This window comes from Pseudonocardia sp. UM4_GMWB1 (assembly GCF_017312155.1).
Lineage (GTDB): Bacteria > Actinomycetota > Actinomycetes > Mycobacteriales > Pseudonocardiaceae > Pseudonocardia > Pseudonocardia alni.
Genome location: NZ_QJPN01000001.1, coordinates 1072334 through 1187676 on the forward strand (window position 1 = coordinate 1072334; position 115343 = coordinate 1187676).

At 75.3% G+C, this 115343-nt stretch carries 103 protein-coding genes and 3 pseudogenes (2 of these 106 running past the window's edge); 74 read left to right on the top strand and 32 right to left on the bottom strand.

The window, feature by feature from the left end; translation table 11 throughout:
• On the bottom strand, window positions 1-1298 hold the 5' portion of the coding sequence (locus DMP15_RS05280) for an ABC transporter substrate-binding protein (RefSeq protein WP_073576624.1). The gene continues 271 nt to the left of window position 1, outside the view; only the first 1298 of its 1569 coding nucleotides appear in the window; the start codon lies at window positions 1296-1298; its stop codon lies beyond the left edge, outside the window.
• Window positions 1299-1340: 42 nt separating this feature from the next.
• On the opposite strand from DMP15_RS05280, the gene DMP15_RS05285 reads away from it, so the two are divergent.
• Window positions 1341-1928, top strand: a complete 588-nt coding sequence (locus DMP15_RS05285) for an NADPH-dependent FMN reductase (RefSeq protein WP_179761734.1) — start codon at window positions 1341-1343, stop codon at window positions 1926-1928.
• 7 nt (window positions 1929-1935) lie between these two features.
• Here the strand turns inward: DMP15_RS05285 and madC are convergent, their stop codons facing one another.
• From madC to DMP15_RS05305, 4 genes are all read right to left on the bottom strand, one after another.
• Window positions 1936-3468, bottom strand: a complete 1533-nt coding sequence (madC, locus tag DMP15_RS05290) for a MadC family VWA domain-containing protein (protein WP_179761735.1) — start codon at window positions 3466-3468, stop codon at window positions 1936-1938.
• Window positions 3465-4583 carry a MadB family AAA-type ATPase gene (locus tag DMP15_RS05295; RefSeq protein ID WP_083658808.1) on the bottom strand — a complete coding sequence of 373 codons (1119 nt, stop codon included), beginning with the start codon at window positions 4581-4583 and terminating at the stop codon, window positions 3465-3467. Before DMP15_RS05295 ends, madC begins: the two co-directional genes overlap by 4 nt.
• Window positions 4584-4686: 103 nt before the next feature.
• On the bottom strand, window positions 4687-5958 hold the full coding sequence (gene mdo / locus DMP15_RS05300; protein WP_073576621.1) for an NDMA-dependent methanol dehydrogenase: 1272 nt from the start codon (window positions 5956-5958) through the stop codon (window positions 4687-4689).
• Between the two features lie 134 nt (window positions 5959-6092).
• Window positions 6093-7229, bottom strand: a complete 1137-nt coding sequence (locus tag DMP15_RS05305; protein ID WP_073576620.1) for a GNAT family N-acetyltransferase — start codon at window positions 7227-7229, stop codon at window positions 6093-6095.
• Between the two features lie 158 nt (window positions 7230-7387).
• Between DMP15_RS05305 and mftA the strand changes: the two genes are divergently transcribed.
• From mftA to mftE, 5 genes are all read left to right on the top strand, one after another.
• A complete protein-coding gene (gene mftA / locus DMP15_RS05310) occupies window positions 7388-7474 on the top strand; it encodes a mycofactocin precursor MftA (protein ID WP_060710386.1) in 87 nt (28 codons plus the stop codon).
• The gene (gene mftB / locus DMP15_RS05315) at window positions 7464-7775 is read left to right on the top strand and encodes a mycofactocin biosynthesis chaperone MftB (protein WP_062398180.1); all 312 of its coding nucleotides are present in this window, start codon (window positions 7464-7466) and stop codon (window positions 7773-7775) included. Before mftA ends, mftB begins: the two co-directional genes overlap by 11 nt.
• A 37-nt stretch (window positions 7776-7812) precedes the next feature.
• Window positions 7813-9048: a mycofactocin radical SAM maturase gene (gene mftC / locus DMP15_RS05320; RefSeq protein ID WP_100878817.1), complete on the top strand. Its 1236-nt coding sequence runs from the start codon at window positions 7813-7815 to the stop codon at window positions 9046-9048.
• Window positions 9049-9056: 8 nt separating this feature from the next.
• Window positions 9057-13688 carry an oxidoreductase gene (locus DMP15_RS05325; protein ID WP_443217690.1) on the top strand — a complete coding sequence of 1544 codons (4632 nt, stop codon included), beginning with the start codon at window positions 9057-9059 and terminating at the stop codon, window positions 13686-13688.
• 178 nt (window positions 13689-13866) lie between these two features.
• Complete coding sequence (mftE, locus tag DMP15_RS05330) at window positions 13867-14589, top strand: mycofactocin biosynthesis peptidyl-dipeptidase MftE (RefSeq protein ID WP_337825510.1); 723 nt, start codon at window positions 13867-13869, stop codon at window positions 14587-14589.
• Window positions 14590-14596: 7 nt separating this feature from the next.
• On the opposite strand, the gene DMP15_RS05335 is transcribed toward mftE, so the two are convergent.
• Entirely contained in the window at window positions 14597-15730 is a 1134-nt protein-coding gene (locus DMP15_RS05335) for an alkaline phosphatase family protein (protein ID WP_179761737.1), read from the bottom strand.
• A 96-nt stretch (window positions 15731-15826) separates the two neighbouring features.
• Here DMP15_RS05335 and mftF point away from each other — a divergent pair, with 96 nt between their 5' ends.
• The 7 genes from mftF (at window position 15827) to DMP15_RS05370 (ending at window position 23756) form a co-directional block, all read left to right on the top strand.
• Complete coding sequence (gene mftF, locus DMP15_RS05340) at window positions 15827-17320, top strand: mycofactocin biosynthesis glycosyltransferase MftF (RefSeq protein ID WP_139282891.1); 1494 nt, start codon at window positions 15827-15829, stop codon at window positions 17318-17320.
• 383 nt (window positions 17321-17703) lie between these two features.
• Window positions 17704-18219, top strand: a complete 516-nt coding sequence (locus DMP15_RS05345) for a (2Fe-2S)-binding protein (protein ID WP_100878813.1) — start codon at window positions 17704-17706, stop codon at window positions 18217-18219.
• A gap of 1 nt (window position 18220) precedes the next feature.
• Window positions 18221-20704, top strand: coding sequence for a xanthine dehydrogenase family protein molybdopterin-binding subunit (locus DMP15_RS05350; protein ID WP_179761739.1), 2484 nt, complete (start codon window positions 18221-18223; stop codon window positions 20702-20704).
• Window positions 20701-21552 carry an FAD binding domain-containing protein gene (locus DMP15_RS05355; protein ID WP_073576614.1) on the top strand — a complete coding sequence of 284 codons (852 nt, stop codon included), beginning with the start codon at window positions 20701-20703 and terminating at the stop codon, window positions 21550-21552. Before DMP15_RS05350 ends, DMP15_RS05355 begins: the two co-directional genes overlap by 4 nt.
• Window positions 21553-21641: 89 nt before the next feature.
• The gene (locus tag DMP15_RS05360; RefSeq protein ID WP_073576613.1) at window positions 21642-22358 is read left to right on the top strand and encodes an SRPBCC family protein; all 717 of its coding nucleotides are present in this window, start codon (window positions 21642-21644) and stop codon (window positions 22356-22358) included.
• 76 nt (window positions 22359-22434) lie between these two features.
• Entirely contained in the window at window positions 22435-23451 is a 1017-nt protein-coding gene (locus DMP15_RS05365) for a P1 family peptidase (protein ID WP_337825511.1), read from the top strand.
• A complete protein-coding gene (locus DMP15_RS05370; protein WP_179761743.1) occupies window positions 23448-23756 on the top strand; it encodes a hypothetical protein in 309 nt (102 codons plus the stop codon). The genes DMP15_RS05365 and DMP15_RS05370 overlap by 4 nt, the downstream gene beginning before the upstream one ends.
• A gap of 59 nt (window positions 23757-23815) precedes the next feature.
• Here the strand turns inward: DMP15_RS05370 and DMP15_RS05375 are convergent, their stop codons facing one another.
• The gene (locus DMP15_RS05375) at window positions 23816-24301 is read right to left on the bottom strand and encodes a PepSY domain-containing protein (protein ID WP_337825512.1); all 486 of its coding nucleotides are present in this window, start codon (window positions 24299-24301) and stop codon (window positions 23816-23818) included.
• A 148-nt stretch (window positions 24302-24449) separates the two neighbouring features.
• Between DMP15_RS05375 and DMP15_RS05380 the strand changes: the two genes are divergently transcribed.
• The 4 genes and pseudogenes from DMP15_RS05380 to DMP15_RS05395 all read left to right on the top strand — a co-directional run bounded on the left by DMP15_RS05380 (window position 24450) and on the right by DMP15_RS05395 (window position 32644).
• Window positions 24450-25910 carry a hypothetical protein gene (locus DMP15_RS05380; protein ID WP_073576609.1) on the top strand — a complete coding sequence of 487 codons (1461 nt, stop codon included), beginning with the start codon at window positions 24450-24452 and terminating at the stop codon, window positions 25908-25910.
• A pseudogene (locus tag DMP15_RS05385) lies at window positions 25907-26644 on the top strand (hypothetical protein); the annotation flags it as partial. The gene DMP15_RS05380 and the pseudogene DMP15_RS05385, both read left to right, overlap by 4 nt.
• Window positions 26645-27173: 529 nt before the next feature.
• The gene (locus DMP15_RS05390; RefSeq protein ID WP_337825513.1) at window positions 27174-31655 is read left to right on the top strand and encodes a hypothetical protein; all 4482 of its coding nucleotides are present in this window, start codon (window positions 27174-27176) and stop codon (window positions 31653-31655) included.
• Window positions 31652-32644: a DUF2399 domain-containing protein gene (locus tag DMP15_RS05395; RefSeq protein WP_179761745.1), complete on the top strand. Its 993-nt coding sequence runs from the start codon at window positions 31652-31654 to the stop codon at window positions 32642-32644. The genes DMP15_RS05390 and DMP15_RS05395 overlap by 4 nt, the downstream gene beginning before the upstream one ends.
• Before the next feature lie 18 nt (window positions 32645-32662).
• Here the strand turns inward: DMP15_RS05395 and DMP15_RS05400 are convergent, their stop codons facing one another.
• From DMP15_RS05400 to DMP15_RS05410, 3 genes are all read right to left on the bottom strand, one after another.
• Complete coding sequence (locus DMP15_RS05400; protein ID WP_337825514.1) at window positions 32663-33067, bottom strand: PepSY domain-containing protein; 405 nt, start codon at window positions 33065-33067, stop codon at window positions 32663-32665.
• Between the two features lie 107 nt (window positions 33068-33174).
• Complete coding sequence (locus DMP15_RS05405; protein ID WP_337825515.1) at window positions 33175-34452, bottom strand: HAMP domain-containing sensor histidine kinase; 1278 nt, start codon at window positions 34450-34452, stop codon at window positions 33175-33177.
• On the bottom strand, window positions 34452-35162 hold the full coding sequence (locus DMP15_RS05410; protein WP_253068900.1) for a response regulator transcription factor: 711 nt from the start codon (window positions 35160-35162) through the stop codon (window positions 34452-34454). Before DMP15_RS05410 ends, DMP15_RS05405 begins: the two co-directional genes overlap by 1 nt.
• A 103-nt stretch (window positions 35163-35265) precedes the next feature.
• Between DMP15_RS05410 and DMP15_RS05415 the strand changes: the two genes are divergently transcribed.
• Complete coding sequence (locus tag DMP15_RS05415; protein ID WP_073576603.1) at window positions 35266-35727, top strand: hypothetical protein; 462 nt, start codon at window positions 35266-35268, stop codon at window positions 35725-35727.
• 85 nt (window positions 35728-35812) lie between these two features.
• Here the strand turns inward: DMP15_RS05415 and DMP15_RS05420 are convergent, their stop codons facing one another.
• From DMP15_RS05420 to DMP15_RS05430, 3 genes are all read right to left on the bottom strand, one after another.
• The gene (locus DMP15_RS05420) at window positions 35813-36097 is read right to left on the bottom strand and encodes a MoaD/ThiS family protein (protein ID WP_083658803.1); all 285 of its coding nucleotides are present in this window, start codon (window positions 36095-36097) and stop codon (window positions 35813-35815) included.
• Window positions 36098-36099: 2 nt separating this feature from the next.
• Window positions 36100-37158, bottom strand: coding sequence for a GTP 3',8-cyclase MoaA (gene moaA / locus DMP15_RS05425; protein ID WP_073576602.1), 1059 nt, complete (start codon window positions 37156-37158; stop codon window positions 36100-36102).
• A 152-nt stretch (window positions 37159-37310) separates the two neighbouring features.
• On the bottom strand, window positions 37311-38531 hold the full coding sequence (locus tag DMP15_RS05430; RefSeq protein WP_443217691.1) for an acyl-CoA dehydrogenase family protein: 1221 nt from the start codon (window positions 38529-38531) through the stop codon (window positions 37311-37313).
• Window positions 38532-38638: 107 nt separating this feature from the next.
• Between DMP15_RS05430 and DMP15_RS05435 the strand changes: the two genes are divergently transcribed.
• The 5 genes and pseudogenes from DMP15_RS05435 (at window position 38639) to DMP15_RS05450 (ending at window position 42390) form a co-directional block, all read left to right on the top strand.
• The gene (locus tag DMP15_RS05435) at window positions 38639-39043 is read left to right on the top strand and encodes a TOBE domain-containing protein (RefSeq protein ID WP_062398137.1); all 405 of its coding nucleotides are present in this window, start codon (window positions 38639-38641) and stop codon (window positions 39041-39043) included.
• A gap of 95 nt (window positions 39044-39138) precedes the next feature.
• Complete coding sequence (locus DMP15_RS05440) at window positions 39139-39912, top strand: ABC transporter permease (RefSeq protein ID WP_337826674.1); 774 nt, start codon at window positions 39139-39141, stop codon at window positions 39910-39912.
• Window positions 39909-40415, top strand: a pseudogene (locus tag DMP15_RS30285) (ATP-binding cassette domain-containing protein); the annotation flags it as partial. The gene DMP15_RS05440 and the pseudogene DMP15_RS30285, both read left to right, overlap by 4 nt.
• Before the next feature lie 39 nt (window positions 40416-40454).
• Window positions 40455-41024, top strand: a complete 570-nt coding sequence (locus DMP15_RS30290; RefSeq protein ID WP_443217692.1) for a TOBE domain-containing protein — start codon at window positions 40455-40457, stop codon at window positions 41022-41024.
• Window positions 41025-41208: 184 nt separating this feature from the next.
• Window positions 41209-42390, top strand: coding sequence for a S8 family peptidase (locus DMP15_RS05450; protein ID WP_337826676.1), 1182 nt, complete (start codon window positions 41209-41211; stop codon window positions 42388-42390).
• Here DMP15_RS05450 and DMP15_RS05455 read toward each other — a convergent pair.
• Entirely contained in the window at window positions 42387-43250 is an 864-nt protein-coding gene (locus DMP15_RS05455) for a hypothetical protein (protein ID WP_337825516.1), read from the bottom strand. The genes DMP15_RS05450 and DMP15_RS05455 overlap by 4 nt on opposite strands.
• Window positions 43251-43297: 47 nt before the next feature.
• Here DMP15_RS05455 and DMP15_RS05460 point away from each other — a divergent pair, with 47 nt between their 5' ends.
• The 4 genes from DMP15_RS05460 (at window position 43298) to DMP15_RS05475 (ending at window position 48242) form a co-directional block, all read left to right on the top strand.
• Window positions 43298-44929, top strand: coding sequence for a phospholipase D-like domain-containing protein (locus DMP15_RS05460; protein ID WP_073576597.1), 1632 nt, complete (start codon window positions 43298-43300; stop codon window positions 44927-44929).
• 79 nt (window positions 44930-45008) lie between these two features.
• Window positions 45009-46673, top strand: a complete 1665-nt coding sequence (locus DMP15_RS05465) for an AMP-binding protein (RefSeq protein WP_179761751.1) — start codon at window positions 45009-45011, stop codon at window positions 46671-46673.
• Between the two features lie 105 nt (window positions 46674-46778).
• Window positions 46779-47165, top strand: coding sequence for a cold-shock protein (locus DMP15_RS05470; protein WP_062398128.1), 387 nt, complete (start codon window positions 46779-46781; stop codon window positions 47163-47165).
• Between the two features lie 153 nt (window positions 47166-47318).
• On the top strand, window positions 47319-48242 hold the full coding sequence (locus tag DMP15_RS05475; RefSeq protein WP_237454151.1) for an MsnO8 family LLM class oxidoreductase: 924 nt from the start codon (window positions 47319-47321) through the stop codon (window positions 48240-48242).
• A gap of 19 nt (window positions 48243-48261) precedes the next feature.
• Here DMP15_RS05475 and DMP15_RS05480 read toward each other — a convergent pair whose 3' ends face one another.
• From DMP15_RS05480 to DMP15_RS05490, 3 genes are all read right to left on the bottom strand, one after another.
• Window positions 48262-48771 (bottom strand): DUF2771 family protein, encoded by a 510-nt coding sequence (locus tag DMP15_RS05480; RefSeq protein WP_073576595.1) that lies wholly within the window; start codon window positions 48769-48771, stop codon window positions 48262-48264.
• A gap of 43 nt (window positions 48772-48814) precedes the next feature.
• Complete coding sequence (locus tag DMP15_RS05485) at window positions 48815-50329, bottom strand: MFS transporter (RefSeq protein WP_073576594.1); 1515 nt, start codon at window positions 50327-50329, stop codon at window positions 48815-48817.
• A gap of 76 nt (window positions 50330-50405) precedes the next feature.
• The gene (locus tag DMP15_RS05490) at window positions 50406-51218 is read right to left on the bottom strand and encodes a glutaminyl-peptide cyclotransferase (protein WP_337825517.1); all 813 of its coding nucleotides are present in this window, start codon (window positions 51216-51218) and stop codon (window positions 50406-50408) included.
• Between the two features lie 39 nt (window positions 51219-51257).
• On the opposite strand from DMP15_RS05490, the gene DMP15_RS05495 reads away from it, so the two are divergent.
• From DMP15_RS05495 to DMP15_RS05520, 6 genes are all read left to right on the top strand, one after another.
• A complete protein-coding gene (locus DMP15_RS05495; protein ID WP_312888742.1) occupies window positions 51258-52091 on the top strand; it encodes a DUF3027 domain-containing protein in 834 nt (277 codons plus the stop codon).
• A gap of 200 nt (window positions 52092-52291) precedes the next feature.
• Window positions 52292-54898 (top strand): sacsin N-terminal ATP-binding-like domain-containing protein, encoded by a 2607-nt coding sequence (locus DMP15_RS05500; protein WP_443217693.1) that lies wholly within the window; start codon window positions 52292-52294, stop codon window positions 54896-54898.
• The gene (gene mshA / locus DMP15_RS05505; protein ID WP_073576591.1) at window positions 54895-56169 is read left to right on the top strand and encodes a D-inositol-3-phosphate glycosyltransferase; all 1275 of its coding nucleotides are present in this window, start codon (window positions 54895-54897) and stop codon (window positions 56167-56169) included. Before DMP15_RS05500 ends, mshA begins: the two co-directional genes overlap by 4 nt.
• Window positions 56166-56645, top strand: a complete 480-nt coding sequence (locus tag DMP15_RS05510; protein ID WP_073576590.1) for a YbjN domain-containing protein — start codon at window positions 56166-56168, stop codon at window positions 56643-56645. Before mshA ends, DMP15_RS05510 begins: the two co-directional genes overlap by 4 nt.
• A 123-nt stretch (window positions 56646-56768) precedes the next feature.
• Window positions 56769-58346, top strand: coding sequence for an AMP-binding protein (locus DMP15_RS05515; protein WP_073576589.1), 1578 nt, complete (start codon window positions 56769-56771; stop codon window positions 58344-58346).
• A 268-nt stretch (window positions 58347-58614) separates the two neighbouring features.
• Window positions 58615-58983 carry a hypothetical protein gene (locus tag DMP15_RS05520; protein WP_073576588.1) on the top strand — a complete coding sequence of 123 codons (369 nt, stop codon included), beginning with the start codon at window positions 58615-58617 and terminating at the stop codon, window positions 58981-58983.
• A gap of 26 nt (window positions 58984-59009) precedes the next feature.
• Here the strand turns inward: DMP15_RS05520 and DMP15_RS05525 are convergent, their stop codons facing one another.
• The gene (locus DMP15_RS05525; protein ID WP_167379087.1) at window positions 59010-59996 is read right to left on the bottom strand and encodes a helix-turn-helix domain-containing protein; all 987 of its coding nucleotides are present in this window, start codon (window positions 59994-59996) and stop codon (window positions 59010-59012) included.
• A 112-nt stretch (window positions 59997-60108) separates the two neighbouring features.
• Between DMP15_RS05525 and DMP15_RS05530 the strand changes: the two genes are divergently transcribed.
• Together DMP15_RS05530 and DMP15_RS05535 are read left to right on the top strand one after the other, a co-directional pair.
• On the top strand, window positions 60109-60552 hold the full coding sequence (locus DMP15_RS05530) for a VOC family protein (protein ID WP_073576586.1): 444 nt from the start codon (window positions 60109-60111) through the stop codon (window positions 60550-60552).
• Between the two features lie 24 nt (window positions 60553-60576).
• A complete protein-coding gene (locus DMP15_RS05535; protein WP_337825519.1) occupies window positions 60577-61350 on the top strand; it encodes an SDR family NAD(P)-dependent oxidoreductase in 774 nt (257 codons plus the stop codon).
• Between the two features lie 5 nt (window positions 61351-61355).
• Here the strand turns inward: DMP15_RS05535 and DMP15_RS05540 are convergent, their stop codons facing one another.
• Window positions 61356-62315: an FAD-dependent oxidoreductase gene (locus tag DMP15_RS05540; RefSeq protein ID WP_073576584.1), complete on the bottom strand. Its 960-nt coding sequence runs from the start codon at window positions 62313-62315 to the stop codon at window positions 61356-61358.
• Between the two features lie 83 nt (window positions 62316-62398).
• Here DMP15_RS05540 and DMP15_RS05545 point away from each other — a divergent pair, with 83 nt between their 5' ends.
• A complete protein-coding gene (locus DMP15_RS05545; RefSeq protein WP_083658797.1) occupies window positions 62399-62833 on the top strand; it encodes a hypothetical protein in 435 nt (144 codons plus the stop codon).
• On the opposite strand, the gene DMP15_RS05550 is transcribed toward DMP15_RS05545, so the two are convergent.
• Window positions 62821-63453 (bottom strand): TenA family protein, encoded by a 633-nt coding sequence (locus DMP15_RS05550; RefSeq protein ID WP_073576583.1) that lies wholly within the window; start codon window positions 63451-63453, stop codon window positions 62821-62823. The two genes, DMP15_RS05545 and DMP15_RS05550, sit on opposite strands and share 13 nt — an antisense overlap.
• A 121-nt stretch (window positions 63454-63574) precedes the next feature.
• Here DMP15_RS05550 and gabP point away from each other — a divergent pair, with 121 nt between their 5' ends.
• Window positions 63575-64978, top strand: coding sequence for a GABA permease (gene gabP / locus DMP15_RS05555; RefSeq protein ID WP_073576582.1), 1404 nt, complete (start codon window positions 63575-63577; stop codon window positions 64976-64978).
• A 45-nt stretch (window positions 64979-65023) separates the two neighbouring features.
• Complete coding sequence (locus DMP15_RS05560) at window positions 65024-65788, top strand: GntR family transcriptional regulator (protein ID WP_073576581.1); 765 nt, start codon at window positions 65024-65026, stop codon at window positions 65786-65788.
• Window positions 65789-65795: 7 nt separating this feature from the next.
• On the opposite strand, the gene DMP15_RS05565 is transcribed toward DMP15_RS05560, so the two are convergent.
• The gene (locus DMP15_RS05565; RefSeq protein WP_073576580.1) at window positions 65796-66305 is read right to left on the bottom strand and encodes a VOC family protein; all 510 of its coding nucleotides are present in this window, start codon (window positions 66303-66305) and stop codon (window positions 65796-65798) included.
• A 57-nt stretch (window positions 66306-66362) separates the two neighbouring features.
• Window positions 66363-66794, bottom strand: coding sequence for an AsnC family transcriptional regulator (locus tag DMP15_RS05570; RefSeq protein WP_073576889.1), 432 nt, complete (start codon window positions 66792-66794; stop codon window positions 66363-66365).
• Window positions 66795-66916: 122 nt separating this feature from the next.
• Between DMP15_RS05570 and ddaH the strand changes: the two genes are divergently transcribed.
• From ddaH to DMP15_RS05645, 15 genes are all read left to right on the top strand, one after another.
• The gene (gene ddaH / locus DMP15_RS05575; RefSeq protein WP_073576579.1) at window positions 66917-67717 is read left to right on the top strand and encodes a dimethylargininase; all 801 of its coding nucleotides are present in this window, start codon (window positions 66917-66919) and stop codon (window positions 67715-67717) included.
• Complete coding sequence (rocD, locus tag DMP15_RS05580; protein WP_073576578.1) at window positions 67714-68934, top strand: ornithine--oxo-acid transaminase; 1221 nt, start codon at window positions 67714-67716, stop codon at window positions 68932-68934. Before ddaH ends, rocD begins: the two co-directional genes overlap by 4 nt.
• Window positions 68935-68951: 17 nt before the next feature.
• Window positions 68952-69686 carry a phosphoglyceromutase gene (locus DMP15_RS05585; protein ID WP_237453871.1) on the top strand — a complete coding sequence of 245 codons (735 nt, stop codon included), beginning with the start codon at window positions 68952-68954 and terminating at the stop codon, window positions 69684-69686.
• Between the two features lie 225 nt (window positions 69687-69911).
• Complete coding sequence (locus DMP15_RS05590) at window positions 69912-71174, top strand: sensor histidine kinase (RefSeq protein ID WP_083658796.1); 1263 nt, start codon at window positions 69912-69914, stop codon at window positions 71172-71174.
• Window position 71175: 1 nt separating this feature from the next.
• A complete protein-coding gene (locus DMP15_RS05595; protein ID WP_062398072.1) occupies window positions 71176-71865 on the top strand; it encodes a response regulator transcription factor in 690 nt (229 codons plus the stop codon).
• 46 nt (window positions 71866-71911) lie between these two features.
• The gene (locus DMP15_RS05600) at window positions 71912-72919 is read left to right on the top strand and encodes a Ppx/GppA phosphatase family protein (RefSeq protein ID WP_073576577.1); all 1008 of its coding nucleotides are present in this window, start codon (window positions 71912-71914) and stop codon (window positions 72917-72919) included.
• The gene (locus DMP15_RS05605) at window positions 72919-74382 is read left to right on the top strand and encodes a hypothetical protein (RefSeq protein ID WP_337825520.1); all 1464 of its coding nucleotides are present in this window, start codon (window positions 72919-72921) and stop codon (window positions 74380-74382) included. Before DMP15_RS05600 ends, DMP15_RS05605 begins: the two co-directional genes overlap by 1 nt.
• 62 nt (window positions 74383-74444) lie before the next feature.
• Window positions 74445-75269 (top strand): sugar phosphate isomerase/epimerase family protein, encoded by an 825-nt coding sequence (locus DMP15_RS05610; RefSeq protein ID WP_073576886.1) that lies wholly within the window; start codon window positions 74445-74447, stop codon window positions 75267-75269.
• Window positions 75270-75278: 9 nt separating this feature from the next.
• Window positions 75279-76124: a thioesterase family protein gene (locus DMP15_RS05615; RefSeq protein ID WP_073576575.1), complete on the top strand. Its 846-nt coding sequence runs from the start codon at window positions 75279-75281 to the stop codon at window positions 76122-76124.
• A 20-nt stretch (window positions 76125-76144) separates the two neighbouring features.
• A complete protein-coding gene (proC, locus tag DMP15_RS05620) occupies window positions 76145-76945 on the top strand; it encodes a pyrroline-5-carboxylate reductase (RefSeq protein ID WP_073576574.1) in 801 nt (266 codons plus the stop codon).
• Window positions 76946-77130: 185 nt separating this feature from the next.
• Complete coding sequence (locus DMP15_RS05625) at window positions 77131-77343, top strand: helix-turn-helix domain-containing protein (RefSeq protein ID WP_062398062.1); 213 nt, start codon at window positions 77131-77133, stop codon at window positions 77341-77343.
• Between the two features lie 211 nt (window positions 77344-77554).
• On the top strand, window positions 77555-77656 hold the full coding sequence (locus DMP15_RS05630) for a 30S ribosomal protein bS22 (RefSeq protein ID WP_010241351.1): 102 nt from the start codon (window positions 77555-77557) through the stop codon (window positions 77654-77656).
• A gap of 176 nt (window positions 77657-77832) precedes the next feature.
• The gene (locus DMP15_RS05635) at window positions 77833-78879 is read left to right on the top strand and encodes an NAD-dependent epimerase/dehydratase family protein (protein WP_073576573.1); all 1047 of its coding nucleotides are present in this window, start codon (window positions 77833-77835) and stop codon (window positions 78877-78879) included.
• A 77-nt stretch (window positions 78880-78956) separates the two neighbouring features.
• On the top strand, window positions 78957-79922 hold the full coding sequence (locus DMP15_RS05640; protein WP_073576885.1) for a lysophospholipid acyltransferase family protein: 966 nt from the start codon (window positions 78957-78959) through the stop codon (window positions 79920-79922).
• 22 nt (window positions 79923-79944) lie between these two features.
• Window positions 79945-80151 carry a DUF5313 family protein gene (locus DMP15_RS05645; RefSeq protein ID WP_308292863.1) on the top strand — a complete coding sequence of 69 codons (207 nt, stop codon included), beginning with the start codon at window positions 79945-79947 and terminating at the stop codon, window positions 80149-80151.
• Between the two features lie 13 nt (window positions 80152-80164).
• Here DMP15_RS05645 and DMP15_RS05650 read toward each other — a convergent pair whose 3' ends face one another.
• From DMP15_RS05650 to DMP15_RS05660, 3 genes are all read right to left on the bottom strand, one after another.
• The gene (locus DMP15_RS05650) at window positions 80165-81055 is read right to left on the bottom strand and encodes an HAD family hydrolase (protein WP_062398055.1); all 891 of its coding nucleotides are present in this window, start codon (window positions 81053-81055) and stop codon (window positions 80165-80167) included.
• Window positions 81056-81306: 251 nt separating this feature from the next.
• A complete protein-coding gene (locus tag DMP15_RS05655) occupies window positions 81307-82731 on the bottom strand; it encodes a DUF5667 domain-containing protein (protein WP_073576572.1) in 1425 nt (474 codons plus the stop codon).
• 190 nt (window positions 82732-82921) lie between these two features.
• Complete coding sequence (locus tag DMP15_RS05660) at window positions 82922-83560, bottom strand: sigma-70 family RNA polymerase sigma factor (protein ID WP_062398051.1); 639 nt, start codon at window positions 83558-83560, stop codon at window positions 82922-82924.
• 727 nt (window positions 83561-84287) lie between these two features.
• Between DMP15_RS05660 and DMP15_RS05665 the strand changes: the two genes are divergently transcribed.
• From DMP15_RS05665 to DMP15_RS05740, 16 genes and pseudogenes are all read left to right on the top strand, one after another.
• Entirely contained in the window at window positions 84288-85892 is a 1605-nt protein-coding gene (locus DMP15_RS05665; RefSeq protein ID WP_304580156.1) for a class I adenylate-forming enzyme family protein, read from the top strand.
• A 1-nt stretch (window position 85893) separates the two neighbouring features.
• Window positions 85894-86130, top strand: coding sequence for a glutaredoxin family protein (locus DMP15_RS05670; protein WP_073576570.1), 237 nt, complete (start codon window positions 85894-85896; stop codon window positions 86128-86130).
• Entirely contained in the window at window positions 86127-87812 is a 1686-nt protein-coding gene (locus tag DMP15_RS05675; RefSeq protein ID WP_337825521.1) for a molybdopterin-dependent oxidoreductase, read from the top strand. The genes DMP15_RS05670 and DMP15_RS05675 overlap by 4 nt, the downstream gene beginning before the upstream one ends.
• Window positions 87813-88323: 511 nt before the next feature.
• Window positions 88324-89052 (top strand): redox-sensing transcriptional repressor Rex, encoded by a 729-nt coding sequence (locus tag DMP15_RS05680; RefSeq protein ID WP_062403813.1) that lies wholly within the window; start codon window positions 88324-88326, stop codon window positions 89050-89052.
• A gap of 4 nt (window positions 89053-89056) precedes the next feature.
• On the top strand, window positions 89057-90478 hold the full coding sequence (locus tag DMP15_RS05685) for a glutamyl-tRNA reductase (RefSeq protein WP_337825522.1): 1422 nt from the start codon (window positions 89057-89059) through the stop codon (window positions 90476-90478).
• Window positions 90475-91431: a hydroxymethylbilane synthase gene (gene hemC / locus DMP15_RS05690; RefSeq protein ID WP_337825523.1), complete on the top strand. Its 957-nt coding sequence runs from the start codon at window positions 90475-90477 to the stop codon at window positions 91429-91431. Before DMP15_RS05685 ends, hemC begins: the two co-directional genes overlap by 4 nt.
• Window positions 91432-91447: 16 nt before the next feature.
• Window positions 91448-92989, top strand: coding sequence for a uroporphyrinogen-III synthase (locus DMP15_RS05695; RefSeq protein ID WP_073576567.1), 1542 nt, complete (start codon window positions 91448-91450; stop codon window positions 92987-92989).
• 81 nt (window positions 92990-93070) lie between these two features.
• The gene (gene hemB, locus DMP15_RS05700) at window positions 93071-94051 is read left to right on the top strand and encodes a porphobilinogen synthase (RefSeq protein ID WP_337825524.1); all 981 of its coding nucleotides are present in this window, start codon (window positions 93071-93073) and stop codon (window positions 94049-94051) included.
• A gap of 359 nt (window positions 94052-94410) precedes the next feature.
• Window positions 94411-95178 carry a hypothetical protein gene (locus DMP15_RS05705; protein WP_337825525.1) on the top strand — a complete coding sequence of 256 codons (768 nt, stop codon included), beginning with the start codon at window positions 94411-94413 and terminating at the stop codon, window positions 95176-95178.
• Window positions 95179-95227: 49 nt separating this feature from the next.
• Window positions 95228-96541 (top strand): glutamate-1-semialdehyde 2,1-aminomutase, encoded by a 1314-nt coding sequence (hemL, locus tag DMP15_RS05710; RefSeq protein ID WP_253069173.1) that lies wholly within the window; start codon window positions 95228-95230, stop codon window positions 96539-96541.
• 2 nt (window positions 96542-96543) lie between these two features.
• A complete protein-coding gene (locus DMP15_RS05715) occupies window positions 96544-97203 on the top strand; it encodes a histidine phosphatase family protein (RefSeq protein ID WP_073576563.1) in 660 nt (219 codons plus the stop codon).
• Window positions 97200-97808, top strand: coding sequence for a TlpA family protein disulfide reductase (locus DMP15_RS05720; protein ID WP_073576562.1), 609 nt, complete (start codon window positions 97200-97202; stop codon window positions 97806-97808). Before DMP15_RS05715 ends, DMP15_RS05720 begins: the two co-directional genes overlap by 4 nt.
• A gap of 86 nt (window positions 97809-97894) precedes the next feature.
• Complete coding sequence (locus DMP15_RS05725; protein WP_073576561.1) at window positions 97895-98767, top strand: cytochrome c biogenesis CcdA family protein; 873 nt, start codon at window positions 97895-97897, stop codon at window positions 98765-98767.
• A complete protein-coding gene (gene resB, locus DMP15_RS05730; protein ID WP_073576560.1) occupies window positions 98767-100413 on the top strand; it encodes a cytochrome c biogenesis protein ResB in 1647 nt (548 codons plus the stop codon). Before DMP15_RS05725 ends, resB begins: the two co-directional genes overlap by 1 nt.
• Before the next feature lie 6 nt (window positions 100414-100419).
• Entirely contained in the window at window positions 100420-101376 is a 957-nt protein-coding gene (gene ccsB / locus DMP15_RS05735; RefSeq protein ID WP_073576559.1) for a c-type cytochrome biogenesis protein CcsB, read from the top strand.
• A 1186-nt stretch (window positions 101377-102562) separates the two neighbouring features.
• A pseudogene (locus tag DMP15_RS05740) lies at window positions 102563-103492 on the top strand (MinD/ParA family ATP-binding protein); the annotation flags it as partial.
• Window positions 103493-103619: 127 nt separating this feature from the next.
• Here the strand turns inward: DMP15_RS05740 and DMP15_RS05745 are convergent.
• Together DMP15_RS05745 and DMP15_RS05750 are read right to left on the bottom strand one after the other, a co-directional pair.
• Window positions 103620-103853, bottom strand: coding sequence for a hypothetical protein (locus DMP15_RS05745; RefSeq protein ID WP_073576558.1), 234 nt, complete (start codon window positions 103851-103853; stop codon window positions 103620-103622).
• Window positions 103854-103938: 85 nt separating this feature from the next.
• The gene (locus tag DMP15_RS05750; RefSeq protein ID WP_073576557.1) at window positions 103939-104151 is read right to left on the bottom strand and encodes a BldC family transcriptional regulator; all 213 of its coding nucleotides are present in this window, start codon (window positions 104149-104151) and stop codon (window positions 103939-103941) included.
• Between the two features lie 300 nt (window positions 104152-104451).
• Here DMP15_RS05750 and DMP15_RS05755 point away from each other — a divergent pair, with 300 nt between their 5' ends.
• Entirely contained in the window at window positions 104452-104928 is a 477-nt protein-coding gene (locus tag DMP15_RS05755) for a DUF4229 domain-containing protein (protein ID WP_083658839.1), read from the top strand.
• A gap of 80 nt (window positions 104929-105008) precedes the next feature.
• Here the strand turns inward: DMP15_RS05755 and DMP15_RS05760 are convergent, their stop codons facing one another.
• The 3 genes from DMP15_RS05760 to menE form a co-directional block, all read right to left on the bottom strand.
• Window positions 105009-105881, bottom strand: a complete 873-nt coding sequence (locus tag DMP15_RS05760) for a 1,4-dihydroxy-2-naphthoate polyprenyltransferase (RefSeq protein WP_073576555.1) — start codon at window positions 105879-105881, stop codon at window positions 105009-105011.
• Window positions 105882-106059: 178 nt separating this feature from the next.
• On the bottom strand, window positions 106060-107691 hold the full coding sequence (locus DMP15_RS05765) for a hypothetical protein (protein WP_073576554.1): 1632 nt from the start codon (window positions 107689-107691) through the stop codon (window positions 106060-106062).
• Between the two features lie 226 nt (window positions 107692-107917).
• Complete coding sequence (gene menE, locus DMP15_RS05770) at window positions 107918-109156, bottom strand: o-succinylbenzoate--CoA ligase (protein ID WP_218899329.1); 1239 nt, start codon at window positions 109154-109156, stop codon at window positions 107918-107920.
• Between the two features lie 176 nt (window positions 109157-109332).
• Between menE and DMP15_RS05775 the strand changes: the two genes are divergently transcribed.
• Window positions 109333-109590, top strand: a complete 258-nt coding sequence (locus tag DMP15_RS05775; RefSeq protein WP_073576552.1) for a hypothetical protein — start codon at window positions 109333-109335, stop codon at window positions 109588-109590.
• A gap of 4 nt (window positions 109591-109594) precedes the next feature.
• On the opposite strand, the gene DMP15_RS05780 is transcribed toward DMP15_RS05775, so the two are convergent.
• Both DMP15_RS05780 and DMP15_RS05785 read right to left on the bottom strand, forming a co-directional pair.
• Window positions 109595-110497, bottom strand: coding sequence for a 1,4-dihydroxy-2-naphthoyl-CoA synthase (locus tag DMP15_RS05780; RefSeq protein WP_073576551.1), 903 nt, complete (start codon window positions 110495-110497; stop codon window positions 109595-109597).
• Between the two features lie 17 nt (window positions 110498-110514).
• Complete coding sequence (locus tag DMP15_RS05785) at window positions 110515-110679, bottom strand: hypothetical protein (protein WP_157818351.1); 165 nt, start codon at window positions 110677-110679, stop codon at window positions 110515-110517.
• A 184-nt stretch (window positions 110680-110863) separates the two neighbouring features.
• Between DMP15_RS05785 and DMP15_RS05790 the strand changes: the two genes are divergently transcribed.
• From DMP15_RS05790 to DMP15_RS05800, 3 genes are all read left to right on the top strand, one after another.
• Window positions 110864-113716 (top strand): FAD-binding and (Fe-S)-binding domain-containing protein, encoded by a 2853-nt coding sequence (locus tag DMP15_RS05790; protein ID WP_073576882.1) that lies wholly within the window; start codon window positions 110864-110866, stop codon window positions 113714-113716.
• An 86-nt stretch (window positions 113717-113802) separates the two neighbouring features.
• Entirely contained in the window at window positions 113803-114648 is an 846-nt protein-coding gene (locus DMP15_RS05795) for a patatin-like phospholipase family protein (RefSeq protein WP_073576550.1), read from the top strand.
• A gap of 76 nt (window positions 114649-114724) precedes the next feature.
• Window positions 114725-115343 carry the 5' portion of an aldo/keto reductase gene (locus DMP15_RS05800; RefSeq protein WP_073576549.1) on the top strand. Its footprint extends 206 nt past the window's final position, so only the first 619 of its 825 coding nucleotides appear in the window; its start codon is at window positions 114725-114727; the stop codon falls past the right edge of the window.

The window sequence follows — 115343 nt, forward strand, 5'->3', positions numbered from 1 at the left end:
GCCGCACCGTCGGTCGCGGTGTCGTCGCCGGTGTCGCCCGCGGTGTCGTCGCCGGGGACCCGGGGTGCCGCGGCCACGGCCTGCAGGTAGAGCGGGATCGGCTGCGCCGCGGCACGGCGGAACCGGATGCCCGGGGTCGGCTCGACGTCCGGCGGCTCCGGCTCACGCGGCTCGCACCGCAGCCCGACCGCCGCCAGCTGCTCCACGACGAGGTCGGCGGTAGGTCGCGACATCGGGTCGAACGGGTCGAAGAACAGCGGCACCCGCGCCCCGTCCGCCCCCGCCGCGACGACCAGCTCCCGGGCCCGCGCGACGTCGCGCACCACCGGCGCGAGCCCGCCCGGGTGGTAGGCCAACCCCGCCCCGAACAGGTCGTCACCGGGTTGCGCGAGGTCCAGCAGGATCTGGCGCACCAGCTCCACCCGGTCGATCCCGAGCCGCACCGCCTCGCGCAGCCGCGGTTCGGCGAGCGGGCCGGGCCCGGTGTCGAGGAAGCGGGTCACCGAGCCCGGTGCGGACAGCACGGTCGTCCCGGTCCGCCCGAGCAGCCGTCGTGCGCTGTGCGGGAACAGGTCGTGTGCCCAGTGCACGTAGCCGTCCACCAGGGACTGGTAGCGGTTCTCCTCGTCGTCGTCGACCAGGAACTCCACCGCGGGGACGGGCGGGCGGCCGGCCCAGTGGCCGTCGTGCCGGTAGAGGGCGTCCGGCGAGCCGGGCAGGAAGCGGAACGCGCCGGTCCCGACGGGCACGTCCCCCCGCCCGCCGCGCACGATGCCGGTTCCCGGCGCGGCCAGGGCCAGGGCGAACAGGAAGTCGGGTCGGCCCAGCACGAGCTCCACCTCGGTCGCCGACACCGCGCGGCTGGCGGTCAGGTCCAGGTGCGCGAGCAGCGGCGCGGCCGTCGCCCCGGTCGCGGGGTCGAGTACCCGGCGCAGCGACGCGAGCACGTCGGCCGGGGCCAGCGGCCGCCCGTCGTGGGCGACGGCGTCGCGCAGCCGGATCCGCCACCGCGTCCCCGTCCGGTCGGGTGCCGCGGAGGCCGCCAGGTGCGGACGCGGGGTCATGTCCTGGTCCCACACCAGCAGCGTGTCGGCGACGGCGGCGGCCCGCGCCCGGTCCACCGGCCGCCACACCCGGTGCGGGTCGGGTGCCCCGAGCGGGCCGGTCCCGGCGAACGAGGTGACCAGCCGCGGCGACGCGGCGTCGGCCGGCGCGCCGCACGCCGCGAGAGCCGGGATCCCCGCGAGCGCCGCGGACGCACCGGCGGCCCGCAGGAACGAACGACGGCTCAGCTGCACGACACCAGGGTGCCGGGTCGGGTGACGGTTAGGGTCGCCGGGATGGAACTCCTCGCGATCTCCGGCAGCCCGTCCGACCCGTCGAAGACCGCGCTGCTGCTGGAACTGGCGGTGGCCAGGGCGGCCGCGCACGACGATGTGTCGGCGGAGCTGCTCGCCCTGCGCGACCACGACGTCGTCTTCTCCGACGGCCGCGACCCCGCCGACTACACCGGCGACACCCGCGCGGTGATCGACCGGGTCGTCGCGGCGGACGCGCTCGTCGTCGGCACCCCGATGTACCGCGGCAGCTACACCGGCCGGCTGAAGAACCTGTTCGACGTGCTCCCCAACGACGCACTGGCGGGCAAGCCCGTCGGGCTCGTCGCGACCGGGGGCACCGACCACCACTTCCTCGCGGTCGAGCACGAGCTCAAGCCGCTCGTCGGGTTCTTCCGGGCCTGGGCGGTCCCCGGCGCGGTGTACGCGAACAACACCCACTTCGACGGCGGCGCGCTCGTCGACGACGGCGTCCGCGACCGGCTCGACGCGCTGACCGACGCCGTCGTCACGTTCGCACGGCGGATGCCCCGCGACGCCGCGGGCGCGGCCGCCCCGGACATCCCGCGCCGGTCGCTGCGCGAGGGCTGAGCACCGCTCAGGACAGGGCGTGCCCCAGCTCGCCCGCCCCGGCGAGCAGCTCGTCGGCATCGCGGGCGACCAGCACGTGGTCGAGGACCTCCTCGTACTCGCCCATGGCGCAGGACGCCTGGCCCCAGTAGCGGCGCTGCTCCGGGGTGATCCACCCGACCCGGTACGCGCGGCGGGCGAGGCGGCGCAGCTCGTCGGTCCCGGGCGGGAGGCCGTTGGACCGGCCGTCCCCGACGAACAGGACGGCGGTCCGGGAGTCGACGGCGTCGGCGAAGTCCTCGTTCAGGGTCCGGAGCACCCGCCCGTAGTCGCTGGTGGCGTCCAGGTCGATGCCGGGCGCCGCAAGCACGGCGGCCAGAGCGTGGTCGTCGTGCGCGGCCATCAGCAGGTCGGTGACCTCGACCGGGGTGTCGACGTAGGCGAGCACCCGGCAGCGGAACGCCTGCCGGTGCAGGGTGCGGGCGAGCCGCAGTACGAACGCGGTGATCGACCGCACCGACAGCGACACGTCCGCGACGACCAGCAGCCGCACCCGGTCGGGGACCTTCGCGCGGTGGTGCAGGTGGAACGGGACGCCGTCGCTGCGCATGCTGCGCCGGACCGTGTACCGCACGTCGAGCGGACCGTGCGCGTGCTCGCGGGGCACCCGGCGCGGCGCGCCGCGCATCCGGTGCAGCAGCTCGTGGCAGGCCTGTGCCATGTCCGCGGAGTCCAGCGTGTTCCCGCCGGCCCCGGTCTCCGGGCCCTCGGCCCCGGTGGTCGCGACCCGCTCGGCCAGCCGGGCGACGAAGTCGGTGATCGCGTCGACGAGCCGGTCGAGCTGGATCTCCGAGAGGTCCTCGCCGTCGGGGCCGTCGGCGTAGACGGCGTGCGGGTCGTACTCCGCGAGCCAGGCCAGGATCGCCTCCGGGTCGTCGAAGGCGATCTCACCCGACGCCTGCGTGGTGGCCCCCGAGGTGAGCTCCCGGCCGACCGCGGCCCCGGCGCGTTCGAGGTCGACGGTGTAGGTCGTGCCGCGCCGGCCCCGGTCCTCGCCGGAGGAGACCGACAGGTCCTTGTCCGAGCCGCCCAGCGAGGCGTCGTCGTCGTCGCGGTGGGGGTCGAACCCCTTCTCCTGCTCCGGCGCGTCGAGCAGGTCGCCCACCTCGGCGGCGCCCGGGTCGTAGCCGGCGTAGCGGCCCAGCGGGTCGTCGTCCTCGGTGAGGTCCAGGTCCCCGGGCAGGCCGTCGCCGCCGGGCTCGCGCAGGGCGGGCCCCGAGCCGCCGGCCGCGCCGGGACCGTCCGCGGCGACGAGGCCGAAGAACGCGTCGAAGGCACGCTCGAACCCGGGCCGCTCGTGGGCGTACTTCACCGTCACGGCGCGCAGCCCTGCGCGCAGCCGCCCGGTGTCCGCCGCGCCGAGCAGCGCCAGCACCCGGCGGACCTCGATCGCCTCCGCGGGGGACACCGCCACCCGCTGCGACCGCAGCACCCGGGTGAACGCGGCGGCCAGCACCGACAGCAGCCGCGTGCCGGGGTCTCCGGCCGCGGACGCGGTCATCGCCGCATCCGCCGGGCCCGGTCGGCCTCGGCGCGCGTCGCACCGGAGCTCGCCCGGCCCTTCCCGAAGGCGCCGGAGGTGGTGTCGGCGGGCCGGGAGGACCGGCGGACCCAGCCCTCGTCGGTCGCGACGTCCACCTCGGCCTCCGGCTCGCCCTCGTCGAGACGGCGCACGGCGAGCTCGCGGTCCGAGCCGTACTTGAGCAGCGCGGACAGCAGCGCCGAGCGCACCTTCTCGACCTCGCCGGTCGTGGCGAGCCCGAGCACGGCCGCGGCGCGGGCGGCGTCGATGACCTCCGAGATCGACGGGGACTTGCGCAGCGGGAACCCCCGCAGCCTGCGGGCCAGCTCCACGACGTCGGCGACGACGTCGGCGGCCACCTCGGGTGCCCGCCGGGACACGATCTCGGTCTCGCGCTCGGGGGTCGGGAAGTCGACCTGGTAGTGCAGGCAGCGGCGCTTGAGGGCGGGGGAGAGCTCCCGGGTGTCGTTGGAGGTCAGCACCACCCACGGGGTGGAGCGCGCGGTGAAGGTGCCGATCTCGGGCACGGTGACCTGCCGCTCGGCCAGCACCTCGAGCAGCAGGGCCTCCATCGACTCCTCGGTGCGGTCGACCTCGTCGACGAGCAGTACCACCGGGTCGTCGGACAGGACCGCCTCGAGCAGCGGGCGGGCGGAGAGGAAGTACTCGGTGTAGAGCCCGGTGTCCTGCTCCTGGAGCCGGGCGGTGGCCTCGGCCATCGTGGTGGTCCCCGACAGCAGCTCCCCGATCCGGTCGCGGAGCATCTGGACGTGCATCAGCTGCTTGCCGTAGTCCCACTCGTAGAGGGCGCGGCCGTCGTCGAGGCCCTCGTAGCACTGGAGCCGGACCAGCCGGCGCCCGCTCGCCGCGGCCAGGGACTTCGCCAGCTCGGTCTTGCCGACGCCGGCGGGGCCCTCCAGCAGCAGCGGGCGTTCGAGTGCCGTGGCGAGGTGCACCACCACGGCGAACCCGGGGTCGATGACGTAGTCCTGACCGGACAGCGCCTCGGTGAGCGCCTCCGCGCTCTCGAAGGCCGGCGGGCCGGACGCCGCGCCGCCGGACCGTGCCTTGCCGAACTCCGTGCTGTCGGACACCGTTCTCCTCGACTGCTGAGCCGCACGCAGCCGTGCGGCGGACGGACGGCCGCCGCCGCGCCCGGGGGCTGATCCGGGCGCGACGGCGGTGGGGCGGTACGTCCTAGTAGGACTTGCCGAACGCGTGGTCCACCATCGGGACCAGCGCCTCGACCGTGCACTCGCGGGGGTTGCCCGGGGTGCAGTAGTCGCCCATCATGTGCTCCGCGATCCGGTGGACGGTGTCGCCGTCGGTGGGGATCGTGTCGCCGACACCGGAGTACTTGCCGGTGTTCATCCGGTTCTTGTCGTAGCTGTCGGACCGCAGCGCGCCGAAGTTGTCGGGGATCCCGACGTCCTTGGACAGCCGGATGGCCTCCTCGACCGCGGCGTCCGCGGCCTGCACGGTCGTCATGTTGCGGGTGTCCACACCGAGCGCGGTGGCGATCTTCGCGTAGCGCTCGTAGCGCGACGGCAGGTTGTACTCCCACACGCGCGGCAGGGCGATGGCGTTGTTCAGGCCGTGGTGGGTGTCGAAGAACGCCGAGACCGCGTGCGATGCGGAGTGCACCAGGCCGAGGCCGCCGGAGTTGAACGCCTGGGCCGCGATGTACTGCGCGTGCATCATCTTCGACCGCGCCTCGAGGTTGCGCGGCTCGTACACCGCCTCGCGCAGGTAGCGCCCGACGAGCTCGATCGAGTAGATCGCGTTGCCCAGCGAGGGCTCGAAGTCCAGCCGCGAGACGTACGGCTCGGACCCGTGGGCGAGGACGTCGAACCCGCAGAAGGCGGTGAAGTGCTGCGGGCAGCTGTAGTAGAGCAGCGGGTCGTCCAGCGCCAGGGTGGCGACCACGGCGTCGTCGAACCCGACCCACTTCTTCGGGTTGTCCATGTCGCTGGTGTTGGTGATGACGTACGCCCACGAGGTCTCGGACCCGGTGCCGGCGGTGGTGGAGACCGCGATGTGCTTCGGGTTCTCCATGTTCGTGGACTTCGAGAAGCCCTCGAACTCGTTGATGTTGCGGCCGTCGTGGGCGATGACGACGCGGGCGCCCTTGGCGGCGTCGTGCGAGGAGCCGCCGCCGATCGAGATGATGCCGTCGCACTTCTCGCTCGTGTAGAGCGCGGCGGCGTCCATGCAGTTGTAGTCCTTGGGGTTGGACTCGACCTGGTCGTAGACGACCACGTCGACGCCCTGGTATTCGACCTTGCCCTTGAGCTCCTCCACGATCCCGGAGCCGCGCAGGCCCGAGGTGACGAACAGGGCGCGGGTCATCCCCATGTTCTTCGCCTCGACGCCGAGGATGTCGTGGGCGCCGACGCCCAGCAGGGCTCGCGGGAACGGGTGGAACTCCTTGATCGGGAAGTCCCAGATCTGGTTGAGCTCGATGGCCATGACTCTCCTCGACGGCTTCGTCGGCTGACGGACGAGCACAACCCTGGTTGTTGCGAACTACTGGCAACAGCTACGGATGGGTACCTGACCACCCGGTCGTTCGCCGGGGCGGGTCCACCCTCCGTCCGGAGGGGTCACCGGCGTGGGGCGGAGGCCTCGAGGTGGGTGCCGACCGGGGTGAAACCGCTGCGCCGGTACCAGTCCCGCGGCCAGTCGGCGGCGTCCGCGCCCAGCGCGAGCAGGTCGCAGCCGTGCTCGGCGGCGAGCTCGCGGGAGCGGGCCAGCAGCGCCCGGCCGTGCCCGCGGCCGCGGTGGGCCGGATCGGTCTCCACGGCGTCGAGCCAGGCCGTGGCCCCGTCGCGACGCAGCGTCGCGGCCGCCACCACCCGGTCGTCGGCGACGACGGCGAGGCGGTGCAGGGCCAGTACCCGGTCGTCGCCGGTGTCGCGGTCGACCAGCTGGTCGAGGTCCCCGGGTCCGGCGCCGGGGAGGTCCCGGGCCCAGCAGGCGCGCCGGAACCCGCGGAGCTCGTGGTGGTCCAGCTCGGTGACCGCCGCCGCGTCCGCACCCGTGGCCGCGCCGGTCGCGGTGGGGGCGGTCATGGCCTCGTTCGCCGAGACCGACCACCCGGCGGCGCGGAGGCCGTCGGCGAGCTCGTCCGCGCCCGGGCCCCACAGCAGCGCCCCCGGGTGCAGGCCGTGCGCGGTGAGCGCCCGGTCGGCCTCGGCGAGCACGGTGGCCGGGTCGGTGCGGTCCGGTCGGCCGAGCAGCAGCTGGTTGTGCATCCGCGACACCGGCCAGGCGTCGGTCCGGACCGCGACGCCGCCGGTCACCGGTTCCTCCGCGGTCGCGCCGCGCCGCAGCATCGACGGCTCGAACCCCATCGCCCGCGCCGCCGCGCCGGGGTCGGGGACCTCCGGTGCGGCGAAGCCGTCCGGGCCGGGGCGGTAGGGCAGCACCATCAGCACCGCCGACGCCGGCACCGCCCCGTAGGCGTGCGGGAACCGCATCGACGCCGGGTCGGTCGGCACCCCCGGCTCCCACCGGACGTCGACCCTGGCGACGTCGATCCGGGCCGGGTCGAGGACGAGCAGGACCAGGTCGGTCCGGCCCGCGAACAGGCGTTGCGCGGGCAGGGCGACCTGGTCGGGCGTCGACAGGTGCACGAACCCGACCTCGTCCAGGGAGGAGGGCGCCACGGCTCCGGTGCCGAGCCACCTCCGCCACTCACCAGGGGTGCACAGGTGCAGCAGGACCGTCCCGACCGTCATGGGAGACAGCCTGCACGCCCGTCCGATCGGACGGGCGTGGACATCGAGTATTGATTTCCGGCACCGGGTGCCAATAGCGTCCGATCCGCTGCCACCGCCGGCCGGCGGGGCGGTTCACCACCTCTCTCGCCGAGAGTCGGATCCAGCGGAGGTTGCGCATGAGCGAGCACCAGAACGAGGACGCCCTGACCGAGGAGACCCTCGTCGAGGAGGTCTCCATCGACGGCATGTGCGGTGTCTACTAAGCCCCTCGACACCACGGTTCCGGACGGCGCCGCGGGGGCTTTCGACCCCGCGGCGCCGTACCGGCTCAGCGAGAGCGTCTCGCTGCGTCCGGAGCCCTTCGGCGCCCTGGTGTACGACTTCGTGACCCGCAAGCTCTCCTTCCTCAAGACGCCCCAGCTGGTCTCGGTCGTGCGCGACCTGGAGAACCAGCCGGACGCCCGCTCGGCGGTCCGTGCCGCCGGCGTCGAGGAGCCCCAGCACGACGCCTACCTGCGTGCCCTCGCCGGACTGCTGAAGTCCCGCACGATCGTCGCCCGCTAGTCCCGCCCGCCCCGCCGACCACCACAGTGAGGTGCCCGTGAAGCTGGTCGACCACTTCCAGTACGGCCTGAACTCGCCCATCTGCCTGACCTGGGAGCTCACCTACGCGTGCAACCTCGCGTGCGTGCACTGCCTGTCCAGCTCCGGGCGGCGTGACCCGCGCGAGCTGAGCACCGCCGAGGCCAAGGCCGTCATCGACGAGCTGCAGCGCATGCAGGTCTTCTACATCAACATCGGCGGTGGCGAGCCGACCGTGCGCCCGGACTTCTGGGAGCTGCTGGACTACGCCATCGCCCACGACGTCGGCGTCAAGTTCTCCACCAACGGCGTCAAGCTCGACAAGCAGCGGGCCGCGCAGCTCGCCGCGACCGACTACGTCGACATCCAGATCTCGATGGACGGCGCGACGGCCGAGGTCAACGACTACGTCCGTGGCCCGGGCTCGTTCGACACCGCGATCACCGCGCTGGAGAACCTCGCCGAGGCCGGGTTCAAGCATCCCAAGATCTCGGTCGTGATGACCCGGGAGAACGTCGACCAGCTCGACGAGTTCAAGGCCATCGCCGACAAGTACGGCGCCCAGCTGCGCATCACCCGGCTGCGCCCGTCCGGCCGCGGTGCCGACGTCTGGGACGAGCTGCACCCGACCCAGGCCCAGCAGAAGCAGCTCTACGACTGGCTGGTCGCGCACGGCGACCAGGTCCTGACCGGTGACTCGTTCTTCCACCTGTCCGCCTACGGCGAGGCCCTGCCCGGGCTGAACCTGTGCGGCGCGGGCCGCGTGGTCTGCCTGATCGACCCGGTGGGTGACGTCTACGCCTGCCCGTTCGCCATCCACGAGAACTTCCTGGCCGGCAACGTCCGCGACGAGGGCGGCTTCAAGGAGGTGTGGGAGCACTCCGAGCTTTTCACCGAGCTGCGCCAGCCGCAGACCGGCGGGGCGTGCGCGTCGTGCCCGCACTACGACACCTGCCAGGGCGGGTGCATGGCCGCGAAGTTCTTCACCGGCCTGCCGCTCGACGGCCCGGACCCGGAGTGCGTGCAGGGCTACGGCGAGGCGATGCTGGCCGCGCGCGACGGCGGGACGGTCATCCCGAAGTCCGACGTCGACCACTCGCGCTCCGCGCCGCGCAACACCCGTGCGCCGAAGCAGCCGACGATGCTCTCGCTCACCCCGCCGCCGCGCCGGCCGGACCGGGCCTGCGACGAGAACCCGCTCGCCGGGTTCGCACCGGACGCCGTGCCCGTGGCACAGCCGGTCGCCGGGAGCTGACCACGGACCTGTTGCTGACGGGGCCCGTCGACCTGCGTGGTCGGCGGGCCCCGTCGCGTGTGCTGTTCGGGCCGCACGAGACCAACCTCGGCGACGCCGCACGCGGGATCACGGCTGACCACGTCGCCTACTACGCGGCGCGGGCCGCCGGGGGTGCGGGGATCGTCGTGGTCGAGCCGGCGTCGGTGCACGCCTCGGACCACCCCTACGCCTACGCCCCCGCCGCGTTCCCCGCCGCGTCGCCCGTCCCTGCCGTGTCGCCCGGTCCTGCCGCGTCGTCCGGCCCGGCAGCGGCGTCGGGGCGCGTCGAGATGCAGCTCAGCGGGAGTCGTGGATCTTCCGGGCCCGCTGAGCTGCATCTCGGCGACCGGGACGGCGCGCGGGTGCCCGCCGCGGCCGGGTGGGCGGCGGTCGTCGCGGCGTGCCGGCCGCACGGGACGCTCGTGCTGGCCGGGCTCGCGCACGCCGGTGGGCAGGGCAGCTCCGCGCACTCCGGGCACCCGCTGTGGGCGCCGTCGCCGGTCCCGGACGTCGTGTCCCGCGAGGTCCCGGTCGCGATGGGGTCAGCGGAGATCGGCGCCGTGGTCCGCGGCTTCGCCGACGCCGCCCGCGCGGCTGTGGACAGCGGTGTGGACGGTGTGGAGATCTCCGCCGGGCAGCACTCGGTGCTGCGCCAGTTCTGCTCCGGTCTGACCAACCACCGCGACGACGCCTACGGCCGCGACCGCACCCTGCTGCTGCGCGAGGTCCTCGACGCCGTGCGGGCGGCGATCGGGCCGGATCCCCTGCTGGCGCTGCGCCTGTGCGTCGACGAGCTCGCCCCCTGGGCCGGCATCACCCCCGGCGACGGCCTCGCCCTCGCCCGGGCCGTCGCCGACCGGGTGGACCTGCTCGTGCCCGTCGTCGGGAGCGCGCTGTCGATTGCCGCGACCCGGCCGGACCTGCACACGCCCGAGGCGTTCCTGCGGGCCCGGTGCGGCGAGCTGCGGCGTGCCCTCGGCGGCGCGACGACGGTCGTCCTGGCCGGCAGCGTCGTCACCCCGGCCCTCGCCGACGACGCCCTGAGCAGCGGCGACGCGGATATCGTCGAGATGACGAGAGCGCAGGTCGCGGACCCGCGGCTCGTCGCGCTGACCCGGGCCGGGACGCCGGAGCGCATCCGGCCGTGCCTGCTGACGAACGCCCTCGCCGCGGCCCGCGACCCGCGCAACCCCGTGGTCGGGGACGAGCTGGAACCGCGGTCGGGGCACGAACGGACCGACCCGGACCCGGACCCGGACCCGGACCCGGACCCGGACGCGGAGCCGGAGCCGGAGCCGGTTCCGCCGCGTTCCGCGGAACGTGGTCCGGACGCTGCGGCGGGCCCCGGACGCCTGGATGCGGAACGAGCGCTGCGTTCCGCGGAACGCGGCGCAGGGGCGCGACGGCCGGTGCTCGTCGTCGGCGGCGGGCCCGCGGGGCTGGAGGCGGCCCGGACGCTGGCGCTGCGCGGGCACCCGGTGACGCTGCACGAGCGCACCGACCGGCTCGGCGGCCTGCTGCCCGCGGCCGCGGTGCTGCCCGGCCGGGACCGGCTCGCGCTGCCGGTCCCGTGGTGGGCCGCGGAGCTCGACCGGCTCGGCGTCGACGTGCGGTTGGGGTCGGAGGTGGACCCCGCGGTGCTCGGCGCCGCCCGGGCACGGGGGGAGGCGGTGGTGCTCGCGACCGGGTCCCGGCCGTCGCCGCCGGTGGTCGACGCGGACGTCCCGGTGCTCACCGCGGCGGAACTCTGCGCGGAGGTGGCGCGGTCAGCCCGTGTCGTCGTCCCGGCCGCCGCCGGGCGCGGTGTCGGTGCGGCCGAGGGCGTCGGCGATCCCGGCGCGGACCGCGCGACGCACCACGTGGTGGAGGACGTGGAAGAACGCGAACGCGATCACCAGCCAGAACAGGACGACGACGACCTCCATGGCGGGCACCGTAACGCAGTCGTCGCGGTGCTCGCCGCCGCGCGCGTTCCGCGGAACGCGCCGGTGCTCGTCGCCGACCCCCTCGGGGACTGGACCGGGCCGGGGGTCGCGGAGCTGCTCGCCGGCGCCGGGTACCGGGTGGTGCTGTCCACCCCGGACGCCGTCGCCGGACACCAGCTCGGCCGCTGCGGAGACATGGCCGCGGCGAACGCGCGGCTGGAACGGGCCGGTGTCCGGCGGGCGTTGTTCACCCGGCCGGGAGCGGTGCGCGGCGGTGTCGCGGAGCTGGTGGACGTCCACACCGCTGCGGTGACGACGGTGCCGTGCGCGGCCGTCGTCGACTGTGGACCGCGGCTGCCGCAGGACACGCTCCCGGCGCTGCCCGGCTGTCACCTCGCGGGGGACCGGGTCGCGCCGCGGACGCTCGCCGAGGCGGTGCGGGAGGGGCGGCGGGCCGCGTTCGCCCTCGCGGACGCCGACGCGACGGCGGGGGGCACGGCCCGCACCGTGACCGGACTGGATCCCGGATCCGGTCCGGTGGTCCTGCCCGGATCCGGGGCACGTGACACGGTCGGGGCCGGTGGGGCCGGTGGGGCCGGTGGGGCCGGTGGGGCCGCGTCGCCGCCCACGGCCGCCGCGTCCCCGGGGCCCGCGCTCCCCGCGCCCGTGTCCGAGGGGGCGGAGCTCCCGCGGCCCCGGCTCGGCGACCCCCTGCGCCTCGGCCGCGCCACGTTGCGCAACCGGATCGTCTTCACCGCCCACCTCACCGGCTTCGCCGAGGACGGCATGCCGACCGACCGGCACACCGCCTACTACGCGGCCCGTGCCGCGGGCGGCGCCGCACTGGTGATCACCGAGGAGCACGCCGTCCGCCCCGGCGACCGGCCCTACGAGCGGCTGATCCGTGGCCACGACCCGGCCGTGCTGCCCGGCTACCGCGCCCTCACCGACGCGGTGCACGCCCACGGCGCCCTCGTGCTCGCCCAGCTCAACCACAACGGCGCGCAGGGGTCGGGTATGTACTCGCGCACGGCCGTCGTCGGGCCCTCGCCGGTGCCCGACCCGATGTTCCGCGAGGTCCCCGCCGAGCTCGACGCGGCCGGGATCGGCGCGATCGTCGACGCCTTCGCCGACGTCGCCGCACGCTGCGTCGAGGGTGGGTTCGACGGCGTCGAGCTGCAGTGCTCGCACGCCTCGCTGCTGCGGCTGTTCCTGTCCCCGGCCACCAACCGTCGCACCGACGCCTGGGGGCGAGACCGGGCGAAGCTGGTGCTCGACGTCGTCGCCGCCGTCCGCGCGGCGATCGGCCCGGACCCGGTGCTGGGCCTGCGGATCGGCGTCGACGAGCGCATCGAGGGCGGCATCACCCCCGCCGACGGCGCCGACCTCGCCCGCCGTCTCGCCGCGACCGGTCAGGTGGACCACCTGAACACCTCGATCGGCGTCGCCACCTCGACGCTGCACCTGATCGAGCCGTCCATGCACACCCCGCCGGGCTACGCCGGGCACCTCGCCGCGACCCTGCGCCGCGCCGTCCGTGCCGCCGGGGCGGACCTCCCGGTGATCGGGGTCGGCCGGTTCACCACGCCCGCCGAGGCCGCCGCGGCGCTGGACCGCGGGGAGTGCGACCTCGTCGGCGTCGCCCGCGGGCAGATCGCCGACCCCGGCTTCGCGAACAACGCCCTCACCGGACGCCCGGTACGCCGGTGCGTCGGGTGCAACCAGGACTGCATCGGCCGGGTCGGGCTGAACCTGTCGCTGGGCTGCGCGGTCGACCCGGCCGCCGGGCGCGAACGGCTCGTCCCGCCCACCCGGGCCGCCGGTCCCGGCGCGGGCCGGGTGCTCGTCGTCGGGGCCGGGCCGGCCGGGCTCGCCGCGGCCGCCGCGCTTGCCGGGCGCGGGCACCGGGTGCTGCTCGCCGAACGCGCCGGCACCCCCGGCGGACGGCTCGCCCTCGCGGCGACCGCGCCCGGGCGGGCCGAGCTCGGCCACGTCGTCGCCGACCTGCTGCGCGAGGCGCACGCGGCCGGGGCCGAGATCCGGTACGGCACGACCGTCGACCGCGGGTTCGTCGAGGAGCTGGACCCCGCGGCGGTCGTCGTCGCCACCGGGTCGGTGCCCGCCGTCCCGTCGTGGGACCCGGAGCGGCTGACCGTCCCCGTCGACGACGTGCTGGCCGGGGTGCGCCTGCCTCCGGGCCCGGTGCTCGTCGTCGACGAGCTCGGGTTCCACCAGGCCACCTCGGTCGCCGAGCTGCTCGCCGCCCGCGGGCACGCCGTCGAGGTCGTCACCCCCGCGCTGGTCGTCGGGCAGGACCTCGGGCTCACCCTGGACCGCGAGGGGTTCCGCCGCCGCGCGCACGCCGCCGGGATCCGCTGCCGCACCGACCTCGCCGTGCTGGGGGTGCTGCGCAGGGGTGAGCAGAGCCGTGGTGAGCAGAGCTGCGCCGAGCCCGACTGCACCGTGGAGCTGCTGCACCACCCGACCGGCCGCACCGAGCGGCGCGACGTCGGCGCCGTCGTCGCGGCGACGGCCACCGTCCCCGCCACCGGCCTGTGGTCCGCGCTGGCCGGCGGGCCGTGGCCGGTGCACCGGATCGGCGACGCGCTGACCCCGCGCCGGTTCGACGCCGCGATCCGTGAGGGCCGCCTCGTCGACCTGGAGCCGGGTCGAGTTCCTACGGTCGTCGGGTGACCAGCGAGATCCCGGGCCCGCCGCGCCGGAGCCCGTGAGTGGGCCGGGCCGGCCGTCCTCGCGCGGCCCCTGCTCGTCCTCGCCCTCGCCCTCGAGATGAGCGTCCTCCGACCGGCGCCGTCGTCCTCGCGGTGACCGCGCTGCGCCGGACCGGGACCCGACGGGGCAGGCTGGGACCGTGCGCCTCGCGGATCTGATCTGGCCCGACCTCGACCCGGCCGCGGCGTACACGCTGCTCGTGCCGGTCGGCTCCACCGAGCAGCACGGCCCGCACCTGCCGCTGGGCACCGACACCGCCGTGGCGTCGGCGGTCGCGTCGGCGCTGCACGACGCCGACCCGGGGCTCGTCCTCGCCCCCGCACTGCCCTACGGCGCCGCCGGTGAGCACGAGGGCTTCCCCGGCACCGTGTCGATCGGGGAGGACGCGCTGCGCACCGTCCTCGTCGAGTACGGCCGCTCGGCGTGCCGGTGGGCCTCGCGGCTGGTGCTGCTCAACGGGCACGGCGGCAACGTCGCAGCGCTCCGCTCGGCGGTGACCCTGCTGCGCCACGAGGGCCGCGACGCCGGCTGGCTGTCCTGCGTCGCCGACGTCCCCGGGGTGCCGCTGGACGCGCACGCCGGGCGCTACGAGACCTCGCTGCTCGCCCACCTGCATCCCGGCCTGGTCCGCACCGACCGCGCCGAGGCGGGCGACACCCGGCCGCTGCGCGAGGTCATCGGGGAGCTGCGGGCCGGGGGGATCGCCGCGGTCAGCCCGAACGGCGTGCTCGGTGACCCGGCCGGCGCGTCGGCCGGGGAGGGGCTGCGGCTGCTCGCGGCGATCACGGCGACGGCGTCCGCGGCGGTCACCGCGTGGGACCCCGACCCCGGCACCGGACGCCTCCGCCCGCCGCCGGGGTAGCGCGGGGTCACGCCGCGGGGTGCACCAGCAGGGGCACGAGCTGCTCGGCCGTGGTGAACGAGCCGTGCTGGCCGGGCAGCGTGGACAGGAACGGCTCCGCCTCGCTCCGGACCACCGCCGCCGTCCCGTGCAGCGCGGCGACGACGTCGCCGACCCGGTCGAGCACCCGGTCGGTGACCGGCCCGAACCAGCCCCGGGCCACCGCCTCCTCCCGGCTGACGACGGCGGCGTCGTCTCCGAGCACCGCCTGCCAGGCGGCCAGCGCGTCGGCCGCCGCCCCGGGCTCGGCGTAGACGTGCCGGGCGCGCGGGTCCCCGCCGAGCAGCGCCACGCCGTCGGACAGCGCCGGGGTGGTGTCGGCGTCGACGGTCCGGTCGACGGTGACCATGCCGTGGTCGCCGGTGACCGCCAGCAGGGTCCCCGCGGGCAGTGCCTCCAGCAGCATCGCGAGCAGCGCGTCGACCTGGCGCAGCTGCCAGCGCCACGCCGGGCTCCCGGGGCCGTACAGGTGGCCGACCTTGTCCAGGTCGGCGTGGTAGCCGTAGACCAGCCGCGGACCGGGGCCCTCCACCCCGGCGAGGATCTCCACGGCCAGGTCGCCCAGCGCGGCCACCCCGCGGTACTCGCCACCGCGCAGCCCCGACCGGGTCAGCCCGGACGTCCGGAACTCCAGCGGCGACACCGACCGGACCGCGACGCCCGCCGCCGCGGCCCGCTCCAGCACGGTCGGCTCCGGCTGCACCCGCTCCGGGACGAGCCGCTCCCTCAGATCCCGGCGGCCCGAGGACCAGCCCAGCGCGTCGAGCAGCTCGCCGTCGACGCGGAACCGCAGCCCGAGCGTGCCGTGCGCGCCCGGCGGCAGCCCGGTGCCGAGCGAGGTCAGGCTGATCGGGGTGGTCGAGGGGAACCCGACGGTGAGCGGTCCGGCGTCGGCGAGCCCGGCCAGCACCGGCGCGTCGGCGGCGTGCGCGTGCAGCAACTCGTGGCCCAGCCCGTCGACGAGCAGCAGCACCGCCGCCCCTGCCCGCGGGAGCCCGAACGCGGGCGGCCGGTCGTCGAGCGGGGCGCCGATCGCGTGCAGCAGGGCGGGTAGGACGTCGGCCAGCGTCGCCGAGCCGTAGCGGGGGAGGACCTCGGGCATGCCCCGGAGTCTGCCCGGCGGGACCCGTGCGGACCACGCCGATCGGGCAGGTGCGGGTGTCGACCCGCGGCGGCCGGGGATGGAAGGCTCCCGGAGGTGACCGCCGCCCGGACCGACCCCGACCGTCCCTCCGCCACGACCCCCTCGGGCCCGGCGGACCGGCGGCTCCCGGACGGCTTCCGGGTGGTGCTCGACCGTCGCACCCGGCGGCTCGACGGCGGCGCGGCGCTGCTCGGCGGCGCCCCGCCCCGGCTGGTGCACCTGTCCGCGCGGGCCCGCGCGCTGCTGCCCGCCCCCGGGCGGCCGCTGGTCGTCACCGGCCCCACCGAGCGGTCCCTGGCCCGCACCCTGCTCGACGCCGGGCTCGCCCACCCCGTCCCCGACGCCCCGGCCGGGATCACCGGGGCCGAGGTCACCGTCGTCGTCCCGGTGAAGGACCGGCCGCTGGACCGGCTCCTCGCCGCGCTGGCCGGGACCGGGGTGGCCGGCCCGGTCGTCGTCGACGACGGGTCCACCGACCCGGCACCGCTGCGCCGCGCCGTCGAGCGGGCCGGGGGGACGGTCCTGCGGCACGCCACCCCGCGCGGCCCGGCGGCCGCCCGCAACGCCGGCCTCGCCGCCGCGACCACCCCGTTCGTGGTGTTCCTCGACTCCGACGTCGTCCCCGAACCCGGCTGGCTCCCCCCGCTGCTCGCCCACCTCGCCGACCCCGCGGTCGGTCTCGTCGCACCGCGGATCGTGGCGCCGGACCCGGAACGGGGCGGCGGGCTGCGCGGGGCGGTCGGGCGCTACGAGGCGGTGCGGTCGTCGCTGGACCTGGGGCCCGACCCGGCACTGATCGTGCCGCGGTCCCGTGTCGCCTACGTGCCGAGCGCGGCGATGCTCGTCCGGGTGTCGGCGGTCGGGCCGGTCGCGTTCGACCCGCGGATGCACGTCGCCGAGGACGTCGACCTCGTCCTGCGCCTGCACGCGGCCGGCTGGGAGATGCGCTTCGAACCCGTCGCGCGGGTCGCCCACGACCACCGCACCCACCCGGGGGAGTGGCTGCGGCGCAAGGCGTTCTACGGCACCGGGGCGGCGCCGCTGGCGCGCAGGCACCCCGGGGCGGTGCCGCCGGTGATCCTCTCCCCCTGGACGGCGGCGGTCTGTCTGCTCCTGCTCGCCCAGCGGCGGGGGGCGACGGCGCTCGCCGCCGTCGTCACCGGGGTCGCGACCGAACGGCTGTCCCGGAAGCTGCCCCGGCTCGACCATCCGCGGCGCGGGGCGGCCCTGCTCACCGCGCTCGGCCTGTCCGGGGCGCTGTGGCAGACGGCGTCGGCGCTGACCCGGCACTTCTGGCCGGTCGCCGCGCTCGCCTGCCTGGTGTCGCGCCGGGCCCGCCGCGCGGTCGTCGCGGCGGCGCTGGCGGAGGGGCTGACCGACTGGTGGCGCCACCGCGACCGTGACCCGCGGGTCCGGACCGGGCCGCTGCTGCACCTGCTCGCGCACCGGCTCGACGACCTCGCCTACGGTGCCGGTCTGTGGTGGGGGGCCGTCGAGCACCGGACCTCCGCCCCGCTGCGGCCGACCGGTCCTGGCGCACGACGCTGACGCAGGTTAGGCTTCCCTGCCCTCCGGGGTCGCACCACTCCGTCAGGACTGGTCTGAACGGGTGATTCGTGTTGCGTCACGGATCCGATTCTGAGGGCGCCTCTCGCCCACCTTCTCCGCGCCTGCGGTTGCGCACGACAGGCTGTCGCCGTGACGTCGGCACCACGCCACTCGACCTCCGGTCGCCCCGGTCCCGGCTCCTTGCACCCCAGGAAGATCGGGAGTGTGATGTGGGCGCTGCCACACGAGACGTGCGGCAACTTTTCCGGGCGCGCCGGCGTGGTCGCGAGACAGGCGACGGCGATCGGCGTTCCTCGGACGAAGTCCCCGGTCAGACCCCGCGCTTCGGAGCGTGCGTGGTCGCGTACGAGGAGTGAGAGTTCATGACAGAGGTCCGGGTCACCGTCGACGGCGTGAACTACGCCGACGACGTCGAGCCCCGCATGTTGCTCGCGCAGTACCTGAGGGAGACGCTGGGCAAGACGGGGACGCTGATCGGCTGCGACACCAGCAACTGTGGTGCCTGCACGGTTCATCTCAACGGGCAGAGCGTGAAGTCCTGCTCGGTGCTCGCGGTCCAGGCGGACGGCGCCGAGGTCACCACCATCGAGGGTCTCGCCCGCGACGGTCAGCTGCACCCGGTGCAGGAGGCCTTCCGCGAGTGCCACGGCCTGCAGTGCGGGTACTGCACGCCGGGAATGATCATGGCTGCGGTGGACCTGCTCGGGGACAACCCCGACCCGTCCGAGCAGGAGGTCCGTGAGGGCATCGAGGGCAACCTCTGCCGCTGCACGGGCTACCAGAACATCGTGCGCGCCGTGCAGACCGCGGCGAAGAACATGAAGCCGGGAGCCGCTCAGCCCTCCGGCCAGGCCGCCCCGGTTGCGGGAGGTAACTGACGTGACGACGACCGCCGAACCCACCACGACCGGCGAGATCGGCAAGGCCCGGGTCCGCAAGGAGGACCAGCGCCTCATCACCGGCCGGTCCCGCTACACCGATTCCATCACCCCTCCGGGAACCGTCCACATCGCCGTCGTCCGGTCGACGATCGCGCGGGCGACCATCACCTCGATCGACAAGTCCGAGGCCGAGAAGGCCCCGGGTGTGTTCGGCGTCTACACCGCGGCCGACCTCGGTGCGGAGGAGGTCGGCATGCCCTGCGCGTGGCCGATCACCCCGGACCAGAAGGCCCCGCAGCGCCCGGTGCTCGCCGTCGGCCGCGTCAACTTCTCCGGTGAGGGCGTCGCCGTCGTCGTCGCCCGGTCGGCCGCCGCCGCGCGCGACGCCGCCGAGCTCGTCGAGGTCGACTACGAGCCGCTCGACCCGGTCCTCGACATGGAGGCCGCCGCGCAGGACGGTGCCGAGCTGGTCCACCCGGACCTCGGCACCAACGTCTCCGCGACCTGGGTGTTCGACTCCGCCGCCGCCGGCACCGGTGCCGACGTGGCCGAGGCCATCAAGGCCGCCGAGGCCGACAGCGACTCCGTCGTCGTCCGCCGCCGCTTCCGCCAGCAGCGCCTGATCCCCGCGTTCATGGAGCCCCGCTCCTGCGTGGTGGACCCGACCGGTGAGCAGCTGACCATCTGGGCCGCGACCCAGGTGCCGCACATCCTGCGCACCATGACCACGGTGACCCTCGGGGTGCCGGAGTCCAAGCTGCGTGTCATCGCCCCCGACGTGGGCGGCGGCTTCGGCGGCAAGATCGGCGTCCTGCCCGAGGAGATGCTCTGCGTGCTGCTCGCGCAGAAGCTGGGCAAGCCGGTCAAGTGGACCGAGACCCGCAGCGAGTGCATGCTCACCGCGCACCACGCCCGGGACCAGATCCAGGACCTCGTGATGACCGCCAAGAAGGACGGCACCATCACCGGGTTCGACGTCCACCTCTACGCCGACATGGGCGCCTACCTGGGCCTCGTCGGGCCGGGTGTGCCGATCCTCGGCGCGTTCATGTTCAACGCGATCTACAAGATCCCCGCGCTGAAGTTCACCTGCTCCAACGTCTTCACCAACAAGACGCTGACCGACGCCTACCGCGGCGCCGGCCGCCCCGAGGCGACCTTCGCCGTCGAGCGCATGCTCGACGAGCTGGCCGTCGAGCTCGGCCGCGACCCGATGGAGCTGCGCGAGCAGAACTGGATCAAGCACGAGGAGTTCCCCTTCACGACCGTCGTGGGCCTGACCTACGACACCGGCAACTACGAGCAGGCCACGCAGCGCGCGATGGAGCTGTTCGACTACGCCGGTCTGCGCCGTGAGCAGGAGGAGCGCCGCCGCTCCGGTGACCCGGTCCAGCTGGGCATCGGCATCTCGACCTTCACCGAGATGTGCGGCCTCGCCCCGTCCCGCGTGCTCGGCTCGCTGGACTACGGCGCCGGCGGCTGGGAGGCCGCCAGCATCCGGATGCTGGCCACCGGCAAGGTCGAGGTCACCACCGGTGCCTCCGCCCACGGCCAGGGCCACGAGACGGCGTTCTCGCAGATCGTCGCGGACAAGCTGGGCGTCGCGTTCGAGGACGTCGAGATCCTGCACGGCGACACCCAGGTGGCGCCGAAGGGCCTCGACACCTACGGCTCGCGCTCGCTGGTCGTCGGCGGTGTGGCCATCGTCAACGCCGCGGACAAGGTGATCGAGAAGGCGACGAAGATCGCCGCGCACCTGCTCGAGGCCTCCGAGGACGACATCGAGTTCGCGAACGGCCAGTTCACGGTCAAGGGCACCGACAAGGGCAAGGCCATCCAGGAGATCGCGTTCGCCGCGTTCATGGCGCACGACTACCCGGAGGGCATGGAGCCCTCGCTGGACTCCGACGCCGTCTTCGACCCGGAGAACTTCTCCTACCCGCACGGCACCCACCTGGCCGCGATCGAGGTCGACACCGACACCGGCCGGGTGAACCTGCGCAAGTACGTCTGCGTCGACGACATCGGCAACGTCATCAACCCGCTGATCGTCGAGGGCCAGGTGCACGGCGGTCTCGCCCAGGGCATCGCGCAGGCCCTGTTCGAGGAGGCGAACTACGACGACCAGGGCACCCTGGTCAACGCCACGTTCGTCGACTACACGATCCCGTCCGCGGCGGACCTGCCGAGCTTCACCACCGAGACGGTCTCCACCCCGGCGACGAGCAACCCGCTCGGCGTCAAGGGCGTCGGCGAGGCGGGCACCATCGCCTCGACCCCGGCGATCCTCAACGGCGTGCTGGACGCGGTGCGGCACCTCGGCGTCGACGAGATCGAGATGCCGACCACCTCGCAGCGCGTGTGGCGTGCGCTCCAGGTCGCCAAGGGCAAGAACCCGCAGGAGACCCCGAGCGACACCCACGCGCCCGGTGCCGGCCTCGGTTCCATCGACCCGAACAACCCCAAGGGAGAGGTCCAGTGATCCCGGCGAAGTTCGACTACGTCCGGCCCTCCTCGGTCGAGGAGGCCGTGTCGGCCCTGCAGTCGGCCGGTGAGGACGCGAAGATCCTGGCGGGCGGGCAGAGCCTGCTGCCGGTGCTGCGCCTGCGGATGGCCGCGCCGAGCACCGTCATCGACCTCGGGGGCATCCCCGAGCTCAAGCGGATCGGCGAGGACGACCAGTACGTCATGGTCGGCGCGATGGCCACCCACCACGAGGTCATGCGCAACGACCTGGTGAACTCCCACGTGGAGCTGATCGCCCGGGCGACCGAGACCGTCGCGGACCCGCAGGTCCGCCACCGCGGCACCCTGGGCGGCGCGCTCGCGCACGCCGACCCGGCCGGTGACCTGGGCGCGGCCGCCCTGGCGATGGACGCCGAGTTCGTCATCCTGGGCGCCGGTGGCACCCGCCTGGTGACCGCGGCGGACTTCTTCCAGGACTACTTCACGACCGCGATCGGCGAGGGCGAGATCCTCACCATGATCCGGTTCCCGAAGCGGTCCGGCTGGAAGAGCCACTACGAGAAGTTCAACCGGGTCGCCCAGGCGTGGTCGATGGTGGCCGTCGCCGTGGCGCTGAAGGTGGACGGCGGGACCATCACCGAGGCCCGCGTCGGCCTGACCAACATGGGCAACGTGCCGATCCGGGCGACCGGTGTCGAGGCGGCCCTGGTGGGCAAGGCCGCGGGTCCGGACGTCGCGAAGGCGGCCGCCGAGCACGCGCTCGAGGGCACGTCCGCTCCGAGTGACGCGGACGCCGCCGCCGACTACCGTGAGCACCTGGCGAAGGTTCTCACCGGTCGTGCGGTGCTGGCCGCGGCCGGCTGACGTACCCGAGGAACACACCGACGCCGGCGCCGGCCCCGGAACCCCCGGGACCGGCGCCGGCGTTCGTTCGAGGAGGCTGGGCAGAGAAGATGCAACTGGAGAACAAGTTCACGATCGCGGCGCCGATCGAGGACGCGTGGAAGGCCCTCAACGACCCGGAGCTCATCGCTCCGTGCTTCCCCGGGGCGACCCTGACCGAGTACGAGGGCGACTCGTTCCAGGGCACCGTCAAGGTCAAGCTCGGCCCGATCTCGCTCACGTACAAGGGCAAGGGCACCTACATCGAGCGTGACGACGCGAACCACAAGGTGGTCATCGACGCGTCCGGCCGCGACGCCCGCGGCAACGGCACCGCCAAGGCCGTCGTGACCGGCACGATGGTCGCCGACGGTGCGGACAAGACCTCGGTCACGATGGTCACCGACATGACCGTCACCGGTCGTCCGGCGCAGTTCGGCCGCGGCGTCATCTCCGACGTCGCCGACAAGATCATCGGGCAGTTCTCGAGCTGCGTCGCGGACAAGCTGACCGGCCCCGGTGCGGCGACCTCCAACGGCGCGGGCCCGAAGCACGCGGCCGACCAGACCAGCCCGATCCCGGCCGTCCCGCCGGGCCCGGGTGAGCAGGCCGCGCCCGCCCCGGTGAAGCGGACCTACCAGCCGCAGAGCAGCCCGGTCGAGGCCATCGACCTGCTCGACTCGGCGGGTGCCCCGGTGCTCAAGCGCCTCGGGCCGGTGCTGGGCGGCGTGGGCGCGCTCGTGCTGCTGGTCGTGCTGATCCGGCGTCTGCGCGGCGCGAAGGGCTGAGTCCCCCGCACGTCCCTCCGGGCCGGTACCGCGTTCCGCGGTGCCGGCCCGTGGCGTTGCGGGGCAGGATGGAGCGGTGCGAGCGGGCGAGCGGAACGGGCTGACCGACATCGAGGGCCTGCGGGTCGGGCACGCGGCGGTGAACGGGCCGGGTGCCCGCAGCGGGACGACGGTCGTGCTGACCCCGCCGGGCGGCGCGGTCGCCGGCGTGGACGTGCGCGGCGCCGCGCCCGGCACCCGGGAGACCGACCTGCTCGACCCGGTCGCGACGGTCCAGCGCGTGCACGCCGTCACCCTGTCCGGGGGCAGCGCCTTCGGTCTCGACGCCGCGTCCGGCGTGATGGCCCGGCTGGAGCGCGACGGCGAGGGGTTCCCGGTGCCGGGCGCCGTCGTGCCGATCGTGCCGGCCGCCGTGGTGTTCGACCTCGGTCGCGGCGGTGACCCCCGGGTCCGCCCGACCGCGGCGACCGGCACGGCCGCCTACGACGACGCACACGCCGGCCCGGTCGTCCAGGGTTCGGTCGGGGCGGGCACCGGCGCGGTGTCCGGCGGGCTGCGCGGCGGGATCGGGTCGGCGTCCGCGGTGCTCACCGAGGGCTCTGCCGCCGGGACGACGATCGCGGCCCTGGTCGTCCTCAACTCCGCCGGTGCGGCCGCGGACCCGGCCACCGGTGAGGTGTACGGCGCCCGGCACGGTCTGCCGGGCGAGTTCGCCGCCGGGGTGGCCCCGGCCCTCGCCCCGCCGGAGCGGCTCGCCGCGCTGTACGCAGGGCACGTGAACCCGCTGGGGACGGCGACGACGCTGGTGGTCGTCGGCACCGACGCGGCCCTGGACAAGGTCGGCTGCACCCGGCTGGCGACGATGGCGCACGACGGCCTGGCCCGGTCGATCTCGCCGGTGCACACGATCCGCGACGGCGACTGCGCGTTCGCGCTGGCCACGGGCACCCGGGCCGCACCGGACGTCGCCGGGGTGTTCGCGCTGCAGGCGGCCGCGGCGGAGGTGACGGCGCGGGCGGTGGCGCACGCGCTGCTGGCGGCGGAACCGGCGCCGGACCGGCCGTCGTACTCGTCGCTCCTGGTGGGCCCGTGAGCGCGCCGAACCCGTGGCTGGGGCGCCCGCGTGCCCCGCGCCCGCCGCCCGCGCCGGACCCGGACGCGGTGCGTCTGGTGGGGCTGCCCCGGCGGCGGGCCGCGGCCCGGGCGGTGAACGACGTGGTGCGGGGCGTGGACGTGCGCGCGTTCGACGACGGGTGGACCGTCTCGTTCCTCAGCGGCTACTACACGCTCTGCCACACCCTCGACCAGCTGCTCGACGCCGTCGCCCCGGCCGGGGAGCGGGAGCTGCTGCGGGCGACGGTGCTGGCCGCGGCCGACGGGTCCGCGGGCCGGGGCTGACCGCCCGATCGGCGGGGCCCCGTGACCCGGGCCCCGCCGACCTCCGGTCCCGGGCCGGCTCAGTCGTCGTCGCGGTCGTGCCGGTCGTCGTCGCCGTCGTGCCGGTCGACGTCGTGGTCGAGGACCTGGCCGGTGGTGGCGTCGATGTCGAGATCGTGCTCGGTGGTGCCGTTCACGACCTCGACCTCCCAGTGGTCCCGGCCGTCGCTGCGGTCGTCGTCGCGGTCGTCGTCGTGCCGGTCGTCGTCGCTGTCGGCCCGGTCGAACTCGACCTCGGTGACCCGCCCGCCGCCCGCGGCGGCGAGGGCGGCGCGCTCGGCGGCGGCGCGGTCGACCGCCGGCGGGGCGGGGGCGGGGGCCGCGGGCGCGGCGGTGCGGGGCAGCTCCGGGGGCAGCAGGTCGGCGGTGCGTGCGATCGCGGCGCCGGTCGGGACGACGGTGAGCTCGTCCGGGGCGCCGCCCGCGCCGAGTGCGAGGGCGGTGCCCCCGCCGACGAGCAGGAGACCGGTGGCGGCGACGGCGGCGACGGTGAGGGGGGTACGCACGGTGATCTTCCTCCGAGAGGTTCCGGCTGGTCCGGGTCGGTGCGACCCGGATGCTGGTGGGAACTGTGCCGCCGCCCGCCCCAAGGTCGCGCTGCGTGAGCCCTAAGGCGGCGTTAGGGCCCGGAGCGGCCGAACTACAGTCGTCGGGGTGTCGACCATCAGCCCGGACGAGGGAGTGGCGCGCCGGCTGAAGGCCCTGGCCTGCACGGCGCCGCTGCACGATCTCGACGCCCGCAAGGGGCGGCTCGACTGGGACGCGACCGGCTACCAGATGGCCGAGATCGGCCTGCAGGCGATCGACCAGGTCACCCTGGCCATGGACTTCGACCACGGTGCCGACCACGCGGAGGTCGTCCGGCGGCTGCTGCCGTTCGTGGGCGCGCAGGTGCCGGGGGCGCCGCGGTCGGAGTACGTCCGCGTCGCGCAGTGGGTGATCGACAACCTGATCAACGTGGGGTCGATCGACCGCGGGTTCGCCGTGGAGTACGGCACGACCGACGACGACGGGCGCTACGTGCGTCGCCGATTCGACTTCAAGCTGCTCGTCGAGGTGGCCGCCCCGGACGGCGGGATCTACCTGCGCGCCTCGGACGAGGCGATCAACGTGCTGGTCGGGGCGTTGGACACCGACGTCGAGTCGGCCCAGGAGGCGGCCGAGACGAAGCTGGAGACGCTGATCGTCCGCGGTCGTCTCGGCGACGCCCGGCTGGCGGCCGAGCAGGCCCGCTACCGGACCGTGCAGTACGCGGAGTCGTTGCGGCGCAAGCTGGAGGCGACCCGGCGCGACGTCCGCTCGGTGGACTGGCTCGACGCCGTCCCGCAGCTGCTCGACGAGGCACTGACCCATATCGAGTCCCGCTACCGCGCCGAGACGATGATCAAGGCGAACATCGCCGACGCCCGTGACGAGGCCACCGAGCCCGGGCGCCGCAGGCAGGCCGCGGAGCTGGTGACCGTCGTCGACGACTGCATCCAGCGACACACCCAGCTGCAGGCACGGTTGCAGGAGGCGGGCGCGTCGTTCCGCGCCGAGCAGGACCGCCAGCAGTTCTCCGGGAAGCCGAAGCGGGCCGCCGTCGACGTGTTCGGGCAGCTGCTGCGGCCGTCGCTGGCGCTGACCGTCGAGGCGGCGCACGACCCGGTGACCGGCTACTTCGGTGCCGGGGCCGGGGTGCGGAACCCGTCGGTGCCGAGCCTGGGCGGGCTGGTCGAGACGTTGCTGACACCCCCGAGCGACCGTGACCCGTTCGGCGCCGAGGTGCCCGAGCCGGAGCTGGCGCCGCAGCCGCGCGAGCGGTTCGGGGTGGACACGTGGGCGGCCGCCGACGCGGTGCTGCCCGCCGACGTCGAGCACCCGGTGCGGCTGTCCGCGGCGCTCGCGGCGGCCCGCGCGGCCGGGGCGGACCTGCCGCAGCTGGTCGCGTTGCGGGCGATGCACGCCGTCGGGACGGCGGTGGCCACGGCACGGACCCAGGGCGACCCGTCGGTGCTGGTCGCGGTCGACGACGGGACGGTCCTCGACGACCCCGAGTTCGGCGGCGCGGACCTGCTGCTGGCGCGGGCCGGGGTGCAGGGCGGACAGACGAACCGACGGACGGCGCAGACATGAGTGACACCGAGACCGCGGCCCGCCTGGTCGGCTACGGCATGCGCCCCAAGGCGCTGCCCGGCCGCGACCCCGACTACGCCGACCTGGTCCGGCGCTACCGCGAGGACGACGAGTTCCGCACGACCGTGCAGCGCGTCGCGTCCGGTCTGGGCCTGGTGGTGCTGGCCGTCGACACCGGCCCGGGCATCGTGCTCGCCGCGACCGAGGGCTCGGTGTTCGAGATCCGGATGGACGAGTACGCCCGCCGCACCGCCCTGGCCAACCGGGGCGCCGACAAGGTCCTGCACGGGATCGCGCACCTCGCCGTCGCCGCGCTGGCCTTCCCCCGCCCCGACGACCTCGGCGACGACTCCTACGTCGGCCGGGTCTCGGTGGAGCTCGTCGACGGCGCCGTCCGCGAGGCCTGCCGGGTGCTGAACGAGCGTGCCGCGGGTCCCGCCGACCCCGAGTCCGACGCCCCGCAGCTCGAGGAGGTCTGGCGGGTCTGGCAGCGTCGCCCGGAGGCCACCGCGACCAAGGACGGCCGCGTCGGGGAGTCCACCACCCGCGGAATCGTCGGCAAGGCGCTGCGGTTCCTCGCCGACCAGGGCTTCCTCGTCCCGGTCGGCGCGGAGGGCGCCTACCGGACGACGCCGCGCTACCAGGTGCAGGTGCGCGAGCTCGCGGCCCAGCGGGCCTTCGACGAGCTGCTGGCCCTGAACGTCCTGCCCGCCGCGACCGCCGCCGGGACCCTGGTGACCGAGCACGACGGCGTGTTCGACGCGCCCGGGTCCGGTGCTCAGGGCGCGGCCGGGACGGGAAGCGCGCCCGACCTCGACGATCCGCCGGGGTCGGGGGAGACGGCCGGGCCGTCGTCGGCACTCGATCCGGCACCCGCGGCGAGGCAGCCTGTGGGGGAGACCTCCTCGGACATCGTTCACCCGGTGAACGGGGCGAACGGTGCCGGGACCGACGGCTCGGTCGGCTCGGTCGGTTCAGTCGGCTCGGACACCGTGTCCGTGGAACTCGCTTACCCGGTAAGCGAGTTCGTGCAGAGCGGTGTCGGGGGTGACGGCGTGGCCGGTGACCCGATGGGCGTTGTCGATCCCGTCGGCGGGGCTGTGTCGGGGGAACCCGCTGACCCGGTAAGCGAGTTCGCACAGGACGGCGCCGGGGGTGGCGACACGGCCGGGGACCGACACCCTGCCGATACGGGTACGGAGCGTGCGGATCCGGCCGGCCCGTCGGACACCCCGCCGACCGACCACCGCACGGAGGACCGCGATGTATGAGCTGACCCGGGTCCGCCTGTTCTCCGTCGGTCCGACCGCCGCGCGCTACCAGGACGTCGCACTCGACCTGCGGGGCGTCGGGGCCCCGGTGAAGGTCGCCGTCCAGGAGGACCTGTTCGCCCCGGACGCGCTCGACCGCTCGACGCCGCGTCGGCCGTCGCCGGCGTCGGTGCTGTTCCTGGAGAACGGCGGCGGCAAGTCCGTCCTGCTCAAGCTGATCTTCTCGGTCCTGCTGCCCGGGCGGCGCCAGGTCGTCGGGACCACCAGCACCACGGTGCTGGAGAACTTCGTGCTGGCCGAGGACGTGGCGCACGTCGTCTGCGAGTGGATGCACGTCGGTACCGGGCGGCTGCTGGTCACCGGGAAGGTGTCGGAGTGGCGCGGGCACGTCGCCTCCAGCGACCCGGAGAAGCTGGCCGACGCCTGGTTCTCCTTCCGGCCGGTCCCGGGGATGGGCCTCGACGACCTGCCGTTCACCCACGACGGGCGCCGGGTCACCCTGGCCGCCTTCCGGGAGCGCCTGCAGACCGCGCACCGCGAGCACCCCGACGCCGAGCTCGCCTGGGAGACCGGGCACCGGGACTGGACCCGCCACCTCGTCGAGGTCGGCCTGGACCCGGAGCTGTTCCGCTACCAGCGCGCGATGAACGCCGGCGAGGGCGAGGCCGCCGAGGCGTTCTCGTTCTCCTCCGACGAGGCGTTCGTCGACTTCCTGCTGCGCGCGGTGCTCGACCCGGCGGAGCCGCAGAACGTCGCCGAGCTCGTCGCCGGCTACGCCGACCGGCTCGCCCAGCGCGAGGAGCTGGAGACCGAGCGGGAGTTCGTCGACGGCACGCTGTCCCGGCTCGAGCCGATGGTCGACGCCGAGGCCACCGCGATCGCCGCCCGCGACACCGAGACGGCCGCGCGGACCGAGCTGGCGGCGACCGCGTCGCGGATCGCGGCCCGCCGGATCGCCGAGGAGGCCCGCTCGGTGACCGCCGCCGAGGAGGCCACCGGCGCGGTCGAGGCCGAGCAGTCCGCGGCCCGGACGGCGGAGCGGCTGCAGGACACCGTCGGTGAACTGCGCAGACTCACCGCGGGGCTCGCCGTCGAGGCCGCCGAGCGGACCGCGGCCGAGGCGACCCGCGAGCGCGACGCCGCGTCGGCCGTCTCGATGGCCCGCGACGCCGTCGAACCGGTCCTGGCGCACCGCGTCGCCGCCGCCGAGGCCGCGCGGCTGCGCGCCCGCGTCGAGGAGGAGGAGCAGAGGGCCCAGCCCGCGCTCGCCGCGCGGCAGGACGCCGCCCGCGCGCTCGCGGTCGCGCTGGCCCGGGTCGCCGCGGAGGCCGACGCCGCCGCCGACGCGGCGGAGGAGCACCGCGCCGACGCCGAGGAGCGCGCGGCGGCCGCCCGTCGCGAGCAGGTCACCCGCACCGCCGACGCCGCCCGCGCCGAGAGCGCCGCCGCCACCGCCCGCGAGGCCCTCGACGACCTCGACACCCGGGTCGCCGCCGCCGTCTCCGCCGGGCACCTGAAGGCGGGCTCGACCGCCGCCGACGTCGAGGACTCCGCGGCCGCCGCCCGGACCGAGGCGGAGCGGTGCGCCACCGCGCTCGCCGACGCCGACACCGCGGCCGCCACGATCCGCGAGGAGCGACGGGCCGCCGAGGCCCGCCGCACCGCCGCCCAGGACGCGGCGGCCGCCGCCCGCGCCGACGCCGCGACCGCCGAGGCCGCGCGCTCCGCCGCGGAGACCGACGCCGTCGCGCTCGCCGGGGAGGTCCGGCCCGCAGAGCTGCTCGGACTCGACGAGATCCGCCCGGACACCGACGCGGGCCTCGTCGTCGACACCCTGACCACCGCGATCCGCGGCGCCGAGCGGGAGCGGACGACCCTGCACGGCGACCAGCGCCGCGACGAACGCGCGCTCGCCGCGCTCGGCGACGGCGGCCTGCTGCCCGACCCGACGGAGATCGAGGACGTCCTCGCGGCGCTGGAGGCCGCCGGGATCACCGCCTGGTCCGGCCGTCGCTACCTGGCGAAGCTGCCCGCCCCCGACCGGGAGACCGTGCTGGCGCGGCTACCGCACCTGGCGGGCGGGGTGCTGCTCAACGACGCGCGCGACGCCGAGCGGGCCCGCGCCGAGCTGGACGCGGCGCGGCTGCTGCCGGCCTGCCTGGTCGCGGTCGGCACCACCGCCGCGCTGCGCGCCGACGCCGATGCGGCGCCCGGGATCGACTTCGTGGTGCCGCCCAACCCGGCCCTGCACGACGAGGAGGCCGCCGAGCAGGTCCGGGTCCGGCTCGTCGCCGAGACCACCGAGCGCGCCGCCCGGCTCGCCGAGCTGGAGACCGTCCTCGACGACGACCGCAGGCTGCGGGACCGGTTCGCCGCGCTGCGCGACCGTCGTCCCACCCTCGCCGACCTCACCGAGGCCGCCGAGGCCGCCGAGGCCGCACGGGCCGCGGCGGTCGCCGAGTACGAGGCGACCCGCGCCGAGGTCGAGGACGTCGACGAGCGCGCCGACCGGCTCACCGTCGACCGGCCCGGCCTGGAGCGCACCGCCGGGGACACCCGTCGCCGGGCGGACGCGCTCGCCGCGCTGCGCACCGAGCTCGCCCGCCGGGCGACGCACGAGGAGCGGATGCGCACCGGGGAGGCCGACGCCGCGCGGGCCCGCCAGGAGGCCGACGCCGCCGGGACCACCGCCGACCGCGCCGGTCGCGAGGCCGCCGACGCGCAGCAGACGCGCGACCGGCAGCGCGGCATCGGCATGATCCTGCGCGACGAGGCCGCGGCGCTCCCGGTCTCCACCGACGAGGTCGGCGGGCAGGACGGGGAGCCGGAGGGGACCCCCGAGGGGTCGCTGGCCGAGCTGCGCGAGGAGTTCCAGCGGGCCCGCGACGCCTACGCCTCGGCCTCCGTCGACACCGACCTGCAGGGTGCGCTGGAGCGGGCCGAGGCCGATGCGCGGGAGCGGCGGGTCGCCGTCGACGGGCTGCCGCGCACCGTCGTCGAGGCCGCGACGGCGTTCCTGCACACCCCCGACGGCGCCGACGCCGCCAGCCGCCGCGTCGCCGCCGAGCAGGCCCGGACCGCCTACGACGAGGCCGAGAGCCGCCGCGCCGACGCCGCGACCGAGCTGGCCGTCGCCCGCCGCGAACTGGAGCGGTTCACCGGCGGCGAGCGGCCGATCGACCCCTACGACCCGCCCCGCGACGCCGAGCACGGCCGCGAGCTGGTCGCCCGCGCCACGGCCGACCTGGACGCGGCGGGCAAGGACCTGGAACGCCGTCGTCGGGCCCGGACCGACGCCGAGGACGCCCACCGCACCGCCACCGACCTCGCCCGCGGGTTCGGGCTGGTCGTGTCCTCGCTGGACGAGACGCCCGAGCCGTCCGGGGTGCCGTTCGACGGCGACGTCGAGGCCGCCCAGGCTGCGCTCAAGCGCCACCAGAACGCCGTCCGCGACGCGGCGGGGGAGCGGACACGCGCCGAGAAGAAGGTCCGCGAGGGCGTCGACGCCGTCGCCCGCTTCGCCCAGGACCCGCGGTTCGCGACCCTGAGCTCCCCGGTGCACCGCCACATCGGCGGTGTCGACCGGTCGGAGATGCCCGGCCTCGCCGCGGAGTGGATCGCCGCGCTGCGCCCGCGGCTGCGCTCCCTCGACGACGACCTCGGCAACATCGAGCGGCACCGCTCCGGGATCGTCACCCGGCTGTCCGGGATGGTCGGCGAGGCGCTGCGGACGGTGCGCCTCGCGCAGCGGCTGTCCCAGCTGCCCGAGGGCCTCGGCGACTGGTCGGGCCAGCAGTTCCTGCGGATCCGGTTCGAGGAGCTGCCCGACGCGGCGCTGCGCCACGAGCTCGGCGCCGTCGTCGACCGCACCGCCACCGGCATGGCGGGCGGGAAGGCGAAGGACCGGCGCGACGGCATGTCCATGCTGCTGCGCGGGGTCCGGGCCGCGATGCCGAAGGGTGTCCGGGTCGAGATGCTCAAGCCCGACGCCGTGCTGCGCACCGAGCGGCTGCGCGTTTCCGCGATCAAGGACGTGTTCTCCGGCGGGCAGCAGCTGACCGCGGCGATCGTCCTGTACTGCACGATGGCGGCGCTGCGGGCGCACCAGCGCGGGCAGGGCAGGCGGGCGCACGCGGGCGTGCTGTTCCTCGACAACCCGATCGGGCGGGCGTCGGCGGGGTACCTGCTGGAGCTGCAGTTCGGCGTCGCACAGGCCCTCGGCGTGCAGCTGGTCTACACGACCGGGCTGTTCGACGCCGGCGCGCTGTCGTCGTTCCCGCTGCTCGTGCGGCTGCGCAACGACGCCGACCTGCGCGCCGGACGCAAGTACCTGTCCGTCGACGAGCGGGTCACCCGGTCGGTGCCCGACGCCGACGCCCCCGGCGGCCGGATCACCGCCGCCCGCGTCTACCGGCGCCCCGAGGCCGCGGTGGCCGCCGGCACCGGCGACGACGGCGCGGGGTCGGCCGGATGACCCCGCCCGGGCCGGTCGCGGAGCGGCTCGCGGAGCTGCTGGCGGCCTCCGGGCGGACCCGGATCCCGCGCTCGGCGGTGCGCGCGGCGTTCCTGCAGGCGGACCCCACGATGGTCGGCAGCGTCGACGCCCGGCGGAACCTCGCCGGGGTACTGGCCGAGCTGGCCGCCGCGGGCGTGCTGGAGCCGACCGGCCGGACCGACGACGGGGTGCCGCCGCTGCCGAACTCGGTACGGCTGGTCCGGCCGCGCACGGACGCCGCCCCGGCCGTGGACCGGGGACCGTGGCATCACGCGCTGTCCGGGGCCGCGGATCTCCGGCGGCCGTCGCGGGTGCTGCTGCAGGTCAACGACTGGCTGTTCGCCCACGCGTCCCGCGCGGTGGAGGTCCCGCTGCGCGAGCGCGCGCTGGAGATCACCGGCGACGAGAAGGCCTTCGACGGCCCGCTGCCCGGCGGGCTGACGCCGGAGGTCCTGCGGGCCCGCCGGGTCGTCCCGCCGCTGCACCGCGAGCGCCTGCCCGGCGGCGGGCCGGTGCTGCTCGTCGTCGAGAACGCCGACACCCTGGACTCGCTGCGCCGTGCCCTGGCGCCCGAGCCCGGCCCGGTCGGTGGCCTCGCCTGGGGCGCGGGGAACGCGTTCACCGCGTCGGTGCTCGCCCTGCGCGACGACCCGCCCGCGACGGTCCGTTACTTCGGCGACCTCGACGCCGCCGGGCTGCGGATCCCGCGTGCCGCCTCCGATCTCGCCGAGGCGCACGGCCTGCCGCCGGTGCGGCCCGCGACCGGGCTGTACCGGGCGCTGCTACGGCACGGGCGCCCGGCCTCGGCGCGGACGGTGGACCACAGCGACGTCGAGTGGCTCGACGCCGGACTGCGCGGCCCCGTCCGCGACCTCTTCGCGGCCGGGGCGCGCCTGGCCCAGGAGGCCGTCGGGGTCACGGTCCTGGCCGGCGACCCGGACTGGCGCGACGGGCTCGCCCCGGCCTGAGGGATCACCCGGTCCGGATCAGCTGTCGTCGCGGTCGTCGTCGGTGCGGTCGTTCCGGTCGACGTCGTGGTCGAGGACCTCACCGGTCGCGGCGTCGACGTCGACGTCGTGCTCGGCGTCGGCGGTGCGGACCTCGACCTCCCAGTGGTCGCGGCCGTCGGAGCGGGAGTCGTCGTCCCGGTCGTCGTCGGCGCGGTCGAACTCGACCGTCACGACCTGTCCGCCCCCGGCCCGCTCGACGGCGATCCGCTCGGCCGCGGCACGGTCCACGGCGGCACCGGCGCCCGGTGCGGGGGCGGTGTCGGCGGCGCTCTGCGCGGCGGGGGTCACGGCGATCTCGGCCGGCGAGGCGCACGCGGCACCGCCGCCGACGAGCAGGAGGCCGGTGGCGGCGAGGGCGGCGAGGGAGAGCGTCGAGGGCATCGGGATGTCCTTCCGGGAGGGGTCGTGCTGACACCGGTGACGATGCTGCGCTGTCGATCAACGGCGCGCTGCACGACTCCTAACGGCACCCCAAGATCGGTACCCGCTCAGCCCGCGGGCGGCCCCAGCTCCAGCTCCACCCGCAGCCCGCCCCCGGCCGGGGAGAGCACCGTCAGCGCCCCGCCGCCCTGGTCGGCGGTGCGCCGGGCGATGTCGAGGCCCAGCCCCGTCGACCCGCCGCCGCTGACACCGCGGGAGGTCGGGTCGGTCCCGGGCGGCAGCCCCGGACCGTCGTCGTGCACGACGATCCGGGCGCCCCCGCCGGCCCGGGCCGACAGCTCGACGTCGAAGGCCGTGCCGTCCGGGGTGTGCGCGAAGACGTTGCCCAGCAGCGCGTCCACACACGCCTCCAGGTCGCCGGGTGCGCAGGCCACGGGCAGCGGGCCGTCGGCCAGGTGCAGGGTCACCGAGCGGTCGGTGTCCTCGGCCAGCACCCGCCAGAACTCCACCCGCTCCCGGACGACGGCCGCCGCGTCCGCGCTGCGGGTCGTGCCGCCGCGTCGCCGGGCCTGCTCGATCGCACCCGTGACCGCGCGCCGGACGCCGTCGACCCCGGCCGACAGCCGTGCGGACTCGTCCGGGTCGCGCAGGGCCTCGGCGTCGAGCTGCAGGGCGGTCAGCGGGGTGCGGACCCGGTGTGCCAGGTCCGCGACGTTCTCCCGCTCCTCGCGCAGCAGCTCCGAGATCCGCCCGGCCAGCCCGTTCAGCGCGCTCGCGACGACACCGAGCTCGGCCGGGGCGCCGGGGTCGGCGCGCGCGGACAGGTCGCCGGCCGCGAGCCGCTCCGACACCCCGGACAGGTCGGTGGTGGCGTCGACGAGGGTGCGGGCCAGCCGGTCCGCGAGCAGCAGACCTCCGGCGAGCAGCACCAGCGACAGCCCGCCCAGCAGCAGCCAGGAGCGGGTCACCCCGCGGGTGAGCTCGGCGTCGGGGACGAACACGCGGATCGCGGCGTTGCCGCCCGCGGCGCCGGTCACCGCGAACACCAGCTCGCGCCCGCCGGCCGCCTCGGTCGACGCGCTCGTCCCGAGCAGACCCAGCCGGACGACCGGGCTGGGCGGTGCGGGCGCGCCGAGCACGGTGCCGTCGGGCAGGAACACCGAGACGTCGGAGGCGTCGCGGCCGTCGGCGTTCTGGACGGCGGGGGCCAGCACCGACCGGTTCCCGCCCGCGACGGCCGGGGTCAGCACCTGGGCCTGGACGGTCGCCGCGGACACCGCCGAGCTCTCGGCGACCGAGCGGATCAGCGTCGCGAGCGGGACCGCGAACGCGACCAGCACCAGCAGCACGGTCGCCCCGACGAGGACGAGGATGCGCCGGCGCATCAGGCGGTGTCCTCCCCGGTCCCCGGCGGCGCCGGCGGCGCGGACAGCCGGACCCCGACGCCGCGCACCGAGTGCAGGTAGCGCGGGGCCTGCGCGGTCTCGCCGAGCTTGCGGCGCAGCCACGACAGGTGCACGTCGACGGTCTTGTCGGCGCCGCCGTAGGGCTGCTGCCAGACCTCGGTCACCAGCTCCCGCTTGCTGACGACCTGGTCGGCACGGGCGGCGAGGTGGTGCAGCAGGTCGAACTCGCGCGGGGTCAGCTCCAGCTCGGTGCCGTCGAGCACCGCGCGCCGCGAACGGGGGTCGACCGACAGCCCGCCGACGACGACGGTGGGGTCGCCCGCCCCGTCGCCGAGCCGGCGCAGCACCGCCCGGATCCGGGCGTCGAGCTGGGCGGCGGCGAACGGTTTGACCAGGTAGTCGTCGGCTCCCGCGTCGAGCACGGAGACGATCTCGGTCTCGTCGTCGCGTGCGGTCGCGACGATCACCGGCACCGTGCTGGCGCCACGCAGCATCCGCAGCATGGTGGTGCCGTCCATGTCGGGCAGGCCGAGGTCGAGCACCACGAGGTCGGGCCGCTTCCCGACGGCGTGCTCCAGCCCGGCCATCGCGGTCGGTGCGGAGTCGACGGCGTGCCCCCGCTCGGTCAGCCCGCGGATGAGCGCTCCGCGGATGCCGGGGTCGTCCTCGACGATCAGGATCTGGGCCACGGAGGGAGAACCTATCCGCCGCGACCCCGACCGCGGTGGGGCACAGCCGTCGCTTGTGTCCCGTTTAGGGATCCGTTAACCGGGTCCGGGGCATGCTGTGCGCGTGGAACGACCGACGCGCCCCGTCCTGCAGATCGCGCTCTGGACCGCCGCGGCCGCGGGTGCCCTGCTCCTGGGCCTGACGGCCGTCGGGAGCATCGGCAGCGACCTCGCGGGCACACAGACGCAGCCGCTCAGCGCCGAGCAGGTGGACGCCCGCCTGGCCCAGCAGGCCGCCACCGCCGCGCCACCGGCACCCGCGCCCGTCCCGACGACGGCGCCCGCCTCCGCCCCGCCCGCGGTGGTGCAGGCCGGGACGGCGGGGAACATCCTGGTCCGGTGCGACGGCGCGGCCCCGCGGATCGTGTCGGTCAACCCCGCGCAGGGCTGGGAGCGCGAGGACGACACGGACATCGGCCCGGCCGAGGTCGTCTTCGACGGCGACGACGTCCCGGACGTCCGGGTCACGCTGAGCTGCGCCGGTGGGGTGCCGGCCGGCCGGGTCGCGACCGTCCCCGAGGACTGACCGACCGTCCCCGTGGACCGAGCGACCGCCCCCGAGGACCGAGCCGCGCGGAGGGACCGGGCCGCCCCGCCGGAGGCGCCGGGTCTCAGCCGCCGGCGAACGGCGGGAGCACGTCGAGCGTGGCCGCCCCGCCGACCGCGGTGGAGCGGTCGCGCACCGCCACCTCGTCGAGCAGGAAGCTGCAGCGCAGCAACACCTGCTCCAGCTCCGGGCCGTGCGCGGTGCCGAGTGCGGCGACGGCGTCGGCCACCGTCGCGCCGCCGGGGATCTCGACGGTCTCCTCACCGGTGCCGGCGGCCGCCTTGGCGGCGGCGAAGTAGCGGACGGTCAGCGTGCGGGTCACCAGGGGCGTGGTGAGCGAGGGGGTCATGCTCATCCTCCGATCGCGCTCATGGGGCGCGCGGGCTGCAGGAATCCGGGGTCGTCGATGCCGTGGCCCGCCTTCTTGCCCCACATCGCGTCGCGCCAGACGTCGGCGATCTCGGCGTCGGTCGCGCCGCCGCGGAGCATGGCGCGCAGGTCGGTCTCGCCGGTGGCGAACAGGCAGGTGCGGACCTGGCCGTCGGCGGTGAGACGGGTCCGGTCGCAGGCCCCGCAGAACGGGCGGGTCACCGAGGCGATCACCCCGACGGTGGCGGGGCCCCCGTCCACCACGAACCGCTCGGCGGGCGCGCCGCCACGGTCCTCGTCGGACGGGGTGAGCACGAAGCGCTCCTCGAGCCGCGCCAGGATCTCCTCGGCGGTGATCATCTCGGTGCGGCGCCAGCCGTGCTGGGCGTCGAGCGGCATCTGCTCGATGAAACGCAGCTGGTAGCCGTGGGTCAGCGCGAACTCCAGCAGGTCCGCGGCCTCGTCGTCGTTCACGCCGCGCAGCAGCACCGCGTTGATCTTCACCGGGGACAGGCCCGCGGCGTGCGCGGCGGCCATCCCGTCGATGACGTCCGACAGTCGGTCGCGCCGGGTGATCTGCGCGAACCGCTCCGGACGCAGGGTGTCCATCGAGACGTTGAGCCGGTTCACCCCGGAGGCCGCGAGGGCCCCGGCGCGGCGGGCGAGCCCGATGCCGTTGGTGGTCAGCGAGATGTCCGGGCGGGGCTCCAGCGCCGACGCCGCGGAGAAGATCTCCTCCAGGCCCTTGCGCAGCAGCGGTTCACCGCCGGTGAACCGCAGCTCCTCGATCCCGAGGTCGCGCACCGCCAGCGCGATCAGCCGGTTCAGCTCCGCGTCGGTCAGCTGCTCCTCGCGCGGCATCCAGTCCAGGCCCTCGGCGGGCATGCAGTAGGTGCAGCGCAGGTTGCAGCGGTCGGTGAGCGAGATCCGCAGGTCGGTCGCGACCCGGCCGAACCCGTCGACGAGACGGGGGTCGGCCGGTCGGGCCGGGTCCCGGGACGCGCCGCCCCGCAGCGACGGCAGGCCGAGCTCGGTGGTCATGGGCCCGAGGCTAACCCCCGCCGTGCGGGCCCGCCCAGGGCGGGTTTCCGCAGCTCAGAACCGTGATCCGCACCCGCGGACGTGGCTGGGGTCACGCCGTCGCAGGTGCGGAACTAGTCATCGTGTACCTAGTCGAAAGGACAGGGACACGATTACTTCTGGTGGGCCTTCAGCTCCTGCCGGGCGACCGAGCGGATGTGCACCTCGTCCGGTCCGTCGGCGAAGCGCAGGGCGCGCGCCCAGGCGTAGAAGTAGGCCAGCGGGGTGTCGTCGCTCATCGCGGCCCCGCCGTGCACCTGCATCGCCCGGTCGATCACGGTGCACGCCATCCGCGGCACGACGACCTTGATCGCGGCGATCTCGGTGGCCGCGCCCTTCGCGCCGTGGTTGTCGATCAACCACGCCGTCTTGAGCGTCAGCAGCCGGGCCTGCTCGATCTCCATCCGGCACAGCGCGATCTGCTCGCGCACCACGCCCTGCTCGGCCAGCGGCTTGCCGAACGCGACCCGCGCCTGCGCGCGCTCGGTCATCAGGTGCAGCGCGCGCTCGGCCATGCCGATCAGCCGCATGCAGTGGTGGATGCGACCGGGTCCGAGCCGGGCCTGCGCGATGGCGAACCCGCCGCCCTCCTCGCCGAGCAGGTTCGACGCCGGCACCCGCACGCCCTCGAGGCGCAGCTCGGAGTGCCCGTGCTGGTCCTGGAAGCCGAACGTCGGCAGGTGCCGCTCGATCGTCAGTCCAGGGGTGTCGCGCGGGACGAGGATCATCGACTGCCGGCGGTGCGTCGACACGGTGTCGTCGCTGTCGTCGGCGGTCTTGCCCATGACGATGAAGATCCGGCAGCGCTCGTCCGCGGCCCCGGAGATCCACCACTTGCGGCCGTCGACGACGTAGTCGTCGCCGTCGCGCCGGATCCGGGTCTCGATGTTCGTGGCGTCCGACGACGCGACGTCCGGCTCGGTCATCGCGAACGCCGAGCGGATCTCGCCGTCGAGCAGGGGCTCCAGCCACTGCTGCTTCTGCTCGTCGGTGCCGAACAGGTGGAGCGTCTCCATGTTCCCGGTGTCCGGGGCCTGGCAGTTGATCACCTCCGGCGCGATGACCGGGGACCAGCCGGAGACCTCTGCGACCGGCGCGTACTCCAGGTTCGACAGTCCCGAGACGTCCGGCAGGAACAGGTTCCACAGGCCGCGCCCGCGGGCCTTCGCCTTCAGCTCCTCGACCACCGGGGGCAGGGCCCACTCCTCCGGGGTGCCGCGCCGCTCGGCCCGGAACGCGTCGTAGGAGGCCTCGGCCGGGAGGACCTCCTCGTCGAGGAAGGCGCGCATACGCGCGGTGTAGTCGGCCGCCACGGCGCTGGGTGCGAAGTCCACGCCACCGATCAGATCACAGGTCCGCAGGCCCCGGCAGTGCGCGATCCCGACATCGTGCGGGGTATCCACCGTGGCACCCCCGCAGGCGCGACCATAGTATCCGGGTCGTGCCGCACTTCAGGATCTCCGAGGCCGCCCGACTGCTCGGCGTCAGCGACGACACCGTCCGCCGCTGGGTGGACGCGGGGACGCTGCCGGTGCAGGCGGACGCCTCGAACCGCAAGGTCATCGACGGCGCCGCGCTCGCCGCGTTCGCCCGGGATCACGCGTCCGCCCCGCCGGACCCCTCGGTGGTGCAGCGCTCGGCCCGCAACCGCATGGTCGGCCTGGTCACCTCGGTGCTGGCCGACACGGTGATGGCGCAGGTCGAGATGCAGTGCGGCCCGCACCGCGTGGTGTCGCTGATGAGCAGCGAGGCCGTGCGCGACCTCGGTCTCGAGCCCGGGGCGCTCGCGGTGGCGGTGATCAAGTCGACGAACGTGGTGGTGGAGACGCCGGGCGGGCACCTGTGACCCCCGGGGCCGGCACCGCCCCCGCGCCGGCCCCGACCCGGCGCCGCGAGGGCGCCGCCGACCGCCACGGCACGGGCGTCGGACTGCCGGTCTGGATGTGGGTCCCGGCCGGCATCGGATTCCTGGTCATCGCGCTCCCCGTGCTCGGGCTGCTGTGGGAGGCCGACTGGGCGGAGACCCCCCGCCTGCTCACCAGCGACGCCGCGCTGTCGGCGCTGCGCCTGTCGCTGCTCACCGCGGCGATCTCCACGACGCTGTGCCTGCTGCTCGGCGGGCCGCTCGCGGTGGTCCTGGCCCGCGGCCGGATCAACCGGTTGCCCAGCCTGATGCGCGGGATCCGCTCGGTCGTCCTGCTCCCGCTGGTGCTGCCGCCGGTCGTCGGCGGGCTCTCGCTGCTGTTCCTGCTCGGTGCGAACGGGCTGGTCGGGCGGGGCCTGGACACCGCGTTCGGGATCTTCATCCCGTTCTCGACGGCCGCGGTGGTCCTGGCGCAGACCTTCGTCGCCATGCCGTTCCTCATCGTGTCGCTGGAGGGCGCCCTGCGGACCGCGGGACAGCGCTACGAGGCGACCGCGGCCACCCTCGGCGCGTCGCCGGGGCTGGCCTTCCGCCGGGTCACCGTGCCGCTGGTGCTGCCCGGACTGGCGTCCGGGCTGGTGCTGGCCTTCGCCCGCTGCATGGGCGAGTTCGGGGCGACGATCGCGTTCGCCGGCAGCCTGGAGGGCACCACCCGGACCCTGCCGCTGCTGGTCTACCTGCAGGGCGAGACCGACGTCGCGGGAGCGGTCGCGCTGTCGCTGCTGCTGGTCGTCGTGTCGCTGGTCGTGATCGTCGTCGGGCGTCCGCGCGGGCTGGACGGCCGCGGATGAGCAGCGGCGGCGACACGGTGGAGCCCGGTGTGGACATGAGGGCGCGGCTGGACCGGGACGGGTTCGCCCTGGACCTGGAGCTGTCGGTCGCCGCGGGCGAGGTGCTCGCGGTGCTCGGACCGAACGGGGCGGGCAAGTCCACGATGCTCGGCATCCTGTCCGGGCTGCTGCGCCCGGACTCCGGGCACCTGCGCGTCGGCGGCCGGACCCTGCTCGACACCGCCGACGGGACCTTCGTGCCGCCGCACCGGCGCGGTGTCGGGCTGCTCGCCCAGGAGCCGCTGCTGTTCCCGCACCTGTCGGCGCTGGCGAACGTCGCGTTCGGGCCGCGTGCCCAGGGCACGCCCCGCGCCGCGGCCGACTCCCGGGCCCGCGAGCTGCTCGACGCCGTCGGTGTCGGCGGGCTCGCCGCCCGCCGCCCCGCGCAGCTGTCCGGCGGACAGCAGCAGCGGGTCGCGCTGGCCCGCGCGCTGGCCCCCGGGCCGGGGCTGCTGCTGCTCGACGAGCCGCTCGCCGCCCTCGACGTCGACGCCACCCCCGCGATGCGCACCCTGCTGCGCCGGGTCATCGCCGACGGCAAGCAGACCGCCCTGCTGGTCACCCACGACGCGCTCGACGCGCTCGTGCTCGCCGACCGCGTCGTCGTGCTGGACCGGGGCCGGATCGTCGAGTCCGGCCCCGCCCGGGACGTCCTGGCCCGGCCGCGGAGCGCGTTCTCCGCCCGCATCGCCGGTCTGGACCTGGTGCCGGGCGTGGCCGAGGGCTCCGGGGTGCGTACCGCGGACGGGACCGAGATCCGGGGCCGGGTCGTCGAGGTCGCCGAGGGGGAGCCCGCCGTCGCGGTGTTCCCGCCGTCCGCGGTCGCGGTGCACGCGAGCAGGCCCGAGGGCAGCCCGCGCAACGTCGTCCCGGTCCGGATCGCGGCGCTGGAGCCGCGCGGGGACACCGTGCGGCTGCGGGCCGCACCCGTCGCCGGGGGGCCGGACTGGGTGTCCGGGCTGGCCGCCGACGTCACCCCGGCCGCCGTCGCCGAACTGGGTGTCGAACCCGGTCACGAGGTGTGGTTCGCGGTGAAGGCGACCGAGGTCGCCGTGCACGGCTGGCACGCCTGAGGGCCACGGCCGATCCGCTGATCGTGCAGCTCGGAGCCCTGCCGGGCCCCGGACGGCAGGCGTCCCCGGCACCGCCGGTACCGAAACGCTCCGTCACCCGGGTGGTCCCAGGTGTCACCCGGGCCACCATCGTGTCTCTCGCACCAGGCGTCACAGGCGCATAGCGTCGCTGTCCGTGAGATCCATGCGTCCCCGCACCGCTCGTCTGGTCACTGCCGGTGTCCTGGCGGTCGCGCTCGGTGTTCCTCTCGCGCCGACGGCGTCCGCCGCCGAGACGGCGCCGTCGGCACCTGCCGGGTACCTGGTGCAGACGGCGACCGACGGGCAGACGCGGGCCGCCGCGGAGTCCGTCGGCGTCGAGCCGAAGGTCACCTTCGACAGCGTGGTGCACGGCTTCGCCGCGGACCTCACCCCCGCCCAGGCGACCGAGCTGCGCGACCGGCCCGGCGTCGTCGGGGTGGAGGAGGACCGCACGATCTCCCCGCTCGACCCGCAGGCGGCCCACCAGGACGCGCCGGTCGGCCCGCCCGCGGGTGCCGAGCAGGCGCCGGGCAACTGGGGGCTCGACCGCATCGACCAGCCGAACCTGCCGCTGGACGGGCAGTACCGGCACACCGCGACCGGCGCCGGGGTGGACGTGTTCGTCCTCGACACCGGCGTCGACGCGAGCCACCCGCAGTTCGGCGGCCGGGCCGGGCTCGAGCTCAACACGATCGACCGGACCGACACCGACTGCGACGGGCACGGCACCGTCGTCGCCGGGATCGCCGCGTCGAAGGACTACGGCGTGGCCCCGGGCGCGACCGTGCGCGCCGTGAAGGTGCTCGACTGCAACGGCACCGGGACGCTGTCGTCGCTGATCTCCGGTCTGGACTGGGTGACGAAGAACAAGCGCGGTCCCGCGGTCGCGGTGATGTCGTGGAGCTACGGCGGCTCGCCGATGCTCCAGCAGGCCGTGCAGCGCATGATCGACTCCGGGGTGTTCGCGGCCTCGTCGGCCGGCAACACCGGCGGCGACGACTGCACCGCGCTGCCCCGAGCGATCGGTGACGTGCTGGTCGTCGCGAACTCGACGATCGACGACAAGCGCTCGTCGAACTCCTCGACCGGCCGTTGCGTCTCGCTCTACGCACCGGGCACCCGGATCGTCGCGCCGGTCCCCGGGGGCGGCACCGCCTCCTACAGCGGGACCTCGATGGCCGCGCCCTTCGCGGCCGGGGTGGCAGCGCTGTACAAGCAGGCCCGCGGCGACGCGCCGGCCACCACCGTCACGAAGTGGATCGTCGACAACGCGGTGCCGGGGAAGGTCGACGGCGGCGGCACCGGCGGTACCCCGAACCGGCTGCTGCAGACCGGCGGGCTCTAGCCCCGGGCCTCGTCGGCCCACTCCCACAGCTCGTACACGGGCTGGTCGAGCAGGTCGTTCAGCTCGGCGGGCGACACCGACGGCGTCGCGAGCCACAGCACCTGGTCGGTCCACAGCCAGGCGATCCGAGACGCGCCGCGGTCGCGCAGGGCACGGGCGGCGGCGGCGAGCGGGCCGGGGTCGAGGGCCTTCGGGTGGCCGGTGGTCACGACCGCGACGACCGTGCCGTCCACCTCGACCGACGCTCCGGCGACGGCGACCCGGTGGTCCGGGCCGGCGAGCCGGTCGAGCGCGGCGGCGTGCTCGGCGGGGTCCTGCTCGGCCCAGGTCGGGAGGAGGGCCAGCAACGCGTCCCAGCCGTCCGGTCCGGCCTCGCCCAGCGCGCCCAGCACGGCCCCGGCCGTGACCGGCTCGCCGTGGTCGGCGACCCCACCGGCCAGCGCATCGGGCTCGACGACGCCGGACGGCAGCACCCCCGCGCGCTCGAGTACCGCGACCGTGTGCGCCAGCCGGTCCCGGCCCTCGGCCGACAGGTCCGGGACGACCCGCACCGCGACGGGTGACGCCGGGGTCGTCGGCGCCCCGGGCAGCGGCGTCGGCAGCACCACCGGCGCCGGGACCGGGGGTGCGGCCGCGTCCGCGCGGTCCGCCGCCCGCCACGAGCGCCACGCCATCAGCCCGAACACCGCGACCGCGGTCGCGGCCAGCAGGAACGGGAACGCACGGTCCAGTGGTCCCCGGCCCGGCGCCCCCACCATCTCGATCTGCACCCCGGTCACGACGAACCAGCCGCCGACCACCACCGCGCCCGCCGCCGCGACGGCCGCGGAGACCCGGTCCACCGTTCCCGGACGTGCCATGCCCGCAGAGTAGGCGCGACCCCCGACGCGCCGGATAGCGTCCGGGCATGCCCGGCTCCCCGCCCGCCGACCTGGCGTCGCTGACCCGTCGCTACCTGGCCCCCGCCACCCCGGACTGCCCCACGTTCGTCGAGGACACCGGGTGGGAGCCGATCGTCGACGGCGTCGACTACTTCGCCCGGCTGCGCGCGCTGTTCGACCGGGCCGGGCCGGGGGACACGGTGCTGGTCACCGGCCTGAACCTGGAACCGGACATGGATCTGAACGGTCTCGACCCGGACGAGGACGGCTACGAGGCCCTCGCCGACCGTTTCGCCCGTCTGGTCGACGCCGGCGTGGACGTGCGGGTGCTGCTCACCGCGGCGCTGTTCTCCGGATCGGTGCCCGGCGTGGCGATCGGCCCGTTCCGGGCCAACGCGTTCGCCGCGCTGGAGCTGCGCCGCCGCCCGCAGCTCGCCGGGCGGGTGCTGCTGGACTGGTCCGGCTCGGGCATCGGCTGCCACCACCAGAAGGTGGTGCTCGCCCACGTCGGCGGGGAGCTGACCGCGTTCGTCGGCGGGCTGGACCTGTCGGCCAACCGGTTCGATGCCGAGCCGCACGACCGGCTCTCGATCGGCGAGGAGCGCTGGGGCTGGCACGACGGCGCCGCCGCGCTGCACGGGCCGGGCGCGGCCCGGGTGTGGGAGGTGTACCGGGGCCGGTGGACCGAGGCCGCGACGCTGCCGCCGCGCCGGTTCATGGTCACCCCCACCGACTGGGAGCCGATGAACCCCGAGCCGTTCCGGCGCGACCTGCCGCCGTCGCCGCCCGCCCCGCCGCGGTCCGCCCCGGGGACCGCGGTGCAGGTGCTGCGCTCGCTGCGGCCATGGAAGATCGACCACTTCGGGATGCTCTACCGGCGGCACTGGACGGTGCTGCCCCGCAACGGCACCCAGGAGGTCTTCCACACGCTGTCCACCGCGATCCGCGGTGCGCGCCGCTACGTCTACCTGGAGGACCAGTACTTCTTCGAGGTCCCGGGCGGCCGCCGGGCGTTCCGGCTCTACGGGCTGCTGCGCGACGCCGCCGCCCGCGGGGTGAAGGTCGTGCTCGTGTGCTCGGGGCGCAAGGACCCGGTCGACGCCGGGGTGAACAAGTTCCGCCGTCGCGTCACCGGTGACGTGCAGCGTGGTGTCATCGACCAGCTCGACCCGGCCGACCGCGGCAACGTGATCATGCACCGGATCGAGGACCTCACCGTCCACACCAAGCTGGCGCTGGTCGACGACGTCTTCGCCTCCATCGGGTCGGCCAACTTCTTCTCCCGCTCGATGCGCGGCACCGACACCGAGCTCTCGACGGCGTTCGTCACCACCGGCGACCAGGTGCGCGACCTGCGGGTACGGCTGTGGGCCGAGCACCTGCGCACCGAGCTGACCGACGAGCTCGCGCCCCGGCTGGCCGATCTGGACCTCGCGCTGGGCATGTGGCGCCCGGAATGGCTGCCACCGGACGCACCGGCCGGGACCTGGCGGGTGCCCGGCTACCCCGCCGGGTTCGCCCCGGCCGAACGGGTGCTGGTGCCGGTCGGTCCGTGGCCCGAGCCGTCGCCGCGGCCGTTGCGCCGCGCGGCCCACGGGGCGCGGCGCGGGGCGGCGAAGGTCGCCGACTCGGGGCGGCGGCGCCTGTCCTCGTCCTGACCGACGGGTGTTGGCAACCGCGTCGTCCGGGGGCGAGGATGTGACGACCCGCACCGAACCGCCCGAGGAGTACGACGTCGTGACCTCAGCCGCCGCAACCCCCGCCGTCCCGTCCTACGCGTCCGGGACCTCGGACACGCCGTTGCTCGGCGACACCATCGGTGACGACCTCGACCGCACCGTCGCCCGCGTCCCCGACAACGACGCGCTCGTCGAGGTGCAGACCGGACGCCGCTGGACCTACCGCGAGCTGCAGAAGGCCGTCGACGACCTGGCCACCGGGCTGCTCGCCGCCGGTCTCACCGTGGGGGACCGGGTCGGTATCTGGTCGCCGAACACCGCGGAGTGGACGCTGACCCAGTTCGCGACGGCCAAGATCGGCGTCGTCCTGGTCAACATCAACCCGTCCTACCGGACCCACGAGCTGGAGTTCGTGCTCAAGCAGGCCGGGATCTCGACGCTGGTGTCGGCGTCGTCGTTCAAGACCTCCGACTACGAGAAGATGATCGCCGAGGTCCGGGCGAACTGCCCCGCCCTGCAGCGCGTCGTGATCACCGGCTCCCCCGAGTGGGACGCGCTGGCCGCGGGCGACGCCTCCCGCCGCGACGAGCTGGCGCAGGTGCAGGCGTCGCTGACGGCCGACGACCCGATCAACATCCAGTACACGTCCGGGACGACCGGGTTCCCGAAGGGCGCGACGCTGTCGCACCACAACATCCTCAACAACGGCTACTACGTCGGCCGGACCTGCGGGTACACCGAGGCCGACCGGGTCTGCATCCCGGTGCCCTTCTACCACTGCTTCGGCATGGTCATGGGCAACCTCGCCTGCTCCACCAGCGGCGCGACGATGGTCATCCCGGCGCAGGGCTTCGACCCGAAGGCGACCCTGCACGCCGTGCAGCAGGAGCGCTGCACCTCGCTCTACGGGGTGCCGACGATGTTCATCGCCGAGCTGAACGACCCCGGCTTCGGCGACTACGACCTGTCCAGCCTGCGCACCGGGATCATGGCCGGCTCGCCGTGCCCGGTCGAGGTGATGAAGCAGGTCGTCGACCGGATGGGCATGACCGAGGTGACCATCGCCTACGGCATGACCGAGACCAGCCCGGTGTCCACCCAGACCCGCGCCGACGACTCCGTCGAGCGCCGGGTGTCCACGGTCGGGCGGGTGCACCCGCACCTGGAGGTCAAGGTCGTCGACCCGGAGACCGGCCGGACGCTGCCGCGCGGCGAGCCGGGCGAGCTGTGCACCCGCGGCTACTCGGTGATGCTGGGCTACTGGGAGCAGCCGGAGAAGACCGCCGAGGTCATCGACCGCGCCCGCTGGATGCACACCGGCGACCTCGCCGTGATGGACGACGAGGGCTACCTCAACATCACCGGCCGGATCAAGGACATGGTCATCCGCGGCGGCGAGAACGTGTACCCGCGCGAGATCGAGGAGTTCCTCTACACCCACCCCGACGTCGTCGACGCCCAGGTCATCGGTGTCCCCGACGAGCGCTACGGCGAGGAGCTCTGCGCCTGGGTGGTGCTGCGCGAGGGCGCCGCGCCCCTGACCGCCGACACGCTGCGCGAGTTCGCCACCGGGAAGCTGGCGCACTACAAGATCCCGCGCTACGTGCTCGTCGTCGACGAGTTCCCGATGACGGTCACCGGCAAGGTCCGCAAGGTCGAGATGCGGGAGAAGTCGGTCGGGCTGCTGGACCTGGAGGGTGCGGCGAACGTCCGAAACGCCTGACCCCCGGACGGGTCCCAGGCGTACCATCGGTGACGGCGCGTCCGGCGAGCCCGGGCGCGTTTGTCGTGCACGCAGCAACACAGCAAGCAGGAATCGAGGACGACGGTGCCCACCGGCAGGGTGAAGTGGTACGACGCGGAGAAGGGCTTCGGCTTCCTCTCCCAGGACGGCGGTGAGGACGTCTACGTGCGCAAGGCGGCGCTGCCGTCCGGCGTGGAGGCGCTCAAGTCCGGCCAGCGGGTCGAGTTCGGGATGGCCGAGGGCCGTCGCGGGCCGCAGGCGCTCTCCGTGCGCATCGTCGAGAAGCAGGCGTCCGCGGTGGAGAACGCGCGCCGCCCCGCCGAGGAGCTGCACGGTCTGATCGAGGACATGATGGGTCTGCTGGAGAACAAGATCCAGCCGGCGTTGCGGCACGGGCGCTACCCGGACCGCAAGACCTGCAAGCTGGCCGCCGAGGTCGTGCGGGCCGTCGCCCGCGACCTGGACGGCTGACCCGCCGTCCCGCCGCCCCCGCGGGCGTACGTGGCGACCCGGCACGGTGCGTGGCGACGCGTGCGTGGGGCGCCGCGGGGTGTCGCGGGGTGCCGCACGAGCGGCGGAATGGTGGCGGGTTCGGGCGGTGTTGGCACGGGTGTGCGCCTGTCGATGTTGGACCGCTCGCGGACGCGGGCCGGGGAGCCCGACGCCGCCGCGGTCCGTGGCACGGTGGCGCGGGCCGTCCGCGCCGAGCAGCTCGGCTACCACCGGTTCTGGGTGGCCGAGCACCACGCCGTGCCCGGGATCGCGTCGGGCAGCCCGCCGGTCCTGATGGCCGCGGTGGGCGCGGCGACCTCGCGGATCCGGGTCGGTTCGGGCGGGATCATGTTGCCCAACCACCAGCCGCTCGTCGTCGCGGAGCAGGTGGCGCTGCTGGAGGCGCTGCACCCCGGGCGGATCGACCTGGGTATCGGCCGCTCGCCCGGGTTCACCGAGCCGGTCCGCCGCGCCCTGCGCGCCGGCGGGGCCGACGACGCGCAGTTCCGTGCCGCCCTCGACGAGCTCCGCTCCTTCCTCGACGGCAGCGGCCCGGTGACGGCCCGGCCGCGGCTGGAGCACGCCGTCCCCCTGTTCCTGCTCGCCACCGGCGCGGGACTGCGGCTGGCCGGGGACCTGGGGCTGCCGGCCGTCGTCGGCGGCCCGGTACTCGACGACCCGGCGGCGCTGGCGGACTACCGCGAGCGGGCCGGGGACGCGGCGCACCTGGTGGTGTCCGCCGACGTGCTCGTCGGGGACCCGCAGCTGGCGCTGTCCGAGGCGTGGGCGCACGCCGCGGCCCGCACCACCGGGGAGTTCCCGCCGCTGGAGCCGCCGGACCCGCACCGCGTGACGACCCGGCGCCAGCGCGAGACCGTGGACCGGGCGCTGGCGAACGCGATCGCCGGCGACCCCGACACCGTCGCCGAGCGGCTCGACGACCTCGTGGCCCGCACCGGCGCCGACGAGCTGCTGGTGTTCTCCTCGACCCACGACCGCCACGCGCAGGCCGACTCCGACGCCGCGCTGGCCCGGCTGCTCGGCGCGGGCCGCTGAGATCCCGGGTCGCGCCCGCTCAGCCCTGCTCGCCGACCAGCACCCAGGTCGCCCGGACCGGGAACTGGATGTCGGTGCTCGCCGGGTCGATCGACGGCGGCGCCCCGAACACCTGCACCTGCGCGGTCACGAGCCGGTCGCCCGGCTCGGGCAGGGACAGCGTGAAGTCGGTGCGGGTGTCCGGCGCGGCGATCGCGCTGCGCTGCTGGACCGGGGTCGGGTCGGTGCCTCGGGTGAACGCGTAGGCGACCTGCCAGGGCGCGGAGGAGACCTCCTCGGGCACCGTGATGCGGACCTCCGTCCCGGGCGGGACCTGCGCGGTCACCCGGGCGTTCGGGGCGTCCTGGCAGTTCTGCAGGCTGGTGTCGCAGAACTGGGTGGGCGCGGCGGTCAGCGAGGTGCCGCCGACGTCGAACGTCACCGTCGGGGCCTCGCCGCCGCACCCGGCGAGGACGAGGGCGGCCGCGGCCAGGGTCCCGGCCAGCACGCCGGCGGACCGGCGGGGGCGCGGTCGGGGGCGGGTGATCACGTCGACCAGCGTACGGATCCGGGCCCGGCGCGCGGGTGGGCCCTCAGCGGGCGACGGCCGGGCGCGGCCCCAGGCCGGGCACCAGCGAGGTGCCGCGGCGCACCAGCGCGGCCTGCAGTGCGAACACCGCCACCACCCCGGTCACGATCACGAACCCGGTCCGGAAGGTGTCGTGCGGGGCGAGCACCCCGATCGCGCCGCCCAGCACCCAGGCCAGCTGCAGGACCGTCTCCGACCGCCCGAACGCGGACGCCCGCGCGTCCTCGGGCAGGTCGCGCTGCACCACCGCGTCGAGGCAGACCTTCGCCAGCGCGCTCGCCGTCGACGCGACCAGGGCCGCGACCACCGCCGTCGGGACGCCCGGCAGCAGCGCCACCGCCGCCGCGGCGAGCACGGCCGCCGCGGCCGCCGCGAGCACCACCGGCTCGACCCGGGAGAAGCGGCTGCGTGCCCCCACCGCGTTGCCGGCGAACAGCCCGACGCCGGCGGCCGCGCCGACCATCCCGATCACCACCAGCTGGCCGGCGGGATCGCCGTCGGGGGACTGCTCGGCCCCGGCCTTCACCACGAACGCGACGAACAGCGTGAGGAACCCGGTCAGCACCCGCACCGTGCTCGTGCCCCACAGCGCGACGAGCACCGCCCGCGTCGCGGGGGCGCGGGACCGGCGCTTGCCCGGCCGGGTGGCGGGCACCGCCGCGGTCACCTCGCCCGCGGTGGACTCGACCCGGCGGGGGATCCGTAGGCAGAGCACGGCACCGGCGACGCCGAGCACCGCCGTCCACCACAGCGGCCCGGCGCCGCCGACGGCCAGCGCCGCGGCACCCGCGACGGCCCCGGCGACCCCGCCCGCGGCCATCCCGAACGTCGTGAGCCGGGAGTTCGTCGTCGCCAGGGTGATCGTCGACGGCAGCACCCGCGGGGTCACGGCCGCCTTGAGCACCAGGAACGACTTGGACAGCACCATGATCCCCAGCGCGGCCGGGTAGAGCAGCCAGTCGTCGAGGTGGAACACGAGCACCACGGCGAGCACCGCGCGGCCGGCACAGGACACCGCCATCGCGATCCGCCTGCCCCGCTGCAACCGGTCCAGCGCGGGACCGATCACCGGCGCCACCAGCGCGAACGGCGCGACGGTGATCGCCAGGTAGAGCGCCACGTTCGCGGTGGACTCCGCCGTCGCCGCCGCGAAGAACAAGGTGTTCGCCAGCGCGACGGCGACCGCCGCGTCGAGCGCGTAGGTCAGCATCGTGGCGTAGGTGAGCGCCGTCAGCCCGGACCGGTCGGCGCCGTCGGCGGTCGCGGCGCGCCGGAACAGCGCGACCGCGCGCCCGCCCAGCTCGCGGGTGCGGTGCACGGCGACCCGGGTGACCGTCAGCCTGCGGGGGACCGTGGCCGGGCCGGGGCGGGGCAGCTCGTCGGTGGCGGCACCGGCGGAGCGCGCACGGCGCAGCGCCGGGTCCGAGGCGATCGGGGTGGTGATCGGGGTGGTGCGCGGGGCCGGGCCACGTCTCGACCCGGCCGCCCGGCGGCGGCTGCGGAACGGGTTCGGTGCCACGCGGTCATTGTGCAGGCGGGCACCGACGGTTCCGGCGATCCCGCCGGGTGGTGTCACCCGCCCGGCGCAGCGCCGGTCAGGCCGGGGGCACCGGGAGCCGCACCCGGAACGTCGCCGGCCACAGCTTTCCGGTGAGCAGGTACTCGTCGCCGTCGACGTGGGCGATGCCGTTGAGCACGTCGGCCCCGGCCCGCTGCCCGGCCGGCAGCAGCCCGGTCGCGTCGACGACGGCGTCGACCACCCCGGTCGACGGGTCGATCCGCACCAGGTCGTCGGTCTGCCAGACGTTGGCCCACACCCGGTCACCGACGCACTCCAGCTCGTTGAGCCGGGTCACCGGGGCGCCGTCCAGGGTGACGGCCACCGAGCCGGTCCCCGCCAGGTCGGCCGGGTCGTGGAAGAACAGCCGGTCGGTGCCGTCCGAGCGCACCACGCGGTCGCCCAGCAGGCACAGCCCCCAGCCCTCGCCGTCGACGGGCACCTCGCGCAGCGGCCGCAGCGTCGCCCGGTCCCACTCGACCGCCACCCCGTCCTGCCAGGTCAGCTGCCAGATCCGGTCCCCGACGACGGTGATGCCCTCCCCGAAGTACGCCGGCGGCAGCGGGCTCGCCGCCCGCACCGCGCCCGTCGCCGGGTCCAGCGCGCGCAGCTGCGAGCGCCCCACCCGGCCGGTGCCCTCGTAGAGGGTCCCGTCGCGCAGCTCCAGGCCCTGGGTGAACGCCTGCGGGTCGTGCGGGATCTCGGCGAGGATCTGCGGACGGACCACCGGAACGGGGCCCGGGGCGGGCAGCCCCGTCGCCGGGGCTGCGGCCCCGCAGGCCGCCAGGGCCAGCAGGAGGGGGAGCAGCCCCGTCACGGAGGGGCGGCGGAGCAGCGCTCGGGCGGGCACCCGCCCAGGATGCCCGGGCACGGGTGGCACACTGGTGAGGTGAGCACTGGTGAGGTGGGTGTCGAGGTCGGCGACTCCGGTGACGAGCGGGCGGAGACGCCGCAGCCCCGGGTGACACCCGCGCCGTCGCACCTGTTCGACGCGGTGGACGAGGCGCGGGCCGCGGCCGTCGAGGAGGCGGCCGACGAGCTGGGTGACGAGGCGGCCGTGGCCGCCGTCGGCGCGCACCTGGGCACGACCGTCGAGGACGACGGCTCGGTCACCCATTCCTTCGCCGCACACCTGCCCGGCTACCGCGGCTGGCGGTGGGCGGTCACCGTCGCCGCCGCGGCCGGTGACGGGCCGGTGACGGTCTCGGAGTCGGTGCTGCTGCCCGGCTCGACCGCGCTCGTCGCGCCCGACTGGGTGCCGTGGGACCAGCGCGTGCGCCCCGGTGACCTCAAGCCCGGCGACCTGCTGCCCACCCCGGCCGACGACCCCCGCCTGGTGCCGGGTTACGTCGACTCCGGGGACCCGGCCGTCGACGCGCTGGCCCGCGAGGTCGGCCTCGGCCGCGAGCGGGTGCTGTCGTTCGAGGGCCGCGTCGCCGCCGCCGAGCGCTGGCAGGACGGGGAGCGCGGCCCGGCCGCCGACCTCGCCCGGTCCGCCCCCGCGTCCTGCGGGACCTGCGGGTTCCTGGTGCCGCTCGCCGGGTCGCTGCAGGGCGTGTTCGGGGTCTGCGCGAACGGCTCCTCCCCGGCCGACGCCCAGGTCGTCGCCGTCGGCTTCGGCTGCGGTGCGCACTCCTCGGTCGCCGAGCAGCCCGGCTCCCCGGTCCACGTCTCGGCCCTGGTCTACGACGACGGCGTCGACCTCGAGCCGGTCGGGTCCTGAGCCCTCCCGGCGTCGCGGACGGCACCGACCCGTTCGGCACGGCGGCGCTGCGGGACGGGGTCCTGGCGGCCTGGTCGTCGTCGCCGACCCGGTTCCGTGAGGACGTCAACGCCGAGGACGACCTGCGCCGCGGCGGGTACGCCGACACCTGGGTCGCCGAGCTGCTCCAGAACGCCGCCGACGCCGCGCTGGCCGCGGACCTGCCCGGCCGGGTCCGGGCCGTCGTGGTGGACGGTGAGCTGCGCGTCGCCAACACCGGTGCCCCGCTCGACGCCCCCGGGGTCGCCGCGCTCGCCGCGCTGCGGGCCTCGGCCAAGCGGGACGCCGCCGGAGCGACCGGCCGGTTCGGCGTCGGGTTCGCCGCCGTGCTCGCCGTCTGTACGGCCCCCCGGCTGGTGACGGCGGCCGGGGCCGTCGCGTTCTCGGCCGCGCGGACCGCGGTCGAGGTGGCCGGGCTGGGCGGTGCCGCGGCCGCCGAGCTGGCCCGCGACGCCCGGGTGCCGGTGCTGCGGCTGGCCTGGCCCGCGCCGGAGGAGGAACCGCCGCCGCCCGGGTTCGCCACCGAGGTCCGGCTGCGCCCGGCGCCCGGCACCGACCCGCACCACTTGCTCGACGAGCTCGCCCGCACCGCCGGGGACCTGCTGCTGGCCCTGCCCGGCCTGGAGTCGGTCACGGCGGGCCCGGTGACCGTCGCCCGCACCGACCTCGGCGACGGCCGGGTGCGCGTCGGCGACGCCGGGTACCTGCTGGTCACCGGGGACGCGGGCGTCCGCTGGGCGCTGCCGCTGCACGGCGACCGGCCCGCCCCGTACGGACCCGACGACGGCGAGGTCCTGCACGCCCCCACCCGCAGCGCCGAGCAGCTGTCGCTGCCCGCCCGGCTGGTCGCACCGCTCCCGCTCGACCCGGACCGCCGCCGGATCCGTGCCGACGACCCGGGCGTCGACGTGCTGGTCGACGCCGCGGCGGCCGCCTACGCCGACCTCGTCCGGCGCGTCGGCCCCGCCGACCGCACCGCCCTGGTGCCGGAGCCGGGCTTCCCGCGCTCACCGCTCGACGGCCGGCTGCGCGAGGCGGTCACCGCGGCGCTGACCCGCACCCCGTGGCTCCCCGCCGCCACGGGCGACGCGGACGTGCTCGCACCGGAGCGGGCCGAGTGGCTCGACGTGCCTGCCGACGGGCTGCCCGAGCTGCTCGCCGCGACCGGTCCGGCGTTCGCCCGGCTCGTCGCGTCCGGGGTCCTCCCGCCCGCCGGGCTCGGCGTGGACCGGGTCGGCCCCGCCGCGCTGGCGGAGCGGCTCACCGGCCTCGAGGCGGATCCGGGCCGGTGGCGGGAGCTGTACGCGGCGCTCGCCCCGGCCGCCGACACCGTCCCGGGGCTGGCCGCCGAGCTGGGCGCGCTGCCCGTCCCGCTCGTCGACGGCCGCCTGGTGCCCGGGCCCGCCTCGGTGCTGCTCCCCGTCGGGGGCGACCCGGCCGGGGCGGCGGCGCTCCCCGAGCTGCGGATCGCCCACCCCGGCGCCGTCCACCCGCTGCTGCGCCGCCTCGGCGCCGCCGACGCCGACCGCGACACCCTGCTCGACGCGCCCGCGCTGCACGCCGCCGTCGAGCGGTCCGTCGACGACGCCGAGGCGGGCCTGGACACCACCGCGGCGGCCCGCGCCGTCCTCGCCCTGCTCGACACCCCCGGCGCCGCGCCGGACCCGCGGTTCGGGGCCCTCGCCCTCACCGACGAGGACGGCCGCCCCGCCCGCGCCGACGAGCTCGTCCTGCCCGACGCCGCCCTCCGGGACCTGCTCGACCCGGACGCCCCCGTCGGGGTGCTGGGGCCGGAGTGGGCCGACGTGCCCCGCGACGCCCTGGTCGCCGCCGGCGTGCTGGACCGGTTCACGGTCGTCGCGTTCGACCCCGACGTGCTGCACGACGCCGAGCACTACCCCGGCGACGGCGACCCCCCGCCCGCCGTACGCGACCTCGACCTCGTCGCCGACGACCGCTGGCCCGCGGCGCTGGCCCTGCTCGCCGGCGACCGCGACACCCGGGCCGCGCTGCTCACCGGGTACACCGCCTGGTGGCTGTCGCGCCACGTCCGCCTCGGCGGCCGGCTGGCCGGCACGTGGCGGCTGCGCTCGGCGACCGGGCTGGCCGGGCTCTACGACGAGGTCGGGGCCCTGCCCGGCGTCGACGACGCGGTGCTCGCCGCCGCCGGCGTCCGGGACCGGGTCGTCGTCGACGGGCCGGACGAGGTCACCGAGCTGCTCGACCGGCTGGCCGACCCGGCGCGCGCGGTGACCGGGGAGGTCGCCGCGGCCGCCTACTCCGCGCTCGCCGCGGCCGTCGCCGACGGCCGGGTGGACCTCGACGACGTCGACCCACCGGACCGGGTCCGCACGGTGACCGGGTCGGTCGCGCCGACCGACCGCGCCGTCGTCCTCGACGCGCCGTGGGTGCTGCCCGCGCTGGACGCGCTGCCCGCCGTCCCCGGCGGGCCCGACCCCGCCGCCCTCGCGGAGCTGCTCGACGTGCCGCTGGCCTCGGACCGGGTCGCCGGGACCGCCCGCGGCACCGGCACCCCCGGCCCGTGGACGGCCGACCCCGAGGTCGTCCTGGCGCTGGCCGCGCTGGGGGAGACCGCGCCCCCGGGGCGGCTGCACCGGCACGACGAGCTGGTCGTCGACCTCGACGACGGCGGGACGGTGACCGTCCCGGCCTGGCCCGGCCGCGGCGACGACTGGCACGCCGCGGACCCGCTGCGGGCGCTGGTGGCTGCGCTGGCGCTCCGGCGCCGTGTCAGGATGCTCGGGTGAGTGAGCGACTGCCCCGACGGGTCGCGGTGCTGTCGGTGCACACCTCCCCGACCGAGCAGCCCGGCACCGGCGACGCCGGTGGGATGAACGTCTACGTCGCGCAGACGGCGATCCGGATGGCCCGCCGCGGCGTCCAGGCGGAGATCTTCACCCGCGCCACGTCGTCGGAGCAGCCACCGACGGTCGAGCTGGAGCCCGGCGCGACGGTCCGGTTCGTCGCCGCGGGCCCCTTCGAGGGCCTCGGCAAGGACGACCTGCCGAGCCAGCTGTGCGCCTTCACCGCGGGGGTGCTGCGGGCCGAGGCCCGCCACGACCCGGGCTGGTACGACGTCGTGCACTCCCACTACTGGCTGTCCGGCCAGGTCGGCTGGCTGGCCCGGGACCGCTGGGGGGTGCCGCTGGTGCACTCCGCGCACACCCTGGCCAAGGTCAAGAACGCCGCGCTCGCCGCCGGGGACACCCCCGAGCCGCGGGTGCGGGTGATCGGCGAGGACCAGGTCGTCGCCGAGGCCGACCGGCTGGTGGCGAACACCGAGATCGAGTCGAAGCAGCTGCTGGACCTCTACGACGCCGACCCGCGCCGCACCGTCACCATCCCGCCCGGGGTGGACACCGACCGCTTCCGGCCCGGGGACCGCGCCGCGGCCCGCGCCGAGCTGGGCCTGCCCGCCGGGGCGGTGGTGCTGGCGTTCGTCGGGCGCATCCAGCGGCTCAAGGCCCCCGACGTGCTGCTGCGCGCCGCGGCCGAGCTGGCCGCGCGCGCGCCGGGGCTGCGGGAGCGCCTCGTCGTGCTCGTCGCGGGCGGGCCGTCCGGGTCGGGGCTGGCCGAGCCGACGTCGCTGCACGAGCTGGCGGCCGAGCTGGGGATCACCGACCTCGTCCGGTTCCTGCCGCCCCGGGCCGGCGACGAGCTGGTGACGGTCTACCGGGCGGCCGACGTCGTCGCCGTCCCGAGTCACAACGAGTCCTTCGGGCTGGTCGCGCTGGAGGCCCAGGCGTGCGGGACGCCGGTGGTGGCGACCCGGGTGGGCGGGCTGCCGGTCGCCGTCGCCGAGGGCCGGTCCGGGCTGCTCGTCACCGGGCACGACATCTCCGACTGGGCCGACGCGCTGGGCGAGCTCGCGCTCGACCCGGGCCGTCGAGAGCAGATGGGGCGGACCGCGGCGACGCACGCGCACCGCTTCTCCTGGGACCGCACGACCGACGCCCTGCTGGGCGCCTACGACGAGGCCCGCACCGAGTTCGCGGCGCGGCGACGGGGGGACGTATGAGCGACCTGGAGCAGCGGATCGGGGCCGCGCTGGCCGACTCCGGCGCCGAGCACGTCCACCGCGGGCCCGGGCAGTGGCTGGTCACCCTCCCCGGCGAGGCCCGGCTCCAGACCCAGACCTGGCTGATCCTGCGCGAGCAGACCCTCGCGGTGCAGGCGTTCGTGTGCCGCAGGCCCGATGAGAACCACGAGGGCGTCTACCGGTTCATGCTGCTGCGCAACGCCAAGCTCTACGGCGTGCACTACTGCCTGGACCGGGTCGGGGACATCCACCTCGTCGGGCGGCTGGCCCGCCACGCCGTCACCGCGGACGAGCTCGACCGTGTCCTCGGCTCGGTGCTGGAGGCCGCCGACGGCGACTTCAACACCTTCCTGGAGCTCGGCTTCGCCTCCTCGATCCGCCGCGAGTACGCCTGGCGCAGCGAGAACGGCGAGTCGACCGCGAACCTGACCGCGTTCGAGCACCTCTTCCGGTGACCCGCGGGTAACTTTTCACCGCGCCACGACGACGGTACGGGCGCGGTGCCTCTAGCATGACGCCGAACCCGGCCGGATCTCCGCGCCGTCCGTCCCCCGCAGGACCTCGCGAAGGAGCGAACCTTGTCGTTGCGCAGCCCGTACCCGGACGTCGAGATCCCTGACGTCTCTCTCACCGAGTTCCTGTTCGCCGACGGGTTCGGCGACCGGGCGGACGCGCCGGCGATCGTCGACGGCACCACCGGTGACCAGCTGACCTACACCGAGTTCCACGGCCTGGTCGAGAAGATCGCCGGCGGGCTCGCCGCCCGCGGCATCGGCACCGGCGACGTCGTCGCGCTGTTCGCGCCGAACCTGCCGCAGTGGGCGGCGCTGTTCCACGGCATCCTGCGCGCCAACGGCATCGTGACCAGCGCGAACTCGATGTACACCGGCGGCGAGCTGGCCCACCAGCTGAAGGACTCCGGCGCGAAGATGGTCATCACCGTCTCGCCGTTCCTCGACCGGGCCGTGGCCGGGGCGAAGGAGGCGGGACTGTCCGAGGACGTCGTGCTCACCATCGACGCCACCGAGGGCCACGACTCGCTCCGCGATCTCGTCGGCTCCGGCGCCCCGGCCCCCGAGCTGACGACCACCGCGACCGACACCGCGGTACTGCCGTACTCGTCGGGCACCACCGGCCTGGCCAAGGGCGTGGTGCTGACCCACCGCAACCTGGTGGCGAACCTGCTCCAGATCCAGGCCATGGGCGACGTGACCAGCGAGACCAAGATCATGGCGTTCCTGCCGTTCTTCCACATCTACGGCATGACCGTGATGATGAACCAGGGTCTGCACGCGCGCGCCACCGTCGTCACCATGCCGAAGTTCGACCTCGAGCAGTTCCTGACCATCACCCAGGACCTGCAGGTCGACCGGCTCTACATCGCCCCGCCGGTCGCCGTCGCGCTGGCCAAGCACCCGATCATCGACAAGTTCGACCTGTCCTGCGTGAAGACGGTCTTCTCCGGTGCCGCCCCGCTGGACGGCGAGCTCGGCCGCGCCGTCGCCAAGCGGCTGGACTGCACCGTGCTGCAGGGCTACGGCATGACCGAGCTGTCCCCGGTCAGCCACTGCATGCCCGACAACCGCGGCGACCTCGACCTGAACTCGTCGGGCTTCGCGCTGCCGAACATCGAGTGCAAGCTGGTCGACCCGGAGTCCGGCGAGGAGGTCGGCGTCGGCGAGCGCGGCGAGCTGTGGGTGAAGGGCCCGAACGTGATGGTCGGGTACCTCAACAACTCCGAGGCGACCGACGCCACCAAGGACGCCGACGGCTTCCTGCACACCGGTGACATCGCCGTCGTCGACGACGAGGGTGTCTACTCGATCGTCGACCGGGTCAAGGAGCTCATCAAGTACAAGGGCTACCAGGTGCCGCCCGCCGAGCTGGAGGCGCTGCTGCTGACCCACGACAAGATCGCCGACACCGCGGTCATCGGGGTCAAGGACGCCGACGGCGAGGAGGTCCCGAAGGCGTTCGTGGTGAAGCAGGCCTCGGATGAGGACCTGACCGAGGACGACGTCATGAGCTTCGTCGCCGAGAAGGTCGCGCCGCACAAGAAGGTGCGTGTGGTCGAGTTCATCGACCAGATCCCGAAGTCGGCCTCGGGCAAGATCCTGCGCAAGGACCTGCGGGCCCGGGAGAACGAGAAGGCCTGACCCGAACGACCGGCCGTTCCGTCGTCGGCACCCCCCTTCCCCGGGCTCCGCACCCGAGCTGCCGGCACGGATCCGGGACGTCGATCAGTACATCAGCGCTGTCGTGGGCCTGCCGGACAGCACTCAGGTACTGATCGACGCGGTCGGGGCGGTGCGTCCGGTCGGCCCGACGTCGGACAGGCGGCTCGATCCACCTCCGGCGTCCGAACCCGGCGGGGCGGGCGCGGTGATCCGCGGGGCGGCGGCGCCGTCGTGCTGTCCTGTATCCATGACCGCCGACGCCCCCACCCCCGTGCGACTCGGCCCGTCCGATGCGGGCGAGGTCCTCACGCTGCAGCGGGCCGCCTACGTCACCGAGGCCCGGGCGCACGACGACCTGTCCCTCCCACCGTTGACCGAGGAGCTGCCCGCGGTCCGCGAGGAGCTCGGCCGCGCCTCGGTGACGGCCTGGGGCGTCCGCGACGACCGGGGCCGGCTCGGCGACGCCGTGACGACCGTCGCGCTGTTCACCGGCGAGCACAGCGCGGGCAACCTCCGCCTGTACCGGCGGGCCGGCTACGTCGAGACGCACCGGACGGGCGCCGGCACCGACGAGCTGGTCCACCTGACCAAGGCCCGCACGTCGGGAAGTACCTGAGCACTTCTCGACGGGACGAGTGCGCGTCAGCGGCCCGCGGTCTGCTCGGGGGGCTCGCCGAAGGCGCGCGTGTAGGCCACGCGGAACCCGCCCGGACGCAGGAACCCCCACCGGCCCGCGATGCGGCCGACCGACGTCGCGTCGCCGGAGGCGCGGAGGTCGGCGCGCACACCGTCGAGCCGGGCCCGCCACAGCACGGCGGCCGGGTCGGTCCCGGCCCGCCGCAGCCCGGCGACGGCGGCCCGGGCCGGGCCCCCGGTCAGCCGGGCCAGCTCCGCGGGGTCGAACGGCCGGTGCGCGTGGGTGCGCAGGTGCTCGGTCACGCTGCGGACCAGACGGGAGGGCAGGGCCGGGGTGCGTGCGCTCCCGCGCCGGCCGGCTTCGTCGAGCACGGTGTTCGGGAACGTCTCCAGGAACCGCGAGGCCAGCAGCCCGAACGCCTCGTCGAGGGCGACGGACCCGTCCAGCAGCATCGGGTTGCCGAGCACCCGGTCGCGCACGTTCACCACGGTTGTGGCCCAGCGCTGCGCGTGCGCCCCGCTCAGCGGGGTGATCCCGGACAGCCGCACCCGGTCGACCGCGACGCCGTGCACCTGCCCGGCCCAGCGGGACAGGGCCGCCGTGTCGAGGGCGACGACGTCGAGGTCGATGTCCTCGGCGAGGTCCCGGAAGCGGCCCTCGGGCGGGAGCACGCCGACGTCGCCGGGCTGCAGCAGCACGGTGCCGTACGCCTCGGTGCCCAGGCGCATGCGTCCGCCCTGCACCAGATCGATCATGAAGGCGTTCTCGACCGGGTCGACCGTCGCGTCGATCTCGGCGGTGACCCACAGATCGCTCAGCGAGAACCCCGGGGCGGCGACGGTCTCGTTTCCCATTTCGAAGTCGCGGCCGTCGCCCACCGGCCGTACGACCGCGCCTGCGTAGAACTCCGCGGCGAACCGTTCGACGTCGGCCGCCGACCCCATGCGGAGGCTCAGTCGTCGCACTCCGTTGCCGGGCGGTTGTCCGTTCACTCGCCCTCCACCGGTGCACCGGGTGATCGGATGCGGAAAGTTACCCCGTGACCGGGCGTCGGCGCGACCCGCGCCACGCGGAACGGTCGGGGTTCGGCCGTAGCCTCCACCCATGGCGACCCCCTGGACGATCACCGTCGACTGTGCCGACGCACGCCTGCTCGCGGAGTTCTGGAGTGCCGCGCTCGGCTACGCCCCCGCCCCTCCGCCGACCGGGTTCGAGACCTGGGAGGCGTGGATGATCCACCACGAGGTGCCTGCCGACGAGTGGGGTGACGTCGCCGCGATCAGCGACCCGGACGGCGCGGGCCCGCGGATCTCGTTCCTGCGGGTCGACGAGCCCCGCACGGTGAAGAACCGGTTGCACCCGGACCTGCAGGTCTCCGGCGGCCGGCATCTGCCCGCCGAGCTGCGCGGCGAGCGCCTGGCGGCGGAAGCACGACGGCTGTGCGCGCTCGGCGCCCGGGTCGTCGAGGAGCACCTGTCCCCGGGTTCTCCACATGTGGACCACCTGTGGATGGCCGACCCGGAGGGCAACGACTTCTGCATCGTGTGAGCCCACCCCGGGTACCCGCCGATCATGGGAACGAAGGACGGCACGGTCGCGATCGTCACCGGAGCGGGCTCGGGCATCGGCGCCGCCACCGCGCGGCGGTTCGCGGCGGACGGGGCCACGGTCGTGCTGACCGGGCGGACGAAGGAGAAGCTCGACGACGTGGTGGCCGGCGCCGACCCGGCGGTCGCCGAACGGATGCACGTGCTGGTCGCCGACTCGTCCGACGAGGAGGCGATCACCCACCTCGTCGACGAGGTCGCGTCCGGCTTCGGGCGGCTGGACACGCTGGTCAACAACGCCGCGGTCGCCCGGCCGGGCACCGCGGAGCAGACCTCGACCGAACAGTGGCGGTTCGTGCACGCCGTCGACGTCGACGGGGTCTTCTTCGCCTCCCGCGCCGCGGTGCCGCACCTGCGCACGACCCGGGGGTCGATCGTGAACGTGACCTCGGTGTCGGGGCTGGGCGGGGACTGGGCGAACGTCGCCTACAACTCGGCGAAGGGCGCCGTCGTCAACCTCACCCGGGCGATGGCGCTCGACCACGGCGGCGAGGGGGTCCGGGTCAACGCGGTCAGCCCGTCGTTGACCCACACGGAGATGACCGAGGGCATGACCGGCGACGAGGACCTGATGGCCCGCTTCGCCGACCGCATCCCGATAGGCCGCGGCGGCGAGCCCGCCGAGGTCGCCGACGTGATCGCCTTCCTCGCCGGGCCCGACGCGCGGTTCGTCACCGGGGTCAACCTGCCCGTCGACGGCGGGCTGTCCGCGTCGAACGGGCAGCCGCGGATGTCCTGACCGGGTCAGGGGGCGTCGGCGAGGTCCGCGACGTCGTCGGCACAGCCCCAGGACAGGGTGATGCCGGAACCGCCGTGCCCGTAGTCGTGGATCACCCGCGGCAGGGTCGCGGTGGCGGGCTCGGCCTCCAGCCGCACCTCCGGGCGGGCCGGGCGCAGGCCCGCGAGGTGCTCCAGGACCTCGGCGTCACGCAGGGCGGGGACGATGTCGCGGCAGCGTCGTAGAATCGCCTCGCCGGCGGCCGGGTCCGGCGTCGCGTCCCAGACGCCGTCGTCGAGGGTGCCGCCGAGGACGCAGTCGTGCGCGCGGGGGTGCACGTACGCGCGTCCGCCGGGGTGCGCCTCGTCGCGGACCGACATCGTCAGGCCGGGGTTGGTGACGCGCACGATCTGTCCCCGCACCGGGGTCACCGTGGTGTCACCGACCAGGGTGCGCGCGCCCATCCCGGAGCAGTGCACGACGAGGTCGGCGTCCCGGCCGGCCTCGTCGAGCGAGGTGACGCGGCGGCGTTCCAGGACGATCCCGCGGCGCCCGGCCTCGGCGGCCAGCCAGGGCAGGTGCACCGGCATCTCGACCAGCGGCACCGCGAAACGCAGGCCGTGGGCGTAGCCGGGCGGCAGCTCGCCGGGCCGGGCCGGGCGGACCTCGCCGACGGCGTCGGCCCACCACTGCGGCTCCGGCTCGGTCCGGTAGAGGGTCAGCGACTCCCGCATCACGACGCCGGGGACGCCGTCGGCGGCCTGTCGGGCCAGCTCGGTGAAGGTGCGCCGGCCCCAGTCGAGGACCTTGTCCCGCGGCCCGGCGCGGGTCGGGAACCACACCGCCGCGGCCAGGTGCGACGTCGACGCCTCCACCGGCGCGTCGGCCAGCACCCGTACCGACCAGCCCCGCTCCCGCAGCCGGACCGCGCAGCTCAGGCCCGCGATCCCGGCGCCGACCACCACCGCCCGTCGGTTGCCTCCCATGCCGGCGATCCTCGCAGCCACCGGCCCCGGATCGTCATCCGGACGTCGACGCCCGGCCACCCCCGGGGCGCACACTCGGCCCGGTGACCGCACCGCTGCTGACCGGCCCGGCGCTGGCCCGCCGGGCCGCGCTCGTCCTCGCCGTCCCGCTGCAGGCCGCGCTGGGCGCCCGGCTGCTCGACGACGCCGACCCGGCCGCCGGGGTCGCGTTCACCGTCGACGAGCTCGCCGACGGCGGCGCGGGCGGCGCGCACGCCGGTGCGCTGGCCGTCGGGCTGGAGGTGGCCGCGCTGCTCGCGGCCCTGCCGCACCTCACCGAGGCCGAGCACGCGGTGTCGGTGTCCACCGCGGTCACGCTGTCCGCGCAGGCCCGGCGGGGCCGGGAGGTCGCGTTTCGCGGAACGCTCGACCGGCGCACCGGCCGGTCCGCGTTCACCTCGGTGACGGCCGTCTGCGACGGCGTCGTGGTCGCCCGGGCCCAGGTCGTGAAGGCCGTCGTCGGCCTTCAGCCGGGGTAGGCGGCGTCGAAGAACGCCAGCTCCAGGTCCACCGCGCGCACGAACAGCGCCGCGACCCGCTCCCGGTGGGTGGGGTCGAGGCGGTCGGCGGCGCGGTCGAGCTCGTCGCGCAGGAACGCGACCCACTCCTCGAACTCGACGCCGCGGTGCAGCTCGATCCACTCGCGGGAGATCCGGTCGTCGGGGGTGGTGGCGCCCGGCCGTGTCGCCCAGTCCAGGTACAGCCACTCGGCGACGACCAGCACGGCCAGCGTCTCGGCGTACCCGGCGTCGCGTGCCTCGTCCATCAGGTCGACGAACCCGACGGTCGGCGCGGTCCGCTCCGGCTCGGTGTGCCCGTCCAGCTCACCGAGCGAGCGCTCGAAGTAGTCGTTCTCCGGGCCCGCGACCAGCCCCAGCTGACGGGCCAGCCGGACCCGCGGGCCGGGCCGGTCGGCCGTCGCGACGGCGGCGCCGAGCAGCGCGAGGAACGAGTCGACGAACTGCAGGTCCTGCTCCAGGTAGTGCCGCAGCACGCCGCGGTCCAGGCTGCCGGACCACAGCTCGTCGACGAACCGGTGTCCGACCGCCGCGTCCCAGGTCGCGGCCGTCGACTCGCGCAGCTGCACGCTGAATCCCATGTCGCCCAGGCTAGGCGCAGCCCCCGGACGCGGCCCGGGCTGTGACAACGGACGACGCCCGGGTGACCATTGCGCAACGCACCGGCCACCGCCCGCTGTGGCACCGAGCAGGGGAGGCGCCATGACGGAGACCGCGAACCGGACGGAGGCCGGTGGCGAGCTGAAGGCGGGGCTGCGCGACCGGCACGTCACGATGATCAGCATCGCCGGGGTGATCGGCGCCGGGCTGTTCATCGGCTCCGGCAGCGCGATCGCCACCGCGGGCCCCGCGGTGCTGCTGGCCTACCTCTTCGCCGGGACGCTGGTCGTGCTGGTGATGCGGATGCTCGGCGAGATGGCGGCCGCGCAGCCGGACTCCGGCTCGTTCTCCACCTACGCCGACCGGGCGATCGGGCCGTGGGCCGGGTTCACCGTCGGCTGGCTGTACTGGTGGTTCTGGGTCCTCGTGATCCCGGTGGAGGCCACCGCGGCCGCGGTCATCCTCAACTCGTGGCTGCCGGGGGTGCCGCAGTGGGGCTGGGCGCTGGCCGTCACCGTGCTGCTGACGGTGACCAACCTGTTCTCCGTCGCCAACTACGGCGAGTTCGAGTTCTGGTTCGCCCTCCTCAAGGTGGTCGCGATCATCGCGTTCATCGTCGTCGGGGTGCTCGCGGTGCTGGGCCTGCTGCCCGGCTTCGTCGGCGACGACTCGTCGGTGTCGGGGCTGTCCCGGCTGGTGTCCGAGGGCGGGTTCCTGCCGAACGGGCCGGGCGCGGTGGTCGCCGCGGTGCTGGTGACGATGTTCAGCTTCATGGGCACCGAGATCGTCACGATCGCGGCTGCGGAATCCGGCGACCCGGCCCGCGGGATCGGCCGGGCCACCCGCTCGGTGATCTGGCGGATCGCGGTGTTCTACCTGGCCTCGATCCTGCTCGTCGTCGCGATCGTCCCGTGGAACGACCCGCGGCTGCCCGAGGTCGGCTCCTACCAGGCGGCCCTGGAGGCGCTGGGCGTCCCGTCGGCCAAGCTGATCGTCGACGTCGTGGTGCTCGTCGCCGTCGCCAGCTGCCTGAACTCGGCGCTGTACACGGCGTCGCGGATGCTGTTCTCCCTCGGTCGCCGCGGGCAGGCCCCGGACCTGGTCAACCGGACCACCGGGCAGGGTGTGCCGCGGTTCGCGGTGCTCGGGTCGACGCTGGTCGGATTCGTCGCGGTGATCGCGAACTACGCCTTCCCAGAGGAGGTCTTCGCCGCGCTGCTCGCGACCTCCGGCGCGATCGCGCTGCTGGTCTACCTGGTCATCGCGGTGTCCCAGCTGCGGATGCGCCGGGTGCTGGAGCGCGACGGCGTCGCGATGCCGGTGCGGATGTGGGGCTACCCGGTGCTCACCTGGTCGGTGATCGTCGTGATCCCGGTGGTGCTCGTCTACATGGCCACCCGCGAGGGCTCGCGCTTCGAGCTGGGCATGACCGCGCTCATCGCGGCCGGCGTCGTGGGTGTCGGCGTGCTGCTCACCCGGCGTCGCGCGCGGGCCGTCGTGCGGTGACCCACGGCGCTCGCCTACGGTGATCACGCGCGAGGGGGTGGGGCGATGACGGCGCGAGCACTGGTCCGCGACGGGACCATGCCGCTGTGGCAGCAGCTGCTCGCGGACCTGCGCCGCCGGCTGTCCGACGGCGAGTTCGACGAGGCCCTGCCCGGCGAGTTCGCGCTGGCCGCCGACTACGGGGTCAGCAGGCACACCGTGCGTGAGGCGCTGCGCCGGCTGCGGGAGGACGGCGCCGTCGTCGCCGGGCGGGGGCGGGTCGCCCGCCCGACCGTGCGCTCGGAGATCGAGCAGCCGCTCGACGAGCCGTACTCGCTCTACGTGGCGGTCGAGTCCGCCGGGCGCACCCAGCGCAGCGTGGTGCGGACCTTCGAGGTCCGCGCCGACGGCGTGGTCGCGGCCCGGATGGGGCTGGAGGAGTCCACGCCGCTGGTGCACCTGGAGCGGCTGCGTCTCGCCGACGCCGAGCCGCTCGCCGTCGACCGGGTGTGGCTGCCCGAGGAGCTGGCGGCGCCGCTGCTCGACGTCGACTTCACCCACACCGGCATCTACCCCGAGTACCGGCGTCGCTGCGGGATCCGCGTCGACGGCGGCATGGAGAACATCCGGGCCGTGCTGCCCGGGCGCGGCGAGCGGGAGCTGCTCGGCATCGACGAGGGCGTCGCCGCCCTGTCGATCGAGCGGCTCGGCCTGTCCGCCGGGCGGCCCGTGGAGTGGCGACACACCCTGGTCCGCGGCGACCGGTTCTCGGTCACCGCCCGGTTCTCGTCCCGCTCGGGTTACCGGGTGGACCTCAACGAGCCCGGCTGAGGCGGGCTCAGGCCGGGACCGAGACGCCGATCCCGCCGCGGGTGTCCGCGCCGTAGCGGGCGATCTCGGCCGCGATGTCGAGCGGCTCGATGCGCATGTCGTGGTCGTCGCCGTCGATCAGGGCCGCCGGGACCAGCCAGCACACCTCGAACTCCAGACCGTCGGGGTCCTTCGCGTAGAGCGCCTTGGTCGTGCCGTGGTCCGAGGCGCCGACCAGCGCCCCGGCCGCCTGCAGCCGCTCGCCGATCCGGGCGAGCTCGCCGAGGGTGTCGACCTCCCACGCCAGGTGGTAGAGCCCGACGGTGCCGCGGCCCGCCTGCGAGGCCCCGGCCTGCGCGCCGATCCCGAACAGGGCGAGGTCGTGGTCGTTGGTCGAGCCCTCGGCCTGCAGGAACGCACCGCGCCCGCCCGGGAGCTCGACGACCGGGCGGAAGCCGAGGGTGTCGCGGTAGAAGCCGACGCTGCGCGCGACGTCGCGGACGTAGAGGACGGCGTGGTTGAGACGCTGGACGGGCACGGCTGCTCCTTTGGTTGAACTTTCAACCGACTACGGTACGCGATGACCCGTGAGAGTTCAACGAGTCACCAGCCAGGTCAGGACGACGGCCGAGCGGGTGTGGTCGACGTCGGCCGCGAGCCGCAGCCGCTCCAGAGCGTCCTCCAGGGACCGCACGTCGCGCGAGCGCAGCAGGACCAGCGCGTCGGCCTCCCCGGTGACCGTCCCCGCCGTGACGACCTCCGGCACCGCCGACAGCATCCGCTGCAGCTCGGCCGGGGCGACCGTGCCGCGGCAGAACAGCTCGACGTAGGCCTCCACGCCCGGGGCCCGTTCGGCGTCCGGGTCCACCTGCACGGTGAAGCCCCGCACCACGCCGCGGGCGGTCAGCCGGTCCACCCGGCGCCGCACCGCCGACGCCGACAGGCCCACCCGCTCGCCCAGCTCGGCCCAGCCGGCCCGCCCGTCGACCCGGAGGAGGTCCAGCAGTCTGCGGTCGATCGCGTCGATCCCGTCCACGACGCCGGATGCTAGACCGGAGCGCGCGGAACCAGCGCCGAGCCGGTACAGCACGCGCAGATCGTGCGCCTGAAGCCGGGAAACGCACGGGGTAGGCGCGCCATGCTGTGCCCATGACCTCTGTGCTGATGTGCCGCCCCGAGCACTTCACGGTGAGCTACCGGATCAACCCGTGGATGCGTCCGGAGCAGGCGACCGACACCCGGCTCGCGCTGGCGCAGTGGGAGACCCTGCACGCGGTCTACCGCGACCTCGGGTTCGACGTCCGGCTCGTCGACCCGCTGCCCGGGTACCCGGACATGGTCTACGCCGCCAACGGCGGCACCGTGATCGACGGGACCGCGCTCACCGCCCGGTTCCGGCACACCGAGCGCGCCGCCGAGGGGCCCGCGTACGGCGCGTGGTTCCGGGCCGCCGGGTTCGCCGTGCACCAGGCCCGCCACGTCAACGAGGGCGAGGGCGACCTGCTGCTCGTCGGCGACACCGTCTACGCCGGCACCGGGTTCCGGACCGACCCGCGTGCGCACGGCGAGGCCGCGGAGGTGTTCGGCCGCGAGGTCGTGTCCCTGCAGCTGATCGACCCGCGCTACTACCACCTCGACACCGCGTTCGCGGTGCTCGACCCGGCCGGCGGGCCGGGCGCGGTCGCCTACCTGCCCGGCGCGTTCGACGACGCCTCCCAGGAGGTGCTGCGGTTCCGCTTCCCCGACGCGGTGGTCGTCTCCGACGACGACGCGGCCGTACTGGGCCTGAACTGCTTCTCCGACGGGCGCACCGTCGTCCACGCGCCCCAGGCCGAGAAGTTCGCCGCCGACCTGGCCGAGCGCGGGTTCGGCACCGTCGGCGTCGACACCGCGGAGCTGCGCCGGGGCGGCGGCGGGATCAAGTGCGCCACGCTGGAGCTGCGGTCGTGACCGCCGTGGTACCGGGCACCGACCCGCAGATCGCCCTCGCCGAGGAGTTCGGTGTACGGAACTACGCGCCGTTGCCGGTGGTGCTGTCCCACGGCGACGGCGCCTGGGTCACCGACGTCGACGGCGTCCGCTACCTCGACGCTCTCGCGGGCTACTCCGCGCTCAACTTCGGGCACCGCCACCCCGCGCTCACCGCGGCCGCGCACGCCCAGCTCGACACGCTCACCCTGACCGCGCGGGCGTTCCACAACGACCGGCTGCCGGCGTTCCAGCGCGATCTCGCCGCGCTGACCGGCACCGAGGCCGTCCTGCCGATGAACACCGGCGCGGAGGCCGTCGAGTCCGCGGTGAAGGTCGCCCGCGCCTGGGGGTACCGGGTGAAGGGCGTGCGGCCGGGGGCGGCGCGGATCGTCGTCGCCGGGGGGAACTTCCACGGCCGCACGACGACGGTGGTCTCGTTCTCCGACGACCCGGTCGCCCGCGACGACTTCGGCCCGTTCACCCCCGGCTTCGACCGCGTCCCCTACGGCGACGCCGACGCGCTGGCCGCCGCCCTCACCGACGACACCGTCGCGGTGCTGCTCGAACCGGTCCAGGGCGAGGCCGGGGTGCTCGTGCCGCCGCCCGGCTACCTGCGCGCGGTCCGCGAGCTCACCGAGCAGCGGGGCGTGCTGCTGGTCTGCGACGAGATCCAGTCCGGGCTGGGCCGGGCCGGGGCCACGCTGTGCGCCGACCTGTCGGGGGTGCGCGCCGACCTCTACACCCTCGGCAAGGCGCTCGGCGGTGGGATCGTGCCGGTCAGCGCCGTCGTCGGGCGGCGCGACGTGCTCGGCGTGCTGCGCCCCGGCGAGCACGGCTCCACCTTCGGCGGCAACCCGCTCGCCGCCGCCGTCGGGTCCGCGGTGTGCGCGCTGCTGGCGACGGGGGAGTACCAGGCGCGGGCCCGTGAGCTCGGCGCGCACCTGGACGCGCGGCTGCGTGCGCTGCCCGGGCTCACCGCCGTGCGCGGGGTGGGGCTGTGGTCCGGCGTCGACGTCGACCCGCGGATCGGCACCGGCCGCGACGTGTGCGTCGCACTCGCCCGGCAGGGGGTGCTGGCCAAGGAGACACACGGCGTGACCGTGCGGCTGTCCCCGCCGCTGGTGGTCACCCACGACGAGGTGGACGTGCTGGTGGACACGTTCGGGACCGCGCTCGGGGACCTTTCCCGCGGGTAGGTGGCAGGCTGTCGGCCATGCCGACCCTCGTACTGCTGCGCCACGGTCAGAGCGACTGGAACGCGAAGAACCTGTTCACCGGCTGGGTGGACGTGCCGCTCTCCTCCCAGGGCGAGGCGGAGGCCCGCCGGGGCGGCGAGCTGCTGGCCGAGGCGGGCGTCGCGCCCGACGTCGTACACACCTCGCTGCTGCGCCGGGCCATCTCCACCGCGAATATCGCCCTCGACGCCGCCGACCGGCACTGGATCCCGGTCAAGCGCGACTGGCGCCTCAACGAGCGCCACTACGGCGCGCTGCAGGGCAAGGACAAGAAGCAGACCCTGGAGCAGTACGGCGAGGAGCAGTTCATGCTCTGGCGCCGCTCCTACGACACCCCGCCGCCCGCGATCGAGAAGGGCTCGGAGTACTCCCAGGACGCCGACCCGCGCTACGCCGGCGTCGACGCCCCGCTGACCGAGTGCCTGGCCGACGTCGTCGACCGGTTCCTACCCTACTGGACCGAGGCCGTGGTGCCGGACCTGCGCGAGGGGAAGGTCGTGCTGCTCGCCGCGCACGGCAACTCGCTGCGCGCGCTGGTGAAGTACCTCGACGGCATCTCCGACGCCGACATCGCCGGCCTGAACATCCCCACCGGCATCCCGCTGGTCTACGACCTCGACGACGACCTGACGCCGACGAACCCGGGCGGGCGCTACCTCGACCCGGCCGCGGCGCAGGAGGCCATCGCCGGGGTGGCGAACCAGGGCCGCTGACCCCACCGCCCCCGCCCGCTGCACCCCCGGGGATGTCCCCAGGGTCACTTTCGTGGCTTAGAGCGCTACGAGAGTGACCCTGGGGGCACCCCGGGGCGGGGGGGAGGGGTTCGCTGAACCCACGGTGAACGGGGACCGAACAGTGTCGCGCGGAGGGGTCGCGGGCGTCACCATCCGGTGTCCGGCGCTGGTCAGGGGGTACCCCCGGCTGCCTACCATGCACCCGTGACCACGCTCGCGTGGCTGATCACGGCCCTCGCCCTGCTCCTCGGTCTCACCGCCGGGGCCGCACTGGCGCGACGGTCGTCGCACGGCCGACCCAGCCCCGGCACCGGCCGCCCCCCGGCGGACCCCGTGGCCGCCGACGGACCCACCCTCGGCGAGCTGCTGCACCGCACGTTCCGCCAGTCGAGCTCCGGGCTCGCCGTGGTCGGGGCCGGCGGCGAGGTGCTCCTGCACAACCCGCGGGCCGCCGCGCTCGGCGCCGTCGCCGGTGAGCGGCTCGACCCGCGCGCGCTCGCCGCCTGCCGGCGCGTGCAGGGCAGGGACCGGCTGCTCGCCTCCGGCGACTACACCGTCGATCTCTCGCCGCTGGACCGCACGCCCCGCGGCCCGGTCGCGGTGCAGGCCAGGGTCCGCTCCCTCGGCGACGGCTTCGCGCTGGTCGAGGCCGTCGACACCTCCGAGGTGGCCCGGCTGGAGGCGACCCGGCGCGACTTCGTCGCCAACGTCTCGCACGAACTCAAGACCCCGGTCGGCGCGGTCGCGCTGCTGGCCGAGGCCCTGCTCGACAGCCTCGACGGCCTGGAGCCCGCCGACGGCGGCGAGCCCGACCCCGACGCCGTCTGCGAGGTCCGCCGGTTCGGCGACAAGCTGCTGCGCGAGGCCACCCGGATGGGGAACCTGGTCTCGGAGCTGATCGCGCTGTCCCGGCTGACCGGCGCCGAACGGCTCCCCGCGCTGGCCGCCGTCGACGTCGACGAGGTCGTCTCCGAGGCGCTGGCCCGCAGCCGCACCTCCGCCGAGTCGCACGCCGTCGAGATCACCGCCGACGAGACCTCGGGGCTGGTCGTCGACGGCGACCGCACGCTGCTCGTCACCGCGCTGACGAACCTGCTGGAGAACGCGATCGCCTACTCCGCGGCGGACTCGTCGGTGTCGGTGAGCCGCCGCTCGGTCGACGGCTCGATCGAGATCGCGGTGACCGACCGCGGCATCGGCATCGCCCCCGAGCACCAGCAGCGGGTCTTCGAGCGCTTCTTCCGGGTCGACCCGGCCCGCTCGCGGGCCACCGGCGGCACCGGTCTCGGCCTGGCGATCGTCAAGCACGTCTGCGCCAACCACGGTGGCGAGGTGCGGCTGTGGAGCCGTCCCGGCACCGGATCGACCTTCACCATGCGCCTGCCCGCCCGGATGGGCATCGGCGGCGCCCCCCACGGTGAGGCTGCCGCAGGCAGCTCCCCCCAGACCGCCGGAACCGGAGGATGAGATGACCAGGGTGCTGATCGTCGAGGACGAGGAGTCCTTCGCCGACCCGCTCGCGTTCATGCTGCGCAAGGAGGGGTTCACCACCGCCGTCGCGGCCAACGGCAACGACGCGCTGAGCGAGTTCGACCGCAACGGCGCCGACATCGTGCTGCTGGACCTGATGCTGCCCGGCATGAGCGGTACCGACGTCTGCAAGGCGCTGCGTTCCCGCTCCGCCGTGCCGGTGATCATGGTGACCGCCCGCGACAGCGAGATCGACAAGGTCGTCGGGCTGGAACTCGGCGCCGACGACTACGTCACCAAGCCCTACTCGGCGCGCGAGCTCATCGCCCGAGTCCGCGCGGTGCTGCGCCGCGGGGGCGAGACCGGCGGCGAGACCGAGGGCGGCACCGGTGTGCTGGAGGCCGGGCCGGTGCGGATGGACGTCGAGCGGCACGTCGTGTCGGTCAACGGCGACGAGGTCGCGCTCCCGCTCAAGGAGTTCGACCTGCTGGAGTACCTGCTGCGCAACGTCGGGCGGGTGCTCACCCGCGCCCAGCTGATCGACCGGGTGTGGGGCGCGGACTACGTCGGCGACACCAAGACCCTCGACGTGCACGTCAAGCGGCTGCGGTCCAAGGTCGAGGGCGACCCCTCGACGCCCAAGCACCTGGTCACGGTGCGCGGGCTCGGCTACAAGTTCGACGTGTGAGCCAGGGGTTGCCCGACCGTCGATAACGGCTCGGTAACCTGATCGGGTGCGCCTGGCCGTTCTCGACGTGGGGTCCAACACCGTTCACCTCCTGGTGGTGGACGCCCACCGCGGTGCTCACCCGAAGCCCATGTCGTCGGAGAAGGACCAGCTGCGCCTGGCCGAGCACCTCGACCGCAGGGGAGCGCTGGGCCGCGACGGCGTGAAGGCGCTGCTGGAGAGCGTGCACCGGGCCCGGGACACCGCCCGGGCCGCCGGCTGCGACGACCTCCTGGCGTTCGCCACGTCCGCGCTGCGCGACGCGACGAACTCCGCCGAGGTCCTCGCCCGGGTGCAGCGCGAGACCGGGGTGGCGCTGGAGGTCCTGCCCGGCGAGGACGAGGCCCGCTGGACCTTCCTCGCCGTCCGCCGCTGGTGCGGCTGGTCGGCCGGGCGCCTGCTCGTGCTCGACATCGGCGGCGGCTCGCTGGAGCTGGCCGTCGGGCGCGACGAGACCCCCGACGTCGCCGCGTCGGTGCCGCTGGGTGCGGGCCGGCTGACCCGCGACGCGTTCACCTCCGACCCGCCGTCGCGGGCGGAGGTCGCCGCGCTGACCGAGCGCGTCCGCGACGAGATCGCCCCCGTCGCCGGACGGCTGCGTGCTGCGGGGCGCCCGGACCGGGCCGTCGGCACCTCCAAGACCTTCCGGACGCTGGCCCGGCTCGCCGGTGCCGCGCCGTCCAGCGCCGGGCCGGGCGCCCGCCGCACGCTGACCGCGCAGGGCCTGCGCCAGCTGTCGGCGTTCATCACCCGGATGTCGGGTCCCGACCTCGCCCAGCTCGACGGTGTGAGCGCCAGCCGGGCGCACCAGCTCGTCGCCGGGGCGGTCGTCGCGCAGGCCGCGATGGACGCCCTCGGCGTGACCGAACTCGAGATCTGTCCGTGGGCGTTGCGCGAGGGAGTGATCCTCCGGCGCTTCGACATGCTCGATGGGACGAACGGGGACGACCGCTCGGCGCAGACATCCCCGGGCGGGCTTGGACCCTTGACAACACACAGGGCACGGTGGTCGTGATGAGTGTGGACAGCGGAGAGCCTCGCCAGCGGACGGTCGCGGAGCTCCTGGCCGCCAACGGCGGCCAGCAGCCCGGACGACGCCGCCGTCGTCGCGCCGCGGAGGACGACGAAGGGCCCGGCGCCCCGTCGCCCGCGGCACCCGCGCGGACGGACGTGGCGGCCCCGCCGCGACGCCCCGCGGCCGCCGACCGTGTCCGCCCGCCCGAGGGCGCGGGCGGGTTCGCCCCGCGCGGCGGCGACGGCCCGCCGCCCATCGAGCACCCCTCGTTCCCGCCCGCGCGCCGCCCCGACCCCTCCGAGGGGCAGGCCGGGCGCGCACCGGAGCCGTTCGTACCGAACGGCAACGCCCCGAACGGTGGTGCCCCCCACGGCGGCGCTCCGAACGGCGGCAGCCCGAACGGCGGCAGCCCGAACGGTGCTGCGCCCCACGGGGCCACGGCCTTCGGAGGCGCCCCGAACGGTGCCCCGCCCCGCAGGCCGCAGGGCCCGCCCCCCGGTCATTGGTCCGCGGGTCCCGGCCCGGCCCCGCAGGCCCGTCCGCTCCCGCCCGAGCCGCAGGGCCCGCCGAACGGCCGCCCCTACGGCCACGACGACGGCCCCGCCGCCCAGGCCTGGGGTCCCCGCGACGCCCCGCGCCCGGGCGGCCCGTACGGCCCCCCGCCCGGCGCGGCCGACGACGGCCCCGACGAGATCCCCACCAGCCGGCTCGGCGCCCGCCGCCCGGCCCCCACGGCCGACGACGACGGCGGCCCGCCCACCCAGTTCGGCGCCCCGCCGCTGGACGACGAGCACGACGGCCCTCGTCCGCATCCGGCCGACGCGGGCCCGCCGACCGGCGCCTGCGACCCGTACACCGACGACTACGACGACCGGCAGGGTGACGACGACCTGGGCCGTGACGACCGGGGCTACGAGAGCCGGGGCTACGACGCCGACCCCCGCTACGACGACCGCCACGGCCCCGCCGGGTACGACGACGGACCCGGCTCCGCCGACGGCGGCCGCACCGGCGTGCTCGCCCCCGAGCGCCCGCAGGACGACGACTACGACGACTACGAGGACCACGGCGAGCTCGCCGCCGGCGCCGTCGAGGAGGACGAGCCTCCGCGTCGCCGCTCCGGACGCCGCGGTGCCGTCACCGACAGCGGCGCGCAGCCGCCCGCGGGCCTCGACGGCGACACCCCGGCCGGTGCGGCCGGAACCGGCCAGGCCTGGGCGGTCGTCATCGCCCAGTGGATCGGCGGCGCCGTCGCCGGTGCGGCGATCTGGGTGCTGTTCCGCTACCTGTGGACCTCGCTGCCGATCGTGGCGCTGTCGCTCGCGGTCGTGCTGACCGTCGGGCTCGTGCTCGGCGTGCGGGCCCTGCTGCGCAACGACGACCTGAGGACCACGTTGTTCGCGGTGCTCGTCGGGCTGCTGCTGACCGTGTCCCCGGCGATCCTGGTGTTGTTGGACCGGTAATGATGAGCGACGGTGTGACGACTCCACGATTCGTGACACCGTCGCGCCCGTCCACCGCCGACCTGCCCGGGGCGGCACCCGTCGCGCTGTCCACGGCCTCGGTCTACCCGGAGGGCGTCGCCGCCGGGTTCGAGATCGCCGGTGAGCTGGGCTACGACGGCGTCGAGCTCATGATCTGGACCGACCCGGTCAGCCAGGACCCGCGCGCGGTCGAGCGCCTCGCGCACCGCCACGGGGTGCCGATCCTCGCCGTGCACGCCCCCTGCCTGGCCGTCACCCAGCGCGTCTGGGGGGCCGACCCGGTGCACCGGCTGCGGCGCACCGTCGAGGTCGCGGCCCGGCTCGGCGCGCGCACCGTGGTGGTGCACCCGCCGTTCCGCTGGCAGCGCCGCTACGCCGGCGTCTTCGCCGACGAGGTCGTCCGCGCCCACGAGGTCCACGACGTCACGCTGCCGGTGGAGAACATGTTCCCGGTGACCCGCGGCGCGATCAGCACCGTGCCCTACGCGCTCGGCCACGACCCGACCGAGGTCGGGTTCGGCGCATACACCCTCGACCTGTCGCACACCGCCGCGGCCGGCGTCGACGCCCTCGACCTCGCCGGGCGGATGGGGGACCGGCTCACCCACCTGCACCTCACCGACGGCTCCGGTGCCCCGCGCGACGAGCACCTGGTCCCCGGCCGCGGGGCGCAACCGTGCGCCGAGGTGTGCCAGCGCCTGGCGGACTCCCGGTTCGCCGCGGACGGCGGCACCGTCGTCCTGGAGGTGTCGACCCGGCGCTGCCGGACCCGGCAGGAGCGCACGGCACTGCTCGCCGAGTCGCTGCTCTTCGCCCGGCTGCACCTCACACCGACGATGTCCGCCGCCGCCCCTACCCGTGGGTAACATGCCCGCATGAGCAGTACGACGGTCCGGCCCTTCGCCGACTCGCACGTGATCGAGCACCTCGGGGACGGCCGGTTCCGCGCCCGGCTCGACGAGACCTGGGCGATCGGGGACAAGGCCTTCGGCGGCCTGCTGATGGTGCTCATGGCCAAGTCCGGGCTGGCCCGCCTCGCGGCCGACGACGCCCCCGCGCCCGACCCGCTGGCCGTCGCCGTGGACTTCCTGCGCGCGCCCGACCTGGGCCCGGTCGAGATCACGACCGACCCGCTCAAGGTCGGGCGGACGGTGTCCACGGTCGCCGTGCGGCTGCACCAGGAGGGCAGGCTCATGCTGCACTCCACCGTCACCGCCGGCGTGCTGCCGACCGAGGTCCCACGCCTGGACGACGGCTCCGCGCTCGCTGTCGAACCGGATCCGGACGCGCTCGATCCGGCGTCGGCCGAGGGCGGCGCGCGCGGCCTGGCCGCCGCCTGCGAGCTGCGCTACCCGTGCGGCGCGCTGCCGTTCCTGCGCGGCGAGACCGGTCCGCCGGAGATGACCGGCTGGGTCCGCCCGCGCGGCGAGGAGCCGGATGTGTTGTTCGCGCTGATGGCCGGCGACATCCTGCCCCCGACCGTGTTCAACCTCGGCGGGACGTTCGGCTGGGCGCCGACGGTGCAGCTCACCGCGCTGATGCGGGCCCGCCCCGCCCCGGGCTGGCTGCGGGTCGGGTCCCGGTCCCGCGCGGTGTCGAGCCCGCCCGCCGGCGGCGGGGTGTCGAGCGCGCAGTTCGACGAGGACGTCACCGTCGTCGACGCGCGCGGCCGCACCGTCTGCCAGGCCCGCCAGCTCGCCCTGGCCCCGCTGGCCCGCTGAGGGGTTCCTACGCTGCCCCCATGACGAGGATCGCGGTACTGGGCGGGGGACGGATCGGCGAGGCGCTGCTCGGCGGGCTGCTGGCGGCCGGGCGGGACGCCGGTGACCTGGTGGTCGCCGAGCGGTACCCGGCGCGGGCGCAGGAGCTGACCGCGTCGCTGGGGGTCACCGCGGCCCCGGTCGACGAGGCGGTGCGCGGGGCCGGGACGGTCGTCGTCGCCGTCAAGCCGCAGGACGTCGTCACGCTGCTCGGCGAGGTCGCCGGGGCGCTGGAGCCGGGCGCGCTCGTCGTGTCGCTGTGCGCGGGTCTGCCGACCTCGCTGTTCGAGGGCGCCCTGCCCGACGGCACGCCGGTCGTGCGGGTCATGCCGAACACCCCGATGCTGCTCGGCGCGGCGATGTGCGCGATCTCCCCGGGTGCGTACGCGACCCCCGCGCACCTCGACGAGACCGAGGCGCTGCTGTCCACCGTCGGCGCGGTGCTGCGCCTGGACGAGGCGAAGCAGGACGCCGCGACCGCGCTGTCCGGCTCCGGGCCCGCGTACTTCTTCCTCGTCGCCGAGGCGATGATCGAGGCGGGCGTCGGGCTGGGCCTGACCCGCCCCGACGCGACCGAGCTGACCGTGCAGACCGCGCTCGGTGCCGCGCGGATGCTGCGCGAGACCGGCGAGCACCCCGCGGTGCTGCGGGAGAACGTCACCTCGCCGGCCGGGACGACGGCGGCCGCCCTGCGCGAGCTGGAGCGGCACGGGCTGCGTGCGGCCCTGGCCGACGCGGTCACCGCGGCGCACGACCGCTCGGTGGCGCTCGGTCGCGGCTGACCCGGGCCGCCGGTCCCTCGTTCAGCTCATCGTATGACGCAAAGTCACACGGACGCGCCGTGCTGTAGCACGATCGGGCCCCCTCTGGCGGACCGATCGTCACATCCGCCCCGGTAGACTGCATCTGCATCCCCCACCACCGGGCGAACCGGGGAACCCGTCTCGGGGGAGGAAGGCGGTGCCCCATGGCGGCGGAACGTCCCGAGCCCCTACGGCCGTCCCAGGTCCAGTTCCTGACGGTGGCCGAGGTCGCGTCGATGATGCGCGTCTCGAAGATGACCGTGTACCGGCTCGTGCACTCCGGCGAGCTGCCCGCCGCGCGGGTCGGTCGTTCGTTCCGCGTGCCGCAGCGCGCGGTCGAGGACTACCTGCGCAACGCCTACTTCGACGCGGGCTGATCCCCGGTGGGGTGAAGGCCGGTACGCCCGGGTAGACTGGTGAACCGGCTGCCGACCCCCACCGGTCGCATCGCGTCGTCGCTCCGCTCCGGCGGGCGTCGCCCGGCCCGCGCCTCGTGTCCACGTGCACGGATCGTGCGGGCGGCCCACTCCGAGGTCACCCGGTGGAGCGGTCGCTGACGATCTGCGTCGACACAGGAGGAGCACCCACATGGGCTCGGTCATCAAGAAGCGCCGCAAGCGGATGTCGAAGAAGAAGCACCGCAAGCTGCTGCGCAAGACCCGGGTGCAGCGCCGCAAGCTCGGCAAGTGACTCGCGCACCGGCCGCGCACCCGCTCCCCGCGGGTGCGCGGCCGGTGTCGTTGTGGCGGTCCGTCCCCCCGGACGGACGCGTCGCACACCTCACGTGCCCGCGTACCTGCCCGGTGTGACGGGGCGGGACTACGATCGGCACGATCTCGCGTCAGCACCCGGTGAACGGAGCTCCCATGGACCGGCCGACCCCGAACGCCGTGCTGGTCACCGGGGTCAGCGGCTTCCTCGGCGGGCACCTCGCGGCCCGGCTGGCGGCCGACCCGGCCATCGACCGGGTGCTGGGCGTGGACACCGTCCCCCCGCCCCGGGATCTGCTGAAGCGGATGGGGCGCGCCGAGTTCGTGCGCGCCGACATCCGCAACCCGCTCATCGCGAAGGTCATCTCCTCGGCGAACGTCGACACCGTCGTGCACGCGTCGCTCTCGGCCAGCCCCGCCTCGGCGGGCGGCCGCGCGACGATGAAGGAGATGAACGTCATCGGCACGATGCAGCTCCTCGCCGCGTGCCAGAAGGCGACCAGCGTGCGCCGGGTCGTGCTCAAGTCGACGACCGCGGTCTACGGCTCCAGCTCCCGCGACCCCGCCGTGTTCGACGAGGCCATCGGGGCCAAGGACCTGCCCTCGGGCGGGTACGCCAAGGACGCCGCGGAGATCGAGGGCTACCTGCGCGGGTTCAGCCGTCGCCGCCCGGACGTCACCACCACGGTCCTGCGGTTCGCCAATTTCATCGGCCCGCGGATGGACACCGTGCTGTCGCGCTACTTCGCGCTGCCGGTCATCCCCACCGTGCTGGGCTACGACGCCCGGATCCAGCTGCTGCACGAGGAGGACGGCCTCGCCGTGCTCGAGCGTGCCGCCACCCACGAGCTGCCGGGCGTGTTCAACGTCGCCGCGCACGGGGTGCTGATGCTGTCCCAGGCCATCCGGCGCGCGGGCAAGATCGCCGTCCCGGTGCCGAGCGGCGCGGTCGGCCCGGTCAGCCGGGTGCTGCGCGGCGCGCGCGTCGTCGACTTCTCCCCCGAGCAGATGCGCTTCCTCAACTTCGGCCGGGTCGTGGACCTCACCCGGCTGATCGACGACTTCGGCTTCGAGCCGCGGTGGACGACCACCCAGGCGTTCGACGACTTCGTGCGCGGCAAGGCGCTGGCGCCGGTGCTCGGCCCGGAGCGGATCGCCTCGCTCGAACGGGGCGTGCTCGGTCTGGCCCGGTCGCTGCGGTGACGGGGCGGGACGGCGGCATGCGGGCGCGCGAGCAGGGACGGCCGGGCGGCCGCGGTGGTACGACGAAGGGCGACGGCATGGCCGAGGCGCGGGTGATCCCGATCCGGGGCAACCGGGGGCCTGCCCGGCCCGCGCGGGCGGAGGAGCCGCCGCGGCCCGTTCCGGTCGCCTCCGCACCCGAGCCCGAGGACGACGAGGGCCCGGCCTGGGAGGCCGCGCTGGAGCAGGTCCTGGAGTTCCTGCGCCGCCGGCTCGCGGGCGACTACCCGATCGACGAGTTCGGATTCGACCGCGAGCTCACCGACGCGATGGTGCTGCCCGCCCTGCGCCCGCTCTACAAGCGCTGGTTCCGCGTCGAGACCATCGGCACCCACCACATCCCCGAGACCGGTGGCGCGCTGATCGTCGCCAACCACTCCGGGACGCTGCCGCTCGACGCGGTGATGACGACCGTCGCGGTGCACGACGACCACCCGTCGCACCGGCACCTGCGGCTGCTCGGCGCCGACCTCATGTTCACCATGCCGGTCTCCGGCTCGCTGGCCCGCAAGGCCGGCGCGACGCTGGCCTGCAACCCCGACGCCGAGCGGCTCATGACCTCCGGCGAGCTCGTCGGGGTGTTCCCCGAGGGGTTCAAGGGCATCGGCAAGCCGTTCCGGGACCGCTACAAGCTGCAGCGGTTCGGCCGCGGCGGGTTCGTCTCCGCCGCGCTCCGCACCGGGGTCCCGATCATCCCGTGCTCGATCGTCGGCGCCGAGGAGATCTACCCCAAGATCGGCGACCTCGCACCGCTGGCCCGGCTGTTCGGCGCGCCGTACTTCCCGGTCACGCCGACCTTCCCGCTGCTCGGCCCGGCGGGGCTGATCCCGCTGCCGTCGAAGTGGTACATCGAGTTCGGCGAGCCGATCCGCACCGACGACCACACCCCGGCCGACGCCGACGACCCGATGCTCGTGTTCAACCTGACCGACCAGGTCCGGGAGACCATTCAGCACACGCTGTACCGGCTGCTGTCCCAGCGGCGCAACGTGTTCCTGGGATGATCCGGCGGCCGGACCCGCTGCGGTGGCTCTGGTACGCCGCCGGCGGACGGCTGCGGTGTCGCTGCAGTACGCGCTGTTCGTGATGGAGGAGTCCGTCGAACACCGGGTGACGAAGGCCGGCTACCCCGCGGGCACCGCCCGCGCGACGCGACGGGAGGCCACCGCCGACGGGCCGGCCGAGGCCGCCCGCCGCTACGCCGAGCGCTACCGCGGGGCCCCGCCGCCCTGAGCGGCCGGGCGGGTCAGCGCTTGCGGTAGGCCATCCCGGCCGCCACCGCCCCGGCGACGGCGCCCGCGCCGAGCACCGAGGGCACCCCGATCCGGGCGGCCTTGCGCCCGGTCCGGAAGTCGCGGATCTGCCAGTTGCGGGCCTTCGCGACGTCACGCAGCTCGGAGTCCGGGTTCACCGCGACCGCGGTGCCGACCGCCGAGAGCATCGGGACGTCGTTCACCGAGTCCGAGTAGGCGGTGCAGCGGCGCAGATCCAGACCCTCCGACGCGGCCAGCGCGCGCACCGCGTGCGCCTTCGCCGGGCCGTGCAGGATCTCGCCGACCAGCCGTCCGGTGTAGAGCCCGTCGACGGACTCCGCGACGGTCCCCAGCGCTCCGGTCAGCCCCAGCCGGCGGGCGATGATTCGCGCCAGCTCGATCGGCGTCGCGGTGACCAGCCAGACGCGCTGGCCCGCGTCGAGGTGCATCTGGGCCAGCGCCCGGGTGCCCGCCCAGATCCGGTCCGACATCAGCTCGTCGTAGATCTCCTCGCCGAGCGCGACGACCTCGTCGACCGGACGGCCCGCGACGAACGACAGCGCGGTGTCGCGGTGTCCCGCGATGCCGCCCTTGTCCTCCCGGCCGCCGACCCGGAACTTGATCTGCTGCCAGGCGAAGCCGGCCATGTCGGAGGTGGTGAAGAACTTGCGCGCGGCCAGGCCGCGGGCGAAGTGGAAGATCGACGCGCCGACCATCATCGTGTTGTCGCAGTCGAAGAAGGCGGCGGCGGTGAGGTCGGGCGGCGCGCCGTCCCCGCCCTCCGGGCCGTCGGGGTGGTCGTCGGCCTCGGCGGCGACGGCCGCGGCGGCGGAGGCCTGACCGGCCCGCTGCGCGGAGTCCAGCGCGGTCGCCCGCTCCAGCACCCCCGGCTCCTCGGAGAGCCCGGTGTGGGTGGGCGGGTGAGACTCGCGGGTCCCGCTCTGGTCGAGAGGGGGGACGGACCCGGGATCACTCACCACGGCGGCCTTCCTGGTGCGACGGCGTCTCGCGTCCCGAGGGGATCGGGGCGCGGCCCCAGCCTACTGCCGGAACGCGGGAGCGGGCCCGGCCTCCGGTACGTGACACATGTCGACGCACCGGGGACCGGGCCCGTACCCGTGGTGTCCGGAGCGGATCAGCCGAGGGTGACCGGGCCGAGGCCCGGCAGCAGCGGCGGGATGGTGATCGGCGGCAGCAGACGGTCCTGCTCCGACGACGACTCCGACGAGCTGCCCGACCCGCTGTCGGAGGTGGTCGACCCACCACCGTTCAGCAGCGGCAGCCCGCCGTCCTGCTGCGAGGACCCCGAGGTGGTCGGGGCCTGCGAGGTCGAGGTCGCCGGACCGGAGGTCGGCGACGGCGACGGCGTGCCGGTCGCGGTCTCCGACGGCGTCACCGGCGCGGACTGCTCGACGGCCTGCGCCGAGGACGGCCCGCCCGCGGTGCGGCACTCGCCGGGCACCGGGCCGAGGTCGTCGACGGTGCCGCCGCTGTCCGCGGCGCAGCCGGTGCCGGCCCGCAGCGCCTCGGCCCGGGAGAGCACCCGGTCCAGCAGGCGGATCGCCTCCGAGGTCTCCCCGCGGCTCTCGGCGGGCAGGTCGGACTGCAGACGGGTGATGCGCCCGGACTGGGCGGCCGCCCAGGTCCGCAGCTCGGCCAGGCGGGAGGTGTCCGCGCCGTCGGTCCCGGCGCCGGTGAGCATCAGCCTGCTGCCGGTGCTGGTGGCCCGGTCGAAGTCGCCCATCGCGGACGCGACCGCGTCCGGCGACGGCGGTGTGGACCGCGCGACCAGGCTCTCCAGCTCGTCGACCCGGGAGCGGGCCAGGTCGAGCTGGCGGGCGGCCTCGGCCTGCTGGCCGACGGTGAACACCCCGCCGACGCTCTCGCTGGCGCGCTTCATGCCGTACATCGCGTCGCCGGGCAGGGCGTCGCGGCTGGCGGTCGAGGTCACGCCGGCGATCACCGCGAGCGCGGCGAACCCGCCGACGACGACGCCGAAGCGCTTGCGCACGCTCGGACGGCGGCGGTCCAGCATCCGGGCGCCGGCCTGCGCCGGGCGGGCGGAGTCGTCGCGGCCGGGGCCGGCCTCGGCGTCGCGGGCCGGTCCGGCCGGGGCACCCACCTGCTCCGGATGGTCCGGGTGGTCCGACGGCAGCACGTGGCGGCCGCGGCGCGGACGGCTGCTGCGTCCGGTCGGGTCGTCCGCGGCCGGGGCGTGCTCGCCGGCGGCGCGGCGGTTGGACACCGCGTCCCAGTCGAGGTCGTCGGCGATCGGAGGGCCGATCGGCGCGGTGAGGTCGGCCTGGTCGACGCGGTCGAACCGGTCGCCGAACGGGGACCCGCCGGACTGCTGTCCGACGCCCTCCTGGGCCAGCACCTCGAACAGCCGCGCCCGCATCCGGGCCGAGGAGTGCGGATCGGGCGAGAGATCACGCCGCGAACGGTCCAGCGCGGCGGCCAGCGCGATCTCGTGCGCCAGCTCCTCCGATGCAGGGGCACCCGCCGGCGCACGGTCGAAACCGTCGTCGCCGGGGTACCCGTCGTCCCATGCCCTGGGCATGCCGTCCGTCCTCACTGCAGTCTCGCGCTGCTCGTCGGCGCGTGTGGCGCCGTCAGTGCACGCCGGTCTGTACAACGACCGACCGCGGACGAGGTTACGGCCTTCAAACCGTTCACCGCATCGAGTAGTGCGTTCGGCGCAGTGATCGACACACCCTCTCGCGTTCCGGCTGATCCGGCGGCAGACCCGCTCACCGCAGACCGTCCGGGAGGAGCTGCGCCAGACGACGCACCGCGCGGTGCTGCAGCGCCTTGACCGCACCCTCGTTGCGGTCCATCAGCTCGGCGGTCTCGGCGACCGACAGGCCCTTGAGGAACCGGTACTGGATGCATTCGCGCTGGTCGGAGTTGAGCTTGGCGATCGAGGCCAGCAGCTCGTCGTTGGTGGCCATGTCGAGTACCTGCTGCTCGGGACCACCGGTGCTGGGCGACAGCTCGACGATCTCCGAGGTCGTCTGCTCCAGCCGGAACCGGCTGGACTTGACGTAGTCGAAGATCAGGTTCCGGGCGATGGTGACGAACCAGGCCCCGATGTCGCGGCCCTGGTAGCTGACCGAGGAGATCCGGCGCAGTGCCCGGACGAAGGTCTCCTGCGTCACGTCCTCGGCGAAGGACCGGTCGCCCATCCGGAACAGCACGTACCGGTAGACCACGTCGTGGTAGCGCTCGTAGAGCTCGCCGAACGCGGCCGCGTCGCCGGCCTGGCAGGCCTCGACCAGGGCCCAGGAGCTGTTCGCGTCCTCGACGGCGCGGGCGGCCTCGTCGGCCGGGTCGGCCTCCGGGCGCTGCAGCTCCTGCGAGATCTGCGGTGCCTGTCGTGGCATCGGCATGTCCTGCTCGGTACGGCCGGGCGGACCCGACCGGGTGGTCCGGCCGTCCGGGCGGTGTAGGGCGGGGCCTGCGGGGTACGTGGGGGGAGCGTCGACCAGGGGAGCGGACGCGATCGGCCCCGTCGGCTGGGACGGTGCAGAGGTCGCTGAAGTCACGGACACCTCCCCGTCCGGCTGGGGGCGGACGGTGTCGGGTCTGTCCTGGCCGGGTTCGGGGGCCCGGTTCGGACGGACGGTCTCGGGGATGGTCTCGGAGCGCTGCTGTCGGAGCAGGCGGTGCGGTCGCATCGGCCGGGTCATGGATCCCGGGGGGTCGGACGGGGTACGGCTCGGCGGGCGACCCGGCCGGCGGGGACCGCCGGCGCGTCCCGCGCGGCGCGGCGCGGTGTGCGCCGTGGCGCGCTGGCGTCGAGCTGCATGCCACTCCCTCGGGTGAGTCGCGCGACGAACCGGCGGTTCACGCGTTGAACTTCATGTAGCGGCGGAGCATAGACGTCTGTCGAGTGGCGCAACGCACTCGCCGCCTCTCGTCGCGTGCCGTTCCGGCGAGCGGCCCGATACGCGCGGTGGACGAACCGTGCGCGAAGCGTGTCCGAATCGACACGTGGCGTACACAGCGGTGAGCGGTCCCTCGGGACACGACGGTCGTGGCCGGGTTTGGAACACTGACGGCGACGCGTGCCGACGAGCCGACCCCGCCCCGGCGGGTCCGAGGATGGAGACCGCCGTGCCGAGTTCCGACCCCGTGCCGGGCCACCGTCCCGACCGGCCCACCCACCTCGCCGACCTGGTGGCGCGCAACGCCTCCGAGCGTCCGGGCCACGACGCCGTCCGTGACCTGTCCGGCGCGGCGCCGCTCACGCTGACCTGGTCGGCGTTCGACGCCGCGGTCTCCGCCGAGGCCGCCCGGCTGCGTGCGGCGGGTGTCCGCCACGGCGACCGGGTCGCGATCGGCCTGCCCGACGGCGCCGGCTACTGCGTGGCCCTGTTCGGCGCGCTGCGGGCAGACGCGGTCGTCGTACCGTTCGGCGCGGGCTCGGTGACCCGCGAGCTCGAGGTCGTGCTCGACCAGGCCCGGCCGGTCGCGGTCGTCGCCCGGCCCGACGACGCCGTCGCGGCCGGCTGCGCCGAGGGCGTCGGCGCGACGCTGCTGGGCCCGCCGGACCTGGCCGCCCCGGTCCCGGACGCCCCGGTCGACCGGGCTCCCGCCGACCCAGAGCGCATCGCGCTGGTCGTGTTCACCTCCGGCACCACCGGGCGCCCGCGCGGGGTACAGCTGTCGCACCGCGCGCTGCTGGCCAACCGCGAGCAGGCGGGTGCGCTCCGCCCGGCGCCGGTCAACGGGGTCGACCGGGTCCTGCTGGCGCTGCCCCTGTTCCACGTCTACGGCCTCGCCGCCGGGCTGCTGCAGGTCTGCTGGACCGGCGCAACCGTCGTGCTGCCCGGCCGGTTCTCCCCGGACCGGCTGGCCGAGACGGTCGTCGAGGAGCGGGTCAGCGTCGTCGCCGGGGTGCCGTCGATGTTCCGGATGCTGCTCGACCTCGGCCCGGAGCGGCTGCGCGCCGCGATGGCCGGGGTACGGCTGTGCACCTCCGGCGGGGCGCCGCTGCCCGCGGGCTGGCTCGCGGACTTCCGCGCGGCGAGCGGGCTGGACCTGCACGAGGGCTACGGCCTCACCGAGGGCGGGCCCGTCGTCACCAGCAACGACCTGAGCCGACCGGCCAAGCCCGGCTCGGTCGGGCAGGTGCTGCCCGGCGTCGAGCTGCGCCTGGTCGATGCCGACGGGCAGCCGATGGAGCGCAGGCCCGCACCGGAGCCCGAGCCGCGCGGTGCGGACCCGCTGGACGACCTGGACTACGACGACGGCTCCGACCCGTCCGACGACACCGGACTGATCGCGGTGCGCGGGCCGAACCTGTTCTCCGGCTACTGGCCCGACGGCTCCGGCGGCCCGGGCGAGGACGGCTGGTTCGTCACCGCCGACGTCGGCTACCTCGACACCGACGGCGACCTGCACCTCGTCGACCGGTCCTCGGACCTGGTCATCGTCAACGGCTTCAACGTCTACCCGCGCGAGGTGGAGCAGGTCGTCGCCGAGCTGGACGCGGTGGCCGAGGTCGCCGTCGTCGGGGTGCCCGACGACCGGACCGGCGCCGCGGTCAAGGCCGTGATCGTGCCGGTCGCGGGCGCCGAGCTCACCGAGGAGACGGTCGCCGCGCACTGCGCGGCCCGGCTCGCCCGGTTCAAGCGGCCCGCGGTCGTCGCCTTCGCCGACGAGCTGCCCCGCACCCCGACGGGCAAGATCGCCCGAAGGACACTGGCGAGGATGTGAGATGCGCGTACGACTGCTGACCCGGGTGGGCTGCCACCTGTGCGACGACGCCGCCGAGGTGCTGGCCCGGGTGTGCGCCGAGACCGGCACCGGCTGGGACACCGTCGATGTCGACTCCGACGACGAGCTGCGCGCCGAGTACGGCGACCAGGTGCCGGTGGTGCTGCTCGACGGTCGTGAGCACGACTCGTTCCGGGTGGACGAGGAGCGCCTGCGCGCGGACCTGGCCCGGCCGTGAGCCCGGACCCCGACGGCCCGGTCGCGGCCTCGGACGGTCCGGCCGGCGGGGCCCCGGGCGCGGTCCGCCCGCCGGTCCGCACCGCACCGGCGGCCCGCACCGCCCTGGCCGGGCTCGCCGCGGCCGCCCTGGGCGTCGGCGCGGGGCAGGCGCTCGCGCTGCTGGTCGCTCCGGCCGCCGGGCCGGTGAACGCCGTCGCCGAGCAGGTCGTGGCGCTCACCCCGCCCGCGCTGGCCGGCGCGGCGACCGTCGGGGCCGGGATCGGCAGCCGCCACACCGTCGTCGCCGGGGTGCTGGTGGTCCTGGCCCTGGCCGCGGCCGGGCTCGGCGCGCTGTCGCGCCGCTCGCCGTGGCCGGGGGCGTGGGGGCTCGCGGCGCTCGGGCTGCTGGGTGTCGTCGCCGCGGCGACGGCGTCGGGCGCCGGTCAGCTCGACATGGTGCCGGCGGGTGCCGCGGCCGTCGTCGCGGTGACGGTCTTCCGGAGGCTGCACGCGCTGGCGGCCCGGATCCCCGCCCCGACCGCGGACGGGACGCTGCCCGACGGGCGGCCCGTACGGTCGTCGCTGACCCGGCGGCGGTTCCTGCGCACCACCGCGCTGGCGGGGGCGGGCGGGGTCGTGCTGGGCACCGGGGCCGCGGTCGCCGCGCCCCTGCTGCCCTCGGGCCGGATCGGGCCCGAACGCGACGCGCTCACCGCCCGGATCCGGACGCTCGCCGCGCAGGGTCGCATCGCGCCCGCCCCGGCGCTGCCCGCCGGGGCGCAGGTGCCGGGCGCGGCCGCGTTCACCACCGCCGTCGACGACTTCTACCGGATCGACACCGCGCTGCGGGTCCCGTCGGTCGACCCGGCGTCGTGGAGCCTGCGGGTGCACGGGCGGGTCGGGCGCGAGCTCACCCTCACCCTCGACGACCTGCTGGCCCGCCCGCTCGTCGAACGCTGGGTGACGATGGCGTGCGTCTCCAACGACGTCGGCGGGGACCTCGTGTCCACCACCCGGTTCACCGGGGTGGAGCTCGCGCCGCTGCTCGCGGCCGCCGCGCCCGACCCGGCGGCGGACCAGGCGCTGTCCACCTCCACCGACGGCTGGACGGCGGGCAGTCCGTCGTCGCTGCTGCTCGACCCGGCCCGCGGTGCGCTGCTCGCGGTCGCGATGGCCGGACCGGACGGCCCGGTCGCGCTGCCGCCCGAGCACGGCTTCCCGGTGCGGATCGTCGTCCCCGGGCTCTACGGCTACGTCTCGGCCACCAAGTGGGTCACCGACATCGAGTTCACCACCTTCGCCGCCCGCGCCGACTACTGGCGCGACCGCGGGTGGGCGCCGCCCGGGCCGATGGAGACCGCCGCGCGGATCGAGTCGCCCGCCTCGTACGCGAGCGTGCCCGCCGGCCGGGTCGTGGTCACCGGCTCCGCCTGGGCGGTGCCCCGGGGGATCCGCCGGGTCGAGGTCGGGGTGCAGGACGGGGGCGCGGCCGGGTCCTGGGTCACCGCCGAGCTCGCGCCGGTGCCGTCCGGCGGGGCCACCTGGCGGCAGTGGCGCGCCGAGCTGGACCTGCCGCCGGGCGGGTACACCCTGGTGTGCCGCGCCACCGACGGCGACGGCGTCGTCCAGACCGCCGAGCGCCGCTCCCCGCTGCCGGGCGCGGCGACCGGCCGGCCGACCCGCACCGTCACGGTGACCTGAACGACGGTCACCTGAGAAGCGGTGACCCGAGGGACCGTGACCTGGGCCTCGTCGCGCCGTCCCGGGCGGAGAGGTGCGTCACGGGTGGTCGCACGGTATGCGTGACGGTGGTGTCGTGGAGAACGACGTGGCACTCGTCGCACGATGAGCGGTTCCTGCCCGTCGATCACCGGTAGTTCCAGGTCAGGGGCCCGGGCCGAGCACGGAGAGGACCAAGATCGCAACTTTGTGCGTGCCTTCACAAGCGGCTACCGTGGGTTCCCGTCGCCGGACCCGGTGGCACGGTGCCTCCGCGGCGCCGGGAACGCCGGGCCTCGTCCGTCCGCAGCCCGACCGGCCCGTCCGGCCGGTGAGCGGGCGTGCCACGAGCGCGCCGGTGACCGGCACCTGCACACCCCCGACCGGAGCACGCCCGGTTTCGATGACCGACCGCCCGCGGATCAAGCCCCCGCGAGCAGGAGCGGGCACCGGGACCCGGCCGCCCGCGACCGACGCCCGAGGAGGACGGCCCGTGACCCTGCCGCCCGAGTCCGGTGCCGCCGCGCCCGACGGCAACGGCGAGCGCCCCGCGCGCCCGGTGCCGGAGGCCACCGTGTCCCGGCTCGCGGTGTACCTGCGGGTGCTCGGCGAGCTGCGCGAGGCCGGCGTCGAGACGGTGTCGTCCGAGGAGCTCGCCGGTGCCTCCGGGGTCAACTCGGCCAAGCTCCGCAAGGACCTGTCCTACCTGGGTTCCTACGGGGTGCGCGGCGTCGGCTACGACGTCACCTCGCTGCAGGGACGGCTGCAGGGCGAGCTGGGCATGGACCACCGGCAGTCGGTCGCGCTGGTCGGCGTCGGCAACCTGGGCCACGCCCTGGCCGGCTACACCGGCTTCGCCGGCCGCGGCTTCCCGGTCAGCACCCTGTTCGACGTCGACGACGACCTCGTCGGCAGCGAGATCAACGGCATCCGGGTGCGGCACGTGCGCGAGATCCCCGAGGTGTGCGCCGGTGGCGGCGTCACCATCGGGATGATCGCGACGCCGGGCCCGGCGGCCCAGAAGGTCTGCGACCTGCTCGTGGCGGCCGGTGTGCAGTCCATCCTCAACTTCGCTCCGGTGCTGCTGACGGTCCCGGACGACGTCGAGGTCCGCAAGGTGGACCTGTCGGTCGAACTGCAGGTCCTCGCGTTCCACGTGGCGCGACGGCACACCGGTGCCGCCGCGGTGACGGACAAGACGAACGAATCGGTGGTGTCGTAGAGCCATGAGCGTCCTCGTGGTCGGCCTGTCGCACCGCAGCGCGCCGGTCGAGGTGCTGGAGCGCCTCGCGGTCGCTCCGGGTGAGGTGCCCAAGCTTCTCGAGGAGATGCTCGACCGCACGCACGTCGAGGAGGCGGTCGTCCTCTCCACGTGCAACCGGATCGAGATCTGCGCGGTCGTGGACGCGTTCCACGGCGGCCTCGGCGACGTCACCGACGTCCTCGGCACCCACGCCGGGTTCCCCATCGGCGAGTTGTCCGAGCACCTGTTCGTGCACTATGCGGGCTCCGCGGTCCAGCACCTGTTCGCGCTGGCGGCGGGCCTGGACTCGATGGTGGTCGGCGAGTCGCAGATCCTCGGCCAGCTGCGCGGCGCCTACGCGGCCGCGGACGCCGCGGGCGCCGTCGGCAAGGTCCTGCACGAGCTGGTGCAGCAGGCTCTGCGCGTCGGCAAGCGGGTGCACGCCGGGACCGGCATCGACGAGGCGGGCGCCTCGGTGGTGTCCGAGGCACTGCGCGATGCCGACCGTGAGCTCGGCGGCGTCGGCCTGGGCGGCACCCGCGCCGTGATCGTCGGCGCCGGGGCGATGGGCGCGCTGGCCGCCGCGCACCTGCGTCGTGCCGGGGCGGGCGAGATCGTCGTGCTGAACCGCTCGGCCGAGCGCGGCGAGCGGCTCGTGGAGAAGGTCCTCGAGCACGCCGAGCAGGGCACCACCGCGCGCTACGCGCCGATGGACTCCCTGGCCGACGAGCTGCGCGACGCCGACCTGATGCTGGCCTGTACCGGCGCCATCGGGCACGTCGTCGACGTGGCCCCGGTCGCCGAGGCGCTGACCGGTCGCACCTCACCTCTGGTCGTGTGCGACCTGGGCCTGCCGCGTGACGTCGACCCGGCCGTCGGTGAGCTGGCCGGCGTGCGCATGGTCGACCTCATCACCCTGCAGCGTCGGCTGCTCGACACCGCCGACGGCGGCTCCGTCGCCGCGGCCCAGACGATGGTCGACGCCGAGGCCCAGCAGTACCTGGCCGGGCAGCGCTCGGCCGAGGTCACGCCGACGGTCACCGCCCTGCGCCGGCGCGCCTCGGAGGTCGTCGACGCCGAGCTGCTGCGCCTGGACTCCCGGCTGCCCGATCTGGACGGCCACGTCCGCGAGGAGCTCTCGAGGACCGTCCGCCGCGTCGTCGACAAGCTGCTGCACACGCCCACGGTCCAGGTGAAGCGCCTGGCCGAGGGCCCGGACGGGGACAGCTACGCCGCGGCGCTGCGCACCCTGTTCGAGCTCGACCCGCAGGCCGCCGCCGCGGTCGCGGCCCCGGTCCGGGGCTCCGACGCGAGCGTCGACGGCGGCGACGTGACCGCAGCCCTGAACGCCCCGCTCGGCCCCACGCCGTCGATCGGGTCCCGTCCCCCGGAGCAGATCCCGTGAGCGTCCTGAAGATCGGCACGCGGCCGTCGAAGCTGGCGGTCGCGCAGTCCACGACCGTCGCCGACCGGCTGACCGCCGCCGGGCACCCGAGCGAGCTCGTCACCATCTCGACCAGCGGTGACCGGTCGTCGGCGCCGATCCCGCAGATCGGGGTGGGGGTGTTCGTCTCGCAGCTGCGCGACGCGCTGTACGCGGGCGAGATCGACGTCGCGGTGCACTCGTACAAGGACCTCCCGAGCGCACAGCCCGACGGGCTGACGATCGCGGCGATCCCGGAGCGCGAGGACGTCCGCGACGCGCTGGTCACCGGCGGTCGGGTGCTCGGCGAGCTGGGCCGTGGTGCCCGGGTCGGCACCGGGTCCCCGCGCCGGACGGTGCAGCTGCACGCGCTCGGCCAGGGCCTGGAGGTGCTGCCGATCCGCGGGAACGTGGACACCCGGATCGGGAAGGTCCGCTCCGGCGAGCTGGACGCCGTGGTGATCGCGGCGGCCGGGCTGCGCCGGCTGGGCCGGGTCGACGAGGCGGACGAGCTGATCGACCCGCTGCAGATGCTGCCCGCCCCCGCCCAGGGTGCGCTGGCGATCGAGTGCCGCACCGCCGACACCGATCTGGTGTCGGTGCTGGCCGCGGTGCTGGACGACAGGGGCGTGCGCTTCGCCGTCACCGCCGAGCGTGCGGTGCTGGCGGGCCTGGAGGCCGAGTGCACGACCCCCGTCGGGGCGCTCGCCGAGGTCGTCTCCGACCTCGACGACGACGGCCGCGCGGTCGACCGGCTGTCGCTGCGCGGCGCGCTGGGGATCGGGGACATCGCGGGGGGCGACGTGGTGCGCGCCTCCGCCACCGGAGACATGGACGACGCAGAGAAGATCGGGGCCGCGGTCGCCCTCGAACTTCTCGACCTGGGAGCCGAGGACCTGCCCCCCGCAGGTCCCGGTGGTCCCGCCAACCGCTGATTCGGGAGTTTCTTCAATGACAGGACCTGCCAACCCCTCGGGGCGGATCGCCTTCGTGGGCAGCGGACCGGGGGACCCGGCGCTGCTCACCGTGCGCGCCCGGGACGTGCTCGCCGGCTCGCCGCTGGTCATCACCGACCCGGACGTGCCCGAGGGCATCCTCGCCCTGGCCGCCGACGGCGCCGAGGTGCGCCCGGCCGTCGGCCAGCCCGCCGACATCGCGAGCGACCTGCTCACCGAGGCGGGCCAGGGCCGCTCGGTGGCCCGGCTGGTCTCCGGTGACCCCCTGACCAACGACGCCGTCGTCGCCGAGGCGATGGCCGTGTCCGCCTCGGGCACGCCGTTCGACGTCGTCCCCGGCGTCCCGTCCTCGACCGCGGTCCCGGCCTACGCCGGTGTCGCGCTCGGGTCGGCGCACGTCGAGGCCGACGTCCGCGCGGGCGTCGACTGGGCCGCGCTGGCCGCGAGCCCGGGCCCGGTCGTGCTGCACGCGACGAGCGCGCTGCTCGGTGATGTCGCCGCCGGTCTGAGCGCCCAGGGCGTCCCGGACGAGACGCCGGTCGCGATCACCGCGGGCGGCACCACCTCCACCCAGCGGACCATCTCGTCGTCGGTCGGGCGGATCGCCGCCGACGGCGGCGACCTCGAGGGCGCGCTCGTCCTGACCGTCGGCGAGGCCGCCGGTCGTCGCGGCGAGCTGTCCTGGTGGGAGTCGCGCGCGCTCTACGGCTGGCGGGTCCTGGTGCCGCGCACCAAGGACCAGGCCGGGGTGATGAGCGAGCGGCTGCGGATGCACGGCGCCATCCCGGAGGAGGTGCCGACGATCGCCGTCGAGCCGCCCCGGTCGCCCGCGCAGATGGAGCGCTCGGTCAAGGGTCTCGTCGACGGCCGCTACCAGTGGGTCGTGTTCACCTCGACCAACGCGGTCAAGGCCGTCTGGGAGAAGTTCGGTGAGTTCGGCCTCGACGCCCGCGCCTTCTCCGGTGTGAAGATCGCCTGCGTCGGTCGCTCGACCGCGGAGAAGGTCCGCGAGTTCGGTATCGAGCCCGAGCTCGTCCCGGACATCGACGAGTCCCAGTCCTCGACGTCCGAGGGCCTGCTGGACATCTTCCCGCCGCACGACGACGTGCTCGACCCGGTCGACCGGGTGCTGCTCCCGCGCGCCGACATCGCCACCGAGACGCTGTCGGCCGGGCTGCAGGAGCGCGGCTGGGAGGTCGACGACGTGACGGCGTACCGGACCGTCCGGGCCGCCCCGCCGCCCGCGCCGATCCGTGAGGCGATCAAGACCGGCGGCTTCGACGCGGTGTGCTTCACCTCGTCGTCGACGGTGCGGAACCTGGTCGGCATCGCCGGCAAGCCGCACGCCCGGACCCTGGTCGCCTGCATCGGTCCGGCCACCGCGGAGACCGCGCGCGAGTTCGGCCTGCGGGTCGACGTGCAGCCGGAGGAGGCCCGCGTCCCGACCCTGGTCGACGCGCTGGCCAGCCACACCGCGAAGCTGCGCGCCGAGGGCAACCTGCCGCCGCCGAAGAAGGTGAAGGCGCGCCGCCGCTGAGCTGCTCCCGTCGGGCCCCGTACCGCCTCCCGAGGTGGTGCGGGGCCGACCTGTGTCCGGGGCGGTCGTAGCCTGGTCCGCATGGGTTTCCCGGCGCAGCGTCCCCGACGGTTGCGGACCACCCCCGCGATGCGGCGGCTGGTCTCCGAGACCGAGGTCCGTCCGCGGCAGCTGGTGCTGCCGATGTTCGTCCGTGAGGGCGCGACGGAACCGGTCCCGATCGGGTCGATGCCGGGGGTCGTCCAGCACACCCGCGACTCGCTGCGCAAGGCGGTCGCGGAGGCGGTGGCCGCGGGCGTCGGCGGTGTGATGCTGTTCGGGGTCCCCGAGCACCACGACGCGACCGGCTCCGGCGCCGTCGACCCGGACGGGATCCTCAACGTCGGCCTGCGCGACGTGCGCTCCGAGGTCGGCGACGACCTGGTCGTCATGTCCGACCTGTGCCTCGACGAATTCACCGACCACGGGCACTGCGGCGTGCTGGACGCCGACGGCGGCGTCGACAACGACGCGACGCTGGAGATCTACGCCCGGATGGGCGTGGAGCAGGCCCGTGCGGGCGCCCACCTCGTCGGCCCCAGCGGGATGATGGACGGCCAGGTCGGCGTCATCCGCACCGCGCTCGACGAGGCCGGATTCACCGACACCGGCATCCTCGCCTACACCGCCAAGTACGCCTCGGCGTTCTACGGCCCGTTCCGTGAGGCGGTGAACTCGCAGCTCAGGGGCGACCGCAAGACCTACCAGCAGGACGGCGGCAACGCCCGCGAGGCGCTGCGCGAGCTGGCACTCGACCTCGACGAGGGCGCCGACATGGTGATGGTGAAGCCCGCCCTGGCCTACCTGGACATCCTGGCCCGAGTGGCCGACGTCGCCGACGTGCCCGTCGCGGCGTACCAGATCTCCGGTGAGTACGCGATGGTCGAGGCCGCCGTCGCCCGGGGCTGGCTCGAGCGAGAGCGGACCATCATGGAGACGCTGACCTCGATCCGCCGCGCCGGTGCGGACGTGATCCTGACCTACTGGGCCACCGAGGCCGCGACCTGGCTCGACCGGGGCTGACCCCGCCCACCCGGGGCGCGTCGCCGGTCGGATCCGACCGGCGCTGCTCGGCTCGGCCGCCCGGCGCCATTCGTGCCGACCGGCCGGCGACCCCCGGGGCCATCTGTCCGTGAATTCGCTTACCGGGTAAGCGAATTCGCCGCACTCCCTGTGGGGACCTCGACGAGACCCGGGCCCGACGCCGCGTCCCGGTTCCGGTTCCGGTTCCGGAGGAACGGCATCGCAGGGCCGCGGAGGCCGGCCGGTGGTGCCGGATCCCGCCGGGTGGTGCCGGGCGGTCGCTCGGTGAGGGGTGAATCGCGGCGCCGGGTACCGCCGAACGTGGCAAACCGGACACCGGCACGGCTACCGTGGAGGTCGTGAGCAGCAACCCGGGACAGCACGACGCCCCGCAGTACTACCGGCCCGGGCCGTCGACGGGGCGCTACCCGCAGTACCCGCAGAACCCGTACCCCCACGGCTGGCACGGCGGCGCCACACCGCCGCCGGCCCCGCAGCAGGCACCCGCCACGCCCGCGCCGCAGCCGGGCACCACCGCGCAGCCGGGCGCCGCGCCGCAGCCGGGGCCCGGGCAGCAGGCCGGGCAGGGCCCGCAGTGGAACACCGCGTCGGGCTGGGGGCCGCCCCCGGCGGGGCTCGGCAGCGGGCCGCAGGGACGTCCGGCCCGGCCGCGTCAGGTGGTCACCGCGCTGGTCGCGCTGGTCGCGGCGGCGCTGCCGTTCGTCGTCATGGGCATCGGCGCGATGTTCGCGACGATCAACGACGCGGTCCTCAACGACACCGGGCTCCCGCGTGCCGACATCGACGCCGCGCTGGCCCAGACCGGTCTGACGATGGATCAGCTCACCCAGTTCGTGCGGGTGATGGGCGGGGTCTTCCTCGTCCTGGCGCTGGTGTGGATCGCGCTGGCCGTCGTCGCGTTCCTCGGGGCCGGTGGTGCCCGGATCGCGCTGGCCGTGCTGGCCGGCGTCTACGGGATCCCGCTCCTGCTGCTCATGGCGCCGACGATCCCGCTGTTCGCGGTACTCGTCGTGGCGCTGTCCGTCGCCGGGGTCGCGCTGCTGTTCGGGCGCCCGGCGAAGGAGTGGTACGCCACCCGCAAGCTCGGGGCCGCGAGCCGGTCCTGACACCGGCTGCGAGACTGGGGATGTGAGCACCGGAAGCGCAGGGACCGCCGTGAGCAACCCGGAACCCGAGGAGTCCGCCCGCCTCTTCGAGCGGGCGACCGAGCTGATCCCCGGCGGGGTGAACTCCCCGGTACGGGCGTTCAACTCGGTCGGCGGCACCCCGCGGTTCATGGTCTCGGGTGAGGGCTGCCGCCTCACCGACGCCGACGGCGCCACCTACGTCGACCTCGTCTCCTCCTGGGGGCCGATGATCCTGGGGCACGCGCACCCGGCCGTCGTCGAGGCGGTGCGGTCCGCGGCGTCGCAGGGGCTGTCGTTCGGCACCCCGACCCCGGGCGAGATCGACCTCGCCGCCGAGATCGTCGACCGGACCCCGGTCGAGCAGGTCCGTCTGGTCAATTCGGGCACCGAGGCGACGATGAGCGCCATCCGGCTCGCCCGCGGCATCACCGGCCGCACGGTGATCGTGAAGTTCTCCGGCTGCTACCACGGCCACGTCGACGCGCTGCTCGCCGACGCCGGCTCCGGGATCGCCACCCTCGGCCTGCCGACCAGTCCGGGCGTCACCGGCGCCCAGGCCGCCGACACCGTGGTGCTGCCCTACAACGACCTCGACGCCGTCCGCCGGGTCTTCGAGCAGCGCGGCGCCGACATCGCCTGCGTGATCACCGAGGCCGCCGCGGGCAACATGGGCGTGGTACCGCCGGTCGAGGGCTTCAACGCCGGGCTGCGCGACCTGTGCCACGCGCACGGCGCGCTGCTGGTGATCGACGAGGTGATGACCGGGTTCCGCGCGTCGCGGCAGGGCTGGTTCGGCTGCGACGGCGTCGCGGGCGACCTCTACACCTTCGGCAAGGTCATGTCCGGCGGGCTGCCCGCGGCCGCGTTCGGCGGGTCGGCGCAGCACATGTCGTACCTGGCCCCGGCCGGGCCGGTCTACCAGGCGGGCACGCTGGCCGGGAACCCGGTCGCCGTCGCCGCCGGGCTCACCACGCTGCGCCACGCCGACGACGCCGCCTACGCCACCCTGCAGTCCCACGCCGACCGGATCGGCGCGCTGGTCACCGCCGCGCTGGACCGGGAGGGCGTCGCCCACACGATCCAGTACGCGGGCACCATGTTCTCCCCGTTCTTCACCGCCGACCCGGTCACCGACTACGCGGGTGCGAAGGCCGCCGAGACCTGGCGCTACCCGGCGTTCTTCCACGCGATGCTCGACCACGGCGTCTACCTGCCCCCGAGCGCCTTCGAGGGCTGGTTCGTGTCCACCGCGCTGGACGACGAGGCGTTCGAGCGGATCGAGACCGGCCTGGCCGCCGCCGCGCGGGCCGCGGCCGCCGCCACCCGTCCGGACGGGGCCTGAGCATGGGTGACCGGACCAGCCCGCCCGCATCGGGACCGGTGACCGTGGTGCACGTGCTGCGCCACGGCGAGGTGCACAACCCCGAGGGCGTCCTCTACGGCCGCATCCCCGGCTACCACCTGTCCGACCACGGCCGGGCCCAGGCCAAGACCGTCGCCGCGTACCTCGACGGCAACGACGTCGCCGCCGTCGTCGCGTCGCCGCTGCAGCGCGCCCAGGAGACCGCCCGCCCGATCGCGGACGCCCACGGCGTCGACATCCACACCGAGGAGGGCCTGATCGAGTCCGGCAACCTCTTCGAGGGCAAGCGGTTCGGAGTCGGCGACGGCGCGCTCAAGCGCCCGCAGGTGTGGCGGCTGCTGCGCGACCCGTTCACCCCGTCCTGGGGCGAGCCGTACCTCGCGATCGCGCACCGGATGCTCGGCGCCGTGCACGCCGCGCGGGCGCTCGCACCCGGCCGCGAGGTCGTGTGCGTGTCCCACCAGCTGCCGATCTGGACGCTGCGCCGCTACCTGACGGGCCGGCAGCTCTGGCACGACCCGCGCCGCCGCCAGTGCGCGCTCGCCTCGCTGACCAGCATCGAGTTCACCGGCACCCGGATGACCGGGCTGCGCTACGCCGAGCCGGCCGGCCCGAGCGGCGCGATGGTGACCGGGGCATGAGGCGCCTGCTGCCCGCCCTGCTCGGACTGCTGCTGCTCGTCGCCGGGTGCGGCGTCGGCCGCGACGCCGCGGGCGGGGGACCCGGCCAGGACTTCCAGTTCGTCGCCCCGGGCGGCCAGGTGCGCATCACCTACGACCCGCCGGAGAGCCGTCAGCCGATCACCGACCTGCGCGGCGAGAGCCTGCTGCGCGAGGGCACCCAGGTCGGCATCGGCGACTTCCCCGACACGGTGCGGGTCATCAACATCTGGGGCTCCTGGTGCGGCCCGTGCCGGACCGAGGCCCCCGAGCTGCAGGCCGTGGCCGAGGCGGCCCGGGGCAAGGCCGTCGTCCTCGGGATCGACGTCCGCGACGACCGGCAGGCCGCCCTGGACTTCGTGACCGACCGCGGCATCACCTACGACTCGATCTACGACGCGCCCGGCCGCACCCTGGCCCGGCTCGACGGCTACCCGCGCAACGTCGTGCCCTCGACGATCGTGCTCGACCGCGACGCCCGGGTGGCCGCGGTGTTCCTGGTCCCGGTCGGGAGCTCGGACCTGCTGCCGCTCATCACCCGGCTCGCCGCCGAGCCGAGGTCCGGTTCGTCCGCTGACCCCGGGTGACCGCGCGGGCGCGCCCCGCCCGGTGAACTACACGCTGTAGAACCCGCCGCGCGGCACCGCGAGCAGGGCTTCTACCCTGGGATGCGATGGACGCGACGACGACGCTGGCGATCTCGGGGCCGCTGCTGCTCGCAGTGCTGGTCTCGGTCGCCGCGGGGCTGGTGAGCTTCGCGTCGCCGTGCGTCGTCCCGCTGGTCCCCGGCTACCTCGCCTACCTCGCCGGGCTCGTCGGCGCGCAGTCCCCGCCGGTCACCCCGGCCGAGGCCACCGAGCGCGCCGCCGCCCGCCGGGGCGGGACCGCGACCGCGCCCGCGGACGGTGTGCAGGACGGCGTCGCGGGGGCCGCCGCCGTGACCGCCGCGCCGGCCCGGGACGACGCCCGCTGGCGGGTCGCCGGGGCCGCACTGCTGTTCGTCGGCGGGTTCACCGTCGTGTTCGGCGCGATCATGGTCGGCGTCGTGTGGCTGTCCGACGTCCTCATCGACAACGAGGCGCTGCTGCAGCGCATCGGCGGCGTCGTGATGATCGTGATGGGGCTGGCGTTCGCCGGTGCCATCCCCGCGCTGCAGCGCGAGTACCGCTCGCACTGGACGCCGCGGGCCGGTCTCGCGGGCGCCCCGCTGCTGGGCGCGGTCTTCGGCCTGGGCTGGGTGCCCTGCATCGGGCCGACGCTGGCCGGGGTGGTCGCCGTCGCCGCCGGTACCGGGGGCGGCTCGGTGCGCGGGATCGTGCTGATCCTGGCCTACTGCGCCGGGCTCGGTATCCCGTTCGTGCTGATCGCGCTGGGCGCGACCCGGGCGGTCCGCGCGCTGGGCTGGCTGCGCCGCCACACCCGGGCGGTGCAGATCGCCGGGGGAGTGCTGCTGGTACTCGTCGGGGCGCTGCTGGTGTCCGGTCTGTGGTCCCAGTGGCTGGTCAAGCTGCAGGTCTCGATCGCCGGATTCACCCCGCCGATCTGATGAGCTCCCCGCCCGACGCCCCGCCGCAGCCGTCCGTGTCGACACCGGACGGCGTGCCCCCGTCGTCGCCGCGGCCCGGGCCGCTCGCCCGCGCGCTGGCGTTCCTGCGCAACACCTGGCGCGGGCTGACCAGCATGCGCACCGCGCTGGTCCTGCTGTTCCTCCTCGCGCTGGCCGCGATGCCCGGGGCCCTGCTGCCGCAGCGGTCGCTGAACGCGTTCCTCGTCGAGGACTTCTACCGCGACAACCCCGCCGTCGCGCCGGTGATCGACGCGGTCGGCGGGTTCGAGGTGTTCGCGAGCCCGTGGTTCGCCGCCATCTACCTGCTGCTGATGATCTCGCTGGTCGGCTGCGTGTTCCCGCGCACCGGCGAGTACCTGCGCTCGATCCGCCAGCCCCCGGTCATGACCCCGCGCAACCTGGCACGGCTGCCGCACCACGCCGAGGGCGACACGACCGCGGGCGTCGACGACGAGCTGGCCAGGGCGCGGCGGCTGCTGCGCGGCTGGCGCACCGTGGAGCGCACCGAGGACGACGGCTCCCGCACGATCTCGGCGGAGAAGGGGTTCCTGCGCGAGACCGGCAACCTCGTCTTCCACCTCAGCCTGATCGGCATCCTGCTCGGCCTGGCCGGCGGCAAGATGTACGGCTACGAGGGCGACGTCATCGTCCGCGCCGACGGCAGCGAGTTCTGCAACAGCTCCATCCTCGGCTACGACAGCTTCCGCGCCGGGCTGCGCGTCGACGGCACCGACCTCAACAACTTCTGCGTGAAGGTCGACCGGTTCGACGGCACCTGGCTGCCGAACGGCCAGCCGTCGACCTTCGGCGCCTCGGTCGGGTTCCAGACCGGGCAGGACGTCCGCGACGGCGTCAGCACCTGGCGCCCCGACGAGATCGCGGTCAACCACCCGCTGCGCACCGACGGCGACCGGGTCTACCTGACCGGCTACGGCTACGCACCGGAGTTCACGGTGACCTGGCCGGACGGGCAGAGCCGCACCGGTGAGGTGCAGTGGCGCCCGGTCGACCAGTCCGGCACCCAGCTGTCGGAGGGGGCGACGAAGTTCGAGCGCCCCGGCATCACCGACCCGGAGCAGCGGCGCACCACGCAGCTCGCCGTCACCGGGACGTTCGCACCGACCGGCGCGGTCGACCCCGAGGGCACGCTGGTGTCGGTGCACCCGGACCTGCGCTCGCCGACCGCCGACGTCGACGTGCTCCTCGGTGACCTCGGCATCGACGACGGCCGAGGCCAGTCGATCTTCAGCGTCGACCAGAGCAAGATCGACGACGGCGAGCTGCGCTCCGTCGCGACGGCGCGGCTCGGGATCGGCGACACCACACGGCTGCCGGACGGCACGGTCGTCCGGTTCGACGGTGTGACCCCGTGGGTGAACCTGCAGGTGGGCCACGACCCCGGCCAGTCCTGGGTGCTGGCCGCGGCGGTACTGATGGTCGGCGGCCTCGCGCTGTCGCTGTCGGTCACGCGTCGCCGGTTCTGGGTGCGGGTGTCCCCGCGCGACGGCGGGGGCGGTCACATCGCCCTCGGTGGTCTGGCCCGGACCGACCGGGCAGGCTACGGCGAGGAGTTCGACCGGCTCGCGACCGAGCTGCTCGACCCGACGGACAAGAAGGACGGTTAACCCGAGATGCTCGTCGACCCGACCACCGCGATGTGGAGCGACCGCCTGTTCCAGGCGACGCTCGTCGTGCTGCTGCTGGCACTGGTGTTCGCGTCGCTGGAGTACGCGGCCCGGCGCGTCGCGCGGGCCGCCGCCCGGAACGAGGAGCCCGCCCCGGTGGGGGCCGGGTCCACGGCGGTCGCGGCGCCCGAGGAGCCCCCGTCCGACGACGGCCGCCGCTCCCGTGCCGACCGCTACGGCCGGATCGGCATCTCGCTGATGGTGCTGGCGGCCCTGACCCACCTCGGGTCGATCGTGCTGCGCGGCTTCGCCGCCTACCGGTGGCCGCTGGGCAACATGTACGAGTTCACCTCGGCGCTGTGTCTGATGGCCGTCGGGGCGTGGCTGGTGCTCGTGCGCCGGCACCCGGGTCTGCGCCCGGCCGGGGTGTTCGTGCTGACGCCGGTCGTGCTGCTCATGTTCGTCACCGGCACCGTGCTCTACCTCGACGCGGCGCCGGTCGTCCCGGCCCTGCAGTCGTACTGGATCATCATCCACGTCACGACGATCACGCTGGCGTCGGGCCTGCTGCTCGTGCCCGGTGTGGCGAGCCTCCTGTTCCTGGTCAAGCGGAACGGGAAGCCGGCGTCGTGGGCCGCGAAGCTGCCGTCGGCGGAGTCGCTCGACCGGCTGGCGTACCGCGTGACGGTGCTCGCGTTCCCGCTCTACACCTTCGGCATCATCACCGGAGCGGTGTGGGCCGAGGCGGCCTGGGGCCGGTTCTGGGGCTGGGACCCGAAGGAGACCGTGGCCTTCGTCGCGTGGGTGCTCTACGCCGCCTACCTGCACGCCCGGGCCACCGCGGGGTGGAAGAACTCCGGTGCCGCGGCCTGGATCAACACGGCCGGCTTCGCCACGATCGTGTTCAACCTGTTCTTCATCAACATGGTGGTGGCCGGACTGCACTCGTACGCGGGGGTGTGAGGCGCCTCGACCACCGGGTTCCGCGCGGCTACCGTCGTTTCCCGTGAGTGAGAACGGTTCCGGCGAGCAGCCCGACGGGTCGGTGGGCCGCTACGTGCGGGAGCGCTGGGCCACGACGGAGTCCCCCGGCCGGTCCTTCGGACGGCGCAGGCGGACCGGCGGTGACGACGCTGCGGAGCCGGTTCCGGAGGCCGGCGCCACGCCGCCGCGGACCCCGTCGGCCGCCGAACGCGCCGCGTCGGCGCCCGCCCCGGGCCGCGCCGCCATCGGGACGCAGACCCCGCCGGCGGGCTCGGCGTGGGGCAGCGAGCTGCCCGAGATCGACGACGACCTGGTCGACGAGATCGACCCGTCCACCCCGCCGCACGGGACGGACCTGTCCGCCCTGCGCGAGACCCCGCGCCCGGCCTCCTCCAGCACCGCGACCGTCGCCGAGCCCGACGACGAGCCCACCCCGGCCTCCGTGGGCGACCCCCGGCACCGCCGCGACGACGCGGCCCCGGACCCGGCCGTGCAGGACCACGGCCCCGACGACACCGGTCTCTACCGCGCCGCGGGTGCCGACCCCGAGCCGTGGTGGGCCGTGCCCGCCTCCGCGGTGCCCGACGACGACCCCGACGCGGACCTCATCTGGCGCGCCGCGGGCCGCGCGGCCGACGACACCGGCGACCGCGACACGACCCCCGGGTACTCCCCGGACGGCGACGCGGCCCCCGGGTACTCCCCGGACGGTGACGCCCCGGTCCCCGGGCACCCGCCGGACGGTGGCGCCGTGGGCCCGGACCTCCCGGACCGCGCCACGGCCTCCGGGGACGGCTCCCCGGGGCGCACCGCGACCGCCGGGTACGACGACGCGCCCGTGTCCGCCGATCCGCCGCACTCCGACCCCGCCGCTCCGGCGCCCACGGATCCTGCGGGGCCGGTGCACGCGGGTCACGGCGGCCGCGGGGCCCGGACCGGCACCCCCCGGACGGAGCGCTCCCGCGACGACCGTTCCCGCGACGACCGGCGCCCCCGCCAGGGGGACCGTCCCTGGCGCGCGGCCTGGGACGACGAGTCCGCGGAGACCGGCCCCCAGCGCACCCTCACCCCGCCGCGCGGCCGCCCGCAGACGGGGGTGAAGCGGCCCCGCTGGACGGCCCCCGAGGCGATCGAGGCCCGGGCCGCTCAGCACCGCCGCGGCGACGAGCCGCACGGCGGGCTGGACCTCGCGCCCTCGCGCACGGGGCACGGCAGCGCGGGCCGTCCGCCGGCGAGCGGGTGGCGTCGCTGGGTCTACGTGCTCACCGGCGGACTGGTGAACCCGGGGGAGAGCCCCGCGGAGCTGCACCGGCGCGACCTCGTGGCCCGCGCGAACCGGCCGCTGATCAGCTCGCACAAGATCGCGATGCTGAGCCTCAAGGGCGGGGTCGGGAAGACGACGGTCACCGCGACCCTCGGGGCCACGTTCGCGTCGCACCGTGGCGACCGGGTCGTGGCCGTCGACGCCAACCCCGACCGCGGCACGCTGAGCCAGAAGATCCCGCTGGAGACCACCGCGACCGTCCGCCACCTGCTGCGCGACGCCGACCGGGTCCGCCGCTACAGCGACGTCCGCGCCTACACCTCACAGGGCGTGTCCCGGCTCGAGGTGCTCGCCAGCGAGCAGGACCCGGCGGTGTCGGAGGCGTTCAGCGAGGACGACTACCGGCGCGCGGTCGACCTGCTGGAGCACTTCTACAACCTGGTCCTGACCGACTGCGGTACCGGCCTGATGCACTCCGCGATGTACGGCGTGCTGGGGATGGCCGACCAGATCGTCGTCGTGTCGTCGGGCTCGATCGACGGCGCCCGCAGCGCCTCGGCCACCCTGGACTGGCTCGACGCCCACGGCTACGGGGCGCTGGTCCGCAACGCGGTCGTCGTCATCAACACCGTCTACCGGCGTGCCGGTGGCGGGGTGGACCTCGACCGCGTCGCCGAGCACTTCTCGGGACGGTGCCGGGCAGTGGTCAAGGTGCCGTTCGACCCGCACCTGGAGGAGGGCGCGGAGATCGACCTGGAGCGCCTGGAGGAGACGACCCGGACGGCGTTGCTGGAGCTGGCGGCGGCCGTCGCCGACGGCTTCCCGGTCTGATCCCGGGCCGCGACGGTCCCCGTCGCCGCCCCGGACGTGACCGGAGACACCGAAGGGCGGTCCGCCCGGTGGGTGGACCGCCCTTCGGTCAAGGCGTGTCGGGGAGGTGCCGGCCGGCGCGACCCGCTCAGGAACGCTCGGGCGGGTCCTCCTGGTCACGCACCTTCTCGTCGAGTTCGCGCAAGAAGTCGGGGTCGTCGTCGGGGCCGGTCGCGCGCGGCTTCTCGGCCCGCTGGCCCGACGACCAGGGGAACTCCGCGCGTGGGATGCGATCGGAGACCACCTGTTCGGACCGCAGGGTCCGCACGAGCAGCACCGCGACCACGGCCGCGCCGACGAGAAGGATCAGGAAGAACAACATCAGGCCACCTCCGCTGTCCAGCGTAGCGAAGGTGGCCTGACGTACGGGTGAAGTCGAGACCCTCACCCCATGTGTGCCCTCCGGATCAGCGGAGACCGGTGTTCGCCTCGCTGGTCAGGTCGGCCAGCAGGCCACGGACCTCGGACTCGCGGAACCGACGGTGGCCGCCCGGCGTACGGATCGAACCGATCCGCCCGGCCGAGGCCCAGCGGGTCACGGTCTTGGGGTCGACGCGGAAGAGCGTGGCCACCTCACCCGGGGTGAGGAGACGCTCGGGTGCCTGAGTCGGAGCTGCCATGGGGATCCTCCCGAAGTGCACGTGGAGTATGTGTCACGGTGCTCGCCGGAGGCATCCGGCCGGGTACCGCTCTCGGTTTCCGGGCCATCGTGACACCTCAGACCCCGGGTACTCGAACGGTGTTCTGTGAGTAAAGGGTTCTTAAAGGGCAAAGCCGGTGAAAGCCTCGAACCGGACAGTCGGGGACGGCCGGGGAGGGACCGCCGCCCGGGCGGGTGGTCGCGATCCGGACGTCCGGGACGGGGGCGGGTGGAACCGGGCAGCCGTGATCCGGCCGGTCCGGCCCGTACCCTGGAGGTCATGACGTCTCCGACCCCGCCGCAGGCCGCGGCGCGGGAGCGCGCCGGTGAGCCCGGGCTGGCCACCACGGTGGCGCTCTACACGCTCGCGCGGCTCGGTCTGCTCGCCGTGCTGACGGTCGTCCTCGCGCTGATCGGCGTGCCGTGGCTCGTCGCGCTGCTCGTGGCGCTCGTCGTCGCACTGCCGCTGTCGATGGTGCTGTTCCGCGGGCTGCGGGAGCGGCTGGACCGGGCGATCGCCGCGTCGACGGCCCGCCGGTCGTCCGAGCGGGCGTCGCTGCGGGCCCAGCTGCGCGGCGACGTCGGCCCGCCGCCGTCCCCGGACACGCCCGCCGCGCCCGCGTCCCCGGGCGCCCCCGCCGCGCCGTCCGCGTCGTCGACCGTCGCGTCCCCGCCTGCCGCGGCCGGTGCGGACGGCGCCGAGGTGCCGGGCGGGTCCGACCCGGTCCCGTCGGAGGGCGACGGCCCGACCCGCTGACGGTCCGGGCCCGGTCCGACGTGGGGCGGGGCGGATCGCCCAGGGGCGCGTCGGCGGGAGGTGCGCGGTGACGTGAGCGCTCAGCCGAACGCGAGCCCGACCGCCGCCGCGACGCCCCAGGCCAGCAGGAGCAGGCCGGTGTCCTTGAGGACCGGGATGAGCGCGGGGCCCTGTGCCCCGCCGAGCACGATCCGCACCGGCCGCACGGCGGCGGGCAGCGCGAGCAGCGCCACCAGCAGGCCCGGCCGGTCGAACGCGGCACCGACCGCGACGACGAACGGCACCAGCACCAGCGCGAGGTAGAGCATCCGGGTGCCGTGGTCCCCGAGCCGCACCGCGAGGGTCCGCTTGCCGACGACCCGGTCGCCCGGGATGTCCCGCAGGTTGTTCGCGACCAGCACCGCGCACGTCAGCAGCCCGACACCGGCCGCGGCCCCGACGGCGGCGGCGTCGACGCGCCCGGCCTGGGTCAGCATGGTGCCCAGGACCGCGACCGGGCCGAAGAACACGAACACCGCGACCTCGCCGAGCCCGGCGTAGCCGTAGGGCCGCGAGCCGCCGGTGTAGTACCAGGCGCCGACGATGCACAGCGCCCCGACGAGCAGCAGCCACCACTGGCCGGAGACCGCCGTGAGCACCAGCCCGGCGACGGCGGCGACCCCGAAGCAGGCGAACGCCGCGGCCTTCACCGTGGCCGGTTCGGCGGCTTGGGAGCCGACCAGACGCTGGGGGCCGACACGGTCGTCGTCGGTGCCGCGGATGCCGTCGGAGTAGTCGTTGGCGAAGTTCACCCCGATCACCAGCGCGACCGCCACCAGGACGGCGAGCAGCGCGGAACCGGGGGCGAGGGCGCCCGCGCCGAGCGCGGCGCCGGTCCCGACGAGGACGGGGGAGATCGCGGTGGGGAGGGTGCGCGGCCGCGCACCCTCGACCCACTCTGCCGTGGTGGCCACCCCGGCAACCTATCCCGCCGCGCCGCCGTGCGACGGAACCGTCCCACGGCACGGCCACACCCCTGCGCCGGTCGGCACACCCGTTGCAACAGGTGTGCGGACCGGCAAAGGGGTGTGGTTGTCCATGCCAGGTCCGGGGACGCACCTGTGCTGCGGTGCGACGGGGCCGGGAGGGCGGTCAGGAGGTGCCGGAGGGGGCGCGCTGGGCGGAGCCGGGGCTCACCCGGGCGGCCTGGCTGTCGCCGTCGGGGGCCTCGGCCGCGGGTGTGGGCGCGGCGGTGGACCCGGGTGAGGGGGTGCCCGCCGTGGCCCCGCCGGCGGTCGGTGTTCCGGCTCCCGGCCCCGTCGCCGCGGACGGCGTCGGGGAGGACGGTGCCGGCGCGGACGGGGCGGCACCGGACGGTGCGGTGGGGGCGGCCGGGACCGGAGCCGGCGAGCTGCCGACCGCGGCGGAGGCGTCGGGCCCCGCGGGAGCCGCGGAGGTGTCGGGCGCCGGGGGAGCCGCGGGAGTGCCGGGCGCCGACGGAGCGGCGGAGGCGTCGGGCGCGGTGGGCGCAGCGGGCGAGGGTGCGGTGGGTGCGGACGGGGCCGCCGCGTCGCAGGCCGGGACGTCGCCCGGCAACCCGGTGAACGCCGTCGCCGGCAGGTACTGGCCGTCGCCGATCCGGACGAACGCGCCGGAGGTGCACTGCACCGGCACCTCGGTGGCGTCGACGGCGATCCCGACCGACTCCGCGCCGGCCTCGGGCCGGGCAAGGATCGGGATGTCCGGGGTGCCCTCGGTGCGGATCGCGGACAGCCGCTGCGACCCGGTCCACAGGTAGTCGACCTGGACCTGCGAGTTGTCCTTCAGGCCGAGGACGTCCCAGAAGATGCCGTCGCCCAGGTCGATGCCCGCCGGGTTGGCGACCCGGCGCCCGAACTGGTCCTTGCCGCCGTTGTGCCCGTTGCGTGCGGCCGCGGCCTGCGGCACGCCCTGGGGCAGGTCCTTCCACATCTCCCGCTGGTTCGACGGGTTCCAGTAGTCGTCCTTGGTGTTCCACGGGCCGATGTCCCAGACCGGGGCGATCGCGCAGCGTCCGTTGGGGGCGCAGACCTTGACCGAGTAGTCGGTCTTGCCGTTGGCCGAGAGCGCCCGGCGCGAGGGCAGCGCGACGAAGCGGTCCCGGTTGACGATCTTGTGGCCGTTCGCGGTGGTGCCGCCGACGAGCCCCTCGCGGGTGGCGAACACCGAGTAGCTGCGCGGAGCGGCCTCGGTGACCGGCTCGCTCTCGGCGCCGGAGCCGGGCGTCGCGGTGAGGGTGAGCTCCCGGACGGTCGGGTCGGCCGCGCCGGTGGCGGTGAGGATCAGGCGTCCCTGCACCTCGGTGACGGCCTCCGGCAGCTCGGTGCGGGAGTCCTGGGCGGGGATCCACTCGGTCCAGCCGCCGCCCGCCCGCTTCCCGCGGACGTCGACCGACGCCGTCGAGCCGGGCGGGGTGTCCGCGACGAGCCGGGAGTCGATCTCCCGGGTCGGGGTGTCCAGGGTGCGCGGCGCGAGGGTCAGCAGCCCGGTCGGGACCACCTCGGCCGGGTCGGCGGAGGACTCCGTGGCCCCCTCGTCGGCCGGGGCCCCGAAGGCCGTCGACCGGTCGAACCGGGCCCCGTCGGGCGAGACGACGACACCGTTGCCGCTGCCCTCGCTCAGCTCCGGCTGCCACGTCGTGCCCGGCTCGTCGGCCATCGCCGGGACCGTGGCGGCGGCACAGAGCGCGCCGGTCGCGGCGAGCAGACCGATGGCCCGCAGCCCGGCCCGCGTGATGCTGCGCATGGACAACCCCCGCTGATCGCTGTGACTCGTGTGACGACGGGGAGCCCTGTGATGGGTGAGGGCTCTGTGCCGCCAGTGGTCGAAGCACACTCGATCTCCGGGGCGGGCGCAACGCACGCTGCGTGAACCAACTCCAAGGTGTGTACACGGATCGGGTGGTGGAGACCGTGACGCAACGCCGTGATCCGACTGCCCACCGTGACCGACAACTCCGCTGGGTGAGCGGTCAGGTGCGGCGCGCCCCCGCCAGGATCTCCGCGACGGCGGTGCGGTCGGGCTTGCCGATCCCGCGCTCGGGCACGGTGTCGGCCCGCAGCAGCAGCCGCGGCACGGCGGCCCGGCCGCACGCCGCGCGGACCGCGGCACACAGAGCGTGATCGTCCGGCGCGGCCCCGGAGGACACCACGAGCGCGGCCACGATCTGGCCCCACTCGTCGTCGGGGAGGCCGACGACGCACGCCGCGCGGACGCCGTCGACCGCCAGGAGCGCCCGCTCCACCGCGGCCGGCGCGACCTTCTCGCCCCCGGTGTTGATGACGTCGTCGACCCGGCCCAGGACGGTCAGCGTCCCGTCCGGTGCGAGCGCGCCGAGGTCCCCGGTCCGGAACCGGCGGACGTCCCCGTCGGACACGAAGGCCTCCGCGGTCGCCTCCGGCGCCCCCAGGTACCCGCCGGCGACGACCGGGCCGCCGAGCACCACCCGCCCGTCGGCCGGGTCGAGGGTGACCTCGACGCCGTCGAGCGGGACCCCGTCGTAGACGCAGCCGCCGCAGGTCTCGCTCATCCCGTAGGTGGTGACCACCCGGATCCCCTCGGCGAGCGCGCGCCCGCGCAGCCGCGGGTCCAGCGCGGCCCCGCCGACGAGCACGGCGTCGTACCCGGCCAGGGCGTACAGCGGGGCACCGCCGTGGTCGAGGATCCGCGCCAGCTGGGTCGGGACGAGGCTGGTGTAGCGGCGGGTGCCGTGCGCCATCCGCCCGGTGGCGCGGGCCAGGCCGTCGGGCCGGAAGCCGTCGCGGACGTCCTGGACCACGCAGGCCGTGTCCGCGAGCAGGGCGCGCAGCACCACCTGGACCCCGGCGACGTGCTCGGCGGGCAGCGTGAGCAGCCATGACCCCGGGCCGCCGAGGCGGGCGTGCGTCGCCGTGGCCGAGGCCCGCAGCGCGTCCGCGGTGAGCGCGACGTACTTGGGCTCCCCGGTCGACCCCGAGGTGGCGACGACGGCGGCGAGCCCGTGGGGCAGCTCCCCGGCCGCGGCGGCCCGCGCCACCGGCCCGGGCAGCGGATCCGGTCCGGCGGTGTCCGGCCCGGCGTCGCCCGGCGCCGCGGCACCCGGACCCGGGCCCGGCTCGGCCCGGACGGGCAGCACCGCGGGACCCGTGCCGTCCACGGCGGCCCGCAGCGCGGCCGCCAGCCGGGTCACCGACTCCGCGGAGCCGTCCACCGGAAGTGCACGCACAGTCATGCTGTCAACCCTGTCTGTCGTGACGCACGCAACCGGGAGCGGCGTCCGAACGGCGTCTTTCATCAGATTCGGGGAACGGTGTAGGGCAGGTGCAACGCGGGGGGCCTCCCACCCGACTCAGGGGGTGAGAGCGGCGGCGCACCCGCCCGCCGGTCACGGGTTCGAAGGAGCTCACCATGCCGTACACCGCCACCGCCGACGCGTCCCCGACCGGCAGCCCGCGCTCGCTGCGCTGCCGCCGGCCCGCCGGCTCCGGGCACCGTGCGGTCGCCGGCGAGCTCGCGGCCCTGGCCTTCGACGTGCCGTCCGGCCGGGTGGCCCCGGCCGCGGCGGCGCAGCGCCCGGCGGTCGCCGTCCCGCAGCAGAGCGGCCCGCGGGCCGTCGTCGCGGCGCGGCCGGTCCCCGTGCCCCGGCCGCGCCCCGCCGCGGAGTGACGACCTAGTAGTGCCAGGGGAACGGCGACCAGTCCGGGTCCCGCTTCTCCAGGAACGAGTCCCGGCCCTCCACCGCCTCGTCGGTCATGTAGGCCAGCCGGGTCGCCTCACCGGCGAAGAGCTGCTGGCCGACCAGGCCGTCGTCGGCGAGGTTGAAGGCGTACTTCAGCATCCGCTGGGCCTGCGGTGACTTGCCGTTGATCTCCGTCGCCCACTGCAGGGCCTCGGTCTCCAGGTCCGCGTGGTCGACCACCGCGTTGACCGCGCCCATGTGGTGCATCTGCTCGGCGCTGTAGGTGCGGCCGAGGAAGAAGATCTCCCGGGCGAACTTCTGCCCCACCTGGCGGGCCAGGTACGCCGAGCCGTAGCCGCCGTCGAACGAGCCGACGTCGGCGTCGGTCTGCTTGAAGCGGGCGTGCTCGCGGGAGGCGATCGTGAGGTCGGCGACGGCGTGCAGCGAGTGCCCGCCGCCGGCGGCCCAGCCGTTCACCACGGCGATGACGACCTTCGGCATGAACCGGATCAGCCGCTGGCACTCCAGGATGTGCAGCCGCCCGGCCCGGCCCTGCTCGACGGTCTCCGCGGTGTCCCCGGAGGCGTACTGGTAGCCGGTGCGGCCACGGATGCGCTGGTCGCCGCCGGAGCAGAAGGCGCGCTTGCCGTCCTTCGGGGAGGGGCCGTTCCCGGTCAGCAGCACCGCGCCCACGTCGGCGCTGGTCCGGGCGTGCTCCAGGGCGCGGTAGAGCTCGTCGACGGTGCCCGGCCGGAACGCGTTGAGGACCTCAGGACGGTCGAACGCGATCCGCACGGCGCCGGTGGCGCGGGCACGGTGGTAGGTGATGTCGCGGAAGTCGAACCCGTCGACCGGCGTCCAGGCGTCCGGGTCGAAGGTCTCGGAGACGGTCATGGCCGAACCCTAAGGACTCACTCCGCGACGAGCGGCGCCAGCCGTCGGGCCGCGGCCGGTGCGGGGCCCGGGCCGGGCCACCCGGTGTCGCCGCCGGCGTCCCACACCGCGGACAGCACGCACACCGCGTACCCCCACGCGACGGCGCGGTCCCACCCGATCCCGACGGCGATCCGGATCACCGCAACCGCGTTCCCGTCGACGGGAGGGGCCCGGGGACCGCGGGGTAGCGTCATCTCCCAGCCCCGGGCCGTCGCAGGTGCCGGAGTCTGCGCCGAGAGGAGCCCCGTGACCACCGACAGCGCCGCGCGTCCCACCACCGCGAGGAGCGAAGGCGGATCGCGTTCGACCACCGCGTACCGCGCCCTGGAGAACGACCTGCGTGCCGCCATCGGCGGTGAGGTCCGGTTCGACGCGGGCAGCCGCGCGATGTGGTCGGCGGACGCCTCGAACTACCGGGGCGTCCCGATCGGCGTGATCTCCCCGCGCGACGCCGCCGACGTCGAGGCCGCCGTCGCCGTGTGCCGCACCCACGACGTGCCGGTGCTGCCGGTCGGGTCGCGCACCTCCATCGCGGGCCAGGCCGTCAACACCGCGGTCGCGATGGACTTCCGCACGCACATGGACGCGATCCTGTCCGTGGACCCCGACGCCCGGACCGCGACCGTGCAGCCCGGCGCCGTCTGCGACGCCGTGCGCGACGCCGGCAAGCCGCACGGCCTGACGTTCGGCCCGGACCCGTCGACGCACAACCGCTGCTCGATCGGCGGGATGATCGGCAACAACGCCTGCGGCTCGCACTCGGTGGCCTGGGGCAAGACCGTCGACAACGTCGCATCGCTGGAGGTCCTCACCTACCGCGGCGAGCGGCTCGTGCTCGGCGGCGACGGCACCGAGACCGGCGCGATCCCGGACGCGCTGCGTGCGCTGGGCGCGCGGGTCGCCGACGACGTCGAGAAGCACGTTCCCGAGCTGACCCGGCGGGTGTCGGGCTACAACCTCGACCAGCTCGTCCCGGGCAACGTGAACCTGGCCAAGGCGCTGGTCGGCACCGAGGGCACCTGCGCGACGATCCTGTCCGCGACCGTCGACCTCGTCGAGTCCCCGCCCGCACGGGCGCTGGCCGTGCTCGGCTTCCCCGACGCCTACCACGCCGCGGACAACGTGATGATCGTCCGCGAGCACTCGCCGTTGACGATCGAGGGCATGGACGCCGGGCTGATCGCCTCGCTGCGCGCCCTGCGCCCGAACGAGACGACGAGCCGGATGCTCCCCGAGGGCAAGGGCTGGCTCTACGTCGAGACCGGCGGGGCCACCCGCGCCGAGGCCGAGGCGGCCGCGCAGGCCGTCGCCGACGCCATGAGGGCGTACACGACCGGTGCGGTCGTCGTCGGCGAGCCGGCCCGGATGGCCGCGCTGTGGAAGATCCGCGAGGAGGGCGCCGGCCTGCTGACCCGCTCGCCCGAGGGCGGCGAGGCCTGGCCCGGCTGGGAGGACGCCGCCGTCCCGCCGGAGCGCTTCGGCGCCTACCTGCGCGAGTTCGACAAGGTCCTGGAGGACCACGGCCGCAAGGGCATCTACTACGGGCACTTCGGCGACGGCTGCCTGCACGTCCGGATCGACTTCGACCTGCTCAGCAAGCCCGGCGTGCAGAACTTCCGGGACTTCATGACCGCGGCCGCGGACCTCGTCGTCGCGCACGGCGGGTCGCTGTCCGGTGAGCACGGCGACGGCCAGGCCCGCGCCGAGCTGCTCCCGCGGATGTACCCGCCGCAGATCATCACCGCGTTCGAGGACTTCAAGGGGATCTGGGACCCGGACGACCGGATGAACCCCGGCCGCGTCGTGCGCCCGGCGACGATGGACGAGAACCTGCGCGTCCAGCTCGGCATGCCGACCATGCCCGACGAGCCGAAGCTGGCCTTCGGCCACGACCGCGGCTCCTTCCACCGGGCCACCCGCCGCTGCCTGGGCGTCGGCAAGTGCGCCGTCGACACCGGATCGGGGGTCATGTGCCCCAGCTGGAACGTGACCAAGGAGGAGAAGCACTCCACCCGCGGACGCGCCCGGCTGCTGTTCGAGATGGCGAACGGCGAGATCATCACCGACGGCTGGCAGTCCGACGAGGTCGCCGAGTCCCTCGACCTGTGCCTGTCCTGCAAGGGCTGCAAGTCCGACTGCCCGGTCGGGGTCGACATGGCCTCGTACAAGACCGAGTTCCTCGCGAACCGCTACCACCGGAAGCTGCGGCCGCGGTCGCACTACTCGATGGGCGCGCTCCCGCGCTGGCTGCGCGCGGTCGGGGTGCTGCCGGCCGCCGCCGTTGACGGGGTGAACCGGCTCGCGCAGGTGCCGTTGCTGGCGAAGGTCGCGAAGAAGGCGGGCGGGATCGACGCCCGTCGCGCCATCCCGCCGATCGCCCGGGAGACCTACACCGCCCGTGCCGCCCGCGGGCTGCCGATGTCGACGGTGCCGGACCTCGGCGTCGCACCCGGCAGCCGCGGCCCGCTGCTGCTGTGGACCGACACCTTCACCGACCACTTCGACCCGGAGATCGCGGCCGACGCCGTCGCGGTCCTCACCGGGCTCGGGTACCGGGTCGAGCTGCCCCCGAAGAACGTGTGCTGCGGGCTGACCTGGACCTCCACCGGCCAGGTCACCGCGGCCCGCCGGGTGCTGGCCCGCAGCCTGCGCGCGATCGGGCCGGCGCTCGACGCCGGCATCCCGGTCGTCGGGCTGGAGCCGTCCTGCACCGCCGCGCTGCGCAGCGACGCCGCGGAGCTGCTGCCCGACGACCCGCGGGTGCCGCTGCTGGCGCGGCAGGTGTCGACCTTCGCCGAGCTGCTGGCCCGGCACGCCGACGAGCTGTCGGCCGTCGCGGGGACCGGGAACGGTGCCGCGCTGGTGCAGATCCACTGCCACCAGCACGCCGAGCTGGGCTCCGAGCCCGACCGGGCGGTGCTCGCCGCGCTCGGCGTCGACGCCACCGTGCTCGATTCCGGCTGCTGCGGCCTGGCCGGCAACTTCGGGTTCGAGGACGGCCACTACGACGTGTCGATGGCGTGCGCCGAGCGGGCCCTGCTGCCCGCGCTGCGCGCCGCCGACGAGACCGTGGACCTGCTCGCCGACGGCTACTCCTGCCGCACCCAGGTCCGCCAGGCCGGGGAACGGGAACCGGTGCACCTGGCCCAGATCGCCTACCGCTCCCTGCGAGGGTGATCGCCGGCGGCGAGGGGGCCGGTGCCGGATCCGGCACCGGACCCCTCGCCCGTGGTGATCGTGCAGGGCGACGACGAGGAGGACCCATGGCCGACGACCGACGGGCGCTGGTGCTGGGCGGCGGCGGGCTGACCGGCATCGCCTGGATGTACGGGCTGCTGGCCGGGCTCCTCGCCGACGGCGTCGACCTGCGCGACGCCGACCTCGTCGTCGGGACCTCGGCGGGGTCGGTGGTGGGCACCAACCTGGCCGTCGGGCGTGACCCGGCGGCGCTCGCCGCGACCCAGCTCGCCCCGCCGTCCGGGGAGATCGCCGCGACCCTCGGGCTGCGGCTCGCGGTCCGCTACGGCGTCGCCGCGCTCTCCGGACCGCGCGACGCGACCCGGGTCCGGGCCCGGATCGGCCGCCTCGCCCTCGACACCGACACGGTCGACGAGGCCGAGCGGATCGCGGTGATCCGTTCGCGGCTCGACGGCGCGGACTGGCCCGCCGACCGCGACCTGCGGGTCACCGCCGTCGACGCGCACACCGGCGGGTTCCGGGTCTTCGGCCGCGACGACGGCGTCGAGCTCGCCACCGCGGTCGCCGCCAGCTGCGCGGTGCCCGGCGTCTGGCCGCCGGTCACGGCCGCGGGCACCCGGTGGATCGACGGCGGGGTCCGCTCGATGGCCAACGCCGACCTCGCCGCCGGCTACGGCCGTGTCGTCGTCCTGGCGCCGCTGTCCGGCGGGCTCGGCGGTGCCGTGGCGCCGCGGGTCCAGGCCGAGGCGCTCGGCGCGCTGGCCCGGGTCGTGGTCGTCGAGCCGGACCGGCGGTCGCGCCGGGCGTTCGGGCGCAACATGCTCGACCCGGCGCGGCGCCCCGCGTCGGTGCGGGCCGGCCGCGCGCAGGCGGCGATCGTCGCCGCCGAGGTCGCACGGGTCTGGGGCTGAGCTCGGCCTGTATTCCCGCCGGAGACCGATCCCACGGGGTCGCATGAGCGCGCAACGGCCCGGGTAGCCGAGGGCCATGACTGTTCCCACGATCAAGCTGAACGACGGCCGCGAGATCCCCCAGCTCGGCTTCGGCGTCTTCCAGATCGAGCCCGGTGACACCGCGGAGAAGGTCAGGGCGGCCCTCGATGTCGGTTACCGCCACATCGACACCGCGCAGATGTACGGCAACGAGGAGGGCGTCGGCAAGGCCATCGCCGACTCCGGCATCCCGCGCGACGAGCTGTGGATCACCACCAAGCTCAACAACGACGGGCACGGCCGGGAGTCGGCGGTGAGCAAGCTCGACGAGAGCCTCACCAAGCTGGGCCTCGACCACGTGGACCTGTACCTGATCCACTGGCCGCGGCCGAAGGAGAACCGCTACGTCGAGACCTGGCAGGGCCTCGAGGACGCGCAGAAGGCGGGCAAGGCGCTGTCGATCGGCGTGTCGAACTTCCAGCCCGGCCACCTCGACCGGCTGGCGGCGGAGACCTCCACGGTCCCCGCGATCAACCAGATCGAGTTCCACCCGCACCTGGTGCAGCGCGAGCTCCGCGAGTACCTCCAGCAGCACGACATCGCGCTGGAGGCGTGGAGCCCGATCGGCCAGGGCAAGGGCCTGCTCGACGCGCCCGAGTTGAAGGAGATCGCCG

Coding starts and splice junctions, on each gene's coding strand:
- DMP15_RS05285 (WP_179761734.1), top strand. CDS start 1,341: ATGGAACTCCTCGCGATCTCCGGCAGCCCGTCCGACCCGTCGAAGACC.
- madC (WP_179761735.1), bottom strand. CDS start 3,468: ATGACCGCGTCCGCGGCCGGAGACCCCGGCACGCGGCTGCTGTCGGTG.
- mdo (WP_073576621.1), bottom strand. CDS start 5,958: ATGGCCATCGAGCTCAACCAGATCTGGGACTTCCCGATCAAGGAGTTC.
- DMP15_RS05305 (WP_073576620.1), bottom strand. CDS start 7,229: ATGACGGTCGGGACGGTCCTGCTGCACCTGTGCACCCCTGGTGAGTGG.
- mftA (WP_060710386.1), top strand. CDS start 7,388: ATGAGCGAGCACCAGAACGAGGACGCCCTGACCGAGGAGACCCTCGTC.
- DMP15_RS05335 (WP_179761737.1), bottom strand. CDS start 15,730: ATGCCCGAGGTCCTCCCCCGCTACGGCTCGGCGACGCTGGCCGACGTC.
- DMP15_RS05345 (WP_100878813.1), top strand. CDS start 17,704: ATGACAGAGGTCCGGGTCACCGTCGACGGCGTGAACTACGCCGACGAC.
- DMP15_RS05360 (WP_073576613.1), top strand. CDS start 21,642: ATGCAACTGGAGAACAAGTTCACGATCGCGGCGCCGATCGAGGACGCG.
- DMP15_RS05390 (WP_337825513.1), top strand. CDS start 27,174: ATGTATGAGCTGACCCGGGTCCGCCTGTTCTCCGTCGGTCCGACCGCC.
- DMP15_RS05395 (WP_179761745.1), top strand. CDS start 31,652: ATGACCCCGCCCGGGCCGGTCGCGGAGCGGCTCGCGGAGCTGCTGGCG.
- DMP15_RS05400 (WP_337825514.1), bottom strand. CDS start 33,067: ATGCCCTCGACGCTCTCCCTCGCCGCCCTCGCCGCCACCGGCCTCCTG.
- DMP15_RS05405 (WP_337825515.1), bottom strand. CDS start 34,452: ATGCGCCGGCGCATCCTCGTCCTCGTCGGGGCGACCGTGCTGCTGGTG.
- DMP15_RS05420 (WP_083658803.1), bottom strand. CDS start 36,097: ATGACCCCCTCGCTCACCACGCCCCTGGTGACCCGCACGCTGACCGTC.
- moaA (WP_073576602.1), bottom strand. CDS start 37,158: ATGACCACCGAGCTCGGCCTGCCGTCGCTGCGGGGCGGCGCGTCCCGG.
- DMP15_RS05440 (WP_337826674.1), top strand. CDS start 39,139: ATGTGGGTCCCGGCCGGCATCGGATTCCTGGTCATCGCGCTCCCCGTG.
- DMP15_RS30290 (WP_443217692.1), top strand. CDS start 40,455: ATGCGCACCCTGCTGCGCCGGGTCATCGCCGACGGCAAGCAGACCGCC.
- DMP15_RS05450 (WP_337826676.1), top strand. CDS start 41,209: ATGCGTCCCCGCACCGCTCGTCTGGTCACTGCCGGTGTCCTGGCGGTC.
- DMP15_RS05455 (WP_337825516.1), bottom strand. CDS start 43,250: ATGGCACGTCCGGGAACGGTGGACCGGGTCTCCGCGGCCGTCGCGGCG.
- DMP15_RS05460 (WP_073576597.1), top strand. CDS start 43,298: ATGCCCGGCTCCCCGCCCGCCGACCTGGCGTCGCTGACCCGTCGCTAC.
- DMP15_RS05475 (WP_237454151.1), top strand. CDS start 47,319: ATGTTGGACCGCTCGCGGACGCGGGCCGGGGAGCCCGACGCCGCCGCG.
- DMP15_RS05510 (WP_073576590.1), top strand. CDS start 56,166: ATGAGCGACCTGGAGCAGCGGATCGGGGCCGCGCTGGCCGACTCCGGC.
- DMP15_RS05520 (WP_073576588.1), top strand. CDS start 58,615: ATGACCGCCGACGCCCCCACCCCCGTGCGACTCGGCCCGTCCGATGCG.
- DMP15_RS05530 (WP_073576586.1), top strand. CDS start 60,109: ATGGCGACCCCCTGGACGATCACCGTCGACTGTGCCGACGCACGCCTG.
- DMP15_RS05535 (WP_337825519.1), top strand. CDS start 60,577: ATGGGAACGAAGGACGGCACGGTCGCGATCGTCACCGGAGCGGGCTCG.
- DMP15_RS05540 (WP_073576584.1), bottom strand. CDS start 62,315: ATGGGAGGCAACCGACGGGCGGTGGTGGTCGGCGCCGGGATCGCGGGC.
- DMP15_RS05550 (WP_073576583.1), bottom strand. CDS start 63,453: ATGGGATTCAGCGTGCAGCTGCGCGAGTCGACGGCCGCGACCTGGGAC.
- gabP (WP_073576582.1), top strand. CDS start 63,575: ATGACGGAGACCGCGAACCGGACGGAGGCCGGTGGCGAGCTGAAGGCG.
- DMP15_RS05560 (WP_073576581.1), top strand. CDS start 65,024: ATGACGGCGCGAGCACTGGTCCGCGACGGGACCATGCCGCTGTGGCAG.
- ddaH (WP_073576579.1), top strand. CDS start 66,917: ATGACCTCTGTGCTGATGTGCCGCCCCGAGCACTTCACGGTGAGCTAC.
- DMP15_RS05585 (WP_237453871.1), top strand. CDS start 68,952: ATGCCGACCCTCGTACTGCTGCGCCACGGTCAGAGCGACTGGAACGCG.
- DMP15_RS05595 (WP_062398072.1), top strand. CDS start 71,176: ATGACCAGGGTGCTGATCGTCGAGGACGAGGAGTCCTTCGCCGACCCG.
- DMP15_RS05605 (WP_337825520.1), top strand. CDS start 72,919: ATGAGTGTGGACAGCGGAGAGCCTCGCCAGCGGACGGTCGCGGAGCTC.
- DMP15_RS05615 (WP_073576575.1), top strand. CDS start 75,279: ATGAGCAGTACGACGGTCCGGCCCTTCGCCGACTCGCACGTGATCGAG.
- proC (WP_073576574.1), top strand. CDS start 76,145: ATGACGAGGATCGCGGTACTGGGCGGGGGACGGATCGGCGAGGCGCTG.
- DMP15_RS05625 (WP_062398062.1), top strand. CDS start 77,131: ATGGCGGCGGAACGTCCCGAGCCCCTACGGCCGTCCCAGGTCCAGTTC.
- DMP15_RS05630 (WP_010241351.1), top strand. CDS start 77,555: ATGGGCTCGGTCATCAAGAAGCGCCGCAAGCGGATGTCGAAGAAGAAG.
- DMP15_RS05635 (WP_073576573.1), top strand. CDS start 77,833: ATGGACCGGCCGACCCCGAACGCCGTGCTGGTCACCGGGGTCAGCGGC.
- DMP15_RS05640 (WP_073576885.1), top strand. CDS start 78,957: ATGGCCGAGGCGCGGGTGATCCCGATCCGGGGCAACCGGGGGCCTGCC.
- DMP15_RS05655 (WP_073576572.1), bottom strand. CDS start 82,731: ATGCCCAGGGCATGGGACGACGGGTACCCCGGCGACGACGGTTTCGAC.
- DMP15_RS05660 (WP_062398051.1), bottom strand. CDS start 83,560: ATGCCGATGCCACGACAGGCACCGCAGATCTCGCAGGAGCTGCAGCGC.
- DMP15_RS05670 (WP_073576570.1), top strand. CDS start 85,894: ATGCGCGTACGACTGCTGACCCGGGTGGGCTGCCACCTGTGCGACGAC.
- DMP15_RS05685 (WP_337825522.1), top strand. CDS start 89,057: ATGAGCGTCCTCGTGGTCGGCCTGTCGCACCGCAGCGCGCCGGTCGAG.
- DMP15_RS05695 (WP_073576567.1), top strand. CDS start 91,448: ATGACAGGACCTGCCAACCCCTCGGGGCGGATCGCCTTCGTGGGCAGC.
- hemB (WP_337825524.1), top strand. CDS start 93,071: ATGGGTTTCCCGGCGCAGCGTCCCCGACGGTTGCGGACCACCCCCGCG.
- DMP15_RS05715 (WP_073576563.1), top strand. CDS start 96,544: ATGGGTGACCGGACCAGCCCGCCCGCATCGGGACCGGTGACCGTGGTG.
- DMP15_RS05720 (WP_073576562.1), top strand. CDS start 97,200: ATGAGGCGCCTGCTGCCCGCCCTGCTCGGACTGCTGCTGCTCGTCGCC.
- DMP15_RS05725 (WP_073576561.1), top strand. CDS start 97,895: ATGGACGCGACGACGACGCTGGCGATCTCGGGGCCGCTGCTGCTCGCA.
- resB (WP_073576560.1), top strand. CDS start 98,767: ATGAGCTCCCCGCCCGACGCCCCGCCGCAGCCGTCCGTGTCGACACCG.
- ccsB (WP_073576559.1), top strand. CDS start 100,420: ATGCTCGTCGACCCGACCACCGCGATGTGGAGCGACCGCCTGTTCCAG.
- DMP15_RS05745 (WP_073576558.1), bottom strand. CDS start 103,853: ATGTTGTTCTTCCTGATCCTTCTCGTCGGCGCGGCCGTGGTCGCGGTG.
- DMP15_RS05750 (WP_073576557.1), bottom strand. CDS start 104,151: ATGGCAGCTCCGACTCAGGCACCCGAGCGTCTCCTCACCCCGGGTGAG.
- DMP15_RS05755 (WP_083658839.1), top strand. CDS start 104,452: ATGACGTCTCCGACCCCGCCGCAGGCCGCGGCGCGGGAGCGCGCCGGT.
- DMP15_RS05765 (WP_073576554.1), bottom strand. CDS start 107,691: ATGCGCAGCATCACGCGGGCCGGGCTGCGGGCCATCGGTCTGCTCGCC.
- menE (WP_218899329.1), bottom strand. CDS start 109,156: ATGACTGTGCGTGCACTTCCGGTGGACGGCTCCGCGGAGTCGGTGACC.
- DMP15_RS05775 (WP_073576552.1), top strand. CDS start 109,333: ATGCCGTACACCGCCACCGCCGACGCGTCCCCGACCGGCAGCCCGCGC.
- DMP15_RS05780 (WP_073576551.1), bottom strand. CDS start 110,497: ATGACCGTCTCCGAGACCTTCGACCCGGACGCCTGGACGCCGGTCGAC.
- DMP15_RS05795 (WP_073576550.1), top strand. CDS start 113,803: ATGGCCGACGACCGACGGGCGCTGGTGCTGGGCGGCGGCGGGCTGACC.